Annotated in this window: 110 protein-coding genes, 2 tRNA genes, 1 other RNA gene, 1 pseudogene and 1 other annotated feature (2 of these 115 running past the window's edge); of the genes and pseudogenes, 9 read left to right on the forward strand and 105 right to left on the reverse strand. The window is 43.1% G+C overall.

Annotation, left to right across the window (positions count from 1 at the left end; all coding sequences use genetic code 11):
• Nucleotides 1-1,441: the 3' portion of a heavy metal translocating P-type ATPase gene (locus Dia5BBH33_RS04680; RefSeq protein ID WP_162501763.1), read on the forward strand. It extends 995 nt beyond the left edge of the window; only the last 1,441 of its 2,436 coding nucleotides appear in the window; its start codon lies beyond the left edge, outside the window; its stop codon occupies nucleotides 1,439-1,441.
• A 63-nt stretch (nucleotides 1,442-1,504) separates the two neighbouring features.
• On the opposite strand, the gene dapA is transcribed toward Dia5BBH33_RS04680, so the two are convergent.
• The 23 genes from dapA to cobU form a co-directional block, all read right to left on the reverse strand.
• Entirely contained in the window at nucleotides 1,505-2,413 is a 909-nt protein-coding gene (gene dapA / locus Dia5BBH33_RS04685) for a 4-hydroxy-tetrahydrodipicolinate synthase (protein WP_022382238.1), read from the reverse strand.
• 55 nt (nucleotides 2,414-2,468) lie between these two features.
• Nucleotides 2,469-3,506 carry an aspartate-semialdehyde dehydrogenase gene (locus Dia5BBH33_RS04690; RefSeq protein ID WP_108849737.1) on the reverse strand — a complete coding sequence of 346 codons (1,038 nt, stop codon included), beginning with the start codon at nucleotides 3,504-3,506 and terminating at the stop codon, nucleotides 2,469-2,471.
• Nucleotides 3,507-3,519: 13 nt separating this feature from the next.
• The gene (dapB, locus tag Dia5BBH33_RS04695; RefSeq protein WP_022382236.1) at nucleotides 3,520-4,311 is read right to left on the reverse strand and encodes a 4-hydroxy-tetrahydrodipicolinate reductase; all 792 of its coding nucleotides are present in this window, start codon (nucleotides 4,309-4,311) and stop codon (nucleotides 3,520-3,522) included.
• A gap of 280 nt (nucleotides 4,312-4,591) precedes the next feature.
• Nucleotides 4,592-4,876 (reverse strand): 50S ribosomal protein L27, encoded by a 285-nt coding sequence (gene rpmA, locus Dia5BBH33_RS04700; protein WP_022105722.1) that lies wholly within the window; start codon nucleotides 4,874-4,876, stop codon nucleotides 4,592-4,594.
• A 5-nt stretch (nucleotides 4,877-4,881) separates the two neighbouring features.
• Complete coding sequence (locus Dia5BBH33_RS04705; protein WP_157952009.1) at nucleotides 4,882-5,187, reverse strand: ribosomal-processing cysteine protease Prp; 306 nt, start codon at nucleotides 5,185-5,187, stop codon at nucleotides 4,882-4,884.
• Nucleotides 5,188-5,208: 21 nt separating this feature from the next.
• Complete coding sequence (rplU, locus tag Dia5BBH33_RS04710) at nucleotides 5,209-5,517, reverse strand: 50S ribosomal protein L21 (protein WP_022382234.1); 309 nt, start codon at nucleotides 5,515-5,517, stop codon at nucleotides 5,209-5,211.
• A gap of 10 nt (nucleotides 5,518-5,527) precedes the next feature.
• Nucleotides 5,528-5,603, reverse strand: a sequence feature (ribosomal protein L21 leader region).
• A gap of 90 nt (nucleotides 5,604-5,693) precedes the next feature.
• Nucleotides 5,694-6,566: an NAD(+)/NADH kinase gene (locus Dia5BBH33_RS04715; RefSeq protein WP_143332486.1), complete on the reverse strand. Its 873-nt coding sequence runs from the start codon at nucleotides 6,564-6,566 to the stop codon at nucleotides 5,694-5,696.
• Nucleotides 6,563-7,393, reverse strand: coding sequence for a TlyA family RNA methyltransferase (locus Dia5BBH33_RS04720; RefSeq protein WP_108849735.1), 831 nt, complete (start codon nucleotides 7,391-7,393; stop codon nucleotides 6,563-6,565). Before Dia5BBH33_RS04720 ends, Dia5BBH33_RS04715 begins: the two co-directional genes overlap by 4 nt.
• A gap of 21 nt (nucleotides 7,394-7,414) precedes the next feature.
• Entirely contained in the window at nucleotides 7,415-8,284 is an 870-nt protein-coding gene (locus tag Dia5BBH33_RS04725) for a polyprenyl synthetase family protein (protein ID WP_108849734.1), read from the reverse strand.
• Nucleotides 8,285-8,407: 123 nt separating this feature from the next.
• Nucleotides 8,408-8,620, reverse strand: a complete 213-nt coding sequence (locus tag Dia5BBH33_RS11275; protein ID WP_232518092.1) for a hypothetical protein — start codon at nucleotides 8,618-8,620, stop codon at nucleotides 8,408-8,410.
• Nucleotides 8,621-8,707: 87 nt separating this feature from the next.
• Entirely contained in the window at nucleotides 8,708-9,355 is a 648-nt protein-coding gene (locus Dia5BBH33_RS04730; RefSeq protein ID WP_231939220.1) for a tRNA (adenosine(37)-N6)-threonylcarbamoyltransferase complex transferase subunit TsaD, read from the reverse strand.
• Nucleotides 9,355-9,744 (reverse strand): transcription antitermination factor NusB, encoded by a 390-nt coding sequence (nusB, locus tag Dia5BBH33_RS04735; protein ID WP_108849733.1) that lies wholly within the window; start codon nucleotides 9,742-9,744, stop codon nucleotides 9,355-9,357. The genes Dia5BBH33_RS04730 and nusB overlap by 1 nt, the downstream gene beginning before the upstream one ends.
• Nucleotides 9,745-9,755: 11 nt before the next feature.
• Nucleotides 9,756-10,103: a hypothetical protein gene (locus Dia5BBH33_RS04740; protein WP_022382228.1), complete on the reverse strand. Its 348-nt coding sequence runs from the start codon at nucleotides 10,101-10,103 to the stop codon at nucleotides 9,756-9,758.
• Nucleotide 10,104: 1 nt separating this feature from the next.
• Nucleotides 10,105-10,464 (reverse strand): Asp23/Gls24 family envelope stress response protein, encoded by a 360-nt coding sequence (locus Dia5BBH33_RS04745; RefSeq protein WP_143332487.1) that lies wholly within the window; start codon nucleotides 10,462-10,464, stop codon nucleotides 10,105-10,107.
• Nucleotides 10,465-10,479: 15 nt separating this feature from the next.
• Nucleotides 10,480-11,040 (reverse strand): elongation factor P, encoded by a 561-nt coding sequence (gene efp / locus Dia5BBH33_RS04750; RefSeq protein WP_022382226.1) that lies wholly within the window; start codon nucleotides 11,038-11,040, stop codon nucleotides 10,480-10,482.
• Nucleotides 11,041-11,055: 15 nt separating this feature from the next.
• Entirely contained in the window at nucleotides 11,056-12,111 is a 1,056-nt protein-coding gene (locus tag Dia5BBH33_RS04755; protein WP_143332488.1) for a M24 family metallopeptidase, read from the reverse strand.
• 116 nt (nucleotides 12,112-12,227) lie between these two features.
• Complete coding sequence (locus Dia5BBH33_RS04760; RefSeq protein ID WP_232518093.1) at nucleotides 12,228-12,803, reverse strand: histidine phosphatase family protein; 576 nt, start codon at nucleotides 12,801-12,803, stop codon at nucleotides 12,228-12,230.
• Between the two features lie 32 nt (nucleotides 12,804-12,835).
• The gene (locus tag Dia5BBH33_RS04765; protein WP_332835635.1) at nucleotides 12,836-13,921 is read right to left on the reverse strand and encodes a pyridoxal phosphate-dependent aminotransferase; all 1,086 of its coding nucleotides are present in this window, start codon (nucleotides 13,919-13,921) and stop codon (nucleotides 12,836-12,838) included.
• Nucleotides 13,896-14,783 carry a GHMP family kinase ATP-binding protein gene (locus Dia5BBH33_RS04770; RefSeq protein WP_022382222.1) on the reverse strand — a complete coding sequence of 296 codons (888 nt, stop codon included), beginning with the start codon at nucleotides 14,781-14,783 and terminating at the stop codon, nucleotides 13,896-13,898. Before Dia5BBH33_RS04770 ends, Dia5BBH33_RS04765 begins: the two co-directional genes overlap by 26 nt.
• A complete protein-coding gene (locus tag Dia5BBH33_RS04775) occupies nucleotides 14,771-15,526 on the reverse strand; it encodes an adenosylcobinamide-GDP ribazoletransferase (RefSeq protein WP_022382221.1) in 756 nt (251 codons plus the stop codon). The genes Dia5BBH33_RS04770 and Dia5BBH33_RS04775 overlap by 13 nt, the downstream gene beginning before the upstream one ends.
• A gap of 6 nt (nucleotides 15,527-15,532) precedes the next feature.
• Complete coding sequence (cbiB, locus tag Dia5BBH33_RS04780) at nucleotides 15,533-16,486, reverse strand: adenosylcobinamide-phosphate synthase CbiB (RefSeq protein WP_108849728.1); 954 nt, start codon at nucleotides 16,484-16,486, stop codon at nucleotides 15,533-15,535.
• 24 nt (nucleotides 16,487-16,510) lie between these two features.
• Nucleotides 16,511-18,040, reverse strand: coding sequence for a cobyric acid synthase (locus Dia5BBH33_RS04785; protein ID WP_143332491.1), 1,530 nt, complete (start codon nucleotides 18,038-18,040; stop codon nucleotides 16,511-16,513).
• The gene (gene cobU, locus Dia5BBH33_RS04790; RefSeq protein ID WP_108849726.1) at nucleotides 18,037-18,630 is read right to left on the reverse strand and encodes a bifunctional adenosylcobinamide kinase/adenosylcobinamide-phosphate guanylyltransferase; all 594 of its coding nucleotides are present in this window, start codon (nucleotides 18,628-18,630) and stop codon (nucleotides 18,037-18,039) included. The genes Dia5BBH33_RS04785 and cobU overlap by 4 nt, the downstream gene beginning before the upstream one ends.
• 288 nt (nucleotides 18,631-18,918) lie before the next feature.
• Between cobU and Dia5BBH33_RS04795 the strand changes: the two genes are divergently transcribed.
• Entirely contained in the window at nucleotides 18,919-20,166 is a 1,248-nt protein-coding gene (locus tag Dia5BBH33_RS04795) for an IS256 family transposase (protein WP_143332492.1), read from the forward strand.
• A gap of 122 nt (nucleotides 20,167-20,288) precedes the next feature.
• Entirely contained in the window at nucleotides 20,289-20,642 is a 354-nt protein-coding gene (locus tag Dia5BBH33_RS04800) for a hypothetical protein (protein ID WP_231939218.1), read from the forward strand.
• Nucleotides 20,643-20,811: 169 nt separating this feature from the next.
• Here Dia5BBH33_RS04800 and Dia5BBH33_RS04805 read toward each other — a convergent pair whose 3' ends face one another.
• The 13 genes from Dia5BBH33_RS04805 to Dia5BBH33_RS04865 form a co-directional block, all read right to left on the reverse strand.
• Nucleotides 20,812-22,389 carry an IS1182 family transposase gene (locus tag Dia5BBH33_RS04805; protein ID WP_143332493.1) on the reverse strand — a complete coding sequence of 526 codons (1,578 nt, stop codon included), beginning with the start codon at nucleotides 22,387-22,389 and terminating at the stop codon, nucleotides 20,812-20,814.
• A 99-nt stretch (nucleotides 22,390-22,488) separates the two neighbouring features.
• Entirely contained in the window at nucleotides 22,489-24,105 is a 1,617-nt protein-coding gene (locus Dia5BBH33_RS04810; protein WP_232518094.1) for a DAK2 domain-containing protein, read from the reverse strand.
• Entirely contained in the window at nucleotides 24,105-24,938 is an 834-nt protein-coding gene (locus Dia5BBH33_RS04815; RefSeq protein WP_108849724.1) for a DegV family protein, read from the reverse strand. Before Dia5BBH33_RS04815 ends, Dia5BBH33_RS04810 begins: the two co-directional genes overlap by 1 nt.
• Nucleotides 24,939-24,959: 21 nt before the next feature.
• On the reverse strand, nucleotides 24,960-25,346 hold the full coding sequence (locus Dia5BBH33_RS04820) for a hypothetical protein (RefSeq protein WP_022382107.1): 387 nt from the start codon (nucleotides 25,344-25,346) through the stop codon (nucleotides 24,960-24,962).
• A 159-nt stretch (nucleotides 25,347-25,505) separates the two neighbouring features.
• Nucleotides 25,506-27,869, reverse strand: a complete 2,364-nt coding sequence (locus Dia5BBH33_RS04825) for an endonuclease MutS2 (RefSeq protein ID WP_143332495.1) — start codon at nucleotides 27,867-27,869, stop codon at nucleotides 25,506-25,508.
• Nucleotide 27,870: 1 nt separating this feature from the next.
• On the reverse strand, nucleotides 27,871-30,303 hold the full coding sequence (locus Dia5BBH33_RS04830; protein ID WP_108849722.1) for a DUF3656 domain-containing U32 family peptidase: 2,433 nt from the start codon (nucleotides 30,301-30,303) through the stop codon (nucleotides 27,871-27,873).
• A 192-nt stretch (nucleotides 30,304-30,495) separates the two neighbouring features.
• Complete coding sequence (locus Dia5BBH33_RS04835; protein ID WP_022382110.1) at nucleotides 30,496-30,999, reverse strand: cob(I)yrinic acid a,c-diamide adenosyltransferase; 504 nt, start codon at nucleotides 30,997-30,999, stop codon at nucleotides 30,496-30,498.
• A 9-nt stretch (nucleotides 31,000-31,008) separates the two neighbouring features.
• Nucleotides 31,009-31,428 carry a nucleoside-diphosphate kinase gene (ndk, locus tag Dia5BBH33_RS04840; protein WP_108849721.1) on the reverse strand — a complete coding sequence of 140 codons (420 nt, stop codon included), beginning with the start codon at nucleotides 31,426-31,428 and terminating at the stop codon, nucleotides 31,009-31,011.
• Between the two features lie 26 nt (nucleotides 31,429-31,454).
• On the reverse strand, nucleotides 31,455-32,309 hold the full coding sequence (locus tag Dia5BBH33_RS04845; protein WP_108849720.1) for a zinc metalloprotease HtpX: 855 nt from the start codon (nucleotides 32,307-32,309) through the stop codon (nucleotides 31,455-31,457).
• A gap of 50 nt (nucleotides 32,310-32,359) precedes the next feature.
• Nucleotides 32,360-32,436, reverse strand: a tRNA-Pro gene (locus tag Dia5BBH33_RS04850).
• A gap of 48 nt (nucleotides 32,437-32,484) precedes the next feature.
• On the reverse strand, nucleotides 32,485-33,411 hold the full coding sequence (gene thrB / locus Dia5BBH33_RS04855) for a homoserine kinase (protein ID WP_232518095.1): 927 nt from the start codon (nucleotides 33,409-33,411) through the stop codon (nucleotides 32,485-32,487).
• Entirely contained in the window at nucleotides 33,395-34,693 is a 1,299-nt protein-coding gene (locus Dia5BBH33_RS04860) for a homoserine dehydrogenase (protein ID WP_143332496.1), read from the reverse strand. Before Dia5BBH33_RS04860 ends, thrB begins: the two co-directional genes overlap by 17 nt.
• A complete protein-coding gene (locus Dia5BBH33_RS04865; RefSeq protein WP_022382115.1) occupies nucleotides 34,690-35,145 on the reverse strand; it encodes an ACT domain-containing protein in 456 nt (151 codons plus the stop codon). The genes Dia5BBH33_RS04860 and Dia5BBH33_RS04865 overlap by 4 nt, the downstream gene beginning before the upstream one ends.
• Before the next feature lie 185 nt (nucleotides 35,146-35,330).
• On the opposite strand from Dia5BBH33_RS04865, the gene Dia5BBH33_RS04870 reads away from it, so the two are divergent.
• The gene (locus Dia5BBH33_RS04870) at nucleotides 35,331-36,383 is read left to right on the forward strand and encodes an IS30 family transposase (RefSeq protein WP_108849579.1); all 1,053 of its coding nucleotides are present in this window, start codon (nucleotides 35,331-35,333) and stop codon (nucleotides 36,381-36,383) included.
• Between the two features lie 71 nt (nucleotides 36,384-36,454).
• Here Dia5BBH33_RS04870 and Dia5BBH33_RS04875 read toward each other — a convergent pair whose 3' ends face one another.
• From Dia5BBH33_RS04875 to mraZ, 18 genes are all read right to left on the reverse strand, one after another.
• A complete protein-coding gene (locus tag Dia5BBH33_RS04875; RefSeq protein ID WP_143332497.1) occupies nucleotides 36,455-37,309 on the reverse strand; it encodes a ChbG/HpnK family deacetylase in 855 nt (284 codons plus the stop codon).
• A 93-nt stretch (nucleotides 37,310-37,402) separates the two neighbouring features.
• A complete protein-coding gene (locus Dia5BBH33_RS04880; protein WP_143332498.1) occupies nucleotides 37,403-38,185 on the reverse strand; it encodes a TrmH family RNA methyltransferase in 783 nt (260 codons plus the stop codon).
• Between the two features lie 44 nt (nucleotides 38,186-38,229).
• Nucleotides 38,230-39,171, reverse strand: a complete 942-nt coding sequence (locus Dia5BBH33_RS04885) for a glycosyltransferase family 9 protein (protein ID WP_232518096.1) — start codon at nucleotides 39,169-39,171, stop codon at nucleotides 38,230-38,232.
• 19 nt (nucleotides 39,172-39,190) lie between these two features.
• A complete protein-coding gene (locus tag Dia5BBH33_RS04890; RefSeq protein ID WP_108850879.1) occupies nucleotides 39,191-39,724 on the reverse strand; it encodes a D-glycero-alpha-D-manno-heptose-1,7-bisphosphate 7-phosphatase in 534 nt (177 codons plus the stop codon).
• A gap of 14 nt (nucleotides 39,725-39,738) precedes the next feature.
• Nucleotides 39,739-40,308 carry a D-sedoheptulose 7-phosphate isomerase gene (gmhA, locus tag Dia5BBH33_RS04895; protein ID WP_143332499.1) on the reverse strand — a complete coding sequence of 190 codons (570 nt, stop codon included), beginning with the start codon at nucleotides 40,306-40,308 and terminating at the stop codon, nucleotides 39,739-39,741.
• Nucleotides 40,295-40,816, reverse strand: a complete 522-nt coding sequence (gene nrdR / locus Dia5BBH33_RS04900; protein ID WP_022382121.1) for a transcriptional regulator NrdR — start codon at nucleotides 40,814-40,816, stop codon at nucleotides 40,295-40,297. Before nrdR ends, gmhA begins: the two co-directional genes overlap by 14 nt.
• 77 nt (nucleotides 40,817-40,893) lie before the next feature.
• Nucleotides 40,894-41,928 (reverse strand): cell division protein FtsZ, encoded by a 1,035-nt coding sequence (gene ftsZ, locus Dia5BBH33_RS04905; protein ID WP_143332500.1) that lies wholly within the window; start codon nucleotides 41,926-41,928, stop codon nucleotides 40,894-40,896.
• Nucleotides 41,929-42,075: 147 nt separating this feature from the next.
• Nucleotides 42,076-42,960: a cell division protein FtsQ/DivIB gene (locus tag Dia5BBH33_RS04910; RefSeq protein ID WP_022382123.1), complete on the reverse strand. Its 885-nt coding sequence runs from the start codon at nucleotides 42,958-42,960 to the stop codon at nucleotides 42,076-42,078.
• Nucleotides 42,961-42,984: 24 nt separating this feature from the next.
• Nucleotides 42,985-43,920, reverse strand: a complete 936-nt coding sequence (locus Dia5BBH33_RS04915) for a D-alanine--D-alanine ligase family protein (RefSeq protein WP_022382124.1) — start codon at nucleotides 43,918-43,920, stop codon at nucleotides 42,985-42,987.
• Nucleotides 43,904-45,310, reverse strand: coding sequence for a UDP-N-acetylmuramate--L-alanine ligase (gene murC, locus Dia5BBH33_RS04920; protein WP_143332501.1), 1,407 nt, complete (start codon nucleotides 45,308-45,310; stop codon nucleotides 43,904-43,906). The genes Dia5BBH33_RS04915 and murC overlap by 17 nt, the downstream gene beginning before the upstream one ends.
• On the reverse strand, nucleotides 45,307-46,434 hold the full coding sequence (gene murG / locus Dia5BBH33_RS04925) for an undecaprenyldiphospho-muramoylpentapeptide beta-N-acetylglucosaminyltransferase (RefSeq protein ID WP_143332502.1): 1,128 nt from the start codon (nucleotides 46,432-46,434) through the stop codon (nucleotides 45,307-45,309). The genes murC and murG overlap by 4 nt, the downstream gene beginning before the upstream one ends.
• Before the next feature lie 17 nt (nucleotides 46,435-46,451).
• Nucleotides 46,452-47,807 (reverse strand): UDP-N-acetylmuramoyl-L-alanine--D-glutamate ligase, encoded by a 1,356-nt coding sequence (gene murD, locus Dia5BBH33_RS04930; RefSeq protein WP_143332503.1) that lies wholly within the window; start codon nucleotides 47,805-47,807, stop codon nucleotides 46,452-46,454.
• A gap of 172 nt (nucleotides 47,808-47,979) precedes the next feature.
• Entirely contained in the window at nucleotides 47,980-48,951 is a 972-nt protein-coding gene (mraY, locus tag Dia5BBH33_RS04935) for a phospho-N-acetylmuramoyl-pentapeptide-transferase (protein ID WP_143332504.1), read from the reverse strand.
• A complete protein-coding gene (locus Dia5BBH33_RS04940) occupies nucleotides 48,951-50,333 on the reverse strand; it encodes a UDP-N-acetylmuramoyl-tripeptide--D-alanyl-D-alanine ligase (protein WP_232518097.1) in 1,383 nt (460 codons plus the stop codon). Before Dia5BBH33_RS04940 ends, mraY begins: the two co-directional genes overlap by 1 nt.
• The gene (locus Dia5BBH33_RS04945) at nucleotides 50,330-51,835 is read right to left on the reverse strand and encodes a UDP-N-acetylmuramoyl-L-alanyl-D-glutamate--2,6-diaminopimelate ligase (RefSeq protein WP_022382130.1); all 1,506 of its coding nucleotides are present in this window, start codon (nucleotides 51,833-51,835) and stop codon (nucleotides 50,330-50,332) included. Before Dia5BBH33_RS04945 ends, Dia5BBH33_RS04940 begins: the two co-directional genes overlap by 4 nt.
• Nucleotides 51,836-52,015: 180 nt before the next feature.
• Entirely contained in the window at nucleotides 52,016-52,387 is a 372-nt protein-coding gene (locus Dia5BBH33_RS04950; RefSeq protein WP_108849715.1) for an FtsB/FtsL family cell division protein, read from the reverse strand.
• A gap of 73 nt (nucleotides 52,388-52,460) precedes the next feature.
• Nucleotides 52,461-53,402 (reverse strand): 16S rRNA (cytosine(1402)-N(4))-methyltransferase RsmH, encoded by a 942-nt coding sequence (gene rsmH, locus Dia5BBH33_RS04955; RefSeq protein ID WP_144269406.1) that lies wholly within the window; start codon nucleotides 53,400-53,402, stop codon nucleotides 52,461-52,463.
• Nucleotides 53,403-53,424: 22 nt separating this feature from the next.
• Nucleotides 53,425-53,856 carry a division/cell wall cluster transcriptional repressor MraZ gene (mraZ, locus tag Dia5BBH33_RS04960; RefSeq protein ID WP_232518098.1) on the reverse strand — a complete coding sequence of 144 codons (432 nt, stop codon included), beginning with the start codon at nucleotides 53,854-53,856 and terminating at the stop codon, nucleotides 53,425-53,427.
• 725 nt (nucleotides 53,857-54,581) lie between these two features.
• Here mraZ and Dia5BBH33_RS04965 point away from each other — a divergent pair.
• Entirely contained in the window at nucleotides 54,582-54,896 is a 315-nt protein-coding gene (locus tag Dia5BBH33_RS04965) for a transposase family protein (RefSeq protein ID WP_143332505.1), read from the forward strand.
• A 26-nt stretch (nucleotides 54,897-54,922) separates the two neighbouring features.
• Nucleotides 54,923-55,711, forward strand: a complete 789-nt coding sequence (locus tag Dia5BBH33_RS04970) for a transposase (protein WP_143332506.1) — start codon at nucleotides 54,923-54,925, stop codon at nucleotides 55,709-55,711.
• Here Dia5BBH33_RS04970 and Dia5BBH33_RS04975 read toward each other — a convergent pair.
• From Dia5BBH33_RS04975 to Dia5BBH33_RS05040, 14 genes and pseudogenes are all read right to left on the reverse strand, one after another.
• A pseudogene (locus Dia5BBH33_RS04975) lies at nucleotides 55,687-57,282 on the reverse strand (IS1182 family transposase). The gene Dia5BBH33_RS04970 and the pseudogene Dia5BBH33_RS04975 overlap by 25 nt on opposite strands.
• 124 nt (nucleotides 57,283-57,406) lie before the next feature.
• Entirely contained in the window at nucleotides 57,407-58,306 is a 900-nt protein-coding gene (locus tag Dia5BBH33_RS04980; protein ID WP_232518099.1) for a glutamate--tRNA ligase family protein, read from the reverse strand.
• A gap of 46 nt (nucleotides 58,307-58,352) precedes the next feature.
• Nucleotides 58,353-61,280 (reverse strand): insulinase family protein, encoded by a 2,928-nt coding sequence (locus Dia5BBH33_RS04985; RefSeq protein ID WP_143332507.1) that lies wholly within the window; start codon nucleotides 61,278-61,280, stop codon nucleotides 58,353-58,355.
• Nucleotides 61,281-61,401: 121 nt separating this feature from the next.
• The gene (locus Dia5BBH33_RS04990) at nucleotides 61,402-62,634 is read right to left on the reverse strand and encodes an aspartate kinase (RefSeq protein ID WP_022382500.1); all 1,233 of its coding nucleotides are present in this window, start codon (nucleotides 62,632-62,634) and stop codon (nucleotides 61,402-61,404) included.
• 208 nt (nucleotides 62,635-62,842) lie between these two features.
• Nucleotides 62,843-63,391: a cob(I)yrinic acid a,c-diamide adenosyltransferase gene (gene cobO, locus Dia5BBH33_RS04995; protein ID WP_022382501.1), complete on the reverse strand. Its 549-nt coding sequence runs from the start codon at nucleotides 63,389-63,391 to the stop codon at nucleotides 62,843-62,845.
• A 59-nt stretch (nucleotides 63,392-63,450) separates the two neighbouring features.
• Complete coding sequence (locus Dia5BBH33_RS05000) at nucleotides 63,451-64,827, reverse strand: cobyrinate a,c-diamide synthase (RefSeq protein ID WP_143332508.1); 1,377 nt, start codon at nucleotides 64,825-64,827, stop codon at nucleotides 63,451-63,453.
• Nucleotides 64,827-65,540 carry a precorrin-2 C(20)-methyltransferase gene (gene cobI, locus Dia5BBH33_RS05005; protein WP_022382503.1) on the reverse strand — a complete coding sequence of 238 codons (714 nt, stop codon included), beginning with the start codon at nucleotides 65,538-65,540 and terminating at the stop codon, nucleotides 64,827-64,829. The genes Dia5BBH33_RS05000 and cobI overlap by 1 nt, the downstream gene beginning before the upstream one ends.
• Nucleotides 65,541-65,588: 48 nt before the next feature.
• Complete coding sequence (locus tag Dia5BBH33_RS05010) at nucleotides 65,589-66,356, reverse strand: energy transducer TonB (RefSeq protein ID WP_232518100.1); 768 nt, start codon at nucleotides 66,354-66,356, stop codon at nucleotides 65,589-65,591.
• Between the two features lie 19 nt (nucleotides 66,357-66,375).
• Nucleotides 66,376-66,780 (reverse strand): ExbD/TolR family protein, encoded by a 405-nt coding sequence (locus Dia5BBH33_RS05015; RefSeq protein ID WP_022382505.1) that lies wholly within the window; start codon nucleotides 66,778-66,780, stop codon nucleotides 66,376-66,378.
• A gap of 2 nt (nucleotides 66,781-66,782) precedes the next feature.
• A complete protein-coding gene (locus Dia5BBH33_RS05020) occupies nucleotides 66,783-67,385 on the reverse strand; it encodes a MotA/TolQ/ExbB proton channel family protein (RefSeq protein WP_108849710.1) in 603 nt (200 codons plus the stop codon).
• Nucleotides 67,386-67,591: 206 nt separating this feature from the next.
• Complete coding sequence (locus Dia5BBH33_RS05025) at nucleotides 67,592-67,933, reverse strand: hypothetical protein (RefSeq protein ID WP_143332509.1); 342 nt, start codon at nucleotides 67,931-67,933, stop codon at nucleotides 67,592-67,594.
• 82 nt (nucleotides 67,934-68,015) lie between these two features.
• The gene (radC, locus tag Dia5BBH33_RS05030) at nucleotides 68,016-68,702 is read right to left on the reverse strand and encodes a RadC family protein (protein WP_108849709.1); all 687 of its coding nucleotides are present in this window, start codon (nucleotides 68,700-68,702) and stop codon (nucleotides 68,016-68,018) included.
• 133 nt (nucleotides 68,703-68,835) lie between these two features.
• On the reverse strand, nucleotides 68,836-69,099 hold the full coding sequence (locus tag Dia5BBH33_RS05035) for a DUF4321 domain-containing protein (RefSeq protein ID WP_022382509.1): 264 nt from the start codon (nucleotides 69,097-69,099) through the stop codon (nucleotides 68,836-68,838).
• Nucleotides 69,100-69,132: 33 nt separating this feature from the next.
• Nucleotides 69,133-69,723: a hypothetical protein gene (locus tag Dia5BBH33_RS05040; RefSeq protein ID WP_143332510.1), complete on the reverse strand. Its 591-nt coding sequence runs from the start codon at nucleotides 69,721-69,723 to the stop codon at nucleotides 69,133-69,135.
• 248 nt (nucleotides 69,724-69,971) lie between these two features.
• Here Dia5BBH33_RS05040 and Dia5BBH33_RS05045 point away from each other — a divergent pair, with 248 nt between their 5' ends.
• Together Dia5BBH33_RS05045 and putP are read left to right on the forward strand one after the other, a co-directional pair.
• Nucleotides 69,972-71,144, forward strand: coding sequence for a tRNA(Met) cytidine acetate ligase (locus Dia5BBH33_RS05045; protein WP_022382511.1), 1,173 nt, complete (start codon nucleotides 69,972-69,974; stop codon nucleotides 71,142-71,144).
• A 162-nt stretch (nucleotides 71,145-71,306) separates the two neighbouring features.
• Nucleotides 71,307-72,800 (forward strand): sodium/proline symporter PutP, encoded by a 1,494-nt coding sequence (gene putP, locus Dia5BBH33_RS05050; RefSeq protein WP_022382512.1) that lies wholly within the window; start codon nucleotides 71,307-71,309, stop codon nucleotides 72,798-72,800.
• Between the two features lie 15 nt (nucleotides 72,801-72,815).
• Here the strand turns inward: putP and Dia5BBH33_RS05055 are convergent, their stop codons facing one another.
• From Dia5BBH33_RS05055 to Dia5BBH33_RS05140, 18 genes are all read right to left on the reverse strand, one after another.
• On the reverse strand, nucleotides 72,816-73,667 hold the full coding sequence (locus Dia5BBH33_RS05055) for an ISL3 family transposase (protein WP_162501764.1): 852 nt from the start codon (nucleotides 73,665-73,667) through the stop codon (nucleotides 72,816-72,818).
• A gap of 26 nt (nucleotides 73,668-73,693) precedes the next feature.
• Complete coding sequence (locus tag Dia5BBH33_RS05060; protein ID WP_162501734.1) at nucleotides 73,694-74,008, reverse strand: transposase family protein; 315 nt, start codon at nucleotides 74,006-74,008, stop codon at nucleotides 73,694-73,696.
• Nucleotides 74,009-74,354: 346 nt separating this feature from the next.
• Nucleotides 74,355-74,702: RNase P RNA component class A (rnpB, locus tag Dia5BBH33_RS05065), an RNA gene on the reverse strand.
• A 58-nt stretch (nucleotides 74,703-74,760) separates the two neighbouring features.
• Nucleotides 74,761-75,570, reverse strand: coding sequence for a Nif3-like dinuclear metal center hexameric protein (locus tag Dia5BBH33_RS05070; protein ID WP_143332512.1), 810 nt, complete (start codon nucleotides 75,568-75,570; stop codon nucleotides 74,761-74,763).
• Nucleotides 75,567-76,268 carry a tRNA (adenine(22)-N(1))-methyltransferase gene (locus Dia5BBH33_RS05075; RefSeq protein WP_108849706.1) on the reverse strand — a complete coding sequence of 234 codons (702 nt, stop codon included), beginning with the start codon at nucleotides 76,266-76,268 and terminating at the stop codon, nucleotides 75,567-75,569. The genes Dia5BBH33_RS05070 and Dia5BBH33_RS05075 overlap by 4 nt, the downstream gene beginning before the upstream one ends.
• A 49-nt stretch (nucleotides 76,269-76,317) precedes the next feature.
• A tRNA-Ile gene (locus tag Dia5BBH33_RS05080) sits at nucleotides 76,318-76,394 on the reverse strand.
• Between the two features lie 128 nt (nucleotides 76,395-76,522).
• The gene (gene rpoD / locus Dia5BBH33_RS05085) at nucleotides 76,523-77,668 is read right to left on the reverse strand and encodes an RNA polymerase sigma factor RpoD (RefSeq protein WP_143332513.1); all 1,146 of its coding nucleotides are present in this window, start codon (nucleotides 77,666-77,668) and stop codon (nucleotides 76,523-76,525) included.
• 104 nt (nucleotides 77,669-77,772) lie between these two features.
• Nucleotides 77,773-79,557, reverse strand: a complete 1,785-nt coding sequence (gene dnaG, locus Dia5BBH33_RS05090) for a DNA primase (protein ID WP_022382074.1) — start codon at nucleotides 79,555-79,557, stop codon at nucleotides 77,773-77,775.
• Between the two features lie 88 nt (nucleotides 79,558-79,645).
• Nucleotides 79,646-80,380, reverse strand: coding sequence for an ATP-grasp domain-containing protein (locus Dia5BBH33_RS05095; RefSeq protein ID WP_022382075.1), 735 nt, complete (start codon nucleotides 80,378-80,380; stop codon nucleotides 79,646-79,648).
• A 170-nt stretch (nucleotides 80,381-80,550) separates the two neighbouring features.
• Complete coding sequence (locus tag Dia5BBH33_RS05100; RefSeq protein WP_143332137.1) at nucleotides 80,551-81,606, reverse strand: IS30 family transposase; 1,056 nt, start codon at nucleotides 81,604-81,606, stop codon at nucleotides 80,551-80,553.
• Nucleotides 81,607-81,774: 168 nt separating this feature from the next.
• Entirely contained in the window at nucleotides 81,775-82,566 is a 792-nt protein-coding gene (locus Dia5BBH33_RS05105) for an undecaprenyl-diphosphate phosphatase (RefSeq protein ID WP_108849704.1), read from the reverse strand.
• Nucleotides 82,567-82,584: 18 nt separating this feature from the next.
• Nucleotides 82,585-83,730 (reverse strand): hypothetical protein, encoded by a 1,146-nt coding sequence (locus Dia5BBH33_RS05110; RefSeq protein WP_143332514.1) that lies wholly within the window; start codon nucleotides 83,728-83,730, stop codon nucleotides 82,585-82,587.
• A gap of 179 nt (nucleotides 83,731-83,909) precedes the next feature.
• Nucleotides 83,910-85,079 carry a pyridoxal phosphate-dependent aminotransferase gene (locus Dia5BBH33_RS05115; RefSeq protein ID WP_143332515.1) on the reverse strand — a complete coding sequence of 390 codons (1,170 nt, stop codon included), beginning with the start codon at nucleotides 85,077-85,079 and terminating at the stop codon, nucleotides 83,910-83,912.
• A 30-nt stretch (nucleotides 85,080-85,109) separates the two neighbouring features.
• Nucleotides 85,110-85,547, reverse strand: a complete 438-nt coding sequence (locus Dia5BBH33_RS05120; RefSeq protein ID WP_022382079.1) for a flavodoxin domain-containing protein — start codon at nucleotides 85,545-85,547, stop codon at nucleotides 85,110-85,112.
• Nucleotides 85,548-85,677: 130 nt separating this feature from the next.
• Nucleotides 85,678-86,106: a flavodoxin gene (locus tag Dia5BBH33_RS05125; protein ID WP_143332516.1), complete on the reverse strand. Its 429-nt coding sequence runs from the start codon at nucleotides 86,104-86,106 to the stop codon at nucleotides 85,678-85,680.
• A 151-nt stretch (nucleotides 86,107-86,257) separates the two neighbouring features.
• Nucleotides 86,258-86,959: a hypothetical protein gene (locus tag Dia5BBH33_RS05130; RefSeq protein WP_143332517.1), complete on the reverse strand. Its 702-nt coding sequence runs from the start codon at nucleotides 86,957-86,959 to the stop codon at nucleotides 86,258-86,260.
• A 20-nt stretch (nucleotides 86,960-86,979) separates the two neighbouring features.
• A complete protein-coding gene (locus Dia5BBH33_RS05135; RefSeq protein WP_143332518.1) occupies nucleotides 86,980-88,653 on the reverse strand; it encodes a glutamine--tRNA ligase/YqeY domain fusion protein in 1,674 nt (557 codons plus the stop codon).
• A gap of 145 nt (nucleotides 88,654-88,798) precedes the next feature.
• Nucleotides 88,799-90,046, reverse strand: coding sequence for an IS256 family transposase (locus tag Dia5BBH33_RS05140; protein WP_143332519.1), 1,248 nt, complete (start codon nucleotides 90,044-90,046; stop codon nucleotides 88,799-88,801).
• A gap of 191 nt (nucleotides 90,047-90,237) precedes the next feature.
• Between Dia5BBH33_RS05140 and Dia5BBH33_RS05145 the strand changes: the two genes are divergently transcribed.
• Nucleotides 90,238-91,128, forward strand: coding sequence for a fumarylacetoacetate hydrolase family protein (locus Dia5BBH33_RS05145; RefSeq protein ID WP_143332520.1), 891 nt, complete (start codon nucleotides 90,238-90,240; stop codon nucleotides 91,126-91,128).
• 68 nt (nucleotides 91,129-91,196) lie between these two features.
• Here the strand turns inward: Dia5BBH33_RS05145 and Dia5BBH33_RS05150 are convergent, their stop codons facing one another.
• The 19 genes from Dia5BBH33_RS05150 to murA form a co-directional block, all read right to left on the reverse strand.
• Entirely contained in the window at nucleotides 91,197-92,390 is a 1,194-nt protein-coding gene (locus tag Dia5BBH33_RS05150; RefSeq protein WP_232518118.1) for an MFS transporter, read from the reverse strand.
• A gap of 28 nt (nucleotides 92,391-92,418) precedes the next feature.
• A complete protein-coding gene (locus Dia5BBH33_RS05155; RefSeq protein ID WP_231939214.1) occupies nucleotides 92,419-93,114 on the reverse strand; it encodes an alpha/beta hydrolase family protein in 696 nt (231 codons plus the stop codon).
• A gap of 25 nt (nucleotides 93,115-93,139) precedes the next feature.
• Complete coding sequence (locus Dia5BBH33_RS05160) at nucleotides 93,140-94,054, reverse strand: lysophospholipid acyltransferase family protein (RefSeq protein WP_108850874.1); 915 nt, start codon at nucleotides 94,052-94,054, stop codon at nucleotides 93,140-93,142.
• Nucleotides 94,055-94,151: 97 nt separating this feature from the next.
• Nucleotides 94,152-95,219 carry a UDP-3-O-(3-hydroxymyristoyl)glucosamine N-acyltransferase gene (gene lpxD, locus Dia5BBH33_RS05165; protein WP_370797234.1) on the reverse strand — a complete coding sequence of 356 codons (1,068 nt, stop codon included), beginning with the start codon at nucleotides 95,217-95,219 and terminating at the stop codon, nucleotides 94,152-94,154.
• Complete coding sequence (locus Dia5BBH33_RS05170; protein WP_022382064.1) at nucleotides 95,185-95,637, reverse strand: OmpH family outer membrane protein; 453 nt, start codon at nucleotides 95,635-95,637, stop codon at nucleotides 95,185-95,187. The genes lpxD and Dia5BBH33_RS05170 overlap by 35 nt, the downstream gene beginning before the upstream one ends.
• Before the next feature lie 11 nt (nucleotides 95,638-95,648).
• Nucleotides 95,649-96,599, reverse strand: coding sequence for a hypothetical protein (locus Dia5BBH33_RS05175; RefSeq protein ID WP_108849694.1), 951 nt, complete (start codon nucleotides 96,597-96,599; stop codon nucleotides 95,649-95,651).
• 14 nt (nucleotides 96,600-96,613) lie between these two features.
• On the reverse strand, nucleotides 96,614-97,129 hold the full coding sequence (locus Dia5BBH33_RS05180; RefSeq protein WP_108849693.1) for an OmpH family outer membrane protein: 516 nt from the start codon (nucleotides 97,127-97,129) through the stop codon (nucleotides 96,614-96,616).
• A gap of 175 nt (nucleotides 97,130-97,304) precedes the next feature.
• Nucleotides 97,305-99,305 (reverse strand): BamA/OMP85 family outer membrane protein, encoded by a 2,001-nt coding sequence (locus Dia5BBH33_RS05185; RefSeq protein WP_108849692.1) that lies wholly within the window; start codon nucleotides 99,303-99,305, stop codon nucleotides 97,305-97,307.
• A gap of 146 nt (nucleotides 99,306-99,451) precedes the next feature.
• Nucleotides 99,452-103,837, reverse strand: coding sequence for a translocation/assembly module TamB domain-containing protein (locus Dia5BBH33_RS05190; RefSeq protein ID WP_143332522.1), 4,386 nt, complete (start codon nucleotides 103,835-103,837; stop codon nucleotides 99,452-99,454).
• Nucleotides 103,838-103,881: 44 nt separating this feature from the next.
• Nucleotides 103,882-105,357: a TolC family protein gene (locus Dia5BBH33_RS05195; protein WP_108849690.1), complete on the reverse strand. Its 1,476-nt coding sequence runs from the start codon at nucleotides 105,355-105,357 to the stop codon at nucleotides 103,882-103,884.
• Between the two features lie 32 nt (nucleotides 105,358-105,389).
• Nucleotides 105,390-106,550 carry an MlaD family protein gene (locus Dia5BBH33_RS05200; protein ID WP_231939213.1) on the reverse strand — a complete coding sequence of 387 codons (1,161 nt, stop codon included), beginning with the start codon at nucleotides 106,548-106,550 and terminating at the stop codon, nucleotides 105,390-105,392.
• On the reverse strand, nucleotides 106,547-107,305 hold the full coding sequence (locus Dia5BBH33_RS05205) for an ABC transporter ATP-binding protein (RefSeq protein ID WP_143332523.1): 759 nt from the start codon (nucleotides 107,303-107,305) through the stop codon (nucleotides 106,547-106,549). Before Dia5BBH33_RS05205 ends, Dia5BBH33_RS05200 begins: the two co-directional genes overlap by 4 nt.
• A 7-nt stretch (nucleotides 107,306-107,312) precedes the next feature.
• Complete coding sequence (locus Dia5BBH33_RS05210) at nucleotides 107,313-108,074, reverse strand: MlaE family ABC transporter permease (protein WP_022382056.1); 762 nt, start codon at nucleotides 108,072-108,074, stop codon at nucleotides 107,313-107,315.
• 90 nt (nucleotides 108,075-108,164) lie between these two features.
• Nucleotides 108,165-110,099, reverse strand: a complete 1,935-nt coding sequence (locus Dia5BBH33_RS05215; RefSeq protein ID WP_174182946.1) for a SpoIVB peptidase S55 domain-containing protein — start codon at nucleotides 110,097-110,099, stop codon at nucleotides 108,165-108,167.
• Between the two features lie 22 nt (nucleotides 110,100-110,121).
• Nucleotides 110,122-110,424, reverse strand: coding sequence for a hypothetical protein (locus Dia5BBH33_RS05220; protein WP_143332524.1), 303 nt, complete (start codon nucleotides 110,422-110,424; stop codon nucleotides 110,122-110,124).
• A 161-nt stretch (nucleotides 110,425-110,585) separates the two neighbouring features.
• Nucleotides 110,586-111,833 (reverse strand): IS256 family transposase, encoded by a 1,248-nt coding sequence (locus Dia5BBH33_RS05225; protein ID WP_143332165.1) that lies wholly within the window; start codon nucleotides 111,831-111,833, stop codon nucleotides 110,586-110,588.
• A 269-nt stretch (nucleotides 111,834-112,102) separates the two neighbouring features.
• Nucleotides 112,103-113,680: an IS1182 family transposase gene (locus Dia5BBH33_RS05230; protein WP_143332102.1), complete on the reverse strand. Its 1,578-nt coding sequence runs from the start codon at nucleotides 113,678-113,680 to the stop codon at nucleotides 112,103-112,105.
• 110 nt (nucleotides 113,681-113,790) lie between these two features.
• Nucleotides 113,791-114,882, reverse strand: a complete 1,092-nt coding sequence (locus Dia5BBH33_RS05235) for a rod shape-determining protein (protein ID WP_231939212.1) — start codon at nucleotides 114,880-114,882, stop codon at nucleotides 113,791-113,793.
• Nucleotides 114,866-115,343: the end of a UDP-N-acetylglucosamine 1-carboxyvinyltransferase gene (murA, locus tag Dia5BBH33_RS05240; protein WP_143332525.1), read on the reverse strand. It continues 782 nt past the right edge of the window; the window shows 478 of its 1,260 coding nt (coding positions 783-1,260); its start codon lies off the right edge, out of view; it ends in the stop codon at nucleotides 114,866-114,868. Before murA ends, Dia5BBH33_RS05235 begins: the two co-directional genes overlap by 17 nt.

Genomic DNA, 115,343 nt, shown 5'->3' on the forward strand with positions numbered 1-115,343 from the left:
CGGAGATTATCTCCTGATCCGCCCGGGCGACCGTATACCGCTCGACGGCATCGTAGTCAAGGGAGACTCCCAGATTGATACGTCTGCCATTACCGGGGAATCTGTTCCAGTCACGGTTCATGTGGGAGATTCATTGGATTCAGGCTGCATAAACATGACTGAAACCGTCGTTTTGAAAGTAGAAAAGATACTGTCAGAATCCATGGTAAGCAAGATCCTGAATTCCGTTGAAAATGCAGTCGCCAATAAGCCTAAACTGGATAAATTCATAACCAGGTTCTCCAAGGTTTACACCCCTATCGTCGTTGTCATTGCATTAATAACAGCGGTTGTTCCCCCGTTATTATTCAATCATCCCTGGTACCCGTACATTTATACAGCCCTGACATTCCTTGTTATCAGCTGCCCGTGCGCGATTGTAATATCCATTCCACTTTCCTTCTTCTCAGGAATAGGTGCTGCTTCAAGAGAAGGCATCCTTTTTAAAGGCGGCACGAGTATCGAAAGCCTTTCTACAGCCAAAGTTGCTGCACTGGACAAAACAGGCACAGTAACAGAAGGATCCTTTAAAGTCAGAAAAGTATTAACTGTACCTGATATTTCCAGAAATGAATTGCTGTCATTAGCTGCAAGTGCAGAATCATATTCTACACACCCGATAGCCCGCTCCATCGTAACTGCAACCGATCTAGACGAAAACCCGCTTGATCAGGTTGATTCCATACAGGAAATCAGCGGATCGGGAATCATCGCATCTATCAAAGGTGATAAAGTCTATGTCGGGAATCATCTTTTACTGGAAACATCCGGAATTGATATTCCGTCAAAATTTAGTACTTTAGAAACCGCAGGGCCGGAAATCTTTATTGCAAAGAACAATAAGTTCTTAGGCAGGATCGTTGTATCTGATGAGCTAAAAGAAGATGCAAAAGAAGGCATCAGGGAACTTAAGGACTTAGGAATTACCCCGGTCATGCTGACTGGCGACAACAAGGAAGCCTCCCAGTTTATGGCAGATAAGGCAGGAATTTCTGAAGTATATGCACAGCTCAAACCGACTGATAAATTCGAAATCATGAAAACGCTTCGTGCAAAATTCGGGCCGGTTTTATATGTCGGTGACGGGATCAATGATGCCCCGGTCCTTGCAGGATCCGATGTAGGTGCGGCTATGGGCAGTGGTTCTGATTCTGCAATAGAAGCTGCCGATCTCGTGTTCCTTAATTCGTCTGTAGAAGCGATTCCAAAATCAGTCAAGATTGCCAGAAAAGTACTGCGTACAGCAAAAGAAAATATTACCTTTGCTATTCTGGTTAAAGTGCTTGTACTTGTAATGGGCCTTCTGGGATATGCAAATATGTGGTTTGCGGTATTTGCAGATACCGGTGTAACAATCATCTGTGTCCTTTACTCCATCCGTCTTCTCAAGATTAAATTCTAAAAATAAAAGAGGCTGTGGCAAAATGTGTAATCATTTTGCCACAGCCTTTTTATTTCAATTTACTCAGCAGGAGATTCCATAATCGTTGAGCATTTCTCTGACATGTTCACGTTCACTGTCAGATGGTTCTGCAATCGGAAGTCTGAAATGTCCGCCAGGAAGTCCGATGAGATTAACTGCAGTTTTTACCGGAATCGGACTAGCGATAAAGAACATTCCTTTCATAATCGGATACATCTTAATATGAAGCTGCAGTGCATCCTGTAAACGTCCTTCTTCAAAAGCTTTAACCATCGCAAGGAGGTCGTCCCCAATAACATGGCTTGCCACGGAAATAACGCCTACCCCGCCTCCAGCAAGAATGGGAAGCGTAAAGGAATCATCCCCGCTGTAAATCATGAAATCATCCGGAAGCAGTGTCTTTTCCTTTGTAACCTGATCCCAGTTGCCGGCTGCATCTTTAATACCAACAACATTCGGGCATTCATCAACAATTCTCTTGATTGTTTCAGGAAGGATGGATACACCGGTGCGTCCGGGAACATTATAAATGATAATTGGAAGATCAACAGATTTGGCAATAGCAGCAAAATGTTCATACATTCCCTGCTGATTGGGTTTTACATAGAACGGAACAATGACAAGGCCGCTGTCGATACCTGTTTCTACAGCCTTCTTTGCAAAAGCGATGGATTCCGTAGTGCTGATTCCGCCAAGATTGCCCATGACAGGAACCTTTTTGCCGGAAGCATTGCGGCCTACTGCATTGACAACTGCAGCGTACAGTTTAAGCTTTTCATCGGCAGTCATGGTAGCCCCTTCACCGGTGGTACCACCAACCAGAATTCCTTCGGAGCCATGTTCTACCAAGTGTTTTGCAAGTGTCACGGCACCTTCATAATCGACTTCACCATCAGCGGTAAATGGTGTGATCATTGCAGTTATAACACGCCCAAATTTTGCATTAGCCATTTTTTACTCCTTAGTTTTAATATCCTTTTAGTCAAAAGACACACTTAAAGCAATTTTATTTAATAATATCATGTTCAATCATATATTCAGCAATCTGAAGAGTATTTAATGCAGCACCCTTACGGATCTGATCGCCAGATACCCATAAGTTTATGCCATTTGGTGATACAAGGTCTTTTCTGATACGGCCGACAGCTACATCTGTTTTATCAGAGGTATCAAGCGGCATCGGATATTTCATGTTCTCGACATCATCGACCAGTTCCGCGCCAGGGAAGTTCTTGATTGCTTCCTTAACAGCATCGACAGATAAAACATCTTCTGTCTCAATATAAATTGATTCTGCATGGCTTCTTACAACTGGTACCCGGACGGCAGTAGGAGTAATTCCAATAGAATCGTCATGAAGAATTTTATGTGTCTCATTGACCATCTTCATCTCTTCCTTGGTGTAGTCATCATCAAGGAAAATATCGATCTGCGGAATTACGTTATAAGCAATCTGATAATGGATTGGAAGGCTGGCAGAAGGAAGAATCGTTGGTTCATAGTGTTCTCCTTTAGCAATAGCAGCCGTTTCGTTATATAACTCGTCTATACCTTCCTTGCCAGCACCGGAAACTGCCTGGTATGTGCTGACAACAATGCGCTTAATGCGGGACAGGTCGTGAATCGGTTTCAGTGCCATAAGCATGATAATCGTTGAGCAGTTCGGGTTTGCTATGATTCCCTTATTCCAAAGTATGTCTTCCGGGTTTATTTCCGGAATTACCAGAGGAACTTCGGGATCCATTCTGAATGAGGAAGAATTATCGATAACCACTGCACCTCTTTTTACAGCTTCAGGTGCCAAAACCTTGCTGATGTTTCCACCGGCAAAAAGTGCAATGTCAACATCTTCAAAAGACTCCGGCTTTGCTTCTTCCACAACGTACTCTTTACCACAGACAGAAATCTTTTTCCCTGCAGAACGTGCCGATGCCAATAATTTTAGAGAGCTGAATTTGAAATTTCTTTCTTCAAAAAGACGGATAAATTCCTGTCCGACAGCACCAGTGGCTCCTAAGACTGCGATTCTTGGATAGCGATTCATAAAATGCACCTCATTATTCTAAATAATTTTCAAGCCCGTAAACAAAACCATCTGTAGTCATGACCTTTCTGCAAGCCATCATAACTCCAGGCATAAAAGACTTTCTGTCTAATGAATCGTGTCTCAAGGTCAGAAGTTCCCCATATCCTCCAAAAAGAACCTCCTGATGAGCAACATATCCCGGAAGGCGGACAGAATGAATCGTAACACCTTTATACTTGCCGCCTCTTGCTCCGGGCAGGCTTTCCTTCGTTAAATCTTCTTCAGGTTCTTCAACCCTTGCATCTGCAATTTTTTCTGCAGTCAGTTTTGCCGTCCCTGATGGCGCATCATATTTTTTATTATGATGCAGTTCAATGATTTCCACGTTGGGCATATATTTTGCCACTTCTGCAGATAATTTCATCAGCAGAACTGCCCCTAAGGAAAAATTAGGAGCGACCAGACCATTTGCATGATGCCTGTCAGCAATATCAGAAAGGATGTCCCTCTGTTCAGCGGTCAGGCCTGTAGTCCCGATAATGATATTGACACCATTTTCCAGCACAAACTTTGCGTTATCAAATATAACCTTAGGGCTGGTAAAATCGACTACAACATCCGGTTTATTAACTGCAAATGCCTCTTGAAGCGAGGAAACAATTGTAATTCCGTTTGCTCCCGTACCAACAATTTCGCCTAAATCATGTCCTGCTGTGCCTGGATCAACTGCACCGCATACATCAAGGTCATCTTCGCCCAGAATAGAACGAACGACTTCGCTTCCCATTCTGCCACTTGCTCCATTTACCAATACATGAATCATTAAGATTCCCTCCTTCAGATAACCCATTGACTTATGCACAAGCATTTAATGCCTTTTGGGGATAGTCTTATAACATTGATTGAAACTATCGTAGTATAAAAATCAAAAAGCGTCAATATCCTATTTCAATTATTTAAGTGACTCCTATAGTAATCTGGCTAAGGCAGATCAGATCGTTATCCAGTCCTATAGACTGAATAAATTTCATATGCACAAAAAAGGATTCCTGATAAAATATCAGAAATCCTTTTTATTTAGGAATGAAATATCATTCCAGATTTTATTCACCTACAGGATAAACACTTACCTGTCTCTTGTCTCTGCCAAGACGTTCGAATGCAACTCTGCCTTCTGCAACTGCAAACAGAGTATCATCCTTGCCGATCTTAACATTCAGACCCGGATGCAGATGTGTGCCTCTCTGTCTTACGATGATATTGCCTGGTTTAGCAATCTGACCAGCATGCATCTTTGTTCCCAGACGCTGTGCGTTGGAATCGCGGCCGTTCTTTGTGCTGGATACACCTTTTTTATGAGCGAATAACTGAAGATCAAATAATAACATAGAATTCACCCCTCTTTACTTTCCAGTTTTAGTTTGTCGGGATACATAGTTTGAATGATTTCCAAACCATGCTGCAAAGTCTTCATCAGTGCCTGCGTCTCATTATCCCTGTATGAAACGAGGGATACATTTAAGAACCCGCTCTCTGAATGAAAACTTCCCTCTTTATGAAGTACATCTTGAAGTCCAGATGCAATTGTCAGTGTTATAGATGAGATAGCTGCGCAGACAAGATCGTATTCACTATCGTCTGTATATCCATCGGCATGGCCTGATACATCAAACTTGTGATAGAACCCATCTGTGTCCAAATACATCCTTGCTGTAACCAATTAGCCCTCGATTTTCTTAATCTGAACTTTTGTAAATGGCTGACGATGACCCTGACGACGACGATAGTTGGATTTAGCTTTATACTTGAAAATGCGGATCTTTGCTTCTTTGCCCTGTTCAAGAACAACGCCAACAACCTTAGCACCTTCAACGTTTGGCTTGCCAATCTTTACGTCTTCACCGGATACCAGAAGAACGTCATCAAATGTTACTTCGTCGCCCTGTTCAGCGATCAGTTTTTCAACACTGATTACTTTTCCTTCTTCAACCTGATACTGTTTTCCACCTGTTTTGATAATTGCGTACATATGTGCACCTCCCTCTACTATACTCGCCGATTCAGGTAGCTGTCCTGCAGCATTTTAATACCCTTCTCGTGCGGTTGCGTCATGGCACCTAGTACAATGACTTTACTATTATACCTTCTGTCTTCATGAAAGTCAAAGACTTTTTCATTTCAAAGACAAATTTCAAAGACAAATTTTCAATTGCACATTTTCCGTATGAGTTTTTTCGTAATACTGCTGAAAAATTCCTGCCCTTCAAATCTGACAAAACGGATAGGCTTGGAAATTCCGCGGACACGAAGTATATCAGAATGCGGGAAATCAAATGACATAGTACCATCAAGTGAAAGCTGGAGCGTATTTTCTCTTTCAGGAACCGTAATTTTTACTATATCGGTATCATTCAAGACCATGGAATATCTTTGCAAAGTATGTGCACAGATCGGTACTACTGTCATTCTGGTATCCGAAGGTCCCAGCACCGGTCCCCCGCAGGATAATGAATAACCGGTCGTACCAGTCGGCGAAGATACAATCAATCCATCGGATGCGTATTCCTGAATGAAATGATCATTAATTGAAAGCTGTACCCTGACCAGCTGTCCTATTTTATTATGGCCGATAACAACATCGTTTAAAACGTCTGGCAGTATCTCTTTCTCTCCATTTGCATGCTCTATTTCAGAATGCAGGAAAAGTCTGGATTCCTTCAGGTACTCTCCTTCAAGAATAAGTTTAATCCTTTCCTTCATATCATCGGTAGTGATGCTGTTTAAGAAGCCCAGATCTCCCAGGTGGATGCCTGCTATCAAAGTATCATAATCAGAAAAAGTTCTTGCGGCGCCAAGAAAAGATCCGTCACCACCGACAGAGAGAATGCAGTCCGCATGCGCAAGCTCTTCAATAGATACATAGGACTCGCCAAGGTCAAGGCCTAAGTTTTCTATTTTATGTTTCATCGAAACCAAAAATTTATATGGAGTCCCTAAATCATCTAATATAGAAATCAATCGCTGAAGAACCAGATTGATTCCTTCTTTTTCAAGATTCGGAAAAATGCCAAATATCATACTTGCCCCTTTAAAAGATTATTATGTGCTTCTTCCACAACAGCATTAATATCTTCATCATTAATAAGAACTTGCGGAATACTGCTTCGAAGGTACGTCAGGAACTCAATATTCCCCGATCCGCCCTTAATGGGCGAATAAGTCAGTCCCCAGCAGAAATATCCGGATTCTTCAAATGTTTTTAATGTGTCACGAATAACTTCTTTGTGGACTTCGGGATCTCTTACAATACCACCCTTGCCAACTTTCTCCCGGCCTACCTCAAACTGAGGCTTTATAAGAGCAGCAATGGATCCGTCAGGTTTCAGAATGGATTTAACAGCTGGAATAATCTTTGTCACTGATATGAAAGAAATATCTGTACATACAAAATCAACGGGTTCCCCTAACGTTTCCAGGGTCACAAGTTTAATATTTGTTTTCTCCATATTAATGACTCTCTGATCTGTTCGAAGTTTCCAGTCGAGCTGATTGGTTCCAACATCAATAGCATATACCTTTACCGCGCCATTTTGCAAGGCGCAGTCAGTAAAGCCTCCCGTAGAGGCTCCGATATCAGCCACAACTTTGCCATTCAGGTCAATTTTGAAGAATTTCAGTGCTTTCTCGAGTTTGTATCCGCCTCTGCCCACATATGGCATTATATGCCCTTTTATCCTGATTTCAGCATTCGAAGGAACTTTTGTCCCCGCTTTATCAACAGGCACATTATTGACCAAAATTATGCCTTCCATAATATGCCGTTTTGCATTTTCCCGGCTGTTAAAGAAGCCCTGCTCCACTAAGAGAACATCCAGTCTCTCTTTTTTTACCTTTGGATTCGCCACTGCTGCTCCTCCCGTTTCTAATTAATTCGCTCTGGCTAAAACATAATCCGCAAGATCGTTTAACCGCTCAAACGACGATCCCAGTTTTGATATGGCAGCCTTGGCCCTTCTATTTTCAGCATTTGCCAATTCCTGGGCTTTTCCTTCTCCCAGAATTGTAACATATGTAGACTTTAAGCTCTTTTCATCCTGCCCTGGCAGCTTGCCCATTTCCTTTAAACTTCCATGTACATCCAGAAGGTCATCTGTAATCTGAAAGAGCAGGCCTAAATGAACTGCGAACTCATGCAAGGATTTTTGCATCTCTTCATCGCATTTTGCAATTAAGGCTGCCATATCGATAGGTGCACAGATCAGGCATCCTGTCTTTAATGAATCCATCTTCCTTAATTCGGGAAGACTGCTGGAGTGGCCTTCAGAAATGATATCAAGCGCCTGCCCACCGACCATTCCGTCCGGACCTGCAGCTTTTGCTAAAATTGAGATCAGATAGCATCTCGTATCAGGAGAAATATTTTCCTGATTGGATATCAATTCAAAAGCATATGTCAGAAGACCGTCACCTGCCATAGTTGCCATACCCGGACCAAAAATTTTATGATTTGTCAGTTTTCCCCTGCGATAATCATCATTATCCATGGCAGGAAGGTCATCATGGATAAGGGAATATGTATGGATACATTCTATAGCACAGGCAACCTTCATATAGGACCTTGCCTCTAAGCCGAATATTTCTAGAAGCATCAGGAACAAAGCAGGCCTTAAGCGCTTTCCTCCTGCAAGGAGACTGTAATTCATGGACTTATACAATTCTGAACCATTATCAGCAAGCAGATTCGCCAGCTCCTTGTCAATGTCCGCTTTCTTTTCGTTTAATAAGCTGCCAATCATTTAAATCCCCCTTTGCCATACCCCATATTTTATAATCAAATTTAAACAAATCAGAAAAACAGCATCTATTATAGACAGGTGTCATTTAGTTCAAATGGCCTACAATATTAAACCATCTGATGATCAATATCGGGAAGAATAATTCATAAATGCGCCGAACGCGTTGCCTGAAGCATTATCACTGCTGTACTTGGGCGATGCAAAATAGGGTTTTAACATTTTTTCTCTGCAAATATCATTAACCAGGCCTTTTAAATAGAGATTTGACATGACACCGCCAATAGATACGAAAGGGGTCCCCTTTTCAAAAGGATAATTCAGGAGTTCTTTTTCCAAAGAATCACCAATATGACATAAAAGCCCTTTTGCTATATCCGCCTTATTATATTGATTACCCTCAATATCATGCAGGCATTGATTTTCCTAACCCGAAAAACTAAAAGCATTCAGAATTTTAGTCATAGGCAAAACATAATTCTTGTCTTTTCCTTCCATGGCAAGTATTTCCAAATGCTTCCCCGCGGGAAACGGCAGCCCCAGAGCAACTCCGATCCGGTCGATCAGCTGCCCGGCGGTAATATCTCTTGTCGTGATAAGCTCTTGTATTTCAATCTTGTTTTGTTTCCAGGCACAACGCAGTACATCCTGAGTACCACCAGAAAGATGCATCAAATAAAAATCTTTTCCCCATAACTCGGGTGCCTCCCTGATTGCAGAAAGAGCATGATTTTCTTGATGACTGAATTGATACATCGGGATATGAACTGCCGCAGATAGTGAGTCTGCCAATCCTTTTCCAACAAGAAAAGCGGGCATAAATGAATCTGCCCGCCTCCTTGGGAATGAAGAAACTCCGATGACAGATACATCTCCTAAGGATGGAGATATTCTCTGCATCAATACCGGTAAATTTCTAACATGCTGATAGACCATATTGGACTGAGACAGTCCACGGCCTCCCATCTTAACTTTAAGGATAATTCTCTCTTCACAAATCAAGCCTTTTTCTGAATCATAAACAGCAAGCGAGGTAGTATAACAACTTGTGTCAATACCAAGAAACTTACTCATTATTTCTCCTTCAATGCCTGATCCAGCAAGCCGTTAATGAAACGGTAAGAATTTTCACCACCATAGATCTTGGCAAGTTCAACAGCCTGATTGATAATCATGTTCCGTTTATCCGGTGCGCCGAATTTAAGGTATTCAGCAATTGCCGTTCTAAGAATATTCTTATCGACTACATTTAACTGCTTCATTGACCAATTGATGAGATGGCTTTCAATCATGTGATCAATCAATTCAGAATGACTCTGGTATTCTTCGACCACTGCTAAAGCGTACTCCATATCAGCTTCGGATAAATCAGAAGTTTCACCACTGATATTTTCACTTTCGGGATTCAGTTCTTTAGAATACAAAACTTTCAAAGCATACTCTATTGCATCTTTATTGCCCATTGCAACCTCTTTCAATCAACTATTTCAGTGATAGTAATATCAATTCCATAAATCATTTCCTCCGTGCAGGAGGCTAAGACATCTTTCACAGCAGCCTGTATACGTTGAGCGGTTTGATTGACTTTACAGCCTGAATGCAGAGATAAGGAGATAGCAACTTCTATTCCCTTTTTGCCATTTCTCCGGATCAACAAGCCCTTATGGCCTTTAAGACCGAAGGCCTGGCCGATTCCCTGCATCAAATAGGAAAATCCCTCAGCAGTGAAAGCGGCAACTTCAGGAAATGAAAGTACTTTCTCTTCGATTCTTCTATAAACCTCTTCTTCAGGAACAATAGAAACAGAATCTTCTTCTGACATTTTATCGCTCCTTATCAAACACAACCTTTTGAACGTTAACGTTGACCGCAGTTACTCTAATCCCGGCAGAATCCAATATTTCTTCCTTAACAATTTCTTGAAGATTAAGAGCAATAGCAGGAATCCGGTCTCCATGATAAACAGCAACGTATAAATCAACCACTATACTCTTATTATCACTGGAAACACGAATTCCACGAGTTTCTTCATCATTGATGACAGATGAAATTGCATGAGAAAAACGATCATCCATCGCATAAATTCCCTTAACATGCAGCGTAGCCGCCTGTGCAATACTGGCGATGACCTGATCTGAAATTCTAATCGTGCCTAACGAATTCTTTATCTCTGCAGTTTCCATGTTAGTCTAAACAACTCACTTTACACGTTCGATATATGCGCCTGTACGTGTATCAATACGGAGCATTTCACCTTCGTTGATAAAGAGCGGTACAGAAACAATATATCCTGTTTCCATTTTTGCCGGCTTGGAACCGCCGGTTGCTGTATCGCCGCGGATGCCTGGTTCTGTTTCAACGACCTTGAGTTCAACAGAGTTCGGAATATCGACGCCGATGATGCTGCCGTTGAAGAACATAACAGTGCATTCCATTTCTTCTTTAAGGAAGTTGATCTTGTCGCCCAGCTGATCTTTGTTCAGCATAATCTGTTCATATGTTTCGGTATCCATGAAGCAGTAGGAACCGTCAGCTTCATATAAATACTGCATCGGCTTGCGTTCTACCTGAGCATTCTGCAGTTTGATGCCGGCATTAAATTTACGTTCAACAACAGATCCTGTCTGCAGATTTTTCAATTTGGCACGAACGAATGCAGCACCCTTGCCTGGTTTTACATGCTGGAATTCCACACACTGCCAAACCATTCCGTCAAGTTCTACTGTTATGCCTGGACGAAGATCATTACTAGAAATCATTTACTTTTCCTCCTACTAAACCCTTAAAAATTTTTTGGGGAATTTCGTTAAAACTGAAATTCCATCTTTTTCTATTGTGACCGTATCTTCGATACGAACTCCACCTACTCCCGGGATATAAACTCCGGGTTCTACCGTTTCAGTCATTCCGACCATTAAAACGGAATGGTCACGCGGTGCCAGAACCGGCGCCTCATGAATCTCAAGCCCTACGCTGTGACCAAGCGCATGAGTGAAATAACTATCCAAAGAGAATTTTTTCAGGTATTCTCTGGCCAAGTGATCCACATCAGAAGCAGTCTCGCCTGCCTTAAGCAGGCCTTCTATATACTCAACACATCCCAGCACTTTATCATACATGAATTGCTGCTGGTCGGAAATTTCTCCAACGGCAACGGTTCTTGTGATGTCGGAATGATATCCCTTATATATAGCGCCAAAGTCAAAGGTAATGAGATCCCCTGACTCAATCACTTTATCTGTTGCAGTACCGTGCGGATACGCTCCTCTATAGCCAGAAGCAACAATCGTATCAAATGATTTCCCTTCAGAGCCTTCCAGCAGCATGGAACTTTCCAAAACAGCCATCAGCTCCCGCTCCGTAACTCCGGGCTTGATATATGGAATCGTCTTCTTGAATCCTTCATCCGAAATCCGGCAGGCTTCTGCAATGCACTTAAGTTCTTCCTGTGTTTTTATCTGTCTGATATTGTCCAATGCGCAGACTTTGAATTCTACATTATCCATCACAGCAGAAAAGCTCAGATAGGCACTGTATGAAAACGGAGATTCAACGCCTATACGCTTGACCTTGTGCTTCTGAGCGAGCTCAGCAATAACACTCGGTAATTTCCCTGCATGATTTATAACTTCAAATCCAACCGCTTCCTGTTTTGCTTGTTCTGTATATCTGCTGTCAGTAAGAAGATAATCGGCATCTTTAGTCAGAAATAAAAAGCTGTCTGATCCCGTAAATCTGGAAATATAATAACAGTTTTCATTTTTTTGAACGAAAACTGCATCCAGACCGCTATCCTTCATAAAATCAAAGATTCTATCTTTTAATAACATGCATAATCACTCTTTTCCATTACCCTCTAATAATACCGTATCAAGAACTTTTTGTCCATGAAAATTCAAGGAATTGGAAACAGGCATAAGACGGGACTCAGCGCAGCATACTATTATCATTCCTTCAAATGGCTGACGCCATTGAGTGAGTCCAATACATTCAAGCCATTGTTGAAACACTTGATAACGGATATGCTCGCATTATCTAAAGAAAGATTCCATGCTCTGGCTATCGGGATACCTATGAAGGAGCATATAATCATTCGAAGCACTACACCATGGCAGACTACAGCATAAGTCTTATTACCACCTGACGAAATGAGTTTCTTTATACATGCGGCAGCACGCTTCCTGCATTCCTCGAAAGATTCACCATTAGGAAATTTGAATGTTTCAGTCTGCGTGAACATCTTCTCCATGGATCCGGGCCAGCACTTTTCTATTTCCTTAAAGTTTTTTCCTTCCCATTCTCCAAAATCAAGCTCATGAAGGTTCTCTTCAATTATCAGGGGGAGATCATGGGATACGGCAACGCCTTGTCCTGTTCTGACAGCTCTTTTTAAGGGGCTTGAAATTACAGCGTCCAGCTTGATATCTCTGAAATAATCCTCAATTTTATCGGCCTGAAGGATTCCCTTCTCGCTGAGCTCTACATCGGCGATTCCCTGATAGCGTCCCTTTTTGTTCCACAAAGTTTCACCATGACGGATCAGATAAATAGTTATCATTTAGCAAGCACCTCATGTAATGCATTAATGAGCTTATTATTTTCAATATCAGAACGCACTGCTACCCGGAAAAATGAATCATCCAATCCTTCATAATTTCCGCATTTCCGGATAATGATTCCGTAGTGAATCAGTTTTGCCTGAAGAGCTTTGGCATCCATTCCTTTAACAAGCAGCTCGCAAAGAACAAAATTTACCGTTCCCGGATACACCTTGATCTCGGGAAATTCTTTCAATCTTTCAACCAGTTTTGCTCTTTGCATCAGGCAGAATGAACTGGATTCTTCTATATACTCATTATCTTTGACCGCATGCACCATGTACAGCTGAGCTAATCCGTTGACATTCCAGGGAACGAGATTCTGATTGACCTGATCACGAATGGCCTGCGGAAGAAAAGCGCAGCCTATACGCAGCCCGGGAACTGCATAAAATTTAGTCAGCGAAGTAACTATAATAACATTTGAATGCGTCTCACTCAGATTGCGGTAGGAATATTCATCTCCCACAAAATCAATAAACGATTCATCTATCACAAGGAAGCTGGACGCAGCATCAGCAATCTCTATAAGATCCGAAAGATCCCTGGAGTCCAGCAGCAAGCCGTCGGGATTATTAGGATTCCCTACGTATATCAAAGAATTCTGCTGGATATTATTTTTTACTTCTTCCATGAAAGCTTTGAAGGATGCAGCCGGTTCACTCATGAGGCTCAAGACTTTTGCCCCAGCTGCTTCTGCAGACAGCCTGTACTCGCTGAATGAAGGAGCAGGTATCAAAACCAGATCCGGATTGATGATTCTCAGGATGGCATACATCAGCTCAGTGGCGCCATTTCCAACCACGATATTAGTTTCATTGACATGGTAACGTTCTGATAAGGCTTTGATGAGATCTCTGCATTTGACATCCGGATATCGCAAAGTTTCCTTCTCCCAGCCTGCGGTTAAGGCAGCTTTTCCTTTAGGGGATAGCCCCAGAGGATTTATATTGATGCTGAAATCCAGAAATTTATCTCTTTCCTCATCTGAAAATCCATAAATATCTCCGCCATGTCTACTCTTTGTCGAACTCATTCGCATCGCACTTTCTATCTATGATTCCTTGATTAATAATTTCCACAGAATCTAAATATGAAAAATCCTTTCCCATATATTCATTTATACTCTGCTTCATATTTTCAATATCACCATCGGCTGAAACAATCAGTCCTAAAACGGTTCCGCTATGCGCACAGATAATTCCCTTTCCTCCCACCTGCATCCCAACTTTATAGAAACGGTTGAGTTGTTTCTTATATAAGATCTTCTGGTTTGCAAAAGCGCTGATGGAGGATGCTCTTCCTATTTCATCAATAGAACCGTTCTGAATCCCCTTCCTGAAAAGGTTAAGGGCTATTTTGATATACTTTTCGTTTTCCTTCTGAAGATCGACCAGATCCGCTCTGGTATTAAAATCGACTGTATCTATCTCTCCGCCGCAGTCATAAATTAATATTTTAAGAGGCGGGCAGTCACCGATCTGCTGAATGAGTGTGCCGCCGCGATGATCAAATCGTACTATCCCGTTGAAGAAAGTGGCGTCACTTGGTTCTATGGAAAGTGCAATATCTGCTATTTCATGCGCTGTCAGCCTTTTCCCGCAGGAAAGCGCAACAGCCTGAGCGACTGCGCTGATATCGGCAGTGCTTGATGCCATTCCTTTTCCAGGCAGAATATTAGATTTCAGTCTTATTGGAATATCACGGTCTTCCTCGCCCAGATAATTCAGCGTTTTCTTTACAGCAAGAGCTGCCTTCTTCGGTAAACGATCTCCCGGACCGTCGAATTGGCTCATTGCGTAAGAATATCTGTTAATCGGACAAGTCACCATAAACGATATTCCATCCATATATCCCTGAATAAATTCTCCGCAGGATCCCGGAGAACTGACTATATATGCCATAAGTCCCCTCTAATCAAAAGAACCCCCAGGAGCGCTATGCCTGCTTCTGTTATTTCTGTAACAAAACCATACGTGTCTCCCGTAGTTCCGTCAATTTTTTTGACAACCCAGTTATTTAAGCCAAGGCCAATAATGATGGAAATCCCCATAAGGAATAAATAGCTGAACCCAAAATAAAGCGCAGGCAGCATGGCGAAGAAAATTGCCCAAAGCAGCGTGTACTTTGAGTGATAAGCGGCAAAAGCCTTCCCCATACCATATGGTCTGGCATAATTATAATTGCAAATGCTTATAACCAGGTTCAGCCTCCCCAAAGTTGGCATGGCAATAAGGAGCATCAGCATTGCCTGAGTATTATCCACATACCCTAAGCATAGTGTTGTCAAAAAAACATAAATCAAAATCGACAGCATGCCAAAAGAGCCTGTGAGACTATCTTTCATAATCTCCAGACTTCTTTCCTTTGACCTCCCGGAAAAAAGCCCGTCAGATGCGTCCATAAGCCCGTCTGTCAGCGTACCGCCGGAAATAAAAATTTCTCCAATCACCAGGAGGAATCCCGTTAATATGGGGGTATCCAAAGGCTTCGTAATCTGAAAAATCAGAACAAGAAAAAGCCCTATAATCCATCCAATCACAGGAAACCACATGACACTTTTACCGAATTCCTCATCTTTCCAGATTGCTTTGGAAGACAAATGAATCCGTGTTAAAAACTGGAGTCCTACAAGAAAAGAATTCATTGTAAATCACCATGTGAAGAAAATAACAATTGACTCGAATATAACAAAGATCGCTGTTGCCAGGTACATCATTATAATAGATTTCTTGATATGAAACGCCTTAAGTTCTACCTTGGGGTCCCCCATGTACTCTCTAAATTCGGCAACTCCGTGATAGTAGTTATATCCGCCCAGTCTTACATTCAGAGCTCCTGCCATCGGCGCCTCCGCATATCCTCCGTTAGGACTAGGATGTTTGCGGGCATCACGCCTGGTTATAGCGACAGCATTTTTCCAATCCAGCCTTAAAATATAAGCACTTGCTGCAAAAAGCAAAAATGTTATTCTTGCAGGAATATAATTCAGAATATCATCCAGTCTGGCGGCAATACGGCCAAAATAAAGATATCTGTCGTCTTTGTACCCAAGCATGGAATCCATGGTGTTTCCAGCGCGGTACAAAGCAGCGCCAACAGGGCCGAAAAGCATGAAATAAAACAGAGGCGATATAATTCCGTCAGTTGTATTCTCGGCAATAGTCTCTACTGTCCCTCTTACGATATCAGCTTCCGACAGGTTATCTGTATCTCTGCCAACAATCCAGCTGAGTCTTGCCCGTACCTTAACCAGATCACCGTCTCTCAAAAGATGGTAAATCTCCATTCCATCGCGTGCAAGGGCTCTGGGCGTAATAGTGACATAGAGAATCAACGCACTCAGCGAAAAATAGAGAAGAATTCCGCCTTTGTGTCCCAGGTACACGAAAAATGATGTGATCAGGCCAACAGTCAAAAGAACAAGACATACTGTCAATAAGCCCCTCAACATTAAATCTTTCGGGAGAGCCGGCTTCTTGGGATACAGTTTGTTTTCAATATAAGAAATTAAGTTTCCTATGAGCACAACAGGGTGAAAATTAGATCTCGGATCCCCGTAGACTGTATCAATAATGCATGCTGTGATCGGAATCACAGCATACATTAAAGAATAATAAAAATCACTCACTTATTCATTCCTCAGGATTTCATAAACAGTATCCATATCAAAATACTTCCTGACTGAGTCCGCCAAACGGTCATACTCAGATTCTTTATACTCTCTATAGCGGAATTGAATCGGAAGTTCACTTAATCCTTTTCTCTTGCGCAAAGCATTGATAATGGCACGTCTCAATTCATCATTATCGAAAACGCCATGGCAGTATGTCCCGAATACATTATGTTTTTCGTTGATATAGCCATCATTCACGTCAACATCCTTGCTGCTGCGGCTGGTAATGTGGAATAAAGTCTGGGCAGGTTTATTGAGTGTAGTTTCGCCCATATGTATTTCGTATCCCTTTAAATCACTGCCCTTAAACTGCATATCGAGGAATGGCAGATCGTCACAATCAAAATGAACCTGATATGTGTTCTTTACCCCCTGCATAACTGTCGTATACGGCAGCAGTCCCAAACCATCGACTTCATCATTCTGGCTTTCTACATGATCCGGATCGCTGACTTTTTCACCAAGCATCTGGTAACCGCCGCAAACGCCGATTACCGGAGTTCCCTGTTCTGCCAGCTCGCAGATTTCCTTTGCATAGCCTTCCCTCTTCAAATAGAGGAGGTCTTCTGTAGTATTTTTGCTTCCCGGAATGATGATCAAGTCAGAATTTCCAAGCAAATCTCCCTTTTGTACAAAGCGTACATTGACATCCGGTTCGTGATTCAAAGCGTCGAAATCTGTGAAGTTGGAAATCTTAGGAGTCTGGATTACTGCAATATGGATATCCCTCATCACGTGATCATCCGGGATTTCCTGCAGGGAAACGGAGTCCTCATCATCAATGCCAAGTTTGTTCAAATAAGGAATAACGCCTAAAACAGGTATTCCTGTACGTTCCTTCAAAAAGGTCAAAGCGGGTTCGAGAAGTTTGATATCTCCTCTGAACTTGTTGATGACAAGACCCTTAACGAGAGCCCGTTCGTCTTCATCAAGCAGTTCCAGTGTACCGACAATAGATGCCAAAGCACCGCCGCGGTCGATATCTGCTATCAAAAATACCGAAGCATTGCATTCTTTAGCAACTCTCATGTTTACGATGTCATTTTTCTTCAGGTTCACTTCTGCCGGGCTGCCTGCGCCTTCTATGACCATAACATCATAGTGGGATTCCATATATTCTATGCTTTCTTTTACGGATGCCCAGGCTTTCTGGCTATACTGGTTCTGGTATTCGGATGCAGAATAATTGCCTCTGGATGTGCCAAGAATAATGACCTGCGAGCAGGAATTGCCAGTAGGTTTCAGAAGGACAGGATTCATCTGCACAATCGGTTCCGCACCTGCAGCCTCAGCCTGTGCCACCGTTGATCTTCCTATTTCCCCACCGGAAGGAGTGACATAGGAATTTAATGCCATATTCTGTGCTTTAAAAGGTGCCGTTTTGTATCCATCCTGAGCCAGGATTCTGCAAAATGCCGTAGTCAAAATACTTTTGCCTACATGTGAACTGGTTCCCTGAAACATTAATTTCTTTGCTTTTTTCATGACAGCTCCACTCCTCTGCTTTTGAGCTCAACAGTAATTCCTGCAATCGAAAGGTATACCTCATCCGCTTTTTTGGCAATATACTGATTTGCCAGGCCGACAAGATCCCTGTATACTCTTCCCATTGCATTAGCCGGGACAATCCCCATTCCGAGTTCGTCTGAAACAAAAATAATCTCCCGGTCAGAAACTAAAGATATTTCGTTAAACATTCGATCCAGATCATTTTGCAATAAACTCTGAAGCTTCTCCAAATCCGAAACACCTAAAACCTCAGCATCTATATTACTGATATGATCCATCAATAAATTGCTTACGTACATTGTAATGCAGTCAAATAATATTGTATCTGTTTCATTTAATACAGTGCCTATCTGATTCCCTGCTGTATGCATGATTTCGTAAGTCTTCCAATCAGACGGCCGTCTTTCCTTATGAAGCAGGACCCTGTATTTCATTTCTTCATCTAAAATCTGACTCGTTGCTATGTATCCCTTTCTTTTCCCTGTAAAATGATACATCAGCTTTTCGGCAAATTCACTTTTTCCGCTGCGGGCGCCTCCTAAAACTAGAAAGATCTTATTCCCCATGAATGTAATTCACCTCTTCCGGATTTGATATATTTTAAAATTATTTTTAATATTTATATAATAACATATGTCAAATTCTATCGCCAATAAATAGCTTTTTATCGATTGTTGTCTATAAATATAGGAATTCATTGAATTTTAAGCCTGTCATGTCTTCATGTTTCTGAATTGATAAATCAATAGATAAAAGCACATAATGGGAGTGTAAAATAGTTTGTGTAAATCGGTATTGCATGAATCTACTTTATGCCCCATACTGGGGTAAACAAAGATAAGGACGGTAACAGAATGGCAAAGTGTAAAACTCCACCAACTACCCCAGGCGAGCAGATTGCTCAGCAAATCCTCAACAACTACGACATCAAGAGCGCGGAAGACGTACAGGACGTCCTGAAGCAGATTTTTGGCCCCATTTTTGAGTCCATGCTCAAAGGTGAGATGGAAAATCATCTCGGCCATAAGAAGCATGAGCGCTCCGAAGACGGTGACAATGTCCGGAACGGCTATTCATCCAAGACGCTCAAGACCTCTCTGGGCGAGGTTCCTATCCGCGTCCCTAGGGATCGCCAGAGTACGTTTGAACCGCAGATTATCAAGAAGCACCAGCGCGACGTTTCGTCCATCGAGGGCAAGGTACTGGCGATGTATGCCCGTGGCATGAGCCAACGCGACATCGCTGCAACCATCGAAGACATCTACGGCTTCCAGATGTCACATGAACAGATCTCCACCATCACAGGCTGCGTCATGGAAGAGGTCGAGGCATGGCGGAATCGTCCGCTCCAGTCGTTCTATCCATTTGCTTTCGTCGACTGCATCTACGTATCGCTGCGCACGGAGTATGGCGTCCAGCAGGTGGCCGTCTATGTCATGCTTGCCTATGACGTCAACGGCTGCAAGGATGTCCTTGCCCTCTGGATCAACGAGACGGAGAGCAAGCATGCCTGGATGCAGATCTTCGACGAGCTGCGGGCTCGCGGCGTTAAGGATCTTGGCATCCTGTCCATGGATGGCGTGAGCGGATTGGAGGAAGGCGCCAAGGCTGTATTCCCGCATGCCACGGTTCAGCGCTGCATCGTACACCTCATCCGCAATTCCATCCGCTACATCCCACGCAAGCAGTGGAGTGCATTCACGAAGCAGCTGAAGCTCATCTATGGTGCCATCAACGTCAAGCAGGCCCGTCAGGAATTCGAGAAGTTCAAGACCGACCGGCAGGCTTATCCAGGCGCGGTCAGCGTATGGGAAAACAATTTCTCACACGTCGAGCAGCTCTATAACTATGGCAGTGCCGTGCGCAAGATCATGTACACGACCAATGCCATCGAGAGCGTCAACTCTAGCTTCCGCAAGGTGACCAAGAAAGGCGCTTTCCCCAAAGAGGATGCAGTCTTCAAGATTTTCTACCTACGCATCCAAGAGCTCTATAAAAAATGGAAGGGTCGTCACGTCGCAAACTGGGCGATGGTCCGGAACCAGCTGCTCATGGACGACAGGATGTCTCAGCTTATGCAGCAATACGATGTTGCTTATTGAATCGATTTACACAAAACTCTTGACACACCCCACATAATTCTTAAATACAAGACTCGAAGTACTTGCATTAATATTATGGTGTTGTATTATTATAAAGGATTAAAAAGATAGGAGTGATGATTATGTCAGAAGAATTAAATCAGGATAAATATACCATAGACCTGATGAAAACACTTTGGGAAAATACATTCAGGGGTACGATTTTTGACTATAAAAATCAGTACATCGCAACAGTCAGGATTATATTCAATATCCCATTAGACAGGGATTTGGTTCCGGATAATGCTCCGGAGGTTTCTCCTGCAATAATTGTATTAGTAGAAGATACGATTATCAGTCCTATTGATGTCGTTTCTTTTGAGCAGACCATTACTCCGATTCTTGTCAAGAAATTAACGAGCAGATATTTCCAGCCTGACCGTGTAATGTTCTTCTACCCAAGCCCGGCAGAAGGTGCTGAAACCAAAGAACGTTAAACAACTGCCATCTATAATAAAAAAAAGGGGCTGTGACAAAATGGTTAATCATTTTGTTGCAGCCTCTTTTTTGCGTCTTTATTTCATCATTTTTAGCTCTGCTGTAAGCCTTTTACGTAAAAATATGCGTAAGCCCCCTTACCCCCATAAGACTTTTAATTATATTGTCTTAGGCGGCAATCCTTATACGCATTATTTTTGTGATGTATTTCCTTAAATTATAGCCAAGTGCTACCAGGTATAACTCGACTTTTACAGAATCTATCCTTTTTCTGACGATTCTTTTGTACCATCTGTCATGTTTCATGATTCCAAAAGTTCCTTCAGCCTGGATTGACCGGTTCATTCTTAGCGGGGCTCCATGGATGCTTTCCAGATTATCCTGAACCTCCTGGTACATGTTATTCCGTTCTCTGCTCAATGAGATTCTTTTGTTCTTCGGGGTCTTTTTACATTGCTCTGCCAGCGGGCATCCTTGGCAGTCTTCGCATTCAAATACTTCCTCCTGCCTGCCGTATAAGTTCCCTCTGACCAGATGTCTATAGATAAATTTGAAAGCCCTGTCATTTGGACAACGGATGGTTCCATTCTCATCAACTCTAAAGTTTATTGGCCGAAACGGATTGGTATGGTATTTCTTGTCTTTCGTTTCTTTCTTGTACATGGGGAATTTCATATACTTTTCCATACCGTGCTGCTCGCAATAGATGTAATTGTTGAAAGATCCATATCCTGCATCTGCCACAGGATACTTAGGATAAGCCCCATAGACTTCGTGGAATTCCTCCATCAGCGGTACGAAGCAATCCATATCTGAACGATACTGGTTAACATCAATTACGGCAATAAATTCATCGGCAACACCTATTTGGACATTGTATGCAGGCAGAAGCTGATCATTTCCCTTGTAGTCCGACTTGATTCGCATGAATGTTGCATCCGTATCGGTCTTCGAGTAACTGTTTCTGGAAGTACCGCATATCTGTATCTTCTCAACATATTCTTCAAGTTTTGATGTATATGCCTTAAGCTGCTCATACTTGCGTTGATGATCGGACTTGCGATGCCCGCTTCCATGAACAAAGGCCGTCTCATCAATCTGCCAGATTTCTTTTAATTTATCCAATACCAGACGCAGATAGTCCGGAGCGTATTCTGTATTGATGTTTACACTCATATGGTCATACTTAAGATCATCATTGAGTAACTCAAAAAGGCTGGTAATCTTGGCAAAATGCTTGTAGCGAGATTTTTCAGCGGATTTCTTCCATACCCAGCTATATTTATTTGCGTTCGCTTCAAACTTGGAACCGTCAATATATATATGCTGCAAATCCACGTTGAGTTTGCCGCAGAGTTCTTTCGTAATTGAATAAAAGATATCCTTGAGAGAATACTTAAGAAAGCCCTTCACGAAATGACAGAATGTCCGATAGGATGGGGCTTCATAATTCATCAGGTACATATATCTGATGTTAACCCTGCAATTATCTTCAAGTTTTCTAAAAGAGCAATATCCTTCTTCTGCGAAACCATAGATGATCGTTTTCAGCATGTTGACGGGATTATACCTGGGTCTGCCAGCGCCACGCGTCGGTATGTAACGAAGGTACTTTTTAAGATCGATTTCCTCCATAAATCTGTCATACATTAAAACAGGATCATCGACATTGAGAATCTCAGAGGGAAACATTGGCAAAATGCCTCGTTCTGCGGTAAAATGATTGCTAGTGTTGTTATTTTTCATTGCAAAAAAATTATAACACGAAAGGCTCTGCCCCGGACCAAATGATCCGGGGCAGAGCCCTTTTTGTTGGGATGAATTTTGTCACATCCCCTTTTCTATTTATTCCGCAGATAAGAGCATCGGATAAAGCGGCTGACCGCCATTATAAATTTCAAAGGTCAAATCCGGATAGTCTTTCTGGACAAGCTCTATTTCCTTATTGCAGCGCTCTTCCGTCAATTCATCCCCATAATAGACCGTTATAATTTCCGTATTCTCAGTCGTGATATTTCCAATTGTCTTCTCGAGGCAGTCGTGAAGATCATTGGTTGCCACTACTTCGTGATCCTTAACAAGTCCCATGTAATCATCTTTATGGATGACTGTTTTTCCAACAACACTGTCTCTTACCGCAGTGGTTATCGATGCGCTGTGGATTTCCTTCATCCTGTCCGACATGTTTTCCATATTTTCTTCGACAGATGCATCTTCAGAAAATTCCATGGCAGCTGCAAGCCCTTCCATAGGATTGCTGGACGGAATTATATTCACCTTATCGCCGAGCATTTTCTGGAGCTGCTGGGCTGCCAAAATGATATTTTTATTGTTTGGAAGAACAATATATTTTTCGTAATGGCCATTTTCAATTCCCAGGCTGATTTCCTGAACGGATGGGTTCATCGACTGCCCGCCGGAGATGACATCGCAATGCAGCTTCTCATACAGTTCTTTCCAGCCGTTTCCGCTGACAACAGCAAGGACGCCCAGCTTCTTTTTAGCAATGACTTTCTGTTTATCCTTATTCTTATGGAACTGGTCTATCATATTGTCGCATTTGATATCATGCAGCGTTCCCCAGTCAGCAGCCATATCAAGTACATGGCCCGGACGCTGTGCATGAATATGGACTTTAATAAGATTATCGCCCTCAGCCACAATCATAGACTCGCCCCAGGCTTCCAGTCTCTTTCTGACCTCTTTAGCCGGCAGTTTGCATGGACTGATGATAAACTCCGTGCAGTATGGATATTCAATGGAGAACTGCTCACCCTTGGCTTCCAGTCTGCTGATGACAGGTTTTACTTCAATATCAATTTTCTCTACTTTTCCTGTCAATCCATTAAGGCATCCCATCAAGAAGAATATCAGTCCCTGTCCGCCTGCATCGACAACATTTGCATCCTTCAGTATCTGAAGCTGTTCAGGTGTCTTGGCCAGGGCTTCATTCCCGCAGGTGATGGAAGCTTCCAGAATCTTGCTGAAATCAGTTTCTGTACGGATGACTTCCCTTGTACCCTTGGCAATTCCTCTGGCTACAGAAAGGATTGTACCCTCAACCGGTTTTGTGACAGATCTGTATGCATAAAGTATTCCATACTGGAATGCCTTGCTCATCTGCCCGCAGGACGCAGTTGTCTTGCCATGCAGTCCCCTGCTGATTCCATGAATAATCTGGGACAGGATAACGCCGGAATTTCCTCTTGCGCCCATAATAGCGCCGGCAGACGCTTTTTCCGCCATAATGCCGATTGGTTCACTTGGATCCACGTCAGCAATCATGCTGTACATGGACTTAAGTGTATTAAGCATGTTATTTCCCGTATCTCCATCTGGTACAGGAAATACATTCAGCTGATTCAGAATTTCATATTTTTGCTGGAACAACTGATATGCACCTATCAACATATTTTTAAAATAAACACTATCAATTGTAGTATACATAACTTTGGCCCCCATTATTTGGCACTTTCAAAAATAATACCCAGCAGCCCAGGCCCAAGATACGACGCCAGAACCGGCGTCCCGGTCGTAAGAGTTACCTCATTTTCGGGATATAACTCTTGCAGTTTAGCCTGCAGGGATTTTCCCCCCTCCTCGTTTTCAATATGTACAACTCCGATTCTCTTGCAAGGGGAATTTTCTTCCAAATACTTCACCATGGATGCAATCGCTTTTTTCTCAGTACGAACCTTAGCTAAAACATCCACTTCGTTATTTGGATTCAAATAGATAACAGGACGAATCTTCAGGATACCGCCTATAAGGCTTGCTGCCTTGCCAATACGCCCGCCTCTGTATAAATAATCTAAAGTATCTACTGTAAATTCAGTCCGCATGTGGAATGTCAAATCAAAAAGCTTCTTGCATACTTCATCAAAAGCCAGATTGCTCTGTGCGAGTTCTATACCATCCTCAAGAAGCTGGAGCATTCCAATGGCAGTCGTCCTGGAGTCAAGCACGCAGATATTTTTGCGTCCGGACTGTCTGGCAGCTAAAACAGCCCCATTATAGGTTCCGCTTACTGCAGACGTTAAGCACAGGACGATGACAGGATCTTCTTCCGGTACATTTGAAAAAGCCTGAAGAAAATCACCGGTGCTCGGCTGACTTGTCGGTACGGTTTTCTTGTCACGTTCTGAACATTCAATGACCTTTTCTATTGTTACATCGCTTTCAGGTATATATTCCTGATTGATAGAAATAGTCAGGGGAACGACATGTACGTTTTCATGTTGTTCTAGATAACTTTCAGGAATGGCAGAGGTGCTGTCTAACAAAAAATGTATCATATGGCACGGTCCTTCCTATTACTATTTATTCTTATCTTTTTGGGCCTTCTTCTCTGCTCTTCTTTCCTCGAACTCCTTAAGAAGCTGCTGATAATCATCATCATCGTAGCCATTCGTAGCCAGCATGTATTCTCTAATCTTTTTTCTCTGGAGAGCAACATTCATGGCAGACAGTTCAAAGGGATCTAATGAAATCCTGGCAAGCATTTCACCAGTAGAAGAATAGCCGACAATACCTTCTCCTAAAAGATCTACCAGTTTTTCTTTCTTCACTTCTTCACAAAAAGTATGGAAAAAGGTTTCAGCCTCACGAATCATTCTTGCTTTGATACGTTTATATTCTTCAGCCTTATCACTTGGTATTCTGAATCCATCTATCTCTGTATATTTTTCTGGTAAATTGAACATGGTATCTCCTAAATGAAATTATATTAAACTATCACAATTTAAATATATCGCCCGAAACACTTTTGGTCAAGTTTTTGTATGAATGAGCATTACTGTTCATTTTCGTAAGAATCTGAATTATCCGGCCCAGAGGCCCTGTCATCCGGGAATGCCAGTCAATTAAAAATAGACATCTGTAGCACCGGCACCGCCATTTTTAGCATCTGCTTCATGGAATTCCTTGATGAAATTCAGTGTCCTTAAATGCTCATGTATACCCCTTCGCAAACTTCCGGTCCCTTTACCATGAATAATGTGAGCAAAAGATACGCCTGCCATAAAGCAGTCATTAAGGAAGCGGTCCACTTCCGGAATTGCTTCACTGACTGTCTTTCCTATTACATTCAGGGATGTGTGAACTGTATTAACAGAAGATGTCTGGTGCTGCCTGCGTATATGCCTGGCTTCAATACCGGATTTGGGAGCATTGTTCTCTTTCGTGAGCGGTTTAAAGCAATGAGACGCTGATACGCTGACCTTCAACTTCCCGCATTGTACACTGATCTGGCTGCCCGAAACATTCTTTATTACACCATCGCTATCGAGCGTATCTATAAAGACACGCTGCCCGACCTTTAATGCCTTGGGGTCAATCGGCTCTCTCTTCTGATGATTCTTAGGCATTTTCAGCCCATCTATTTTATTTCTTGCTGAAGAAGCGATATTATTAACGTTTCCTCTCTCGATTTCTGCAGCATTCTTTTTCAAATCTTTAATAATGATTTCAGACTGAATCCTGAGATTTCGTTTGATGTTCTCGGATTCTTCCCTTGTTTTAGCCAATATGCTTTCACGTTTGGCAGTGAATTTATCGCTTTCCTCTAACAGCTTGTCTTTCAAACTCCCGATTTCTTTCATTTGATTCTGAAGATTGGTACGCTCTTTTGATAATTCCCTGCTTTGGGCATTAAGCTTGGCCATTACCTCTTCCATGTTATTTAAAGGTGACATTTTCTTTAAATCTTCAGCTCTTTCTATAATCCCATCAGGAATCCCCAATCTTTTGCAGATATTGAAAGCATTGCTGCTCCCCGCCATCCCTATTACCAGATGGTAGGTAGGCACAAGAGTGATTTCATCAAACTCAACAAAAGCATTTTCCAATCCCTCTGTCTCATATGCCAATTTTTTCATTTCATTAAAATGAGATGTAATAAGAGACGATACATTCCTGTCATTTAAGAATTCAGTAATCGACTGTGCCAAAGATGCGCCTTCAATCGGATCAGTCCCGGATCCCAATTCATCCAAAAGGACTAAATCATTCGAATTGACATTCTTCAAAATATCTGAAAGCTGCGTTACATAACTTGAAAAGGTTGATAAGTTATACTGAATGCTCTGATCATCACCTATGATGGCATAAATATGCTTGTATACGGGAAGCGTTGAACCCTCATCGGCTGGTATGAAAAGGCCGCATTGGTTCATGACGGAAAGCAGTCCGGCAGTTTTCATCGCGATAGTTTTGCCGCCGGCATTGGATCCGGTAATAATAAGTATGTTGAAATCCTTTCCAAGTGTCAGAGAAACCGGTACAACTGACTTTTCAGGAATCAAGGGATGACGTGCATTTTTTAAGTCCAGTATTCCCTTCGGTGAGTATACCGCCCTTACACCCTTCATATTCAATGCTAGTTTAGCTCGTGTCAGGATAAATTCCAGTTCAGAAACAACTTTGAAATCCTTGCTGATAACATTTACATTCTTTTTTACATTATCGGTCAGATTCTTCAGAATCGTCTGAATTTCCTGAGACTCTTCCACAGAAAGTTCTGCAAGATCATTATTTAACTGGATCGATTCCATCGGTTCCATAAAAAGAGTTTGTCCGGTTGAGGACCTGTCATGAACAATCCCTTTAAATTTATACCGGTATTCTTCCTTTACGGGGACAACATATCTGCCGTCTCTTTGTGTAATAATGGAATCCTGGAAGTAAGTGGAATAATCTTTATTTACAAGAATCTGCTGGAAGAAGTGCCTGATTCTTGACTTAATACGATCCTTTTGGGAACGTATCTGGGACAGTCTTGGAGAAGCCGAGTCCTTCACTTCCCCATGCTCATCAAACACCCTTCCAATGCGGTCAGTAAGACGATCCAATGGCTCAATGAGCCGTGAGATTTCCTCTAAGACCGGATACCTCAAATGTCTTTCCCCTGCGAAGTACAAATTCATGCTCTTATACGTCAGAAGGGATGAGTTCAAATCGATGAATTCATTAGAAAGCAGGATAATATCTTTTTGTGCTTTCTCTATGATCTTTCTTATATCATGTGTTTCTCCCAATGGAGAAGACACTTCTCTTTGAAGCAGTATGACTGCCTCTTCCGTTTCCGTAAGTTTTTGATCGATAATTTCGGGCATTGATGACGGCGTTAATTCGGATGCCATTATTTTAGCCATGGTTGATGGGGCTAGTTCTACTAATTTGCTGCGTATCTGATCAAAATCTAAGATGTTTAATACATCCTGCTCCAATTTACAACACTCCTTTGAAAAAGTGACCACGGCTTATCTTACGGCTGTTTCCTCTCTCTGAAGGATCTGGCGGCATTTTATTGCCATTCAGTATTTGCACATAATCACTGCACACATCGCTTACAGATTCATCAATGCCCCTGAAATCCAGACATAATGCGTTAATTCCGCTCTCTGCAAGCTGTGAAATATACGGTCTCATATCCAAAACACTTGAATTCTGGATATGCATATGGCACCATTCATCAGTTCTCACGGGGAACAGCCTTCCCGTATCGTCCTTAAGAAAGTAGCGTTTCTGCTGGCAATATCCCGGACAATGGGATTTATCGATATCTCCGCAAACTGAGTTGATCACACAATATTCTGACACCATTAATTCTGTGCGTCCATACGCATAGACGGCCAAAGGTATCCTGCTTTCCCTTCTGATTCCTCTGATCTGGGGTATCGTCAGTTCCTGGGACAGCAATACGCCGCTGAATCCCCATCGTGTCAATGTATCTGCTGCTTCGCTGTTAAATATATTCAATGAAGATCCGGCATATACCGGTATCCCGTCATGTAAATCCTTAAGCCATTCAAGGGCTCCCAAGAATTCAACCAGAATTCCATCCGGCCTTACATTTTCCAATATTTTTAGAAATCTCCGGGAAGCCTGCTTTTCGTATTTATCTCTGACAACTCTCGGTGTAGCAAAGATAATCTCAGCATCATTATTCCTGCAGAATTCAGCAGCCTTCATATAATCATCCATCTTCACTGGTACATGATCAAAGGAATCGCCGCCGAAAATAAAGCCTTTTATTCCCTGCGAAACAGCTTCCTTTATATGCCGCAGGGAATTTGTTCTTACCCAGATCCGGGCATCCTTCTTTTCATCCAGGGTTTGTGAAATATTTGTACCGGTCCAGTTTTCTTCACCGGTCTTTATATTCTCTTCATGCCTTTTTACCCTGATATCCTGCAATTCAAGAATTGCGTCCTGTCTCAAATGGTTCAAGACACTTTTAGGCAGCAGACATCCCTCATTGCTGACTTCCAGGTCATTTAATTCGAACACCGTATTTCCGAGCCTGGATAACTGTTCCCGGACGATGCTGTCCTGTGTAGCACCATGCATTGCGGTTTGGGCAATATAAGAGGACGTAATTTTGGCAACATTGCCGTCCTGATCACGAATAATTAATTCCACATTTCTGTCCGGCTTGGCAGACAAAGAAGCATCTATTAATATCTTTTGATCCATATCCTTTAATGTGTAGGTATTTTTTTCCGGATCCAAAATCCAAAAGACCTGCCCCTTCGTCATGGGTCTTATCTTTGTTTTGACCTGATAGATCCCGCGACCTTTTCTGTATACATTTTTCATCGGAACAAATTCAATTGTTCTTTTATTCGAAATAAATGTAATGCCGGTAGCAGATTGTCTTCTTATATCAGCTGCAGATGCAAACTCAAATTCATCATGATGGATATTCCTTACGACTCCGGCTTCAATGCCACGATTTCCCGGTGCAAATTCTGTTACCATGTCAGCGCTGATATCATCATCCAGATAACCAGTCGTATATCCGCGGTTAAACTCTGATTTAAGACGAATGACTTCTTTGCCGTGATCTTTAAATACAGCACCTTCCTCAGCCGCATCAATTGCTTTTCTGTACGCAGAGACTGTGTTATACACATATTCCGGACTTTTCATGCGTCCTTCGATCTTCAAAGACTTAACCCCTGCATCCAGCAGCTGAGGAACGGAATCCAGGCCAATCAAATCTTTCAGGCTCAATATATACCTGCCCTTTTCCTTGTTGATGGTCTGTCCGGAAAGATCAACAAGTTCATAAGGTTTTCTGCACGGCTGGGCACAGGCTCCCCTGTTTCCGCTCCGTCCGCCGCTAAAGCTGCTCATCAGGCACTGTCCGGAATAGCAGACGCAGAGCGCACCATGAATAAACACTTCAATCTCGACACTGCAGGAAGAAACAATATTCCTGATTTCCGTAAGTGACAATTCACGCGATAAAACGACGCGCTTGAAGCCTAAAGATTCAAGAAACTTTACACCGGCCAAATTGGAAACCGTCATCTGCGTGCTGGCATGAAGCGGAATATTAGGCGCCAGCTCCTTTATAAGATCAATACAGCCGAGATCCTGTATTAACAAGCCATCAATATTAATGGAGCTAAGGAATACCAGATATTCTTTCAATGACTCCATTTCAATATCACCGATCAGTGTATTCAGAGTGACATAGACAGCCACTCCTCTGGTATGAGCCAGACGAACGGCATCCTGCATTTCTTCAGGAGAGAAATTACCTGCAAATTTACGCGCACTAAAACTCTTTCCTCCAAGATAAACCGCATCAGCGCCTCCATCCAAGGCAGCTATTAAATGTTCTGGTGAGCCAGCAGGTGCTAATAATTCCATGATTATCCTAATTCCTCCATAAAGCTGAGTACTAAGCAGAAACCGTACTCAAAATTGTATTCCGGCATTTAAATTCATTCCATATTAATGGGCAATAGATAATATTCAATCTCAGATACGATTATAAAATAGTAAGAGGAGATATTCAATAATATGAATATCTCCTCCACACAAAATCAATTCTGTTTAAGATTACTTTACTTCAGATTCGTATCTTCCCAAAGTAAAGCAAAGATCTGAAAGTCGATTAAGATAACGTATGTCCACTTCATTTACAGGTTCTGATTCATTAAGTCTCCACATTGCCCTTTCAGCTCGTCTGACAACACTTCTTGCTGCGTTCAGGAAACTTTCACTCTTTGTTTCGCCTGGAACGAGGAAATGATCCAACGGCTGTAATGATTCTGTGTAACTGTCAATCAGACGTTCCAACTCAGTTACGTCCTCTGGCTTGATATTAGGTTCATTACCTACACTGGCAACATCAGCCATGAGCATCCAAAGATCTTTTTGCAGCTTATAAATTGTAGATTTTACATTTTCATGAACTGCAAAAGCCCTTGCCTGCCCAAGAACGGAGTCTGCCTCATCTACCGAGCCATAGGCTTCAACGCGTAAACTATCTTTAGAAACACGCTCTCCGGTATAAAGACTTGTTTTACCTCTATCTCCTGTACGCGTGTATACTTTCGACATAAGATCACCTTATTTCTTTAATTCAGGGAACCAAAGACCGATTTCTCTTTCTGCTGTTTCTGGAGCATCAGATGCATGAACGACATTTTCATCAATAGAAGTTGCGAAATCACCACGGATGGAGCCTGGTACAGCTTTCAGCGGATCGGTAGCGCCGTTGATTTGGCGGACAGCAGCAACTGCGTTTTCACCTTTGATAACCATAACGAGTACAGGACCAGAAGTGATGAAAGCGATAAGATCCTTGAAGAATCCTTTTCCTTCATGTTCTTCATAATGTTTCTTTGCCAATTCTTCCGGAACCTGAATCATTTTAATAGCTTCAACTTCCAGGCCTTTTCTTTCAAAACGGGAGATGACTTCACCACAAATATGTTTTTTAACACCATCCGGTTTTACAAGAACAAGAGTTTTTTCAATAGCTGACATAAAACGCCTCCTTAAAAATAATTGTCTTAATGCATTCTTGCTGCGATTTCACGCAGTCTTTTCACACGATCCGCCGTAGATGGATGCGTAGAAAATAAATTTTCAATACCACCAACCGCAGAAAGAGGGTTAATGATAAACAAGCCACTAGTAGCCGGCTTAGCACCGGGCATAACTACATGATGGGCATAATTATCCAGTTTTTCGAGAGCACTGGCAAGTGCAAGCGGCTTCCCTGAAATTTCAGCGCCTGATGCATCAGCCATATATTCTCTGGAACGGGAAAGTGCGAACTGAATCAGCGTTGCTGCCAATGGAGCAAGCACTATTGTAACAATTAATGCTACAGGATTCATACGTTCGCCATTCTCATCACGCCCGCCAAAAATTGTGAACCACTGTGCCATCTGTGCAATATAGCCTATTGCCGAAGCAATAGATGCTGCTAGAGTCATTATAAGTGTATCATGATGTCGAATGTGTGACAACTCATGACTTATTACTCCGGCCAATTCATCTTTATTTAATCTGGAAAGAAGTCCTTCCGTTATTGCTACTGCTGCATGATTTACATTACGGCCAGTTGCAAAAGCATTAGGGACATCTGTAGGAATTACATAAAGTTTCGGCATAGGTATCTTTGCATTTTGGCAAAGCTTTCCAACCAGATCGTACAATTCAGGAACATCCTGAGGTGATACATACTTGGCATCATACTGTGCCAAAGCAATTTTATCACAGTTCCAGTAAGTAATAAAATTAATGCCAAAAGATACCAGAAGCATTGTAAATGCTCCCGATCTGCCGCCAAAGGCACCGCCAATTGCCATTAGGATTACGCTGAGCAGTGTCAGCAGAATAACTGATTTGACTCTGTTCAAATGAAAGACCTCTATTCATTGAAAATAATAAATATAATAAAGTAGAAAAATGGTCGGAACGACATGATTCGAACATGCGACCTCTACCACCCCAAGGTAGCGCTCTACCAAACTGAGCTACGTCCCGACAGATACTACAAGTACTAGAATACACAGAATCTGCGTTTTTGTCAAGTCAGACCGCACTGATCCCGGACTGGTCAAAGTCAAGCACGATATATGAAGATGTTATTCCATGATGCTTGAAAGTACTCACCATGCTTTCACCAACAAGATGTGCTTTATCCGATGGCGAAAATGCAATAATGGTAGGACCGGATCCGCTTATCGTCGCTCCATAAGCACCAGCTTTTACACTGCTTCTTATGACTTCTTCCGAACCTGGTATAAGACCTAAACGATAAGGAACATGAACATGATCGTCCAGACCAAACTTAAGATATTCTGGCTTGTTATACATAAAGGCTGCCATTAAAAATGATACGGCACCTATGTTATGGACAACATCACTTCTGACATAAGATGCAGGCAAAACCGCACGGGCTTTTTCTGTATGCAGCTCAAAATCAGGTATAGCGACGACTGCCTTCCATTGAGAGGGAATATCGATGCGCTCAGCTACGACATTTCCATTCTCTATAAGAGCCATGCAGAAACCGCCTAAAATTGCAGGAGCTGCATTATCAGGGTGGCCTTCCATTTCAGCCGTTATATCAAGAAGTTCTTTCCTGTTGAAAGGTTCTCCCATCAGCAGATTCGCAAGGAAAACCCCGGAGGCAAGTGCTGCTGAACTGCTTCCCAGCCCTCTTGCAAAAGGAATTCTGTTGATCAGGTACATACTGCCGCCAGGAAGTGTGCGCCCTGCTTTGGAAGCGGTAACATCCATAGCCTTAATAATCATATTATCCAGGCCTGTAGTAATCTGATCGACACCTTCGCCTTCTGCATCAATCATCGTATCCTCAAGCTTGACATTCTCATCAGGTACGAACTGCACCACATTATAAAGTCCCAGAGACATCCCCAGTGTATCAAATCCGCTTCCTATATTCGCTGTTGTTGCCGGGACGCGGACTATATATGTTTTACCTCTTGCCATCATCCATTACCCTTATAATATTTGCAACCTGCCTCATGCACGGAAGTACCTGAAGCGCCTTTTCAACATGAATAATATTCTCCCTCGGAGTTTCTTCGGTAATAATCATCAATTCAGCTGCGTCCTCAATCCTGCTCTTCTGGACAACTTCTCTGATACTGATATTGTTGTCGGCATAAGCAGCAGCAATCTGAGAAAGTACGCCTGTCATATCATCTACAAGAAGTCTGAAATAATATGCATTTTTCAGTTTAAGCGAAGAATAGAAAGGAATACGCTTCGTTTCAGTAAGCATCATTTCTGTTCCGGTTGAATGATTCAAAATATGCTTTGCTGTGCTTATGACATCTCCCATAACAGCACTGGCTGTAGGAAGAGAACCGGCGCCCCTGCCATAAAACATTACATCCTCGACAATATTGCCAGTAACGTAAATTGCATTATAAGATCCCTTGACTGATGCAAGCGGATGGCTTCTAGGAACAAATGCCGGATAAACATTGAGAGCTATGCCGTTTTCCTGCCTCATAGCAACAGCAAGAAGCTTTATCGTATAATTCATCTCACTGGCATACTGGATGTCCTTTTGTGAAATCTTTTCAATGCCTTCTACAAGAACATCGTCAAATGTGACATTGGCACGGAAACCGATGGATGCAAGAATGGCAAGTTTTCGCGCTGCATCATATCCGCACACATCATTGGTCGGGTCAGCTTCGGCATATCCTTTTTTCTGTGCAACCCTCAGCGCATCAGAATAGCTTACACCGGAATCATCCATATCTGACAATATAAAGTTCGTCGTTCCATTTACGATACCGATGATGCTTTCTATCTGATTTGCCGCCAAAGAGTCATGCAGCGGCTTTAAGATCGGTATCCCGCCTGCTACACTCGCCTCGCAGGAGAAGTTTACCTTGTTCTCGGTTGCCGTATGCATAATTTCCGGGCCGAAAAGGGCCACCAGATCCTTATTGGCACTTACAACATTGATCCTATGGTTGAGAGCTTCAAAAATGTATTCTTTCGCAGGATGAATTCCCCCCATCACTTCAATAATGATCTCTGGGGCGGCATCTATAACACAGTTGAAGTCATCTGTTACGACAACATCCTTCAGGATATCCAGATCTCTGTACTTTTCAGTATTTCTTACCAGAACATGCGTGATACGAAGTTTGCAGTCAATCTGATCTTCAATAATCTTGCTATTTCTCCGTATTACCTCAGCAACACCCCTGCCTACAGTTCCAAAACCAAGTAACGCAATATTGATTTCTCTCATGTTAATTCTCCTCTTGCCTCAAATATCAGAGACTGGATTCCTTTCATTTCTTTGATCGTCTCCTGTAAATATTGAAGGTATGATAAAGATTCCTCAGTCTTTATTGTTATAGTAACCGCAACGAGCTTCTCTGCAGGGATACCCCTGTTTAGAGAAATAATTTCATTCCGATCCTTGACAATTCTTCTAAGAACCCGGTTGAAAACTGCAAAATCATCCGACATTACCAGGAAAAGAACGACTATCTTATCTTTTTCTGTTTCAAATGCAGGGGCAACATGGTCTTTATATTTATAATATGCACTTCTGCTGATATCCACTTTTTTCACGGCTTCATTAATAGATCCGCAAGTCCCGTCCTGAAGCATTTCTTTTACCCGGATTGTTTTCTTTATGGCTTCAGGAAGTATTTTAAGATCTACTAAATAAAACTGTTGATCCTTTTTCTTCATAAATACTCCTTGATTTAAATAATTGAATGATGCTCTTCAACATCAAATGCATTCAATATGCCCGGTATTTAACAAATAAAAGGAACGGCGGATTGTATAATTAAGTTGAACACTTAAAAATCCATAGCGAACCCTTGTGGTAAAATGTAGTTGCACAAAAAACACAACCACAAAGGAGAATCGCTATGGATCAAAATCATTTTACCACGGATACGTTACGCAAAAAAGGGGCTCATTTAACTTTTGAGGAACGAGTCATTATCCAAACGCGTCTCCGCGACAAGCAATCGTATCGGAGCATAGCCCGTGAGATTGGGTGCTGTGTCAATACGGTACGCAACGAGGTGAAGCGTGGCAAGGTTCTTTGCTATAACGGCAAGGTGGAACGCTATCGCGCAGCAGACGGGCAAAGCACCTATGAGGCGCATCGCGAAAACTGTGGTCGCAAATGCGACGCCATAGCAAAGGGAGCATTCCTCGACTATGTGCAGAAGAGACTTCAGGAACATCACTGGTCGCTCGATGCCTGCTTTGGCAGGGCACTGGTTACGGGAGAATTTCAACGTGGCGAGATGGTCTGTACGAAAACCCTGTACAACTATGTCACGCTGGGGCTCCTAGGAAAAATCAAGAGTATTGACCTGCCCTTGCGCGTCAAGCGAAAAAACGCCAGAAAGCGGGTTCGTGAGCGTAAGAAGAAGTTCGGCCGCAGTATAGATGAGCGCGATCCTTCTGTGGATGAGCGTCAGGATTTCGGGCATTGGGAGTGTGACCTTGTACTGGGATCTCGCTCAAAGGACGAAGTACTGCTGACCCTGGTTGAGCGCAAGACACGCTGTTCCCTCATCAGAAAACTGCCCAACAAGGAAAGTGCCTCTGTAATAGCAGCCTTCAGAAAATTGAAGGATGGAATGTTCCGCGGCTGTTTCAGCCGAGTGTTCCTCAGCATTACGACAGACAATGGCAGTGAGTTTTCCAGCCTGTCGGAGCTAGAGAAACTAAGTCACACACGGATCTATTATGCGCATCCGTACTGCTCCGGCGACAAAGGTACGAATGAGAATCACAACGGCTTATTCCGTCGATTTCTTCCCAAAGGGAAGAAAATCCAGGATTACCCAGTGGAACACATTTCCAGAGTAGAGTGCTGGGCCAACACCCTGCCAAGAAAAATACTCGGCTATAAGACACCCGAGGAGTGTTTTAGGGAAGAAATGCTTGCAGCACTTACTGCATAAAGGTTCGCCGGGTGTTCAACTTATTATTGCAATTCGGGAAATAAAAGGAACTTCAGAGATTATAAGATGAATCATAGATCCCTGTATGAAATTAACTCCACATCCTTTTCTTTGAGCTCGTTCTTTAGTCGGAGCGAAAGCAAGGCCTTTAACTCATCCTCACCATGATAACCCCAATGGAATGTTGATTCCATCAATTGCGAGTTTGCAGCGGGATGACACATAAACTCGGTAACACCTGCTTCAAGCTTCCCGGCAGCATCATACATCCGCTGCTCGTGGAAATGCCCTCCATAAAGCATTCCGAAAAAATGATCATTTGATTTGATTCCTGCTTTCTTCAGACTGTCCCGATGATTCCTTGCCATCAGAGACAATGCATTCTTAGCAGAAAATCTGAATAAACTCTTTGGCCTGAAAGAAAGGCCAAAGGTGAGACTTTCATCAGGAACACGCATGCAGTGTATCTTGTATTTCTTTGCCAGGCTTAACGCGATGGGAAAAAAATGATTCCACATATGCATATGCTGGTGTCCATCAATATGCGTGACCGAAAGCCCTGTATCAAGAATCTTTCTTATCTGGGCATCCCATTCATTATATACATCCTCTGCGCGTATCAATCCCTTCAGATCACGCAGGATCAAGTCAACATAATTATTGCAAAGCACGCCATTATCCCAAGTTATGGAAGGGACCTCAGCCTGAGGCAGCACTGTTTCCAGCCCGCCAACAAGAGTCAAATGAATTCCTATCCCTATATCCCCCATTGTTTTGGCCATAGCAACAGCATCATCAAAGGCGCGTCCCCCAGCCATAATCGAAGTACTTGTCAGTATACCCGATTCAAATCCCCGATAAACTGCTTTATTCACAGTCTCGTGAATTCCGAAATCATCGGCATTAACAATCAACCTTTTTTTCATAGCTTCTCCAGACCCTGAAAATGTACAGCATCAACCGGTACATTCTCTTTTTTAAAACACATCATGAATATACGTTCCCAAAGCTTTATTTTGTCAATCTTTGAAATGAAACAAAATAATTGCAGATGCTATGGCAACATTTAATGACTCAACACCGGCAATCGGTATATATACATTAAAGTCTGTCATTGCCAGAATTTCCGGACTGATTCCATCTCCTTCATTCCCGAATACAAAAATACAATCCTCTGGAACATTTGCCTCTTTATAAGGCAGCGCATTTTTTAATGCAGTCCCAATGAATGATATCCCGGATTTCTTCAGATCCTGCAGAAACTCCAGTGAAATATTTTCGTAGACAGGGATTCTTAAAATGCTTCCCATGGAACTTCTGACTGCTTTGTCTGAGTAAGCATCTGTACAGCCTTTCGTAAGAAGAATCCCCTTTACTTCAGCAGCTGCCGCAGTCCTGATAATAGTACCGATATTTCCCGGATCCTGTATGCTGTCTAATAAGACATATCTGCCTTTCATGGGATTCTTTAAACGCGCGGGATCAGGCACTTCCTTTTTTACTATAAGAAGTATTCCCTGACTGTGTTCCGTAGATGATATTAATTTCATTAATTTATCATCTATAAGCAGTAATTTCCAATGGAGAATTTTCGCACGTTCAAAAAACTGATTTAAATTTGAATCATCTGCATACCGTGCTGTAAAAAAGCATATGCAGTCTTCAATTCCTAAATCATTGGCATCATAAACACTACGGATTCCCTCCATAACAAATAATCCAAATTTGTCCCTGTATTTCCGATGCTTCAGCTGCATCGCGCATTTTATCCATCTGTTAGTCTGACTTGTTATTAATTCCATAGTGAATACCAATTAAGCTTACATAAAAATACTCCAGCCGCTGGTTAGAGCTTCAATATCTCTTTTGCCTTATCGTAAACCGTAGAAACGGCGATTGAACTCATTTTACCATCACCGGCCGTCAAGATGACACTGTTATCATTGCCATAAGGCCCGCTTCTGTCGGCTTTCGTAGGACCAAACAAAGCAATGATCGGTGTATGCATTGCATTAGCGATATGCAGTGGACCCGTATCGCTGGAAATATGCAGCGATGCCATCTTTTCGAGTGCAGCCAGTTCGAGAAGGTCTGTCTCACCAACAAAATCAACTATATATGATGATGTGTAATAACCGGTAATTTTCTCGGATAAATCCTTCTCATTTTTTGTACCAGATATGACTGTATAAATCCCCAGGGCTGAGAATTCTTTTGCTAATTCACCCCAGTATTCTATCGGCCATTTCTTTTCCTCGCCGCGGGTCCCCGGGACAATGACGACATAATCCCCATTGACACCATGCTGGGCCAACTTTGCCTTCACAGTCTCTTCCTGCTTTGAGCAATCCCTGATCGGGAATTCGATTTCATCACAATTACATCCCAGGTATCTCATTACGTCAAGGAGCTGTTCAATAATATGTCCATGCTTGTGAGGTCCGGAAATCGGTTTGCTTACTAGGAAGCTGCCTTCACGTGCGTCATTATACCCAATCCTTGTGCTGCATCCGGAAAATGCTGCAATAATCGCACTTTTGGCTATCATTTGAAGATCTATGACCAGATCAAACTTCCTGCTGTGAAGTTCTTTTCTGACAGATAAAAGATACTTTAAATCCTTAATCTTTTTTCTATCAACCAGAAATATTTCATCAATCCAGGGAAGTTCAGGAAGAATCTTTGCAAACGCAGGATGAACAGCCCAGGTTATGCGGGCTTCCGGGAAAGATTTTCTCAGAGCATACAAAGAAGGAAGTGCGTGAATGATATCCCCCAAAGAGCTCATTTTAACAATCAATATATTTTTATATGTCTTCCTTGCCATTGTCTCTATATCCTAAACCAGCTAATTTTTGATATACAAAGTCCTTAAGATTTGTCCCATCAAACAGGAATCCCTTAATACCCGCCGCTTCTGCGGCTTTAATATCCCTATCGGAATCACCGAAAAGGAAAACTTGATCTTTGGGAAGATTATACTCGTTTATTGCCCTGATAATCATCCCTGGAGCGGGTTTTCTGCAATCACAGACAACATCGTACTTCTTCACAGGTGCACCTGGTAAATGGGGACAATAAAAGAATTTCGTTATATTTCCGCCTAATTCACGAAAAGAAGAATTCATTTGTTCATGAAGCAATTGAACGTCGCTTTCTGTATAATAGCCTCTTGCTACACCGCTTTGATTTGTAGCGACAAAAAGAAGCCATCCGTCCTCTGTCAGCCTGGCAACTGCTTCACGGGCTCCATCAATCCATTCTAATTCATCCCAGGAATGTATATATCCCTTATCCTTATTAAGTACACCATCTCGGTCAAAGATTATCGCTTTCTTAATGGTGTTCATTGAATTTACCATTCCATATCATCAATAATCTGACAAATAATATGTGCACATAAAATATGCATTTCCTGTATTCTTGCAGTAACATCAGCGGGAACAACAATCGCAACATCACACAAAGATTTCATCAATCCACCCTCATGTCCTGTAAATCCGATTGTCTTCAGTCCCTTGCTGCGGGCTGTCTTTAAAGCTTCATTGACATTTTTGCTGTTTCCGCTCGTCGATATAGCCCAAAGCAGATCTCCTGAAACGCCTAAACCGCTCACCTGTCTGGAAAAAACACGGTCAAAATCATAATCGTTCCCTACTGCAGTTAAAATAGAAGAATCTGTCGTCAGAGCTATAGCAGGAAGTGATTTTCTCTCATTATGATATCTTCCTACAAACTCAGCGGCAATATGCTGAGAATCAGCTGCACTTCCTCCATTACCGCAGACAAGTATCTTATTCCCGGACTGAAGTGTATGCGCGCATAATGCAGCCGCTTCTTCTATAACCGGTGCAAGCATTTTAGTTTTATTCAAAACATTTTCGTGTTCTTCAAAACACTTCAATATCAAATCATTTGGTATCATTATTATCCTCTGTCTTTTTAGTCTTCGCAGTATCAGAATCAGCAGATTTCGCCTTCGAACTCTTCATTAATGCTTCGAGTTCGCTCATAAAACTGCCGATATCCTTAAACTCACGATAAACCGATGCAAACCTTACATAAGCAACCTGATCCAGTTTCCGCAATTCTTCCATAACAATATTGCCAATCATTTCGGTAGAAACTTCCTGGCCAAGATCGCTTCTAACTTTTCTCTCAACAACATCAACAATATTTTCAATTTGCTCCGAGGTGATATTTCTCTTTTCGCAAGCTCTGATCAACCCGCTTCTCAGCTTATTCCTGTTAAAGACTTCACGTGTTCCATCTTTTTTGATAACGCGAAGAGGCGCTTGTTCTACAGTTTCATAGGTGGTAAAACGTCTTCCGCAGGAAAGACACTGGCGGCGTCTGCGAATGGATGCACCATCATCTGTATCTCTGGAATCTGTTACCTTGGTGTCTGCACTGCTGCAATAAGGGCATCTCATGTCTATCTCTCCTTAGATTATAGAAAGTGGAAGAAAAAGCCACACTGCAACCGCGGTGTGGCTTTTCAGGTTATAGCTTATTTTCTGAGGAATTCCGGAACCGCAATACCCGGGTTGGGGCGTACAGAATTACTGAATCTTGGCCCAACAGAATTAGGTGATGGTTTCTTTTTGTCGCCGAAGCCGGTAGCAATAACAGTAATCTTTACTGTATCGTTATCAAGATCCGGATCGACAGATGTTCCCCAAATGATATTAGCATCTGGATCAGCAGCTTCTGTAATAATTTGAGAAGCTTCATTAATTTCGAAAAGACCGAGGTCTTCATTGCCTGTAATATTGATGATAATGCCTTTTGCTCCATCAATGCTGCGTTCAAGAAGCGGGCTGTTGATTGCCATGGTAGCTGCATCGCTGGCTCTGTTATCGCCGGTACCGATGCCGATTCCCATTAATGCTTCACCCTGATCGCTCATGATGGTCCTGACATCTGCAAAATCCAGGTTGATGATTCCAGGTACTGTAATCAAATCGGAAATACCCTGAATTCCCTGACGAAGAACATCATCTGCTGTTTTGAATGCATTCTTGATTGATGTTTTCTTATCAATAATTCCCATCAATTTATCGTTAGGAACGACGAGGATTGCATCAACATTGTTTTTCAAACGTTCAATGCCTTCTTCAGCATTCTTAGCTCTAACCTTGCCTTCAAAGGAAAATGGCTTGGTTACAACTGCAATAGTCAGAGCGCCTAATTCTCTTGCACACTGCGCAGCTACAGGAGCAGCACCGGTTCCTGTGCCGCCGCCCATTCCGGCTGTAACGAATACCATATCGGCTCCGGTCAATGCTTTGGTCAGATCTTCTCTTGATTCCTCAGCTGCCTGTTCGCCAACTTCCGGTTTTGCACCAGCGCCCAGACCTTTTGTTAATTTTTCACCGATCTGAATTTTTGTTTCAGCTTCAGATTTATTTAAAACCTGCAGTTCAGTATTAACGGCAATAAACTCAACACCTTTAACCTGTTCATCAATCATACGGTTTACAGCATTGTTTCCGCCGCCGCCAACACCAATAACTTTAATTTTTGCAATTTCAGATTGTTCCATGTTCACTCCTCCTCCAGGATATTTTGCGTCATGTATTGACCTAGTTCACCTATGTTCACGTCAGTTATATTTTACATTGTACAATAATTTAAGTAAGTTCGCCACATCTATAGAAAACATTCCCAAAAGAAACTAAAAGAATGTGAGCTATTTCTTTAATTTAATATAAGGCGATGCAAGATTGGCATCTACAAATTCGACAGAGAGACCTCTGGCCTTCACATCCCCGACCATATCTTCCGCAAGCTCGGCCTGTTTATCGATCTGCGATCCGTTCCCAAGCCGGACGGTTATGCCGTCTCTGGTGTAAGCGATTATGTTCTGCGGATTTCCTATATTGATTTCCGAAAAGTCTTGTACACTTTCAGGTTTTAAATGATTCAAAAACTGCATGGCCTTATCTATTTCATCACCGCTGACATGATCACCGATCAGCAGATTTCCGAAACGCTTTCCTGTAATCATCGGTACACTGACTTTATGGATGGATTGAACGGTTTCCATAACAAGTCCGGTCTTATCAATAAAGGCATATCCATAATCATCCTGCACAACAGCCAGGGGGATCCGGTCTGTTATATCCACATCGATCGTAAGCGGGAAAACTCGTGTGACATTAACCTTTTCGACTCTATAGTCATGAGATAATGCATCTTCTATCGCTGAGCCGCTTACCCGCAGGGTATTCACAGGAGTCTTTATCTTCGCCTCAAATAAAACATCATCCAGCGTAATCGTATTCGATCCTTTGATGACTATGCTCCCAAGGGAAATCGGAAGGAAGAAAAGGCTTACAATAAATACACATATAAAGGCAGCAGTCAAAATAAGAATTTTCTTATAATTTAAAGTGCTTCTTTTTCTTCTCCGCCGAGGTTTAGGAGAACTTGCAGTATTAATAGTACTGCTTACGGTCTCCTCTTCTGTTGAGATTGCCTGCTGATGATTTTCGTTACTATCAGCATAGCTGCTGCGCGTTGTTTCCCTATGCTGTTCTTTGCGAAAATCATTGAAGCTCTTAAAATTATCCATAATCACGTTTACCCATAAAAATGCTTAAACTTTGTTTAAACCTGCTTCCAGGAGAATCTTTTCACAAAGTTCAGGGAAATCAATCCCGGCAGCTGCTGCAGCCTTTGGAACGAGACTTGTTGCTGTCATCCCCGGTATTGAATTCGCTTCCAGAATAAAAGGCCGCCCTTCTGAATCCAGTTTGAAGTCAAATCTTACAACACCGGCACACTCTGCGACTTTATAGCCCTTTTCAGCGATGGATCCCATTAAGCCGGAAAGTTCAGCAGGGATATTGGCCGGCACGATATAATCGGTTGCGCCCTTTGTATATTTTGAATGAAAGTCATACTGACCGGAGTGAGGACAGATCTGTATGACCGGCAGTGCATGTCCGTCCAGTACAGATACGGTAAATTCATCTCCTGCCAGGTAGGATTCAGCCAGGATTCGCGGCTCAACCTGGAAAACTCTCTGCAAAGCTTCATGAAGGTTTTCTTTTTCTCTTACAATCTCAATTCCGATCGTTGAACCCTCACAGGCAGGCTTCAATACTACAGGGAAAGAGAACTCATTCAAGATCTCCTTTTCTACAGCATCAATACCTTCGCTCAGATAATACGCCTGGGACTTCGACATGGGAAGTCCTGCCTGCTTGAATATGCGGCTTGATACGATTTTATCCATAGTGATGGCACTGGAGGTCACACCAGAACCGGTATATGGTATTTTAGCAAGTTCAAGGACGCTTTGAATAGTTCCATCCTCGCCATACTTGCCGTGGAGTGCAATAAAGACGACTTCAGCGGACAGTCTTTTCAGATCTTCGACCACATGGTCCGGTATATATTCACACGGTGTTACGTTATACCCTAATGATAAAAGTGCATCGGCTACAGCTTTACCTGTTTTTTTGGAAATTTCGGCTTCCGTAGACGGACCACCCATTAAAACGACAATCTTGCTATTTTTTGTAATCACTTGCTATTCCCTTTTCTTTAATCAATTCTATCAACTTTTCACCGGCAGTATAAATATTACCAGCTCCCATGGTTATAAACATGTCATGAGGCCTGAGGAAATCATATAACTTTTCCGGCAAATCATTAACATTTTCTACGTAATAAACTTCCTTGTCAGGGAATTTAGCCTTGACAATTTCCGGAATCAACTTTCCATCAATTCCTTCTATAGGCTTTTCACCGGCACTGTAGATGTCCGTAAAGAAAATAACATCCGCATCCACGAACGCATCAGCAAATTCGTCCTTGAGAAGTTTTGTCCTTGAATATCTATGCGGCTGAAAAGCGCAGATTATCCTGCGGCTTCCAGTTTCTCTTGCACCCTTTAAAGTCGCTTTTATTTCTGTGGGATGGTGAGCATAGTCATCAATGATCCAAAGATCATCAATTTTAGCCTTCGTTTCGAATCTTCTCTTGACTCCGCAGAAATTACTCAGTGCGGCAGCAATCTTGTCAAAAGGAATTTCGCAGTATAACGCAGTCGCAACCGCTCCCAAAGCATCTCTTGTATTGTGAACTCCGGGAATCTGCAGCTTGATGGTACCTAGGTTATCGTTTTCATGAATCACATCAAAGCAGAAATAGCCGTTTTCATATTTACGGTTGACTGCCATGTAATCAGACTTCACATCGATACCGTATGTGATTATTTTCTTGTCAATGGATGGTATTACGGCTCGAATGCCTTCGCTGTCATTGCAAAGAATAGCTGCTCCTGAAGCATCATGAATTTTTTCTATAAACTCGACGAAAGCCTTCCTGATATTTTCAATGCTTCCATAATGGTCCAGATGATCATCTTCGATGTTCATAACGACAGTTACATAAGAATTGAACTTCAAGAATGAACCGTCGCTTTCATCGGCTTCAGCAATGACATAATCACCTTTCCCTAAATAGGAATTGCCATTGATATAGCTTGCTGATGCCCCCAGAACGATAGTGGGATCTTCTCCAGATTCAAAGAATATTTCGCCAATCATGGCGGATGTCGTCGATTTCCCATGAGCTCCTGCTACCGTAATAGCCTTTCCCCAGCTCAAAACAGATGCAAGTACATCCGATCTATGGAACACCGGGATCCCGAGCCTCTTTGCTTCGACCAATTCAGGATTATCCTCAGCAATTGCAGTTGAAATGATAACGCAGTCAGCCCCATGCACATGTTCAGCTTTATGTCCAATGAAAACTTCTGCCCCTTTGGATGCGATATCTTTCAAGAAATCAGAATTATTCTTATCTGAACCCTTAACGGCAAATCCTTTGTCCAGCAGAATTGCCGCTAATGCGCGCATTCCCATTCCGCCGATTCCAATGAAAAAAACAGTTTTATAATTATTTAAATTCATTTTTTTGTCTTCCTTTGTTCCGCCAAAGTTAGAGCCAGATGGGCTATATCTTCACCAGCATGAATCTTCCTCAAACCGGTAACCTTCTGCGCCATATTTTTAAGCTCTTCGGGATTATCCATAAGAAGTTCAATTTTATCAATCAATGCTTCATCCGTTAATTCTTTGTCCAGAATAACATAAGCCGCTCCATTTTTCTCAAACACCCATGCATTGAATGTCTGATGATCTTCAGCAGCGTATGGATACGGCACCAGAATTGACGGAAGCTCTCTTGCAGAAAGTTCGGCAAGGCTGATAGCTCCGGCGCGGCAGATGATCAAATCAGCAGCCGCCAGCACTTTCGGCATCTGATACTCATACTCAACAATGTGACTTACCGTATCGTTTGATTTCTCATCCGAGTTTTCCAGTTCTTTCAAAACATCCTGATATCCAAGGGATCCTGTAACATGGTAAAGCAGAATATCACGATTTCCCTTTCCAAAATGCTTATGCACGCCAATCATCGCATGATTTATGCTTCTTGCTCCGCGGCTTCCGCCGGTTATGAGAACCATAAATGTGTCCTCTGAAATCCCCAGCTCTTTTCTTGCATCAGCTCTGTTATAAGCAAGAATATCCCTGCGGATCGGATTTCCTGTATAGACGCATTTGCCTGCATCAGGGAAACGATGTGCCGCTTCTTTATAGCCTAAAGCAATACGATCGACAAACCAGCTCAGGATCTTGTTGGTTATCCCTGGAATAACATTCTGTTCCTGAATCAATGTCGGAATCCCCTGGAGCGCAGCCGCCATGAGAATCGGACCGCAGACATATCCTCCTGTTCCAATGACTACGTCAGGATTGAATTCCTTCAGGATCTTCTTTGCCCTGAATACGCTTTTGGCTGTTACTGCAAGGTTTGCAATATTTTTAACCGTAAACGATCTCTTCAGGCCGTATGCATGGATTGAAGCAAATTTATAACCTTCTTTAGGTATTATTTTCGATTCCATCCCATTAGGCGTTCCTACGAATAATATCTCCGCCTCTTCAATTCTGGAAATTTCTTTTGCGATTGTTATTGCGGGATATATATGTCCTCCGGTTCCGCCTCCGGATAAAATTATCCTTTTCATTACGAATTCACCGATGCTTAAGCTAAACTATTAACGATACGCTTAAAGTCCATTCCGCGTTCTTCCATATTATGATACATATCAAAAGAAGAACAAGCAGGAGAGAGTATTACGATATCACCAGGTTTTGCAAATTTCTGTCCCTGTTTGACAGCATCTGCCATGCTATCAGCCCTATGGATAGATGCTTTTGAAACGCCCGCCTCTGCTGCAGCTTTTTCAAAGCGGTCGGCAGCTGCTCCTAAAAGAATTAATTCCTTGACATGTGTTTTTACAACATCCATGAATTCTGTAAGATCTGTGCCTTTATCATATCCCCCGGCAATCAGTATAACGGGTTTTGAGAAAGCTTCCATGCCTTTAATGGCAGCATCCGTATTCGTTGCTTTGGAATCGTTATAATATGATACTTCATTGATCGTTCTTACGAATTCTATTCTGTTCGGGAGAGGTTCAAATGACTTTAAAGATGAAATTATAACTTCCGGGCTGACCCCGCCTTCATTAGCAAGGAATGCGGCAGCCAGGCAGTCTTCCATATTCTGGGCGCCCTTCAATTTCAGATTATCGGAAGAGCAAAGACGAATATCCTTGCCATTACGGCGGATCACGAGGGTATTCCCGTCCATGAATGCGCCTTCTTCTACCTCATGCTTTGTTGACAAAAGGCAGACATGTGTATGCTTTTCTGCCTCATCTTTTAATCCGTACACCAATGGAGATTCTGCGTTCAGCAGAAGGCAGTCCGACTGGTCCATATTTTCAAAGATGCGCGCTTTAGCGGCAATATAGGCTTCCATTGTATGATGGCGTTCAAGATGATCCGGCGTTATGTTCAATATGACAGCGGCCTTAGGCTTAAATGATTTTATGAATTCCAGCTGAAAACTGGAAACTTCAGCTGCAATGAGCCCGTCAGAAGGAACCAGTTCCGCCTCACGGCTCAGTGATATTCCAAGATTTCCTGCAAGAGCAAAAGGTTTCCCGGAATGGCTTATCATACTCCCCAGAAGTGTTGTTGTTGTTGTCTTGCCATTTGTTCCGGTAATTGCCAGAATCGTAGCTTTGGTGACCCGATAGGCCAGCTCTATCTCGCTGATCACGGGAATTCCCTTTTTTACAGCAGCTGCAACGATGGGATTTTCAGCCGGTATGACAGGAGATACTACGACAGTATCTATCCCATCCAATAAACTCTCCGTCTGTGTTCCGAACACAAAAACTGCCCCGCGTTCTGACAGAGCTTCTTTCTCTTTTTTATCCTGAATCGTATCTTTCAAATCAGAAATCAATACGGACACTCCATGCTTTAAAAGAACATGGGCCGCGCCCAGGCCGCTTATTCCTGCGCCAAGAATTAAAACATTCCTCATCTAATTCTCCTCCTGATAGTTCATTACATTTTACAGATGGCAGAAGTTTCTGCCATGACAAGAAAAAGAGTCTGTTAGAAGATAAAGAACGAACTCCCTCTGAAAATGTTTTCTACTCACTGGTTTATTATACATCCATGCGTTCAAGCTAAAGACAATATGATATTTTACATCAAACAGGATTTGATGCAATAGATAATATCAGGCTTGAACATGCAGCAATACCTTCAACAAGCCAGAAGGCCCAGACTACATGGACTTCGCTCCATCCGGACAGCTCGAAATGATGGTGCAGCGGGCTCATCTTGAATACCCTCTTTCCCGTCAGCTGGAAGGAAGCTACCTGTATAATAACCGATAATGCTTCAATTACAAAAATGAAGCCGATAAAGATAAGCAACAGCTCTGTCCGCGTCATAACGGAAATACCTGCAATGGCACCGCCAAGGGCTAGGGATCCGGTATCACCCATGAAAATCTTCGCAGGATGGTAATTGAAGAATAAGAATCCGATACATGTTCCTGCGAGAATAATGATAAAATACCCCAAATCATTATTTCCACTCAAATAGCAATAGACTGCATATGCAGAAAATGCAATGACGCAGCAACCGGATGCCAGTCCATCCAGACCGTCAGTCAAATTAACGGCATTGGATGCGCCTACAATGACCAGTATGACAAAGATATAGTAAAATGCTCCAATATAGATATCAATATTGGTGAAAGGAATAGCTATAGAGAAGGGCAGATGAAGTGTATCTACGACTCCCCAGCAAAACAGAACTGCCAAAATAATCTGCCCGAGCATCTTCTGCTTAGCTGTCAGCCCCAGATTCCTTTTCTTCTCCGCTTTTATAAAATCATCTAAAAAGCCCAGAATTCCATGCCCCAGCGTTAAAAAGAGAAGCCAAAGTACGGCTGGATCCAGAATTTTATTGAACAGCAGGACTAAAACAGCAGAAAAAATCATGAAAATCCCTCCCATAGTTGGTGTACCGTTTTTAGACCTGTGTGATTTAGGCCCTTCTTCTCTGACAGACTGACGGGCCTTTAATTTCTTTAACAAAGGAATAGCGATAGTCCCCAATACGATTGTTGTTACTACAGCTTCCAGAAGATAAATCAAATAATTCTGTTCCATTACTTTATGTAGCTCCTATCAATTATTTTGGGTATTTCTTCCATATGCATATAATGTGATCCCTTGACAAGGACCGCATCGCCAGGTTTTACAATATCCATAAGGCATTCTGCCGCATCCTCGCAGGATTCAAAGCTGAAAACATTTTCCATCCCATTTTCTTTGGCGCCCCGAGCCAGCTCATGGCAGAGCGGTCCGACGGTAATTAAACCGTCAAAAGAAAATTGTGCAGCCTTTGCACCCGTCTTGAAATGAAGCTGCTTTTCAAACTTTCCCAATTCGCCCATATCGCCCAGTACCAGGTACCTGTGTTCTGCATTCATCTGGGCAAGCGAAGAAAATGCCATCTCCATGGATAATGGATTTGCATTATAGGAATCATCCAGAACCGTGACCCCATGAATATTCAATATGGTTTGCCGCTGTCCTATCGGTTTGAAATTTTTCAAGGCTTCAACGATATGATCCATGTCTACGCCAAGAGACAGCCCGGCCGCTGCTGCTGCCAGGGAATCATATACATTATGGATTCCTAATAAGTTTAATTTGACCGGATATTCTTTATCTAGATATACGCAGGTATAGCAGGTTGATTCCCCGTCATAAACGATATCCTTCCCTCTTACGCTGTATGTTTCCCCCAATCCATAGTAAACAACCTGATTGCAGAGGGTTCCCATGCGGCGCACAAAAGGATCATCGCCATTTAAGATGGCAGTTCCATCTTCCGACAGATTACGGATCAATTCGCTTTTAGCCAATGCAATATTTTCCTGGCTTCCCAAAATGCCGATATGGGAAGTACCTACATTGGTGACGATACCCATAGTAGGGCTTGCAATAGAGCATAACTGATTGATCTGGCCTAAGCCTCTCATGCCCATTTCTGTCACACAGACTTCAGTTTCTCCTGTCATGGATAACAAAGTTTGTGATAAGCCGATTTCATTATTAAAATTTTTCTGCGTGGACGTTATTTTATAAACAGATGACAATACTGCAGAAAGCATATCCTTTGTCGTCGTTTTTCCATTGGAACCGGTTATTCCGACAACAGGAACAGAGAATCTCATACGATGAAAATGTGCAAGCGAAAACAGTGCAGATAAAGTATCCTTGACACAGATTACAGTGACAAAGTTCCCCCACTCTTTCAAAAGTGCAAGGTCAGAAACCATTACCGCGGCTGCTTTTCTGGAAACCGCTTTGCTTACATAATCATGTCCATCAAAATTATCACCTCTGAGAGCGATGAAAAGTTCGCCTTCCCCAATGGTTCTGCTGTCTGTGCTGACCCCGGAAACGAAATCCGCATTTCCCTTCTGTATCAATTTTCCATCTGCAGCGTCAAGAAGTTCCTGTATTTTAAAAGAAGCCATCATTTCACTTCCTTCAGCGCGTTTCGTGCTTCTTCTCTATCATCAAAATGAATCGTCCTGTCCTTTAGAATCTGATAATCCTCATGTCCTTTTCCGGCAATAATTACAATGTCGTCATCTTTGGCAAGTGAAACAGCCCGCTTGATTGCCTGGCGGCGATCAGCAATGACTTCGTAATAGAGATCAGGTTTATTCTTCTTTACCTTTTCTACTCCCACGACTACATCCTCTATTATCTTCTCCGGATCTTCCGTTCTTGGATTATCACTTGTCACAATTGAAATATCAGCATGCTCTGCTGCAATGCTTCCCATAATAGGGCGCTTCATCCTGTCGCGGTCACCACCGCATCCAAATACTGCGATAATTTTTCCCTCTGTAATTTCGCGCGCCGTACCGAGTATTTTCTCCAAACCGTCGGGCGTATGTGCGTAATCGACAACTACCGCAAATGACTGTCCCTCATCAATAAGTTCGAAACGGCCTGGAACTGACTGAAAATCTTTAACCGCTTCAATAGCATCATCCATGGAAATGCCTTCATTCAAGGCCGCACCAATAGCGCCTAATGTGTTGTAAATATTGAATCTGCCTGCAAGACGGGTCTCTACTTCATAGTCATTCTCATGATAGCGCACCTTAAATCTGGATGATTTTCCTGTGAATTTGCTGTCATACGCATAAAGTTCAGCCGAAGAATCATTCATACCATAAGTATGAAGCGGGCAGACCTCTGTATTAACAGCCTCTATCATAGTATGAGCATACGGATCATCAATATTGATCCAGGCAGATTTTCCAGTTTTATGCTGATTCTCAGAAGAAACCATTTCGAAGAGCATAGCCTTGGCTTTTGCGTAGTTTTCCATGGTCTTATGGAAATCAAGATGATCCTCAGTCAGGTTTGTAAAAACAGCATCATCAAATTCGCACCCTTTCACTCTCCCCAGAACAAGAGAATGCGATGATACTTCCATGCAGACATGGGTCACATGCTCATCAACCATCATGCTGAGAAGTCTCTGCAGATCGATTACAACCGGCGTTGTATTATGTGTCGGTATTTCCTTATCTCCGATGAGAGCATGTATTGTGCCGATAACTCCCACCTTATTTCCTGCTTTGTGAAGTATATGAGCCGCAATATGCGTTGTAGTCGTTTTTCCGTTCGTTCCCGTCAAAGCTATCATGCGCATTTTCCGAGAAGGATAATCAAAGAAGAATGGTGCCATATCTTCCATTGCTTCCCTGGTATCTTCTACATAAACAACTGCGATTTCATCCGGTACATCAATCGGTTCCTGAGCAACAATTGCGACGGCCCCCTGGGCAGCAGCTTTGGCTGCAAAATCATGCCCGTTTACATGGGCACCGCACAGGCAGATGAATAAGCTGCCTTTTTTTACTTCTCTTGAATCAGCTGTGATATCACTTACTGCAGTATTTAAATCGCCTTGAATCTTAAGACAATGTGTCTTCTCTATCAGATCTCTCAGAATCTTCAAAGTACAATCACCCCTGTTTTTTAGCTAAGCGTTATTTTTTATAATAACGTAAATTGTATCCTAGCACAATAGCGGCCTTATTAAAAGGCCGCTATTGTGCTAGGATTATTAAATTTAGCTCTCCTGGCAACCTTTGGAATTGCTTGGTTATCATGGGATTTCAACTATCTCTTGCTGTATTCAGCCCTGGCGCACTTCAACACCATCCTCGTGCCCGTAAAGTGCATGCGCAGGCAGTCTCATTCCCAAATTTAATTCCGCAATCTTCTGTATTCTGACAGGAGCTTCAAGTTTTGATACTTCCAGCTTTAAAACTGCATTGCTTTTTGTCATTTCCATAACAGCACTGCGAGATTCAAGCATCACATGCTCTTCCTGCGCATTGATTCCCTGGAGGAACAGCATAAGAACAACCGGCATAATCAGCATCAATGCTGCATAGAAAACTCTTTTTATCTGAAGGGAGAATAATGTATCACGTTCACTGCTGCGCCCTATACCTGCATCACTTACAGAATAATCGGCAGCTGCAGTATAACCAAATCTGACCATTTGTGCATTTTGATATAACATAGTACATCTCTCCCCCGTAAAAACAACGCATCAAGAGCAATGCGTAAGAAAATTACTCATCCGCTAACTTTTCAACAACTCTTAAAACAGCACTTCTTGCACGCGGATTATGTTCAAGTTCTTCCTTTGACGGCTTAATTGCCTTCGATACCGATTTGACAACAGCCTTATGCCCGCAAACACAAACAGGCAGATCCGGAGGACAAATGCAGCCTCTCTCCATATCTTTGAAAGTTCTTTTTATAATTCTGTCTTCAAGTGACTGGAATGTGATAACACCTAATCTCCCCCCTGGTAAAAGATGTTCCACACAATCTTCCATTGTCTGTTTCAATATTCCTAATTCATTATTGACTTCTATTCGAATAGCCTGAAATGTTCTTTTGGCCGGATGAGGCCCTATCCGTCTGGCATTTGCCGGAATGGCAGCCTTGATGATATTGACCAGTTCCTCTGTCGTTTCAATCGGCTTCTCTTCCCTGAATCTGCATATAAACTCAGCGATTCTGTTTGCCCAGCGCTCTTCCCCATATTCCCATATGATTTTTTTCAGCTGACTCTGCTCGTAAGTATTGACTACTTCATAAGCAGTCAAGGGATTGTCCTGATTCATCCTCATATCCAGACGGCCGTTGTTCATGTAGGAAAACCCACGTGAACCGTCATCGAGCTGGTGTGAAGATACACCGAGATCGAACACAAAACCATTGACTTTAGAAATCCCCAGATTATCTAATATGTTATTTATATTCGAAAAATTATCATGAACCAGTTTTACACTGCACTTGGCACCTTTCAGTCTTTCGCCGGCTGCTTCTATTGCCTCTTCATCCTGATCAACCCCGATTAAAAGGCCGTCTGGCGAAAGCCGTTCTATCAATGCCAGCGAATGGCCGCCGCCGCCAAGAGTGCAGTCGACGTATATCCCCTCTGGGTCTGTTACTATCAGATTGATCATCTCATTGAGCAGGACAGTAACATGTTGAAACTCCATCATAAACTCCTTTTCTGCTTCATTAGAGATCGAAATTCAGTGGCAGATCCAAAGAATCAGCAATCTCAGCAACAGATTCTTCTCCGTTTTCGTCCGCATCCAGCAATTCCGGATCCCAAATCTCTATAATTGCCCCGGTTCCTATGATGCAGACATCTTTTTTAAGCTGAGCAAATTCACGTAGATGCGAAGGAATTAAAATGCGTCCCTGCCTGTCACAAGATACTTCAGTACCTCTGCCAATCAAATGGCGCATAATTTTTCTTACTTTCTGATTTGTAAATGGGAGTTTCTGCAGCTTTGCTATTAATGAATCCCATTTTTCTTTTGGATATATGCATAAGCACTGATCCAATCCGGGGGCCAGGATAAAAACGTTGCCAAGTTCTTCTCTAAATTTGGTAGGAAGAATCATACGTCCTTTTGAATCAATCGTATGTGAGTATTCATTCATGAACATATTCTCTTCCACCTCCCCCATATTTACCCACATTCTACCACAAATCCCCACTTTTACACAATTAAAATGTTCATAATATGCAAATAATATAAGACAGCGGCATCATATGCGGCATTTGACGCATGCAGAAAATAATTACCGGGCAAGCCAAACGCCGGTCTTTCCACCTGCATGAATAACTGCTTCTCCTGAAGCAGTTCACCAGTGCCATCATTAGTTTTGATATTAATTTCCGGGTTTCCTTATCAAAATTCCGTCTTCACGGCTAAATGCACAAAAAAAGGGCTGTGACAAAATGGTTAATCATTTTGTTGCAGCCTCTTTTTTGCGTCTTTATTTCATCATTTTTAGCTCTGCTGTAAGCCTTTTACGTAAAAATGCGCATAAGCCCCCTTACCCCCATAAGACTTTTAATTATATTGTCTTAGGCGGCAATCCTTATACGCATTATTTTGGTTCTTCACGCTTTTTTGTGGGATAAAAATAATAACATATAAAATTGGCATTGAAAAAGAGCATTATCTACTCCAAAATGTAAGTTGCCTAAAACTACGCACGGAGGTCGAATAATGCTCTTTTATTACCATAATGAAATCACTTTTAATTGTCAATATTATCGCACAGAAAATATCATTAACCATCCAAATCCTCATTGCCATACCCGAGTTACCAGTCTACGGACTGCCAGAGATTTTTCCTGTCCGCACTGTCACTCCCGTATGTATAGTTATGGGGCTTTTTCTGTACTCATCAAGGATTTTCCAGATCTTCCTAAGCAAAAGAAGTATATAGAGTTCTCGGGGCACAGATTCCGCTGCACATCCTGCGGGGAGACCATAACGGAAGATATCCCCTGCCAATGCCCTTTCACACGCGTTACTTGGGATATGGCCTTGTGGATTATCCATCTGCTTAAGTGTCATACATTCATTTCTGCCATTTCGGCCATGCTCTCTGTACATTGGAGTACCATACAGAAAATACAAAAGCATATCATGGATAAGGCGTTGGCTGCCTTTGAAACCTGCGCCTGAAGAAAAGTAACTATCGCCCACGGTATTTGGCCGTAGATGAGTTCGCTATCCATAAGGGCCATCGCTATGCCACCTGCGTTATGGATTTGGAAACGGGATTCATCTTGTGGGCCGGCCTGGGCCGCTCCATGGCAGATTTTGAGCACTTCTTTAAGAGCATTGACCTTTCGCTTCTTTCCAGGCTAAAAGCGGTGGCCATGGATATGAACGCATCCTTTAACAGGCTGTTCCAGAAATATTGTCCGAAGGTCCCCATCGTTTATGACCGGTACCATATGCAGGCACAGTTTGGGCGTGATGTTATGGGAGCCGTGCGCCTGGAGGAAGCACAAAAGCATAGGCAGGAAGCAGAAGCATTAAAGGAATATACGAAAGAAACTAATAATCCAGAGCTCCAGAAGATGGCCAGGGAAAAGAGCCATGAAGAAAGGAAGCTTTATACCGAATTAAAGAAATCCCGATGGATACTGTTAAAGAAGGACGACCACCTGAATGAAAGGCAGAAAACTCATCTGTTGGATATCCTGAGCGAGCATAGGGATTTGGCGATTTGTTATGCCATGAAGCAGGAGATGACTCGTCTGTTCACATTGACTGACTATGAAGAAGCTCTCGCCGGATGGACAAAATGGATTCAGGCTGGACTGGCTGCTCATGCCCTGTATCCTATCAATACGGGGAAGCCTGAAGGATTCAATAATAAGATCAAGGTACTAAAAAGAATCGGATATGGGTACCGAAACATGGATTATTTCTTTACCCTTATCCGATTCCATTCTTTACCTAAAAATTATTCATCCCCCAAATTTCCGTGAAGAGCCATTATTTTTGTGATGTATTTCCTTAAATTATAGCCAAGTGCTACCAGGTATAACTCGGCTTTTACAGAATCTATCCTTTTTCTGACGATTCTTTTGTACCATCTGTCATGTTTCATGATTCCAAAAGTTCCTTCAGCCTGGATTGACCGGTTCATTCTTAGCAGGGCTCCATGGATGCTTTCCAGATTATCCTGAACCTCCTGGTACATGTTATTCCGTTCTCTGCTCAATGAGATTCTTCTGTTCTTCGGGGTCTTTTTACATTGCTCTCATTGCTCTGCCAGCGGGCATCCTTGGCAGTCTTCGCATTCAAATACTTCCTCCTGCCTGCCGTATAAGTTCCCTCTGACCAGATGTCTATAGATAAATTTGAAAGCCCTGTCATTTGGACAACGGATGGTTCCATTCTCATCAACTCTAAAGTTTATTGGCCGAAACGGATTGGTATGGTATTTCTTGTCTTTCGTTTCTTTCTTGTACATGGGGAATTTCATATACTTTTCCATACCGTGCTGCTCGCAATAGATGTAATTGTTGAAAGATCCATATCCTGCATCTGCCACAGGATACTTAGGATAAGCCCCATAGACTTCGTGGAATTCCTCCATCAGCGGTACGAAGCAATCCATATCTGAACAATACTGGTTAACATCAATTACGGCAATAAATTCATCGGCAACACCTATTTGGACATTGTATGCAGGCAGAAGCTGATCATTTCCCATGTAGTCCGACTTGATTCGCATGAATGTTGCATCCGTATCGGTCTTCGAGTAACTGTTTCTGGAAGTACCGCATATCTGTATCTTCTCAACATATTCTTCAAGTTTTGATGTATATGCCTTAAGCTGCTCATACTTGCGTTGATGATCGGACTTGCGATGCCCGCTTCCATGAACAAAGGCCGTCTCATCAATCTGCCAGATTTCTTTTAATTTATCCAATACCAGACGCAGATAGTCCGGAGCGTATTCTGTATTGATGTTTACACTCATATGGTCATACTTAAGATCATCATTGAGTAACTCAAAAAGGCTGGTAATCTTGGCAAAAAGCTTGTAGCGGGATTTTTCAGCGGATTTCTTCCATACCCAGCTGTATTTATTTGCGTTCGCTTCAAACTTGGAACCGTCAATATATATATGCTGCAAATCCACGTTGAGTTTGCCGCAGAGTTCTTTCGTAATTGAATAAAAGATATCCTTGAGAGAATACTTAAGAAAGCCCTTCACGAAATGACAGAATGTCCGATAGGATGGGGCTTCATAATTCATCAGGTACATATATCTGATGTTAACCCTGCAATTATCTTCAAGTTTTCTAAAAGAGCAATATCCTTCTTCTGCGAAACCATAGATGATCGTTTTCAGCATGTTGACGGGATTATACCTGGGTCTGCCAGCGCCACGCGTCGGTATGTAACGAAGGTACTTTTTAAGATCGATTTCCTCCATAAATCTGTCATACATTAAAACAGGATCATCGACATTGAGAATCTCAGAGGGAAACATTGGCAAAATGCCTTGTTCTGCGGTAAAATGATTGCTAGTGTTGTTATTTTTCATTGCAAAAAAATTATAACACGAAAGGCTCTGCCCCGGACCAAATGATCCGGGGCAGAGCCTTTTTTATTGGGATGAATTTTGTCACATCCCCCTAAAAATACGTTCATCTCAAAATATTCATTTTTTAAAAAGGAACTGTTATTGAATCTTTTGTGAGATTTCTGCAGGTGTTAAAATCGACATTCCGAAGAGCCTCAGAAGCAGACATCCTGCACTTGTGACCGGTTTCCCCCGCCAGATACAGTAAGAATCCTATGATTTCTTCTGCTGTAGTACCACTTTCTCTTAACTCTTTAACCGAAATCCCATGCTGCCTTTTAGAAAGACGGATTCCCTGCTGATCGACTAAAAGCGGCAGGTGTGCATATGCCGGAGGAGTGTATCCCATTTTACGCATCAATAGGATTTGGTAAAAAGTGGAATCCATTAAATCGTTTCCCCGAAACACATGAGTGATTCCCATGGCGCCATCATCTTGTGAAACAGCAAGCTGATACGCAAACATCCCGTCAGCTCTTTTTACGACAAAATCATCAAAGCCGGCTCTTAAATGTTTTGACTGCTTTCCTTTCAGCAGATCCGTAAATTCTATCCTGCAATCGTCCACCTTAAATCTGAGTGAAGGAGCCTTTGTCTGGACGGCTCTCTCCTGTTCTGTCAGATTTCGGCAATGGCCGTCATACGAGGATACTGCCTCATTAGCATGCGGTGCTGAACTGATTGCGTGAAGCCTTGCACGGGAGCAGAAGCAAGGGTACAACTCCCCCTGCTTCAGAAGGTCCCTGCAGGTTTCCTCGTAGAGATGTGTACGCTGGCTCTGTATCGTATCTCCATAAGAGAAGCTATGGCCAGGGCCCTCATCAAAATCCAGTCCCAGCCAGGAAAGATCGTCTAAAATTCCTTGTATATAGGACGGCTTGCTTCTTTGCTTATCTATATCTTCAATCCTTAAAACAATTTTGCCCTTATTCTGCCGGGTCCACAACCAGTTCAAGAGTGCGATCCAGATATTTCCCAGATGCATGAAACCGGTCGGGCTCGGAGCAAATCTCGTTCTTACCTGCATATGATCAGTCTGGAAGGGACAGGATTTTATCAAATACATCTGCATCCTGATGAATCTTTTCTTCATTTCCCATTACGCAGATACTGGAGTGATCAATAACGCTCTGAAGCAAAGGCGCAAGTTTCCTGATATCTTCTACTGTGCAGTTGACGATTTCATCATTGACTTTTCTGCGGTTTTCAACAGAATTGCCATTCAAATAATGAAGCATTGCGCGTTCGCCCTTCATTGACGGGGTAAGCTGTATTTCATCTGCAGCCATCGTGCCAATTACGTATTTTGTCATTTCCCTGTCTGATAATTCGAGCGTGCGGATATATTCAGGAAGGTTCTTGTATGTTTCAAGGGTCTGTTTTAAATTCGGATCTCTGTAAGAACATAAAATCGCAGTACCATCACTTAAAAACTGGGTAAATGCACCATATGCTCCGCCCTGGACGCGAACCTTCTTCCATAAATATTCATAGCGCAGAATGGTTTCCATAACCCGGAGAGCGCCAGTATAATTGAACCCGTATTTGCGGAAATCTCCGCCTTCGCCAACATACTGGACTTTTCCGGAAGTTAAGAATGCCTCGTTCTTGTTTCCTTCGGCAAAATCAAAGGTGTGCTTCTGATAAACATTTCCATCCGGAAGATCATCGGCAATTTCATATAAATGATCCTTGACCGCGCTTACCTCGCCGGACTCTCCAATCGTTTCTATAAACAGATTTGATTTTGCAAAAATAATCTTTGCAACTTCTGCCAGCCTGCGGACAATCTCATCAGAATTTGCATCAAAATCGCGAACCAGGTCTGACAGGAAATAGTAGTAACTCAATGCAAGCTGTTCGGCAAATGCACCGGCTTTAGAGAAATAAGAAGAAAGTCTTGTCATAACCAGTGAGCTTCCACGGCTGAACACGCTCATATCCCATTCCGATTTTTCCTGAAGAAGAATCTCTCTCAATCTTGCGGTATCTTCGAAAGAAGTATGGCAGAGAACTTCACCAATGAGTCCCATCAGCTTGTCGACATTCGATGTCAGAGCTTTTCCCCGGATGGCAAAAACAGGGGTATAATCTGCGGAATTATCATACCTGCTGTATGCACTGACATTGAACCCAAGTCCTCCGGTATAAGCATTGGACAGTCTGGATAATTCAGCATAGCTATGTTTATCAGTATTCATGCTGCATAATATCGACGTCAGTAGATTAGCATACGGAATATCTTCTTCCTTCAATCCGTACAGTGTAAAGAAGATATTCAAATAAGTGATACCCATTGTGTTGACTTCATAATGGAAATGACGGATACCATTCAGGTCTTCTTCAATAAGGCTGTCATCTTCGATTTCACGTTTAAGGTCTTTTCTTGAAAGAAGCGGAATTGTCTTTAAAGCTCCTTCCGTTTCCATCGAAGCCTGTCTTTCCTTCAGGGCTTTTGTCGATTCGACGATTTCTTCAAGCTGTTCGTGGGAGAGAGAGCTCTTGAAGGCAGCCAGTTTCTCTGCTGTCTCCTTATTTTTCTTTTCTGTCAGACCACGTTCAGGTTTCATTGTAATCAGTACCTGGTGCGTGTTCTTGATAACGTATTTTAAAAGCAGATTTTCAAAATATCCTTTATCCAGATTATTTCTAAGTTCCTTGATATCATCAATGTACTTAAGAGCCTGCATGGGGTCTCTGTCATACAGCCAGAGATCCATTGCTCTCACTCCATACAGAAGTCCTTTCGGTTTTCCCTGGAAATCATTCTCACGCAGGATGAACTCTGTGCGGTTGAGTGCTGCTTCAAGCATATTCCTGTCAATTCCATCAAGGGCAAGATTCCTTAAGACAAGATCGACAGTTGAAATAAACTTCTCTCTCTTATCAATTTCTGAACCAGTTACTTCGATTGTCCATACCGGCTGTTTATAGCTGTCTCCATACGCACTAGATACATCATTCCCGATTCCTGCGTCCAAAACTGCTTTCTTTAATGGAGCTCCATCCATATCTACCAGAACATAGCTCAGGATTTTGAATGCGAGAGACTCTTCCGTAGTTATATGGTCATTAAGTGCAATATATAATGCATGAATAGTCTTCTTCTCAAGGCTTTCATTTTCAGAAATGCCGAATGGCGCCTCAACAATCTTTCTTTTCGGAAGCGGGGATTGAGTTTTGACAGCGGAATAGACATTCCTTGCGTCAAAATGGCTCAGATATTCCTGGTCGATGAATTTCAGTGTCTCATCGATATCCATGTCGCCATAAAGATAAATATAGCTGTTGGATGGATGATAGAATCTGCGATGGAATTCACTGAACTCCCTGAATGATAATGTAGGAATGACTTCAGGATCCCCGCCGGATTCTACTCCGTATGTCGTATCGGGAAACAGTTCCTCCATCGCCTTGTCTTCCATGATTGCTTCCGGAGATGAAAGAGCGCCCTTCATTTCATTATAAACAACGCCATTATAGGTCAACGGCGCATCCACATTATCCAATTCGTAATGCCAGCCTTCCTGCATAAGGATCTGAGGATTTTTAAGGCAGTCCGGATAGAAAACGGCATCCAGATAAACGTCCATAAGGTTATGGAAATCCTTATCATTTCTGCTGGCGATCGGGTACATCGTTTTATCCGGCCAGGTTATAGCATTTAAAAATGTATTTAAAGATCCCTTAGCCAGTTCTACGAATGGTTCCTTAAGAGGAAACTTTCTGGAACCGCAGAGTGTAGAGTGTTCCATGATATGCGGAGTTCCCTTGGAATTATCCGGTGTCGTGCGGAAGCTGATAAAGAAAACCTTATTATCATCGTTATTTGCGAGATAGAGAAGTCTGGCTCCGCTCTTCTCATGCTGCATCAAATATGCATCGGAATCCACTTCCTGTATATGTGATAGATTTGTAACACGGAAGCCGTGTATTATATCTCCATTATTGAATTTCATAGGCCTCTCCTTTAATCAAAAATTTATAAATATCGTATTTAAAAGCAAATCATTGGAATAGATTCATAAATAGAAAAAGCGCAGGGACGAGACCTGTGCTTTTGTCTATTAATGGAACAGTTTATCTGCCTTCTCCTGCCGTGAAGAATTCATCATGAATAGCCTGTACTGCTTTATCGAGATCCTTACGCAAAATAAGGCAGGAAATACTGATTTCTGAAGTACTTACAATATCAATATTGACACCTGCACGGCCCAAAGCGCCAAACATGCGGGCAGCGACACCCGGGCGGCCGAGCATTCCGGCACCAACAACGGATACCTTTGCTGTATCATCATCATAAATCACTTCTTCGACTTTTCCTTCATCTCTCATTGCATCCAAAACTCTCTTTGCATCAGAGAGATCGGCGTCGTCAATTGTGAAAATGATATCCGTTTTATCATCGTTAGAATTTCTGACACTTTGAACAATCATATCTACGGTGATATTGTTTTCAGCCAGTACAGAGAAAATTTTGTAAGCAACTCCTGGAATATTTCTTAATCCAAGAACAGCAATTCTTGCAGCATGAGCGTCTTGTGCTACGCCTCTTACGGTGTCATCTCTGGTTTCCATTGTACATACCTCCCGAATTATGGTGCCTTCTTCATCTGTGAACGTAGACCTTACATGGATCGGAATATGGTACTTCATTCCCAGTTCTACGCTTCTTGGCTGCATGACTCCGGCGCCAAGCCTTGCCATTTCAAGCATCTCAGTATTGGTAATTTCTTTCATTTTTATAGTTCCGGTTACATGTCTCGGATCAGCAGAGTATACACCGTCAACATCTGTGAAAATCTCGCACATATCGGCATGCATGGCTCCGGCGAGCGCAACGGCAGTAGCATCACTTCCGCCTCTGCCTAATGTAGCGATATCACCGTTTGGCATCATTCCCTGGAATCCTGCGACAATCACTATATTGCCGGCTTCCAGTTCCTTAAACACCCTGTCCGGTTTAACGTCGTCAATTGTAGCTTTTCCATAACCGCCGCCTGCAACTATGCCTGCCTGCGGGCCAGTTAAGGAAATAGCTGGAACCCCGAGTTTCTTAAATGTCATTGCCATTAATGCAATTGACACTTGTTCACCTGTAGAGAGAAGCATATCCCGTTCTCTGGCATAGTTCACATCAGAAACCTTTGCTGCCAAATCTAATAAGTCATCCGTGCTGTCACCCATAGCAGAAACAACAATAACGATTTTATCACCAGGTTTCCTATCACGAAGCACACGATTTGCTATATTAAGCATTTTTTCCGGAGTCGCGACTGAACTTCCGCCGAATTTCTTTACATAAAGTGCCATATACATCCCTCATTGAATAAACAAATGTACCTACAACTTACAAAATTTTATCATGCCAGTACAAACATGTAAAGAAGATAACTGATATTGCCCGCCTTCACTGTATCAGCTTAAAATCCGCAACGTTTATATTACGAGCTTTTTATTATTTCATGATTACGAGCTTTTTATTATTTCATGATTACGGATACTTATATTGCAGAAGGATTTAGAATTCAATTCCCTTCCGGGCCCGGATTCCTTTCTGGAACGCATGCTTAACCAAGGTCATTTCCGTAACGGTATCAGCAGCATCTATAAGTTTGGGCTCAGCATACCGTCCTGTAAGGATGACATTCAGACGCTCCGGTTTATTGTTTAATAATTCGAGAACTTCATCTACATTGAGCATTCCGAAATGGATTGCATAATTGATCTCATCCAGAACAATCAAATCCCAATTGCCGCTTTCAAATTCCCGGCGCACCATGTCCCAGCCTTCCTTAGCCAAAGCCTTTTTCTTCTGGAAAGTCTCTTCATCCTCTTCCTGATTATGGAAGACAAATCCATCTCCCATCTGGCGTATTTCAATCCGCTGATCCAGCTTATTTAAAGCCTGGATGGCATTAAGCTCTCCATACTTCCAGCCGCCTTTTATGAACTGGAGAATCAGAACTTTCTGTCCATCTCCCCATGCACGGATAGCAGTTCCCAGAGCGGCTGTCGTTTTCCCCTTGCCGTTCCCTGTATTAATAAGTATAAGGCCCTTGTTTTCCATATATTCTCCTCTAAATTGACTATTATCAATTCTATATATTTTCGTACATGAACCAGCTTTTACAAATGAGTCTTTTTATAAGACAAGCATGATTTTATGAAATGATCGGCTGCCTTAGGGTTTCCCTCGAAAGAAATGTGCAGGTAGCTTGCAAGAACATTATCCTTGCTGTAGCCCTCCAAGTGCGGAGTACTCTGACGCGTTCCCTGAAGTTCATATGCATCCGGGTAATCCTCATCTTTGGTGATCATTGAGAAGTGGAATTCATGTCCTCTCAATTGATCCCCCTTCCTGGCAGCAATGCTGTCTTTAAGGGCAGTGGCAGTCACGTAACCCACACGCTGCAGGTTCTTGCCCATTTTACAAACCCCGGGAATAATGCCTGCTGTATCAAAAGCGTTCCCGTCAAAATCAACAATTTGACGGCATAAGTACATTAAACCGCCGCATTCTGCGTAAATAGGCATCCCCTTTGATGCAGCCTCTCTGATCGACTGCTTCATGCTTTCATTTTCCTGAAGCTTTTCCAAAAACATTTCCGGGAAACCACCGCCAAAAATCAGTCCGTCGACATCAGGAATGCTGCTGTCTTCCAGCGGGCTGAAATCGATGAGCTCGGCTCCCATGCTCTCTAATTTTTCTAAGCTGGATGGATAATAAAACGAAAATGCTGCATCCCTGGCAACGCCGATTTTCACAATTTTATGGTTCTCTTCTGCATTCTTATCATCGTCAATATCAAGATCCGGTGAAGAATTGGCGATAGCAAGAATCTGATCCATATCAATGTATCGGCTGGCAGCCTTTCCGATATCTTCAATCAGCTGGCTCGTTTCAATTTCAGTAACCGGCGTCAGACCGAGGTGCCTTTCCGGTGTCTTAAGATGATCATCCCTATGGAAAGCGCCGACAACCGGCATATTTATTTTTTCCATAACTTCCCTGACCATGGCTTCATGCCTGTCAGATCCAAGTTTGTTCAAAATAACGCCGGCAATATTTGCTGTCTTATCATATTCTCTGAATCCCAATGCTGTGGCCGCAATGCTGTATCCGACTGATTTGCAGTCCAGAACAAGGATGATCGGGGCCTTAAGTCTCTTTGCTATATCGGCAGTAGAACTTACTCCATTAGCCCCTCCATCATACAGGCCCATGACGCCTTCTATAATTGAGATATCAGCCCCGTCTGACAACTTTGTGAAGTTTTCCTGAAGATATTCTTCCGGAACCATCCATGTATCAAGATTATAAGAATCTCGGCCGGCTGCCTTTGAATGGAAGCCTGGATCTATGTAATCCGGTCCTACCTTAAATGGCTGCACCGAAAGTCCTTTTTGACGAAGTGCCGCTAAAAGGCCTACGACAATCGTTGTTTTTCCGACACCGCTGTTGGTGCCGGCAATTACCAGCCTGGGACGGTTAAATGCTGTCATTAGTCCTCATCTCTCTTCGCAATAATTGTACTAAGATAATTAGGTTTATAATCAGCCGGCAGACTGTCCAGGTCTCTCTGGATAATTTCATCAGGAAGTCCTGCGCGGGAAACCATGACAGATCTCTTCATCATATGGTGTTTCCTTAATTCTTCCTGTACATAAGCAAAATTCTTATATACCTTCATAATAACGGCGTTATCTGCGGCAGACAGTGCTGCATCAAACTTTTCCGGCGAAGCTGTAGCCGGAATAATCAATACATTTTCTTCCCATTCCGTTAGAGGCTGGTTGATATAAGAAGCAATTCCTAAAAATGCAGGGATTCCGGGGATTGTTTCAATGGAATATTTATCTGAATCTCTGAATTCGTTAAAAATATACATGTACGTGCTGTAGAGCATCGGATCTCCCAGCGTGAGGAATACTAAATTTTTCCCCTCATCCAGCTTTTGCGCAATAATTTTACGATTTTCTTTCCACTGGGCATTAACCGCTTCCATATCATTGCTCATCTGGAATACCATTGGCAGAATTTCAACATTTTCCGGAATATATTTCCTGGCGATATTATAAGCAACAGACCCATCCTTTTTCTCAGTTTTCGGGGTGATGATAATATCCGCATTCTTAATCGTTTCCACTGCTTTTACTGTAAGCAGTCCCGGATCTCCAGGACCTACACCGATTCCAAATAATTTCCCTGTCTTCATAATAACTCCTCCTAAATATTTTTAATTATAAAAACCCTGTCTTAAATTTTAACGCAAATTGAAGATTATAGGAACTCTGGATCTTGATTGAACCGGAATTCCATTTTGCCTGGCTGGAACAAATCTCCAATTTTGGACAGATTGGACAGCAGCGCTATCCAGCGATGAGTTTCCTGACGACTGCTCAACCCAGGCCGAAGAAACACTTCCGTCCGCTTCTATGATAAATCCGACAACAGTAGTGCCGGAAATCCCGGCAGACCTTGCCGCAGATGGATAAACCGGTTCTTCCCTTGATAAGATTTGAGGCCCTTCTGTAACGCCTCCGCCAGAACCTTCTCCATTGCCATTTCCAATGCCATCACCAGAGCCGGAGCCGGTCCCGCTTCCGTAGCCAGTCCCAGTACCATCGCCAGAGCCTGAACCAGTCCCATTTCCTGAGCCAGATCCCTGGGCACTGCCATCTGCAGCGCCTGATCCGCCTGTGCTGGTATTTATGTTTTGTGAATACTCATTATTATCTTCATAAGATGCCATATCGCTGCTCACTGCTGATGAATCCTTCGATTCCCCTCCCGGTAATTGATTTACATTCACTGTATCTGATTTTGAAACAGACGAGCCATGTCCGGAACCGGAACCTGCGCCTCCCGAAGCACCTGCAGTCGTATCCACGAGATCCACCTCAATAGGACTACTCTCCGGCAGAGAAGCCTTGAAAAAGCTTCCGGCCGCCACCAAAAACGCTATGAGGAATACATGGAAAAGGATTGACTCAAAAACAGCCATGGACCATTTGTGATTTATATTATGCATAAACCGATCCTTTTTTGAATTAATTTGAATCAGTAGCTATGCTGATTCTATGGATTCCCAGTGCTTTCAGCTGATCAAGGACAAAAACGAAATCTCCATGCTGGGAATTCTTGTCCGCTCTAAGTAAAACCTTAACATCATGGTTCCTGCTCATTTCTATTTCCATCCTGTGCTTAAAAGCTGCTTTTGAAACAGGCTCTTTCTCAACAAAAATTGTCCCGTCTTCTGCAATGCTGACAGGAAGTTCCTCTGTCGTTTCAATGACAGCCGTCGAAGCCTGCGGCAGGTTTAGGCCGATGGACCTTTGTGTAACCATGCTGAGCATACTCATCATGAAAAATACCAAGAGGAAAAAGATGATATCTATCATAGGTATAATCATTATCTTGGGCTTTTTTTCATTTTCGAATCGTTCTAATCTCATCCTTACCTCCCTTTCATAAAGGAAAGGTACAATGAATCCAGTGTTTCAATTTGAACGATAAATTCGCTGACCTTTTGGGAAAGATATGTATATGCAAGAAGAGATAATATAGCTACAAACAATCCCGTTCCTGTGCACACCAATGCTTCTGCGACACCACCTGTAATGGCAAAAGGCTGCCCTTGAGCAGTAGAAAGAACATTAAAAGATTCGACCATGCCAATAACGGTTCCAAGAAGACCCATCAATGGAGACAGTGTAACAATGGTATCCAGATAATTCAGATATTTCCTTAATTCGCCGACAGCCCTTGATGAAGCTCCTTCTATCAATTCATTCTGGTCAGCTTTCAGATGTATGCATTTGACTCCGTCCAATATAACCGAAGCCGGAATGCCGCCATCTTTTGCCAAAGCATCTGCCAGTTCATCAAACTTGCCGCCCGGGATATACTCCCGAAGCATTCCCGTGATAAGCTGCGTATCCGATCTGCACTTTTTATAGTAATTGAACCGCTCGATAAAAATAGCAACAACCGCAATGGATGCTATAACCAGCGGATACATCATAAATCCGCCTGCCCTGAAAAGATGCCAAAATTCCATATATTTTCCCTGCCTTTAAATAATATAATTAGATACATATTAACGTTTTATTAAGATTATCATCTTATTGTGCTCAAGTCAATCTTGTATCGGCCTGCATGACCTTCACCAATAAAAACTTTATCATTATAGCAATAAAATAAAGCCGCAGGTTCCATACCCACGGCTTTTATTCCTGACTATTCCAGATCTGAACGTTGAAAATCTTAATACCCGTTTACCTGGCTGACTACACGGAAGTTTCCTACGTCAAATGCTTTGCAGATTACATTGAAAAACGGGCCTGTCAGCATTGTTCTGTAAATTTCCGACTTAGCAATCAGCATAAGATGACTGCCATCGTAGGTAACTCTGATTAAGCCATTATTTATATATTTTTCGAAATCCTTCTCTGCCATTTCTTTTTTCAGCTTTTCAAGAGCTTTTCTTGTTTCGCCTTCCTGATATTCAGGTCTTTCCATGACTGGCAGGAAGCGTACTTCATAAATCTTATCATTATAGCCCTTAGATTCAGCGGAATACCTCTTGCCGTTTTCCATTTCTTCCATTCTAATTCCTCCTCATGATGAACGTATTTACTACCTCAATATTATAGCATTGTACTCCGCTATATTCCAAGGCTGTTAATAATCAGATGAACCCCCGTTCATTGAGACTCACATAGATGCCATCCCCTATGATGACATGATCCAGCAATTCCATTTCCATCAATTCAGCCGCTTCCTTAAAGCGCCTCGTAACGTTGATATCCTCATCCGATGGTTCAGGCGAGCCGGAGGGATGATTATGAAGAATGATTAATCCGTGTGCTTTATACCGGATAGCCCACTTCATTGCTTCCTTGATATCAACAGATACTGCATCCAGGCTTCCCTGCGAAATTACTTTGTATCCCAGTAATTTATTTTTAACATTCAAGAATGAAACGATAAACTTTTCCTGTGTTTCATGACGAAGCTTCTCCATGAAATACCTGGAAACTTTCTGCGGTGAATTAAAATCAATAAGTTCAATCTTCTTGTGACGATACGCCAGCCTCCGCCCGAGTTCTATTGCTGCACATATCGTTACTGCCTTATCTTTTCCAATGCCATTAACTTCAATCAAGTCACGCCAATTAAGATCATCAAAGAAGTCGATGCCGTCCTGCTCTTTCGCTTCCAAGAAGTCTACTACTTCCTGGGCCACTTCCGTCACGGCTCTCCCCCGTGTTCCTGTGCGGATGAGAATTGACACCAAATCGACAAGACTTACATTCGTAGACTCTGCAAAACGTTCTCTTGGCCGGTCCTCCGGACGCATATCCTTGATCTTCATAAAAACACTCCATTTCGCTGCACATGGCCGGTAATGCTTTCTCCATACCTCAGAGCCATAAAAAACCAAATGAACTATTTAAATTCAGGGAACTAGAAAGGAACGCTGTGAACCTTATTATAAAATCTTCTCTTTATAATTTCTTGTATACATACAGTGATGCGAGAATGCTGAGCACTGTAATCAGATTCAGCACAATCTTTATGCCGAAATGAAGCTGCATAATAAACAGATTGAGCGATATATTCTCAATATTTAGAATGGTAAAAGACTGCGTCAGATACGGATACTGAGAAAAATAAGCACCCGCCGTCAGCATATGATTGACCGCTTCGCTCAGCAGAATTCCTGTGAATATACACAGGACCAGTGGCGCCCTTGCGCCAATAACCTTCATTCTTCTATAACTCCTCTCCTAAAATAAATTCAATTAAAAGCTAGTTCCCATTGAAATCTTTCCTTCTACACGGTCTGCCAGGGCCTTCCCTGTTGCATCGTCCGTTCTGTACTGATAGATGACTCTCCAAACAACACCCTGGTAGGTAAAAATATATTCTCTTACACTTAGATCGGTAGTCCTGCTTTTATCAGTTTCAGCAAATGTAAAATTCAAAACATTGGCTTTAGTATCGCCCAGGGAAAACGTTTTATTTTCTACTTTCAAACGGCTGACAGACGGGTTGTTTTGTAAAATAGCCGGTGCTTCCTTCACCAGTTTTTCTTCATTCTCATCACTGGAGACCTGATTGCCGGTAACTAAAATCTGAAGGTGCTCATTATGCCCTTCTGCACTCACTTTTTCTTCACCGCGGCCGACAAGATCTACCTGCTTTCCTTCCGAAATGATTTCAAACGGCGTTGATAATGTAATTGTACTATTTTCACAATGAACCCTGTTCTTGCCAAAAATAAACTCATCATCAAGGCTCTCTTTTCCGCACCCGGCAAGGCTGAGACCTATAGCAGACAATAAAACGACCATCAGGACAGCAGATAATTTTGATTTAAGAAATTTAACCATATTGACTCATCACTTTCCATATATATTTTTACATTTATGCAGATATGCAGATTTATCAGTTATGCCTTAGAACATCCTTGCATTTGATTTTATCCTGACATACTTTTAATATTATAACATATGTAAGCCTGTAAGCCTTGCCAAATGTGTAACTTATAAGATTTTGAAAACCCATATGCACTTGAAATATTCATTCATCTGCTGATTTTACATACCCAGAGCGGCCTGTATTTTGATGAGGAGTCATCATGAAAAAAAATCCTGTAATTGGAATTACGGCTGAATGGAACCCTTTTCATTCAGGCCATGCAGCCATGATTAAAGAAATCAGAAAGAGCTTCCCGGACGCTCGTATAATTTCAGCCATGAGCGGCTCATTTGTACAGCGGGGAGAGCCTGCCATATTTGATAAATGGAGCAGAGCTTCCTGGAGCATCTCTTCAGGCGTAGATGCTGTTTTTGAATATCCAGCACTTTATGTACTGCAAAGCGCCGATTCATTTTCTGAAAACGCCGTTCACCTGCTGCATGATTTAGGATGCACCCATATAGCTTTTTCTACAGAATCGCTGGATAAGAATCAGTTATTTGACATTGCCAGATGGATGCAGACAGAAGATTACACAGCAAGGCTCCATCAGGAATTGAAGAACGGCCTTCCCTACAGCCGCGCCGCTTCTGCTGCAATAAACAGCTTTTCAAATAAGCTTTACCAGGAACTGATAAAGCCCAATAACCTTTTGGGACTGAGATATGTCGAAACGGTCTCCAAGTATTATCCTGATCTGGAAGTTTTCATTACACACCGGGATATGGAACACAATATTTCCGCTTCTGATGCAAGAGCGCAGCTTTTGGAAACAGGAAGCAGCCTTTTACTGCCTCCAAATATACAGGAAGAAGCCGAAATATTAATGCAGAGCGGAAATTATACAGACTTTAACCGATATGAAGACGCATGTCTCTTCATGTCCAAAGCACTTGGACTTTCCGATCTTTCTGATTCGGGACTTTTTACAGAAGGCCTTGAAAATAAATGGAAAAAAGAAGCCGAAAAAACGACATTCCCTCAGATGTTAAGCGGAATCAAGAGCAAGCGTTATCTTTACAGCAAGTTAAAAAGAATATCTGCTTCGCTTCTTTTATCCGGCACCAAAAAGCCGTCTCCGTTTGTCAAGCCTGATTTTCCCAGATATGCCAGACTTCTGGCGCTCCGCCAGGAAAGCAGTGAACTGATTCATCATATTACAATTCCCGTAATTACCTCTGCCGCCAAAGCCATGAGGACTCTTGATGAGAAGAGCCGGGAGGCGCTTTCCATAGATTTCCTTGCGACTGACATTCAGGCTTACTGCCGTCATTCTGACAGGTACAGATATTCCAATGAAGATTATTATCATTCTCCGGAAATATTGAAATGATATTCTTATGACCGTTTCTGCTTAAGCTGTTAAGGCCGCTGCAATAGACATTTCAACTTAAGAATCCTTATTCCGGCTCATTTCTCTTTACATATCTGCTAAAATACTTTATTATGATAAAATATACTTATTTGAGAAAGACGGTTTCAGGAGGACTTTCACATGGATTTCAACAACAGCTGGCCTATAGCACTAGCTTTCATTCTGTATTTGATTTTAATGATGGGTATCGGCCTTTATTATTCGAGACAGCAGAAAAACCTTTCCTCTTATATTCTGGGGGATAGAAAACTGGGTCCCTGGCTGACTTCCATGAGTGCTGAAGCATCCGATATGAGCGGCTGGATGCTCATGGGTCTTCCCGGCTATGCTTACCTGCACGGCTTATCTGCTTTTTGGACCGGCATCGGCCTTATTATAGGCACATGGGCGAACTGGCTTCTCGTATCAAAACGTTTAAGAAATTATACAGAAGTCGCAAATAACAGCCTGACAATACCTGACTACCTCTCAAACCGCTTTGAGGATACCAAAAACGGACTTCGCTTGATTTGCGCAGTGTTCATCATTCTCTTTTTCATCATATACACCTCATCCGGATTTGTAGCAGCAGGCAGATTATTCAATACTATTTTTGGTATTCCATATTTCCATGCATTGCTTCTCGGTGCATTCGTTGTCGTTTTCTATACATTCCTGGGCGGCTTCTCTGCTGTTGCATTGACAGACTTCATTCAGGGAACAATGATGTTCTTTACGGTTATTTACGTTCCGCTTGCAGCAACAATTGCTTTAGGCGGTCCGGTTCCGACGATGGATATCTTATCAGGCGAAGGCCCGGATTTCTTTTCATTCTTCCCCGCATCCACAAGCATGTCGGCACTGCTTATTATGCTGGTATCCTCCCTGGGATGGGGCCTTGGATATTTCGGCCAGCCTCATATTTTAGTAAAATTCATGGCAATCGGCGATGCCGATGATTTAAAGAAATCGACACACATTGCTATGCTTTGGGTCTTATTATCCCTTGGTTTTGCCATTGCCATTGGTATTGTCGGCAAAGCCTATCTCAGCACCCCTCTGGAAAATGCGGATGCTGAAAGAGTATTCATCATCATGGCAAAGTCTCTTTCGGCACCATTTATTACAGGAATCATCTGGTCAGCCATTCTGGCAGCGATCATGAGTACAAGTTCCTCCCAATTGCTCGTAACGTCTTCTGCGGTTTCCAGAGATCTTTTCCAGGCATTCCTCTTCAAGAATGCATCTGAAAAGACGTTGATCCGTGTAAGCCGCATCAGTGTACTGGTTGTCTCTATAATTGCAGTATATCTGGGTTCCGATCCGGACAGCTATATTTTCCAGATTGTCTCTTATGCGTGGGCTGGATTTGGTGCCTGCTTCGGTGCAACGATACTCCTCTCACTTTACTGGAAACGCATGACATTAAAAGGTGCCTACGCCGGTGTACTTATCGGGGGAATTACCGTCCTTATCTGGAAACAGTTTGAATGGTTCGGCATCTATGAACTGGTTCCTGGTTTCTTCCTTTCAACCATTTCGATCATAGTTGTCAGCCTGCTTGATAAAGAGCCGTCCGAAAGCATTCTCAAGACATTTGAAAAAGCAATTTCCCTTTCAAAGAAACATAAATAAGAAATTTTAGGCTCTTCACGGAAATTTGGGGGATGAATAATTTTTAGGTAAAGAATGGAATCGGATAAGGGTAAAGAAATAATCCATGTTTCGGTACCCATATCCGATTCTTTTTAGTACCTTGATCTTATTATTGAATCCTTCAAGCTTCCCCGTATTGATAGGATACAGGGCATGAGCAGCCAGTCCCTTGATTCGCTTCTGCTTTTGCCGGGCAAACTTTACCAGGGCAGGAATCCCGCTCTCCAGTCCAGCCTGAATCCATTTTGTCCATCCGGCGAGAGCTTCTTCATAGTCAGTCAATGTGAACAGATGAGTCATCTCCTGCTTCATGGCATAACAAATCGCCAAATCCCTATGCTCGCTCAGGATATCCAACAGATGAGTTTTCTGCCTTTCATTCAGGTGGTCGTCCTTCTTTAACAGTATCCATCGGGATTTCTTTAATTCGGTATAAAGCTTCCTTTCTTCATGGCTCTTTTCCCTGGCCATCTTCTGGAGCTCTGGATTATTAGTTTCTTTCGTATATTCCCTTAATGCTTCTGCTTCCTGCCTATGCTTTTGTGCTTCCTCCAGGCGCACGGCTCCCATAACATCACGCCCAAACTGTGCCTGCATATGGTACCGGTCATAAACGATGGGGACCTTCGGACAATATTTCTGAAACAGCCTGTTAAAGGATGCGTTCATATCCATGGCCACCGCTTTTAGCCTGGAAAGAAGCGAAAGGTCAATGCTTTTAAGGAAGTGCTCAAAATCTGCCATGGAGCGGCCCAGGCCGGCCCACAAGATGAATCCCGTTTCCAAATCCATAACGCAGGTGGCATAGCGATGGCCCTTATGGATAGCGAACTCATCTACGGCCAAATACCGTGGGCGATAGTTACTTTTCTTCAGGCGCAGGTTTCAAAGGCAGCCAACGCCTTATCCATGATATGCTTTTGTATTTTCTGTATGGTACTCCAATGTACAGAGAGCATGGCCGAAATGGCAGAAATGGATGTATGACACTTAAGCAGATGGATAATCCACAAGGCCATATCCCAAGTAACGCGTGTGAAAGGGCATTGGCAGGGGATATCTTCCGTTATGGTCTCCCCGCAGGATGTGCAGCGGAATCTGTGCCCCGAGAACTCTATATACTTCTTTTGCTTAGGAAGATCTGGAAAATCCTTGATGAGTACAGAAAAAGCCCCATAACTATACATACGGGAGTGACAGTGCGGACAGGAAAAATCTCTGGCAGTCCGTAGACTGGTAACTCGGGTATGGCAATGAGGATTTGGATGGTTAGTGATATTTTCTGTGCGATAATATTGACAATTAAAAGTGATTTCATTATGGTAATAAAAGAGCATTATTCGACCTCCGTGCGTAGTTTTAGGCAACTTACATTTTGGAGTAGATAATGCTCTTTTTCAATGCCAATTTTATATGTTATTATTTTTATCCCACAAAAAAGCGTGATGAACCAAATTTTATATGAGCTTATTACTCAAGATTCAAATAAAAAAGAGGCTGGAATCCAAAATGGTTTCCAGTCTCTTTTCATTTGCGGCGAGCATTCAATAAGCCGAGTTCTGTACCGCTTGCGCGGTGATGATTATCTTTCTAGGCAGTAAATTACTCTACTGCTCAAGCGACGCAACCCGGAAGGTCAGCGGGCAACCTCAACCCTTCCCTATTCGGTCTTGCTTCGGATGGGGTTTACCAAGCCAGCCGGTCTCCCGACTGCTGGTGCGCTCTTACCGCACCTTTCCACCCTTACCATCCTAAGATGGCGGTTTCCTTTTCTATGGCACTTTCCCTAGGGTCACCCCCGCCGGACGTTATCCGGCATCCTGCCCTGCGAAGCTCGGACTTTCCTCACGCCTTTCGGCCCGCAATCATCTTTCCTGCTCGTAGGAGTTAGTATATCATAAATATTTTCTTTATTCAAGAAAAGAAATGAGAAGCTTGATTATCCAATGTAGCTGAAAACATCTCTTGCGACAGGATCTTCCACAACTTCAATATCCCAGCTCTTCTCTTCAAATGATTGGCGCAGCCGGTTTGCAAGATTTTGGACAACAGGATGCTCTGTATAAAAATGGCCGCCATCAACCACGATAATATCACTAGCATAAGCCTCCTGCGCTTCATGGTACTTCAGATCCCCCGTCAGGAAAAGATCTGCGCCAAGCCTTTTTGCATCATGAATATATTCGCTTCCAGCTCCGCCAAGAATCGCGATTTTCTTCACATTTTTATTAATATCGCCGCTGTATCTGATAACGGGCATTTCCAGTTTTTCCCTGATATAGCTGACCGCTTCTTTTCCTGACATCACACGAGGGAGCATGCCGGTTCTGCCAAGAGAATCCGCATCAGATCCATTTTCAGCAGGGGCAAGTCCGGATACATCACTGAGGGATAATTTCTCTGCCAATACGTCATTGACTCCACCCCGGGCAATATCAAGATTTGTATGCGCTGCAAATGAAACAATCGATGACCGGATCAGTGTTTCAATGATCTTTCCACGATATGTGCCTAAATCAATTTCATGAAGAGATCTAAAGAGAAACGGATGATGCGAAATAATAAGATTGACGCCATTATCAGCAGCATAGGAAGCGTTTTCAGCCGTTAAATCCAAAGCGACCAATACCTTCTTTACAGGGGTATGTACGTTCCCAATCTGGAGCCCCGGGTGATCCCAGCTTTCTGCAAGACTCTGCGGTGCCCACGCGTTCATGATATTGATGATCTGCTTTGCTTCAATACTCATAACATTCCCTCCAAAAGTTCTCTTTCTTTCAATGCGATTTCTTTCTTTTTCCTGTTTCTATCATTCTGATTGTCATCAGAAATTGAATGAATGAGGATATCTCTCTTCTTGATCAGTTTTCTGATATGCATAGGGAAAAGCGGATCTTTTTTATAAGCTTCAGTCACGCCTACCTCTGCTTCAAACAAAGTAACTTCACATTCAGGTTCTCCAGGTACCACTTTCATAAGCTCGTACAGGCGCTGCCCTTCTATTGCCATTCTTTCTTCCTGAATCACAAAGCCATTGTTCATAAGAAAATACTTCAGATCAGCAACATGATTCTGGGGCTGCAGGACCAGCCAATGAAGGGCATGTGCTTTTTCCGGAGAATCCTTTAATATATCAATGATCATTAAGCCGCCCATACCGGCAATCGTTACACCATCCACCTCGCCAGTCGTTAACGGCTCGATTCCGGCTCCCAGTCTTATTTCTACACAATCTCCTCTGTTTTCTCTGATGATATGCTCTTTTGCTTTCACCAGAGGCCCCTTGTGTATATCACAAGCGACAGCATATGATATGCGTCCTTCTTCCAGCAAATGCAGGGGGAGATATGCATGATCCGTTCCTATATCTGCCATAATACGGCACTGCGGAACCAAATTTTCTACTTCCTGGAGCCTTGGGGTTAATTTCATTTTTCCTCTTATCATATTTATATAACAAAAAAGCTGAGCAAACGCTCAGCTTTATAAATTCTATTGGTGGGCCCACCAGGGCTCGAACCTGGGACCAGACGGTTATGAGCCGTCGGCTCTGACCAACTGAGCTATGGGCCCGCATCACCAACTTATGCTATTCTAACAGCTAAACCCGAATGAGTCAAGAGTTAAAGCCAGCCTAATTTCGTGAAGCCCGATAATCAGTTGTATCGATCCCTGAGAGCTGCATACAGCCCAGATATGCCTTATTGATTGATCAATGTCTTTGCCGATTTTTTCAACTTAACCAGTGCCTTGCCCTCGATCTGGCGGATCCTCTCTCTTGTCACATCGAAGTATTTGCCTACTTCTTCGAGTGTCCTTGTCTTTCCGTCTTTCAGACCAAATCTCAATTCGAGTACCTGCCGCTCCCTGTCGGTAAGAGACTGCAGCAGTTCCTCTATCTGCTCGCGCAGCAAAATCGAGCCCGCTGCATCATCCGGTGCAACAGTTTCATGATCCTCTATGAAATCTCCCAAATGGGAATCTTCTTTTTCTCCAATCGGGGTCTCCAAAGAAATGGGATCCTGTGCTATCTTCTTTACTTCCCTGATCTTCTCAACGGAGATTCCCATAGCTTCTGCCAGTTCTTCATTCGTAGCCTCCCGGCCTTTTTCCTGAAGCAGCTGCCTGGATATCCTGTTCAGTTTGTTAATGGTTTCAACCATGTGAACAGGGACGCGGATAGTGCGCGCCTGATCTGCTATCGCTCTGGTTATCGCCTGTCTGATCCACCATGTCGCATAAGTTGAAAACTTATACCCTTTTGTATAATCAAATTTATCGACTGCTTTAAGAAGCCCTAAGTTGCCTTCCTGAATCAGGTCCAAAAACTGAAGACCCCGTCCCAGATATTTTTTTGCAATAGAAACCACAAGTCTGAGGTTTCTGTCAGCCAATTCCTTCTTGGCATCGTCAGCTTCCTTCTTATCCTCATCTGTTGCATCGGGAAGGCTTCCTTTTTCGACTTTCTTGGCCAGGACTATCTCTTCATCGCTGTCGAGCAGGCGCATCGAGCCGATTTCCTTTAAATACATTTTTACAGGATCATCAATGGCAACAGCACCTTCATGGCTTGGAGCCGCGCTGATTTTCTCAACTTCTTTTCTCTCAGAATTATCTTCTGAATCAAGCATTTCCAAATCCTCATCAGAAGCTTCTTCATCGAAGTTGATTTCTAAATGCTTTTTATGTAATTCTTCATATAATTCTGACAGTTCTTCTTCTCCTAAGTTATTATCGGAAATAATAGCGATAATATCCTTATTCGAAATAACCCCATTCTGAGATTTTTTCTGCAAATCTCCAATCCATTTCCCCATCTGTTTCGCTAGTTCTGTCATAATTGTCATCCCCCAAGCAGAAGACTTATTTTTCCGATCGACTAATTAAGCCCAATAATGAACTTGCATGTATAAATGTAATTTTGTATCAGTAAATAAGAATGAATTCATATTTATCTGAGCGACATGATTTCTTTGCTAAGCTGGATGCAGATCAGCTGCTCCTTCTTGGCCAGTTCCGGATCCGAACGCATCAGGGTCTGAACATTTTCAGTATGTTTTCTGTATTCATCCTGCAGGAAGATTCTGCGAAGAGGCAGGATATATTCCTCCCGGGGTACGAGCCCAGTCTGTTCTTCATTCATATGAAGGGCCGCCAGTTTCTCAATTTCTTCACGTGTGAGCCCAGCTTCAATCATGCCTATAGTAAAAGGCTGCCCGTTGAAGCTCTTGAGAAGATCATATAGTTTCTGATTGAATGGATCGCAGAACCGGTAGGAATCAAGTTCCTCCGCTTCCGACGGGAAAACCAGGTACTTGATGCAGTACTTCAGCAGACCATCCTCTAACAGCTTTCGCTTTTTTACAATGACGTCAGAGTCAATCTCCGGAAGTTCCTTTTGTGTTTTCTGGGATATATAAATATTAGAATGGTTCTTTTTGGCATAAGCTAATGCTTCGCTTCTTATCATTCCTTCATCCATGTGCATATTTCTGGCCATCTTGCGAATGAAAGAATTAAACTGGAATGTATCATTCTGTGCCAGCAATGTAGAAAACATTTCATCCAATATATGATGCTGTCCGTCTAAAGTTGCACTGTCATACTGCCTGCAGAGTGATCCAAACAAATAATCCAAAGCGGGTTCGGCCCTGTCTATTGCGGCAAGATAAGCTTCTCCCCCATGTGCATTAACAAATTCATCGGGATCTTTTCCATCGCCTAATTGGGCAACCCGAAGTTTCAAACCGACAGAGCCTGCAATTTCCAACGCTCGTTTCGTCGCATTCTGGCCGGCTGAATCCATATCATAACTAAAAACAATCTCGTCAGCGTATTTCTTAAGGAGTCTGGCTTGTTCGACGGTAAATGCCGTGCCTAATGATGCCACGGCATTGGTGATGCCATGAGAATGAAGTGATATGGCATCCATATAGCCCTCAACCATGATTGCCTGCCGTTTCTTCCTGATTTCCGGCAAAGCCTGATAGAGTGCAAACAAAAGCATCCTTTTGTTGAATATCGGTGTTTCCGGAGAATTCAGGTACTTAGGCTTGCTGTCATCCATGACACGACCGCCAAATGCAACTATGTTCCCTCTTATATTCAGGATAGGAAACATGCAACGGTTCCTGAAATAGTCAAAATAAGATCCATCTTTTACCCCGCACAGGCCTGCTTCAACCAGGATATTCCCCTCTATATGCTTTTTCGAGGTAAAATCATCATAAAGACGATGCCATTCATGAGGGGCAAAGCCAAGATGAAAATCCTCAATCGTTTTAGGTGTCAGATGTCTCTTTACAAAGTATTCAAGTCCAGGCTTTCCCATACGCGTCTTTGTAAGACAATTATGGAAGTAATCACCTGCCAGTCCAATGACAGAGTATAAACGTTTTCTGGATGATTCTCTTCTCTGTTCCTCCGGGCTTAATTCTTTAACAGGCAGTTCAATATTGGCAGAATCTGCCAATCGCTCAACCGCTTCATTAAAAGAGATATTCTCCATTTTCTCTAAAAAGGATATTACGTCCCCGCTGGCATGACAGCCAAAGCAGTAATAAAATCCCTTTTCGGGAGAAACAGAAAAAGAAGGGGTCTTCTCAGGACCATGAAAAGGACAAGAAGCAAAATAATATCTTCCCTTTTTCGTCAGTTCTACATAGGATCCTATAACATCTAAAATATTAACACTGTCCTTAAGACGTTGAAGGAATTCATTACTAAAACTTGCCATATTCCTTCTCCCTCCTGCTTAATTGATTATAGATTTTCTTAAGATCAGCTATTCATAAAGATAGCTTCATGCAAGGATCCGTTCTTTATCATTCAATATTTTCAGTTTTCCTGCATTTTGATAGTTCCTGCCACCTGGTCTTGAGTATATTCATGTAAATATCAGGACGCAGTCCGAAACTTGCCAGAGCGTATCCGTCACTGACCTCGACCAGGAGTGTCCTGCCGTCATCGGTAACGCCAAAATCCAGCGCATAGGCAGAAGGGGCTCCTTCATATCGATGAACGGCCTCTTCCATCACGGAAGGATCCGGGAAAACATCCCAGCGTCCTTTATAAGGTGTCAGTCCGGTTATGGTACCATTTAATACCCATAGGCGCCATTCAGATAAAAACTGAACCTTTACGCTGCACCAGACATCAATATCTTCAAGACCCCCGCCAAGCTTAATCAGATCTTCAGATTTATCGAGTACCGTTCCGTGAAATCTCTTTACATCCTCAATCGGCTTGACAAAGACATGCCAGCATTCAGGGTGGCTCGTTATAGTAAAAAGCGTGGATTTCCAGATTTTACGTCCGATAAATGATTTCAACTGCTCCGGATAATCCAGCGGGGCTGGTTTTATCCCCAGTTTTTCCAAAGCAACTTTGACATCTGAGAATGTACCGATAACCGGATCCATAGGATCATTATCTGTTATAGAATAAACTGCTTTATATTTTACAACCGGTATGTGCAAAGCTTCACAGCCGGCATAGGCATTATAGCAATTTGTATCATAGAATTCTCCGGTATGTTTTATACGGATGTAAGCCTTCATGGATTCTCCTCCATCTGGTAATAAGATACCTACTATCACATTTTTTATGATACCATTAAATTCATTTTTTTACCAGCCAATAGAATCATGTAATGTTTTTAGTCCCAAGAACCGTCTTGCTATTTTCCCTAAAATTGCAAGTTCAAATTGAACACCTTTAACCAAATAATTTAAGCTGCATAGACGGTATCTAAATAAGCTTCAAATAAATCATCAGGCGTATCATACCCAAGGGACTTTCTAGGTAATGAATTCATATCCTCTGCAAACCAGAGAATCTGCTCAGCAGAGTAGTTTTCGATAGACTTTCCCTTAGGTACGTACTTTCTGAAAATGCGATTGTGACGCTCATTTTGAGCTCTCTCATAAGAGCTATATGGATGAGCAAAATATACCATTATACCATATCGTTCTAACTGAGATAATTCCGCAAACTCAGTTCCGTTGTCTGCTGTAATTGTTTTAAATACAGTAGCAAATTGTGATCCATAATATATTTTGAGACTACGTAAAGCAGCTTTTACAGATGCTACATCTTTACGTCGAATCTTAATAGCAATGAATTTATGCGTTACTTTCTCTACTAAAGTTAGTACCACAGCCTCTTTACCTTTACGCTTACCAACGATAGTATCTATTTCCCAATGACCAATCTCAAGATGTAGCTTAACGATATCTGGTCGTTCATCAATACTTCGGCCAAAGATGCGTACGTTCTTTGCTTGTTTAGGCTTTGACTTTTTACGACTAAGCAGTTCTGGTACATCGAATAGGGATAATGGTAGGCGTGATTGATTAAGGGCGTTATACAGCGTTTTAGCACATACAAGTTCCTCTTCAGTAAACAGATTATGCTTCTTAGCATAGCCAGCACATACGTCTAATGACCAGTTAGCTTTTTTAACTTGCGCTGCAACCCAAATAGCAAATGGACTTTCAGACGTAATGCGCTGTTTACGACCAGAACGTTTTCTGTTTTCATAGTAAACGGCTTGACCTCGACTAGGTACATACTCTGTTGGTCTGCCTCGATGTGTCGTCTTAGTTGCAGTGCCACGTTTTAATTCGTAGCCCACAGTACTAGGTGAGCAATTAAGTGCTTTTGCAATCTGGCGATAAGAGTAACCTTGCTTATGGAGCGCTTTGATTTCGCATCGATCTTCAAATCTTAAGTGTTGTCCTCTTTCGCGAGGTAGGGTATTAATGGTATTATTTAGGTAGTCCATAGTGATTGCCTCCGGTTAATTTTGTGTCGTAACTTAATTTTACCATTGATGCAATCCTATGGATCTTTTTATTTAGTTTTAGTGTTCAATTTCATTCTACAATTTACGCTTGCTATTTTCCTCTTCCAAATGAAAAACTGCCTCTTCCGAGGCAGCTTCAAAGGGATTTTACCAGAAATAGATGAATGCCACAATTGCGACAAAAAATCTATAGACTGCAAATCCGGTAAGAGTTGAATTGTTCAGGAACTTCAGGAACCATAAGATAGAAGCATATGCAACTATAAATGCAGTAAAAAAGCCAACTGCCAGAATACCGAAATCACTTGTTTGTAAATATGGGATAACTTTGATTAAATCGAATGTACATGCAAGAAACATAAGAGGTACAGCCATAATAAAAGTAAAATCGGCTGCCGCTTTTCTGGATATGCCAAGCAGCAGGCTTCCGGCTATCGTACTTCCGCTCCTGGAAAATCCCGGCCAGAGAGAAAGACACTGGAAAAATCCGATTTTCAGTGCCTGTCTGGATGTAATCCGGTCGACATCAGTGACTGTAAATTTTTTCCTTTTCTTTTCTGCGAAAATCATAAAGACACCGCCAAGTACAAGGCCAATGATAACTGTATAAGGGCTGAAAAGCTTGTGCTTTATGAAATCATGGAATATAAGTCCCATAAGACAGGCCGGAAACATTGAGATGGCAACATTCAATACAGAAGGCCCTCTCCGCCTGAACCAATGATGCGTATTCAGAATAAACTTAAATTTTTCTCTGTAAACAACCAATACGGACAAAATAGCACCAAGTTGAATAAAAACATCAAAAAGGTCTGCCAATGTACCCTCAAATCCCAGCATATGCCCAACGATAATCATATGTCCTGTAGAGGATACAGGTATATATTCTGTAAGGCCTTCTACGATGCCTACAACAACTGCGCAAAAATATTCATACACGATGATAATACCTCAAAATTATAACGACTGGTTTGACTGCTTAGTATACTGAGGGTTCTTAGCACACATAACGCTGTCCACCTTATCTTCCTTTATATAAACAGCAAAAATATTTTTTAAACCTTTCGAGAAATATATGTATATTACATAGGGTGTCCCATTTCTCAAATCAAGTTCAATTTTATCCGGTTTTCCATAAAGAAGTTCGGCAGTGGTAACATCATCCCCTTTTGACAGGCCCCTTGAAGTCAGCATCTGATTATCTGTTAAAAAGAGTGTCTCAATCAATTTGTTTTGTTTGGTAGCCTTGACGGTATAGCCTGAATAATACCACATTTCCTCGACCGCATTGGAAACCTTTTTCACCCAGTTTTCCTGATCATCAGAGGAAAGTGCATCTCCCAGTTTAAGTCCTGCTATATCAAAGTCATTTGCAGAAAGCGGAGACTTTGAACTCGGAACTGCGTACTCGGATGGCCGGATTTCATATGTGCCTGAATTTCCACGGCTAATGTCAATTGAACTAATAGTATCATTGTTGAGATTAAAAGCAAGTATATTATTTTCTTTTTTATATACAAGGCAAAATGAATCATCAAACTTTTTCCATAAAACTTTATCGGGCCTTCCGTACTTTCTAAGGACAGATTCCCTGTTCATACCGGCGGTAACCCCGCGTGCTGTTTTTATTGAATCTGATGTAATGACGATTTTTGAAATCCCTGTATGCTTGATTTGACTGCCTATGGAAAGATCTTTGCGGTTAACATATTTATTCAGGAAAGGTTTTAATGCCTCGACAGATATCCCCTTCCAATTATATTCATCATAAATCCCCCGACTTATAGCGCTGTCAGGATTATAGAGCTTTGCTTTGACTGAATCAACTGTGCTGTCTAATCCTATTCCATTTACGGAAAAATCAGCGTCAGACAGCATATCTGAGTCAACTGGAATTAATGTATCATGATCCGTCTCCGATGATGTTTTATCAGAGCCTGAGCGGTCTTTCGAAGCTTCCTTATCATTACGGGAATCCATATTCACCAAAGCCGCTCCCGCAGTTTGGTTATCAGCATCAGCCGGTTGAGCTGCCAAGACTGCCGGCGCACTCATTGCCAGAATAGCATAAGCCAAAAGAATTCCGCTTTTTAATTTATTCACAGTGCAGCCTCCTTTCTTTCTCCCAAGTCATTTACAAACATTATGCTTTTTGCAATTGATAAATGTCAAGGGCAAGCATTACACAGCTGCAATAAAAAAGAGAAGTATCACTTTTCTTGAAGTTAATACTTCTCTTCTTCAAAAACACTTGCCTCACAAGTCAGATGCTTTTTATGGACTTATTTTTTGTATTTGTACACAAAATGTCCTATTCTCTTTAACGCTTCAGCAATATTTTCACGGCTTGCTGCATACGATATGCGGATATGATTTTCACCCTGATTGCCGAAACATGTACCCGGAACAACGCCTACTTTTTCTTCTTTCAGCAAGCGGTCGCAGAATTCATCGGCAGTCATTCCTGTGCAGCTGATATCCGGGAAAATATAGAATGCGCCCTTAGGCTTGAATACTGGAAGCCCTATTTTCGTAAGGCCTTCATAAACCATGTCCCTGCGGGCTTTGTATTCATCGTACATGGATTTGACATCAGCATCACATTCTCTTAATGCAGCAATAGCGCCATACTGGCTAGTTACGCTTGCGCAGAGAATCTCATACTGATGTACTTTATATACGTCTTCGAGGGATTCCCTTGGTCCGCAGACATAACCGATACGCAGTCCTGTCATGGCATAGGATTTCGAGAAACCATTCATGACAATCGTTCTTTCCCTCATGCCGGGCAGGGATGCAAAGCAGCAATGCTCGCCTTCATATGTCAGATCGCAGTAGATTTCATCCGAAATAACAATCAAATCATGCTTTTGGGCAAAGTCTGCAATCCCCAGCAATTCTTCTCTCTCCATGATGGTTCCTGTAGGATTGTTCGGATATCCGATGAGAATCGCTTTCGTCTTTGGTGTAACCTTTTTCTCAAGTTCATCAACGGTGAGTTTGAACTCATTTTCTGCGTAAGTCGGAACTAAGACAGGTTTCCCGCCTGCAATCGACACGCATGCCGGATAAGCCAGATAGGCCGGATCCGGTATCAGTACTTCATCTCCAGGATTGAGGAACGTGGTCATCACAAGTCCGATAGCTTCGGAAACACCGACAGTGACCATTACTTCATCCTGAGGATCATAATCCAGGCCATATCTATTCTTGAAGAGCTTTGCTATTTCTGTTCGAAGCTCAATAAGCCCCCAGTTGGAGGTGTAGGAGGTTTCTTTGCGTTTGAGGCTTTCAATACATGCATCGATGACCTTGTCCGGGGCAGAATAATCTGGTTCACCAACTCCCAGAGATATGACGTCTTTCATTGTACTTGCAAGGTCAAAAAATTTACGGATTCCAGAAAATGGAACATTTCTTACATTATCGGAAACTTTGTTATTCCAATCCATAAGCGGCTCTCTTTCTTTTCCTAAAACAAATTATCGGGTTCCTGCAACCTTTTTACCAAGATCTTCGCACTTTTTCAAGGATTCCTTATCCGGATATCCATAAGCCAAAAGAGGCTGGGCCGGGAATACAGCACCTGCGAAGTGTAATTCATTATACCACGAATTGAGCCAGGCGCCCCGGCTCCATCCGCATGATCCGAAAATCCCCATAATCTTGCCTTTTAAGAATGGTTTTAATTTCTCGCAGAATGGTTTCATCTGCTCTTCTTCTATGACTTCAACGCCCCAGGCAGAACACCCCAGAATAATATGGGAGTATTCTTTTCCGATTGTCTCGGGATCCACATCAGCCACTGGTGCCAGCAAAACATCTTCTACGACACTTTTAGCCCCAATAGAAACCGCTTCAGCCATTGCTTCTGTATTTCCTGTCGCTGAATAATAAATGACAGCTACTTTTTCACTCATATTTACATCTCCCTTTCACCAAAAACCGGAGATTTAAAAATCAAACCTGCAGCAGCCTTAAAACCAATAACTGACTGTAAAAAAGAAGCGTTCTAATAAGAACGCCTCTTTGTCTCTTTAATTGAAAAACTTACGCTTTAGCGACTGTTTCTCCCAGCTTCTTGCAAGCTTCCAGTGCTTCATCATCCGGATAGCTGTAAGCTTTAACCGGATCAGCAGCAAGTTTAACGCCTGCTTCATCCAGTCTGTTCTTCCAGTTTTCAATCCAGTCGCCCTGGTTCCATGCATAAGAGCCGAAAATACCTACGGTCTTATCCTTCAGCTGTGGAAGAATGTCTGCAAAGAACGGTTCGAATTCATATTCTTCAAGTTCTTCATTTCCCATTGCCGGGCAGCCCAGAATGATGTGATCGAAAGCTGCAACATCAGCAGCAGTTGTGTCACTTACAAAGCTCAATGTGGTTTCTGCACCTGCAGCTTTTGCACCTTCTTCAACAGCCTGCGCCATAGCTTCAGTGTTACCTGATCCAGACCAATAAACGATTGCTACTTTTGCCATTTTAATTCCTCCTATAAAAGATATATTTAAAATTAGTATTTCAAAATAGCCTATGTCTCTATATTACTTACTAAAGAACATATTGTCAATTTGACTTTATTAACATAACGCAAAATGTCCGCCAGATGCCCGGCTGCCTTTGAGCTTGCAATTATTCATATTCCGTCAGGGATGTACCCGCATGGCTCAGCATAGACTCAACATTCTTCCCGGGATATTTCCTGTGCATCACCATTTTCCTGAGCGCTTCAGTCACCTGTGCCTGGTCTGCATCCGAATTGATGATTCCCAGCGTCGTAAAATATCCATCACACTGAAGGATCACCTGATAAGCTTCATTGTAAACAATCCCCTGCTGCTTTGTCTTGATTACAAAGGAACCCGTCCAATAGGACTTCTTGCCGTTTTGAACTTTCACCAGAGGTGCTTTCCCGGAGAATACGGCTCCGTCAGCAATGAGTCTCTTATTCAGGTCTTCTGCAATGACATCCATCTGCTCCAAAGCTGAATCATTCTTATGGCTGATTTCGCCAATATCCAGCAGGTAAGGAATGCCGAGGCGGTGCGACATGGCCCATCCATAACTAAAATCCGGAGGGGCGCTGTATGTCATGGAATAATAATCACTGTCACTTGCCCCGCGTTTAATGAAGAAACGTTTGACTCCTCCATCGTTCATGAACGGGAGTGCTTCCTGAGCGCCCTTTGAGAATGTAATATTCTTTGGCACGCTCATGTCCCCTATGCCGCGAAGGCTTAATGTATCACTGGCAAATGCGGTAGAAGATAAGGACGCGAGAACAAGAAAGAGAGCGCTGGACAAAATCCATTTTATAAAATTACGACATTTCATAAAACTGCATCCCCCTGTAATTACTGCTTATTTTTAACCTTTGACCAGGTATCGCGCAGTCCGACAATCCTGTTGCATACCATATGATCTTCAGTAGTGTCCTGATCAATAATGAAATACCCCTTGCGGAGGAACTGGAAACGATCCCCAACATGATATTTGCTGATTTCAGGTTCAGCCTTGCTCTTCATGACAGTCAGGGAATGTGTATTTACTTTTTCCATGAAGTCTCTGCCGTCATCATGATCATCCGGCGAAATCAGATAGTCATAGAGTCTTGTCTCAACGTCCACGGCTGTATCTGCGCAAACCCAGTGGAGTGTACCTTTCACCTTCCGGTCAGCGCCCGGGGTTCCGCTTCTGGTATCAAAATCAACCGTGCAATGTATTTCCTTGATGCTGCCGTCATCATTCTTGACAACATCCGTACATTTTACGATATAGGCTCCCTTGAGGCGTACTTCTTTCCCAGGAGACATTCTGAAGAATTTCTTGATCGGAGTTTCCATGAAATCTTCTGCTTCGATATATAAATTCCTGCCGAATGGCACCTTTCTGGAGCCCATGGATGGATCTTCCGGATTATTCTCTATATCGACATATTCAATCTTGTTTTCATCATAGTTGGTAAGTACCACTTTGACCGGATCGATGACGGTCATGATTCTCGGTACTTTCGCTTTTAAGTCCTCTCTGATGCAGTATTCAAGGAGAGAAATGTCAACTACGCTGTCTGCCTTAGCCACACCTATCAAATCACAGAACTTTTTAAGTGATTCCGGAGTATAACCTCTGCGTCTGATGCCGCTGATGGTAGGCATTCTCGGATCATCCCAGCCATTTACCAGCTTTGCTTCAACCATTTTTCTAAGTTTGCGTTTGCTGGTAATCATTGTGGTTACATTAAGACGGGCAAATTCAATCTGTCTCGGCTTTTCCTTGCCGTCATAAGCCTGAAGGCACCAGTTATATAAAGGTCTTCTTTCCTCAAATTCCAGTGTGCAGATAGAATGGGTTATATTTTCCAAAGCGTCCGAGAGCGGATGAGCGAAATCATATAACGGGTATATGTACCAGGTATCACCGGTTCTGTGATGCGTTGCTCTCAGAATTCGGTAAAGGACCGGATCCCTCATGACCATATTGGGCGAAGCCATATCGATTTTGGCACGCAGGCATTTTTCCCCGTCTTTATACTTGCCGTCACGCATCTCCTGGAAGAGTTTGAGGTTTTCTTCTACAAAACGATTTCTCCAGGGGCTTTCTGTTCCCGGATGTTCCAGATCTCCTCGCGTGTTATGGATCTCTTCGCTGGACTGGTCATCCACATAAGCGAGTCCCATGCGTATCAATTTGCAGGCAAATTCGTATAATTCCGGGAAGTAATCCGATGCATAGTGAACTGGTTCCTTCCACTGGAATCCAAGCCAGCGGATATCATTCAGGATAGAATTGACATATTCTTCATCTTCCTTGACCGGATTCGTATCATCAAAACGTACATTCGTTGCACCATGATACTTTTTCCCTAATCCAAAGTTCAAGAAGATGCTTTTAACATGTCCAATGTGAAGGTAACCATTAGGTTCCGGTGGAAATCTTGTCAGTACCCTTCCACCTTCATACACGTTATTTTCAATGTCTTTATTGATTTCAGCTTCAATGAAATTTGACGATTCACGTTTTTCTTCCATTTATATTCTCCTTCGTGATGATGTACAAATGAATCAATTGCATTTTTATTATTTTAGCACATTAGCACCGCTTTATAAAAGACAGCAAAACGCGAACTTCCTCAGCAGGCAATACGGGTGTGTCAAGAGTTTTGTGTAAATCGATTCAATAAGCAACATCGTATTGCTGCATAAGCTGAGACATCCTGTCGTCCATGAGCAGCTGGTTCCGGACCATCGCCCAGTTTGCGACGTGACGACCCTTCCATTTTTTATAGAGCTCTTGGATGCGTAGGTAGAAAATCTTGAAGACTGCATCCTCTTTGGGGAAAGCGCCTTTCTTGGTCACCTTGCGGAAGCTAGAGTTGACGCTCTCGATGGCATTGGTCGTGTACATGATCTTGCGCACGGCACTGCCATAGTTATAGAGCTGCTCGACGTGTGAGAAATTGTTTTCCCTTACGCTGACCGCGCCTGGATAAGCCTGCCAGTCGGTCTTGAACTTCTCGAATTCCTGACGGGCCTGCTTGACGTTGATGGCACCATAGATGAGCTTCAGCTGCTTCGTGAATGCACTCCACTGCTTGCGTGGGATGTAGCGGATGGAATTGCGGATGAGGTGTACGATGCAGCGCTGAACCATGGCATGCGGGAATACAGCCTTGGCGCCTTCCTCCAATCCGCTCACGCCATCCATGGACAGGATGCCAAGATCCTTAACGCCGCGAGCCCGCAGCTCGTCGAAGATCTGCATCCAGGCATGCTTGCTCTCCGTCTCGTTGATCCAGAGGCCAAGGACATCCTTGCAGCCGTTGACGTCATAGGCAAGCATGACATAGACGGCCACCTGCTGGACGCCATACTCCGTGCACAGCGATACGTAGATGCAGTCGACGAAAGCAAATGGATAGAACGACTGGAGCGGACGATTCCGCCATGCCTCGACCTCTTCCATGACGCAGCCTGTGATGGTGGAGATCTGTTCATGTGACATCTGGAAGCCGTAGATGTCTTCGATGGTTGCAGCGATGTCGCGTTGGCTCATGCCACGGGCATACATCGCCAGTACCTTGCCCTCGATGGACGAAACGTCGCGCTGGTGCTTCTTGATAATCTGCGGTTCAAACGTACTCTGGCGATCCCTAGGGACGCGGATAGGAACCTCGCCCAGAGAGGTCTTGAGCGTCTTGGATGAATAGCCGTTCCGGACATTGTCACCGTCTTCGGAGCGCTCATGCTTCTTATGGCCGAGATGATTTTCCATCTCACCTTTGAGCATGGACTCAAAAATGGGGCCAAAAATCTGCTTCAGGACGTCCTGTACGTCTTCCGCGCTCTTGATGTCGTAGTTGTTGAGGATTTGCTGAGCAATCTGCTCGCATGGGGTAGTCGGTGGAGTTTTACACTTTGCCATTCTGTTACCGTCCTTATCTTTGTTTACCCCAGTATGGGGCATAAAGTAGATTCATGCAATACCGATTTACACAAACTATTTTACACTCCCGGCAATACAGGAAAGATCCCTTAATTAACTCATAAACTATGATATAATACGATTAACAAAATTTATTATGGTCTAAAAGCTTCAGAAAGGTGCGTAATTTTATGCAGAGACTTGTTTCATACAATATTAACGGGCAGCGCCAGTGGGGTGTACTCACAGCAGATGGCAATTATATCTATTCAGCAGAAGACTTGGAGGAAACCTATTTCATCCCTCTCGGAGAGAGCATGGAATCTTTCATCGAATTCGGTGAAGAAGGCCTCCTGAATCTGGCAAAGGTTCTGGAAATTAACAGCAATGATAAAATGATAACCCCGATTCCTCTTAATACAGTTCAGCTTGAAGTCCCCTTCTATCCAAAACGCAATGTATTCTGCGTTGGCAAGAATTATAAGGCGCATATCAAGGAATTTGACCACGCTGAAGATCCACAGGCTCCTGGAAGGCCGATTTTCTTCACAAAAGCTGCCACATCAGTCATCGGCCCTGAGGAAGAGATCGATGCTCACACGGCTACAACCCACCAGCCCGACTATGAAGGTGAACTTGGCGTCATCATTGGAAAACGCGGAACTAATATCTCTGAAGAAGATGCCTTAAAATATGTCTATGGCTATACCATCATCAATGACGTGACGGCCAGAGATCTTCAGAAGTCCCATATGCAGTGGTTTAAAGGAAAGAGCCTGGACACGTTCTGCCCGATGGGTCCGACTGTCATGATTGGCGACTGGCCGGTACCGTTTACGATTCATACCAAAGTCAATGGAGAGCTTCGTCAGGAAGGAAATACACAGGATCTGATTTTCTCCATCCCAAGACTTATCGCTGAATTATCTGAAGGAATGACCCTCCTGCCAGGAGACGTTATCGCAACCGGCACTCCGCAGGGTGTAGGAATGGGTTTCAATCCGCCTAAATTCCTCAAAAAGGGAGACACCGTAGAAATAACAATCGACCCCATCGGAACCTTGAAAAACACTGTAAAATAAAGAAAAACTGATGCCAGAATCATTGAAATGGCATCAGTTTTTTATTTATGTAATTTTAGACCAATCACTTAATATTCGCCCTTTTTGATTCTTGAGAAGAATAACCTGAAGCCAAGCAGCAATTGTATGACTCCGGCGGCTATATATACCTCCCGGATGCTTCCGGTCATGGAGACAAAAGACGCCAGTATCGGTCCTATCATGTTCCCAAACTGCTGCGCCGTATTTGATAATCCAAAAACGCGTCCTCTAAATGACGAAGGTGTATATTTCACCAGTGCAGCGTTCAGGGAAGGATTAATCCCAATGACAAAACATCCCACCAGGAACTGACAAATACCGAATCCTATGATTGAACTTGGAATCGACTGTGCAATCGTAATCACCCCGGCAAAGGAGAGCGTAATGAACATGGCAGCATAGTATCCGCGGCTTTGGCCGAACTTGCCCCAAAGGGCTGTGGTCAAAGCACCTGCCAATCCGCTGCTGCTCATAATAAATCCTGAAACAAGCTCTACATTGCCGCTGTCCCCCATTAACTTTCTGACCCATAAAGAGGTGACAGGCTGTATCATCAGGATTGTTACCTGAAGCAGGAACAAAATTGCAAGCAATTCCCTTAAATGATCATTCTTCAATGCATATGATATGTCATCTTTTATCGATGTTTTCTCTCTGTCAGTACTTTCCTCTCCCTTTAAAGCAGGTTCATGGACAAAGAATATAACGGCCAGCGATACGATCCATAGAAATGCTGCCGAGACAAAAAAACTTCCTCTCATACCAATGAATTCTGACAAGGCACCGCCCAAAAGAGGACCGCAAATCCCCCCGATTACAAGAGCTGTCTGTGCAGCCCCTAAAGTTACGCCTATTTCAGATGACTGGACGCTGACAGAAATAATCGCCATTGCAGCTGCCACAAAACCATTGGCAAATCCCTGGAAAGCTCTTGCCGCCAGAAGATGATATTCATTTTGACATAAACCGCAGAAAAGATAAGAAAATCCGAGCAGGATGCCTGCACGAACCGCCATTTTCTTCTTGCCGCTTGTATCTGCTAATTTTCCCCAGATTGGACCCATGAGAGCTGCGACAAAAAAGCATGATGAAAATACCAGCCCTGTCCAAAGAGTCAGCTGCTCTTCCGGGACTCCCAGCTCGGAAAGGTATAGAGGAAGAAAAGGTATCACCATGGTATATCCTGCTGATACCAGAAACATACTAATAATTAATACAATTACGTTCCGTTTGAATTTCACTCTTTCCAAACTCCTCTAGAATTAAATTTTATTTTCTGGTGGACACCTCATCCATCCACGAAATTGCGTCATCCATCATATTGGTCGTCACGAAGTGGCCTAATAATGGATATGTAATTCTTTTTGATGTATGGTTTACCTGCATTAGATTCTCATAGAAATGCGCCTGCGCTCTTGGATCTATTGAGATATCGCTTTCTCCATTTGTCATTAAAATCGGAATGTCAGCCAGATGTTCCAGATTATTCACCGGCGATCTGGCATCAACCACATCTTCCAATACCCAGTTCCTGCCTACATTGACCCCGAATCTTGCCTGGATAAACAGATGAGTAAGCCCCCAGTCACCCGAACCATTGAAGGAAACGACTCCTCTTACCTTATCAGGATATTTACAGGCAATACCTAAAACAGTCATGCCTCCCATTGAATGTCCCATGATAAACGGAGCCATCTTCTCTTTGGCCGTAATAAATTCATAAAGGGAATTGTACTCTTCTATGTTATTGAAAATAGTATTCCAAAATACGGGATAGTCTTCTACAACATAATAATCTTCCAATGGATCCCTTTCGCCATGATGAAGAGCTTCCGGCAGGTACACCGTATATCCATTGACCGCCAGCAAAGCTGCGCGGGACATCTGTGCCAGAGCATTGCTGCTCCAGCCATGATAAAAGATAACGGGTCCTTTTCCTTCTCTTATAGGATGCACTACATACACGGGAATTTCCCCAATATATATCTTCTCAGACTTTAGCTGCATGATCATTTCCTTTTTTCAACTCTGGATAAAAACGATCTGTCCATTTCCAGCGATTATGGAGCCAGAACCATTCTTCCGGATACTTCCGTATCCATTCTTCCAGCCTTATATTGATCTTATCCGTCACATTCTGTATAGCTTCCTTCTTATCAAGTCCTGCGTCAGCCTCTATAGGATCCCCTATCACGATGGTATAGTGGAACGGTCCGTCCTTGTGAATAAGTGCAGTCATGACAGGAAGTTTGCAAAGAAGAGAGAAATGAGCGGGGCCGGTTGGCGTCAGCGTCTTCTGCCCCATAAAATCGGATAATATCCCTGTATCACCAGGATCCTGATCACATAAGAGGCCAATAAAGTAGCCCTGTTTCAGACGGCGGAGCATATCACGGACACCAGTCTTATACTCAACCGTCTGTCCCGGCATAGACCTGTACTCGCATAAGAACTGGTCGAAGCCCTTATTTTTTTGTTTCATTGCTACTGAAAGGAGCGGGTATCCGTAAAGGGCAAGTGCGGCCCCTTCAAGTTCCCAGTTTCCGCAGTGAGTAGCGGCCAGGATACAGCCTTTTTTGCTTTCTTTAATAGCATCAAGCTTTTCTTTCCCTTCAATCGTTACGTATTTCTTTATATTATCCTGATTGAGGAGCGGAAAGCGAAACATGGATACTCCAATATCGCCAAAACGTACGGCAGCCGCTTTGCTGATCCGGGACGCCTCTTTTTCATTATCTGTTATCCCGCATCGAATAATATTATTAATGGCCAGCTTCTTGCGCTTGGGAGGTACAAGCATCCAGAAGAAAGCTCCCAGATAATTCCCCATGCGCTGTGCATTTTTTTCAGAAAGGCTGCAGGATACGCGCCCAAGAAGCTTCATGAAATTATATGTCAGACTCATAATCATACACCCGCAAAAAATGGTAAAAATACAGGACTCTATATTTCCAATCCATAGAAATACGAGCCCTGTATCCACTGCAAAATATACTTAAATACTACTTTTTATCTTTCTGGGCTTCCAGCTGCTTTTCCAATTTTTTTACTTTTTTCATCAGTTCCGGCAGATGAGAAACCATGACTTCAACCCTGCCCCATTGAGCATGCGTTCTTGCAGGATAGCCCATATAAACGCCTGGTTCAGTAATATTTCCGATAACACCAGTCTTGCCGCCTAAAACGACATTATCTGTAATTTTTACATGACCATTGATTCCAGTCTGTCCTGCCAGGATGCAGTGATTTCCAATCGTGGTGCTTCCTGCAATTCCCGTCTGCGCAATGATAAAGCAGTCATTGCCGATTTGAACATTATGACCTACATGTACCAGATTGTCGATTTTAGTGCCGCTTCCGACAACAGTATCATTCATGGCACCATTATCGACAGCAGAACCTGCACCAATCTCGCAGTTATCACCAATCACAGCCCTGCCCAACTGGCGGATATGGGTATGATGTCCCCGTTCATCGGTTGAAAAGCCGAATCCCTGTCCTCCGACAACAGCATGCGCACGAAGTACGACATTATTTCCTAATATACTGTTTTCATGAACGACCGATCCCGGATTCAGTTCACAGCCATTTCCGATAACTGCATTTTTGCCGATATATGTATATGGATAAATCACCGTGTTGTCACCAATGACAGCGCCATCTTCAATGATACAGTACGCCATGATGCATACATTGCTGCCAATCTGAGCTTTCGGGCTAACAATAGCTGTCGCATGGATGCCCGGTTCAAAATGAGATTCCGGATGGAATAAATCAATCAACTGGCCGAACGAACGGCGGCAGTCCGGGACGACAATAAAATTTTTTGTGAAATGCTCCGGCAGTTCATCGACTAAAATAACGCCTGCATGCATCTCTTCAATATGCTCAGCATAAATTCCACGTGCAAAGGTAATGTGAGACGGTCCTGCACTTTCAGCGCTGCACACATCATCAATCACAAGAGAAGGATCCCCATGCAGAACTCCGCCTACGATCTCGGCCAATTCACCAGCTGTCTTTTTCATAGTCGCCTCACTTCGATGCAGATCCTGCTTTACTGGATCCATCCATCCTCTTTAAAACTTCATCAGTTATATCTACCGCACCAACAGGCACCGCTCTTTGATACATGACAATTCCGATGTTCTTTTCTTTAGCAATTGCACCACACTGCGCCTGAATGAGTGATTCCAGTTCCTTCTGCTTGCTCTGAACAAAAATCATGCGTTCCTGCTGGGCAGCTTGAACTTTCTTCTGCATTTCTTCATCAGAAAGCCCGGACTGCGCTTCCTGATTCAATCTGTTCTGGATTTCTGTATCTTTATCAGTAATCTGTTTCTGAATGTCTTTTACTTTTGGAGATTCATTCTCTATTTTCTGGTAATCGACAACTGCAACTTTACTCGAATTACCACAACCGGAAAATACAGCTGCACACGCAATCAAACCAACGCATGCCAGCTTTTTCCATGTAGAACCTATCATTCTGACTCCTCCTAGCCATTTTCATTTATGATTTTGCCTAAGATATCACTTGTTACATCTACAGCACTGACATTAGCCTTGTACTTAGAGAAGATCATTGTCAGGTTTTTCTCTGATGCAACCCGCCCGGCATCCTTCTGGATATCTGCCATAATCTCAGCCTTCACAGCAGCCATCTGCTTCTGCTTGGCATCGATTCTTGCATTCCATCCATTATTCCATTCTTCATTATTCGGCAAATTGGCAATCGCGGAATCCGATACACCATTGCTGTACTTCTCAGCCAGCTCTTTCTTTATTTCTGCTGCTGTGGACGCCGCATAAGATTCCAGCTGGCTTTCAGCAGCTTTTTTAGCATCCTGCATACGCTTTACCTCTTCAGGCGTCCACCCTGTCATATCATTCTTTTCGCGCTGAATTCTGGCATCGATCAATTCTTCGAGGCGTGCTTTTACTTTATCCTTTTCAGAACCTGAAACACCCAGAACGGTAAGCTTCATTTGCAAATTTGCCATCTCAGCCCGTTCTTCCGGAGTGAGCCCTTCAAACGAGGTTTCTCCTGATTTATTGTGAGCAGCACTGATTTCTGAATAAAGACCAGCAAGCCCTTTGTTCAGCTCATCTTCTTTCATCTTGACTTTCGTCTTGAGCTCATTCTCAGCCGCCAGCTGCACACTTTGATCCTGCATAGCCTGCTTAATTTTGGCTTGCTGCGCAGAGATTGCAATCAGACGTTTTCTTTCATTCTGATATTGATCCAGAAGATGATTGTATTCTGTTTCCAATTTGAAATATTCACTGTATTTAGGATGCGCTTTAACAAGTGTCTCTAAATCGGCCACTCCATACACTGGAGCCGGCGGCGGAGCCTCTTCCTTTTTTAAACTACACCCAGCCATAATCAGCGAAACCATGACTATTATTATGGCAGCAGCAGAACCCAAACAGTTTCTATTCTTCATTTTATGTATTCCAGTTATTTACTAGCGGAAGCGGCAGATGACTGGGCAGCCGTAACTGACTGATTCAATGCATCTGTTACTTCCTTAGTGATATCAGTACCGCCGTAAAGGACTGCGGATTTATCAACGACCAGGGATAATCCCTTTTGGGAAGCCACAGACTTGACTGCGCTTGTAACCTGGTCTTCCATATCCTTTTCGATGGATGTTCTCTTCTGATTGAACTGCTGCTGCATGTCATTAAAAAGTTTTTCCTTTTCAGCATCGCTCATGCCTGCAGATTTCGCATCAAAGTCCTTCTGCATTTCATCAGCTGTGGATTTGAGTTTCTGCTGATAGTCCATTGCCAAAGTACCATTGCTGGAAATGACTTCCCTCTGATCAACGACACCGATATCAGAGGTAGGAGCTGCATTTGCAGTATCCCCCATGGATACGACTGCCATGGCAGCAACCGAAGCAATAAACACTCCCGCTAAAGCAAATGAAAAAATCTTTACATTTTTCTTATTACCAAGAGTTGTCATCATAATAAAATTACTCTCCTTCATTGATCATGGAATCACAGTCCCCTACGGCCTATGATTCCATAATTATATTTTCGACTAAAACCGTATCATGCCAGAACCATTTCCCGGCATGATGCATTTATAAAATCAGTATTCAAACAGGACTTAAGCCGCTGAATAACAGCTCCCCTTTTCCTTAGAACTGTGTACCAAAGCTGAAGTTGAATTTGTTTCTATCACCATGACCATAATCCAGTCTGATCGGTCCGATCGGAGTCTGGAGTCTGATACCGACACCGACAGACCAGTTAAGAGAGTCGTCATCTGTGTACCACGGTATCTTTCCTTCATCAATTCCCCAGGTGCTTCCTGCATCAGTGAACAGGACGCCCTGAACCTTTTTAGCGATCGGGAAACGATATTCAAGGGTAGCTGCATACATTTTCTTGCCCTTGAACTGATCATCTTCATAACCGCGCAGTGTATCCGATCCGCCCAAATCAAACAGGTTTCCGTAAGATACGTCGCCGTCAATATAACCGCCCATCAAACGGAGAGCTAAGATATGGCCGTTTCCAAGAGCTTTGTAGAAACGTCCTTCTGCTGTAAATTTATAGAAATCATAATCGCCGCCAAGGCCATGGCCGCCCCACTGTGCTGCGAACGAAATTCTGCGGCCCTTGCTGGCATTGAAGTAATTGTCTCGGTTATCAAATACATGGGTGAAGGTAAAGCTGTTCGTGGTTCCAAAGTTATCCATGATAGCTTTGTACCAGTCAGAATCATGATAATCAGTTATATTGTTCTTAGCCAGATATTTGTCCATAACTTCTCCAGTTTCGAAGCCGTCATGATCATCATAAGATTCTTTGGAACTTTCGAAATTGAAGTAGTTCGTTCTGTATTCGTCGGAAACATGACCCCATGTCAAATTCCAGCCTTTTCTGCGTTTATCATATTCTGCTACTTTGTCCCCGTTGGCATCATAGTCATCGTATTCATAAATACGGTTGAATATGGATGCACCCAGAGAGTCTCCGTTATCATTGATCCAGGGTCTGGTATAGGAAAGAGTATAGTTCTTGCCATCGCCTGCACCGCCGAATTCCCAATGCAGATTGACCTTATCGCCAGTACCTCTGAAATTGGTATCGCCCAGTTCAATAATACCTACTGTGCCATCAGCATCAGAATAACCGGCACCTACAGTTACGATACCTGTTTTCTGTTCAATGACATCGATTTCAATGATGACATCATGTTCATTGGTCTTTCCCGGGAGCAGCTTCATATTAACGTCTTCGAAATAACCTAAGTTATACAGACGTTCCATACTTCTGCTTGCCAGGAATTTATTGAAAGGCTTGCCCTTCTTTAATTTCAATTCTCTTGTAATAACGTAATTCTTGGTCTTCTCGTTTCCGACAATAACGATGTCTTCAACAATGCCTTCGGATATATCGATATGAAGTGTCCCGTCTGCAGATACCTGTACGTTCGGGATAGACACGAGCATGTATCCCTGCTTCAGATACAGATCTTCAATTTCCCTCAGCTTCTGGTTTACGAGCACGAAGTTCAAAACGCTGTCTTTCGGAATCTGCATAATGGATTTCAGATAATCACTGGTAAATACAGTGTTGCCTGAAAATTCTACATTTTTGACGACTGGATTGGAAACCAGCTGATATGTCAGTTTAACACCTTCCGGAACGCTGACGAAAACCGGTCTGATCTGAGAGAAAACACCAATGCTCCCTAAGGATGCCACATCATTTCGGATTCCCTCAACGGTAACAGTGGATCCCGGTTTGCTTTGAATCAAAGGAGCAAGTTTTGCCTTCACTTCTTCCGGGATTCCTTCAAAATCAACAGAAGTAATTGTTTTGCCGACCTGGGCCTCAATAGCAGAATCATCATTAGAGGAAAGATACAGCGATGCATCCCCGACAGCTACAGTTTGCTGAGACTGCTGAACCATAACGGCAGGTTCTTCATTAGCCGCCTTATCCGTTTTATCAGTGATTTCTCCAACCTTGCCTGTTGCCTGTCCGCTTTTTACATCAATCATTGAGCTCTGGGACATTCCATTCTGGCTGCCTGCGATGCCCGGAGCCTGCGCATAAGCGGATGCGCCTGTCAAAGAAAACATTAGCGCAGAAAGGATGACCGCCTTTTTGTGTTTTGTTGTAATCATAAAATCCTCCTCTTTTATTTTTAATGATTTTTTCTGTTGATTTCAAATGAACTGACAGTTATTTACTGCTATTTGCTGCAAGGCAGACTGCCTCCCATACTTTCATTAATACCCCAAACTGATTCCTATGAAGCGGAGCTGTCATACTAGAATTTAAAGCTCCAGTCAGTTCCAATATAACTGTCATGGTTACTATTATACCACGATGAAAGCCCTATACGCGAATTGAGATCATAATGGAATCCTACGCTCTTTTCATCATTGTTGACACCCATCGTAGCAGTAAGCATAAAGTCGTTAAATATATACTTCCCGATCTTTATGTAATAGTAATTATCGTTGTTATCGTTGATACTATCATAATAATCAGTCAGGCTCGAGGTAATGCTGATAAGGTCAAGGCCTATCTTATCCTGCAGGAAATCCTGCACTCCGTTTCCGAAGATCATTGTCAGCCCTGCATTGAACAGTGCGCCTTCCATGGCACCGCTGCTGTCCTTGTCCGGATTCTGATGCAGAGTCAGAAGCATCAGGATTTGTGAATCCGACAGATACGGATCACTGTGGAATACGGTAGTCATTTCCGTTGCCGGTCCTTCGAGTTCAGCTGTTATATTATAATGACCGACTTTAGTAACTGCATTTGCACGAATGACAGGAATCAGAGATCCGGGCTCACCGCCCCAGATAGCACTGGCCTGATCTGCTCTGAAGTCAGTCGTATTGATCCTTACATCACCTTTTTCCACATTGACACGCCCTGTCACAACCGGTGCTTTGACCGGACCCATGACACTGACGTTTCCTCTAATCAGCATATCGTACAGGAGACTATTGTAAAGCCTTACATTATCGCCGACACTGACATCAACTTTTGTCAGCATATTCATCGTCGTACTGCCTGAACTTCCCAATAAAGCAAATGGAACATCTATAACGGCATCATGGATATTTAAGTTTCCGCTGATGCCCATCTGGCCGAACACTTCGCCCAGCGTAAAGTCACCATCAAGGGCTCCCTTGTAATACGTCGATTTTATAGAAGGCGTGTGAATATGTGCTTCTCCGCTGTATCCTGTAATAGCCGCATTATTCCAGTTTACGCTGCCTTTGGCACTTGCCTGTCCGCCGCCAAATACAGCACTCATATCAGCATCTGCCGTCTTGCCATTAAAGGCAAGATTCAAGTTGAACGGGCTGATAGGTTCGGACATTGTTGCCAGCGTAAACGATCCATCCTTTATAGTGACGCCGCCAAAGATCATTGGGTCATTATACGCTCCGGTTACTTTCAGATGGCCCTTGATCGGTCCATTTGCTGAAGTAACGGCTTTAGAGAACAATGCCAGTATATTCATATCTGCATGGTCAAGATTGATATCCAGATCAATCGGAACATCCGAAACGACCGGGAGGCCAAACATTGCCCCGGGGATCGTACCTTTCATGCTTGCCTTGTACGCATCTCTGGTAATAAGTGCATTCTGCAGTATAAATACATTGTCGCTCATATTGGCCATAAGCGAGAAATCATCGAATGAGATATCACCATAGCTTGGATGATCGACGCCGATGGAAATATCAGCAACAGGCTTGGTCTTATTTCCTGACAGATAAACACCTGCTGTCAGTGTCCCGCCTATTTTAACGTCTTTCTTATTAAGCACTGAAGGAATCCAGGATACATCCATATCGCGGGCGGCAAACTTGATATCCAGATCACCCTGGCTGTTCATTCCCCCCTGGGCAGCAAGCACGCCGTTTCCAACAGGAATATTCATTTTTCTTATGGACAGTGCTTTATTCATATAGGAGAAGTCTATTACCCCATCACCTACACTTGTCGCACCCAGATGGCCTCCGAGAATATTGGCTTTGAAATCCACACTCGGATTGTCTAACGTACCGCTGATACGCATACCGCCTTCTACAGGAATATCAACAGCATCCGAGGTCACTTTGAGCATACGCAGGATTTCTTTTGCATTCCAGTTGTCAAATTTCAACGTTCCGTCAATCGAACTGTTTTCTACGTTGTAATTCCCTTTCCAAGTGAAACTGCCGCCCTGCTGCCTGAACGAGCCTTCATCCAAAGTCACGACATGATCCCTGTAGTGGACGCCTGTGGAAACCACTCTGACGACGCTTCCTCCTACATGGATTTCACGGCTTGCTGCCGTTCCGTCGAACTGCGGATTATCCATCGTGCCCTTCACTCTGCTTAAGAGCGATACCTTGCCTGTAATTCCACTCTGCGGCAGCATTCTTTCAATACTGATATCATTAAAGGACGTCTGAAGATCAAGACCATCCGGCCTTACTACGCCATTGACCATAGCTGTGCCGTCATAGATATAAGCCAGGCCGTTAGAAAGTTTGAGGCCTGAAGAATCATAGTCATATCCTGCGGAGATACTCTGGAAGAGTTCCCCCTTGATGGATCCATCCCAGGCCAGGAAATTCCCCTTTACAACAGGGTGATCGACATCTCCGGAAACAGACATATCGTTTTCTATCCAGCCTGTAACCGGGTAATCGAGCTGGGCCAGCCTGAGCAGATCTTCTATACGGCTCTTTTCCGTTTTGATGCTTAAATTCAAATTATGCGGTTCTGCAATGCCTATAGTACCCTTGACCGTATGATTCTCGCTGTCACCTGTCCATTTTGCATCAGAGATGGTCAGTGTCTTCTCATCCGCAGTAAGCCTTCCCTTCAGTGTATTGAATGCAGCTCCTTTGATTGCTCCATCAGATGCATTGAATATAACATCGGCCTGAGGCTGCTGAGGAGTACCATGAATATCTGCAGTCAATGAAGCTGTGCCGCTGACAGGGATACCTGCTAATCCGGGAAACTGTCCCATATCAATATTTCCTGCTTCAGCCTTGATATTCATTCCCTGATCAGAATAAACGCCGGAAGCAGTAAATGCACCATTTCCCATGGTTCCCGTCACATAGGAGATATTCGTAACGCCATTAGTACTTTCTGCATTGCCGGAAAGCGTATCTACATGGACGCCCTTAGCAGACATATCTCTGGCATAGCCGGTAAAATTCCAATTTCCGCTGTCATAACTTCCAAATCCGGACACATTGCCGGCTGAATAATCAGTGTACGAAAGACCTTCCCCTTTTCCTACAAAAGATCCTTTATTTAAAGAGAAAGCGCCGTCTTTATAGTTTCCGGCAGCTTCAACACTGCCATTCAATATTCCGGAAGCTCCAATATCAGCAGGAATATTTCCAAGGGACAAATCAGTAACTACAGCCTCTCCGTTAAATGCACCAGAGGTAAGATCATATCTGCCGTCCCCGGTAATTTCCCCTGCACTTGTTTTTGCTTCCAGAGAAGGAATGATAATCCCGTCGTCCCCATAGATAAACTTAGCTTTGGCCAAATAGATATCCATATCCTGATATCCGCCGTTTTTCAAAACGACGTCGCCGGACACATATGGATTTTTCAGAGTACCCGATACAAGCATGCTTCCTGTCAATGCCCCGCGGATCTGCTCGTCCGGCAGGACCTTTTCGATTTCAAATCCATGGAAATTCAGATTACTTTGAAGCATGATCTCCGGCAGATTCCAGTTAATTCTGGCATCGCCAGAAATATTTTGTCCATTGATCTTTGCTGAAACATCAGAAAAGGATGCTTCTCCATCATAAATATCAAAAAAAGCTGCTCCATCAGCCAGAATGTAGTTTTCATAGCTCAGAGCAGCATTATTAAAATGGCCTTTTACGTGGTAAGCCACAGCGCCATCACTTCTCCAAATCTTTGCACTCGTCGCTTCTCCTGTACCATTTTTTAATTCTATTTTCTTGCTTAAGTCAGGAAATTGATTCAATAAAGGCTGCAGTGACTTCAGTGAAATGCTGTCAGCTTTCAAATCTACTTCCAGATTATTCTCATCAGTATACTTAAGCGTTCCATTAAAAGGATTATCAATAAATGTTCCGTTGAAAGATCCATGGATTTTCTGATCTTTATTCCAATCAAAATTTCCCTTTAAATCATTGAAGACATAGCGATCGGAATTAGCGGTATTTACGGCAATGGTTCCGTTTTTGATTGTCACTTTTCCTGTAAATGTCCCGCTGTTGGTGTCATCAGACGGCTTAAGAATATCCTGAATGTTCCAGGAATTATCTTGCCCCTGACGAAGATCGATTTCAGGATCTTCAACAGTTACACTTTTAACAAGGGATGCAACGCCGGAATCATGTACCAGGTAATCATACAGAGAAGATACTGTCCATCCAATCGTCAAATAGGACGACTTTAATACAGTATCCCCGTTATTATCTTTCAATTCCAGACCGGCGAATTGAAGATTATAACCCGGATCGAGATCCAGCTGCTCCCAGGATATGGTGCCATTTACTCTGGCTCCAATCTTTTCGTGCAGCACAGGATCCAAGTTCTGTACAATTATTGGCCGTATTAGTAAGTAGACGAAACAGATTGCCACAAAGATGAATGCGGCAATTCCGTTCAGCCACCACTTGATTCTGCTTTTATTCAAAGTCTGCTCCCTACCAGTTCATATATTTTGAAAATTTTCGTGTATTATTTATTTTCGCTGCCTGCAGCAAACTCTGGATGGATAACAGCAGGAATTCCCATTGCATTTTCCAAAGTTGCCAGACCGATATTGTAGTTGTACAAAGCGCTGATATAGTTTGTACGAGCTGTACTCAGCTGCAGTTCTGCATCCAGTACATCAAGGTTCGTACCAACGCCGCTGCTGTATCTTACCGCAGCAATCTTGTAAGCTTCTTCAGCTTCAGCAACGGAAGCTTCGGTCGCACGGATCTGCTCTTTAGCAGCCAGAATATTCAGATAATCCTGTCTTACTTCAAGTTCGACGCTTTCTCTGGACTGCAGAAGCTGCTCCTGCGCAACCTTAACTCCTGCTTCTGCCTTCTTGATAGCAGCCTGAGTTGCACCGCCGTCCCAGATCGGCCAGCTTACGGAGCCGCCAATGCTCCATCCTTTATTGGCAAATCCCGGGAAATCAGAATCTTTCCAATTATATCCGCTGTTTACTGCTACAGTCGGCATATAACCGGCCTTGGCACTTCTCAGATTCTCATTAGCTACTCTTACCTGATAATCTGCTTCAACCAGTTCCCATCTGTATTTCTGCGCCATGAGAATTGCCTGATCCATCGTAATGTCGAATTCAGGTTCCGGGAAATCCTTATCCAAAGCATTGATCTTTGTATTCATTGGAATACGCATAATATTATTCAGATTTGCTTCAGCAACATCTCTTGTATTATCCGCTGCAATACTTGCCTGTTTTGCATTTGCCAGAGATACATTGGAGGTCAATACGTCAAGCTTTGCAACAACGCCTGCATCAAACTGCTGCTGTACGTTGGTCAGATGGCTCTGGTAATCGCTGACTGATTCATGCTGTACTTCTGCCTTCTTGATAGCTTCCAGATAATTGTAATATGCCTTGACTGCAGAAAGTTTTGTTGCAGCTTCAGTCCTGTAAACTTCAAGGTCAGAAATATTTTTTGCATATCTTGCAGAGTCAATGGCACTTTCAACAGCTCCTCCCGTCCAAATCGGCCAGGAAACAGTCAGTCCATTTCCAAAACTATTGCCAATTGCATCCTCACCTACTGACTTAGCTCTGCCAGCACTCCAAGTGTCCGACAAAGATGGATTCTTTTTTGCTGCTGCTGCACTGACATCCGCTTCAGCTTCTCTTCTCTGCAGTTCAGCGATAGTAATATCACGGTTGTTCTGGATTGCGAGTGTCACCGCACCGCGAAGATCTATATCCAAAGTAGAGGATTTAGGAGCTGCCGTCTCAGCAATGGAATCTCCCAAATTCTTCTGAAGAAGCATATTGTTGAAATTAACATTATTTTCTGAATTTACCTGATTCATCTGCGCTGCAATAGCTTTTTCTGTAATCGCAGGATCGGTTGTCAATCTTGTAGGAGCAGCCTTTGCTTCTGCATTTGCTCCGACAGAAAGCGCAAGCAGAACTGATGTAAGTAACACATGGTAGGTAAATTTATTCATATATTTCCATCCCTTCTAAGACTCATTTTTTATCAGTAGTTATATCCAAGTCCTAAATATTCTCCTCCTCCGGTTTTGCTATGAGGAAGGATGGACTGGCCGATGACGAAAACGTTATCGCCTAAGTCATAAGTCCCGCGTATACGAAGAGCCAGGTCGTTCGGATCGAATAGATCGGCGGAGAATTTCCATTTTTTCTTTTCATAATCTGCACCAATACCGAGTTTATTGCGGATTATTCCCGCATGTACTCCATAAATCCCCTTCATTCTTCCAAACATGGCATCATAGACAGGATCATTCCCAACAGATTCTATCCCAAACAGGCCATAAGAATCTTTGCCTGCTTTCAGGAAAATGTTTGGCGAGAAATCGTCTTTCTTAGTATTATATAACAATTCCCCGGAAACAGACATACCTAAATCTGCATTTCCATTCATTATATTATTAATTTTACCAGATATGTTCTTTGCATTTTCAGATATTTTCCTGGCATTTTCTGATGTAACTACCAGATTATCCATGATTGCCCTGGCATCAGCAGCCGCTTTTCCGTCTCCATTGAACTGCTTGAGCATGGAGTTGATCTGGCCCGTAATTTCCTGAATTTCCGAAGCGGTCTGTATGCCCTGGGATGTCAAAATGGCAAGATTCTGGGAAATGGCGTCGAAATTACTGATGCTGTTCTTTACATTTCTCTGCGCATTAGGATCTGCAACAATTTCATTGATGCCGTTCAGCATCATCTGCGCTGAATTAATGAGCTTATCCATTTTATCCATTGCCTGGTCAATTCCCGGGCTGGCAACACCTTCTACGGTCATACCGTTCTGGAGATATCCGCGGTCCTGATGGCCTCCGGAAACCTTGATGAATCTTCCGCCCATGACACTGCTGGTTTGAATGGTAAACTCAGCATCCTTAGGAATCTTGGCATCATTATAGAAGCGCAGCGATAATACCGCTTCGCCGTTTTTAACTGCAATGTTGTCGACCATGCCGACTTCTACGCCAGCATAATGGATCGGGTTTCCTTTTTCGATGCCTTCCGCTTCTTTAAAATAACCTGTTACAAGAAAACCGCTTCTGCCAAAAATAACCAGAGTGCTTAAATGGACAATGATTATTGTAAACAAAATGATTCCTGCGAGCGAAAAAGCCCCTACTTTCGCTTCAGTTGTCCACTTCATCATTCATCCCCCTCTTTCTCTATATCCGGCGAAGACGGCAATCCATTCATGAATTGTTTTATTCTCGGATCTTTTGACTGGTAAAGCGCAGAAGGTTTTCCGATTTCAAGGAAAGATCCTTCATAAAGAAACGCCATCCGGTCAGCTATAAGCTCCGCTGATTTTAAATCATGTGTTACTACAACACTTGTAACATGCAGCTTTTCCTGCATATTCTTTATCAATAAACTTATATCCGTTGAACGGATGGGATCAAGGCCTGCTGTCGGTTCGTCATACAGGATGATTTCCGGTTCAAGGACGATAGCTCTTGCCAGCCCTATACGTTTCTTCATGCCCCCGGACAAGTTTGACGGCATCAGTTCTTCTGTTCCATCAAGTCCCACCAGATGAAGTTTTTCCTTGACCGCCTGATCAATCTCAGGCTCTGACAGTTTTGTATGCATCCTCAGCCCAAATGCAATGTTTTCCTTGACATTCATGGAGTCAAACAGTGCTGAATACTGGAAAACCATGCCCATATGTTTCCGCTGTTCATTGAGCTCTGTTTCAGGCATCCTTGTTATATCTCTGCCATCGATCAATATCTTGCCTGATGTTGGCTTCAAAAGCCCTATCATCATCTTAAGGAGCGTAGATTTTCCTGAGCCGGAGGCCCCCAGGATAACCATCGTTTCTCCCTTATTGATCTGCAAATTTACATTTTTCAGAATTCTTCTGTCGCCGAAAGTCTGCTCGACATTAATAATATCAATCATATGCGCCTCAGAACAGTATAGATGAAAGAATATAATTTGCAGCAAAGAGCATAATTATGGAATAAACGACGGACTGCGTCGTTGCTTTGCCGACGCCTTCTGCGCCGGCAGTACAGGTCATCCCACGGTCGCATCCGACCAGTGCGACAATCATTCCAAATATGATGGATTTTATAACACCGATATATAAATCAGACGGGACGCAGAATACACGAATCGAGTGCATAAAGACATAGGAAGACACGCCGTGTGAAAGGGATGCTACAATCATTCCGCCGCCGACACCGATTACAACGCCAAAAACATTCAGTATGGGAAGCATTGCCATACATGCGACAAGCCTGGGAACGACAAGGTAGCCGATCGGGCTTACGGCCATGCACCTCAGGGCATCGATCTGCTCAGTAACGCGCATTGTGCCGATTTCCGCAGTAATTGCAGCACCGACTCTACCGGCAAGCACAACACCGCAAAGGACCGGGCCTAATTCACGGCCTATGCCGATGGCGACAATAGCTCCGACAGTAAAATCAGCCCCATATTTCGTAAGCTCCCCTGCAATCTGTACCGAAAGTACCATGCCCGTAAATAAAAGTGTCAGTGCAACAATCGGAAATGACAAAACACCGAGGGACAGGCACTGCTTAAACGTTTCCCTGCTCCTGATCGTGCCTATTTCCTTTACCGCCGCAATCAATAAAAGGATAATGGCCCCTAATTGGTGAAATATACTGATCGTTTGTCTTCCCAAAGATTCAATAAATGCCATATGGAGCCCCCTTCAAAAATCTATATTTCCCCCCAGCATTTTATGCCGTGGGATAAGTGATTATTCTATAACTGCGGTTTACATAATCCATCAGGCTTTGTCCTTGCCTGCACTCTTATCGGAACCAGGTTCTGAAGTCTTGTCTGATGCTTTTTTCTCAGATGTCTGCAGCGCACTGCTGTCCATCTTCTCAAAGCCTTTTTCCTTTGAATTCTTGATAAGGACTTTCAGCTTACGGTCCCTGTCTTCAGGCGTAGTTACTTTGAAAGTAAACTGTCCGTCGCCATATATAACATAATCTGTCAGCACAGAGCTCTTGGCGGTCTCCTTGCTCATATCGCCATGATCTGCGCTGTTTCCTTTTCTGCCCTTCAGGTAATCAGGAACATCCGAATCATCCCGGTCAGTAATTTCTGCCTTGGTTTTCGAAGACGATGTCTTGTTATTAATCGTGCTGACAGAAGGATCCAGAATTTCAGCGACGATCTGGTTATTCTGATCTTCTTTCTGCAGTTTATCGAAAAGGTCGTTGAAATCTTTATACACACGCACGCGGTCAAGGACTTCATCCGTCAGATTATACTGCTGCTGCTGCAGAAGATACGGAAGCGGAATCACGCCGCCTCCCCGTATTTCAAGAATCATCTCCCCAAGCGGCTGATCAGCAGGAACGGTAAATGACATCTCTTTATAGAAAACCTCTCCCCTGTATGGCTGGAGCCTGACACGGATATAAATCGTATCACCGGGACTGACAACCATCGGGTAAGCAGATGCATCTAAAAGCTGCGCAGTTTTTCTTTCGGAGGTCACCTTCATGTCTACATTGATATCTCTAAGTTCATACTTTTCAAACCGGTTCTGCTCAAGAAGCTTGACTACATTATAAATTTCATCAACACTCTTCCCTGCGGCCTCATTAGACGACCAGAACATGTTGCTTCTTGTAAAAGCCTTTTTATTCAAGTCTTTAGGAAACAATGTATAGTTTACAGTAACGGTTCCCTGCCCTTTTCTGTCCATTGTCCTGCTTATGGCATTATAGGCAGACGTTGCAGTCAGCGCAGGAAGCATGGATTCATTCTGGATCATGCGTACATTAAAGTCCGTGCTCCTGTTGAGATCCAGATCAAGAACATTAGCATGAAGACGCACGGAATCCGGAGTGATGCCGCTGACGCCGCTGATCCCTGCACCGCGGTCCTGATTGACTACGCCGATTTCAGCCCCCACGGATCCCAGTTTGAACGGAATATTCTGGCTTGGCACGATGGTGAGTATGTATGCATTGTGCATGAAGTAGCCGGAACTGCCCTTATCAAGAAACGGATGTCCGAATGCGATCATGTGATTTCCATCTACATAGGTTACCGTCCCTACAGCGCCCAGCCTTAAATCGCCTGTGACTAAAGTTGCAGCGACAGAACCGCCGGCTTCCAGAGGATAAGGTGCATCATCATTTTGAACAGAGACAGAGGAATACGGCACCATATTGAATTCCTTCATTTTTTTTGCAAGAAATTCCATTCCGCTTCCAGTATATCCTTCTGCCATAAGCGGCGTATCCAAAGCCACAAAACCATTCGTATCCGGATGGTCACTAGTGTTTTGATCCGTGTCATTAATGGTCCACAGGCGGATAATATCAGAAATCGGTGTAACCATTCCTATCCGGCCGTTAGACTGCGGAAAACCATATGATATGGCACCTAAAAGTTTGCCGTTTATATAAACAGGACTTCCGCTCATTCCCTGAGCAATCCCGTTAGTCTTGTCAATGACAGGCCCTGAAACCTTCACTAATACTAAATCTCCGCCTGAAGCTCCTTTATGCTTGAGTATGCCCAGAACTTCCACATCGAAGGTATCAATTTGTCTTCCGTGAACAACAGTCTTAGCATATCCGTGCATTCCTTCCTGCACGTCTGAAACCGGCAGAAATTCCTGTGCTGCATAAGCCTGACCCATGCCGGAAAGTGCCAGAAGCACTGCCAGCGCGAGATTTTTCAGTTTATTTTTCAGCATCGCTTATCATTTTCCCTTATCATTAATTCTTATTGGTATCGATAACAGCAACTGCCTGCTGTTTATCAATTCTCTGTCCTTTGACTACCAGGACTTTCTGCACAACACCATCAGCATCCGCCCTTGCAGCCGGAACCGGTCCGACAAGCGAGTCGACCGTTACTATAACCTGTCCTTCCTTGACAACGGCATTTTCTTCCACAACAGAGGTTACAACGCCGCTTAAGACAGATCTCTGTGGAACTTGTTCTGCAAAAACAGCAGGACAAGCTGCGCCTGCGAAAATCAGCATAGAAAGGATTCCCGCCTTTTTATTTAATTTCATGATTGCTCACCCTTCTTATCAGAATGCTTTCATTATCAATTATATGTATTATTCTTTTTATTTTACCATCTTTTATCGTAAAAAACACATCATTTTAAAAACCGTGTGGTATTCAGTTTAACATAGTGTCAGGGTGTGTCAAGAGTTTTGTGTAAATCGATTCAATAAGCAACATCGTATTGCTGCATAAGCTGAGACATCCTGTCGTCCATGAGCAGCTGGTTCCGGACCATCGCCCAGCTTGCGACGTGACGACCTTTCCATTTTTTATAGAGCTCTTGGATGCGTAGGTAGAAAATCTTGAAGACTGCATCCTCGTTGGGGAAAGCGCCTTTCTTGGTCACCTTGCGGAAGCTAGAGTTGACGCTCTCGATGGCATTGGTCGTGTACATGATCTTGCGCACGGCACTGCCATAGTTATAGAGCTGCTCGACGTGTGAGAAATTGTTTTCCCATACGCTGACCGCGCCTGGATAAGCCTGCCAGTCGGTCTTGAACTTCTCGAATTCCTGACGGGCCTGCTTGACGTTGATGGCACCATAGATGAGCTTCAGCTGCTTCGTGAATGCACTCCACTGCTTGCGTGGGATGTAGCGGATGGAATTGCGGATGAGGTGTACGATGCAGCGCTGAACCGTGGCATGCGGGAATACAGCCTTGGCGCCTTCCTCCAATCCGCTCACGCCATCCATGGACAGGATGCCAAGATCCTTAACGCCGCGAGCCCGCAGCTCGTCGAAGATCTGCATCCAGTCATGCTTGCTCTCCGTCTCGTTGATCCAGAGGCCAAGGACATCCTTGCAGCCGTTGACGTCATAGGCAAGCATGACATAGACGGCCACCTGCTGGACGCCATACTCCGTGCGCAGCGATACGTAGATGCAGTCGACGAAAGCAAATGGATAGAACGACTGGAGCGGACGATTCCGCCATGCCTCGACCTCTTCCATGACGCAGCCTGTGATGGTGGAGATCTGTTCATGTGACATCTGGAAGCCGTAGATGTCTTCGATGGTTGCAGCGATGTCGCGTTGGCTCATGCCACGGGCATACATCGCCAGTACCTTGCCCTCGATGGACGAAACGTCGCGCTGGTGCTTCTTGATGATCTGCGGTTCAAACGTACTCTGGCGATCCCTAGGGACGCGGATAGGAACCTCGCCCAGAGAGGTCTTGAGCGTCTTGGATGAATAGCCGTTCCGGACATTGTCACCGTCTTCGGAGCGCTCATGCTTCTTATGGCCGAGATGATTTTCCATCTCACCTTTGAGCATGGACTCAAAAATGGGGCCAAAAATCTGCTTCAGGACGTCCTGTACGTCTTCCGCGCTCTTGATGTCGTAGTTGTTGAGGATTTGCTGAGCAATCTGCTCGCCTGGGGTAGTTGGTGGAGTTTTACACTTTGCCATTCTGTTACCGTCCTTATCTTTGTTTACCCCAGTATGGGGCATAAAGTAGATTCATGCAATACCGATTTACACAAACTATTTTACACTCCCTAGTGTCATAAAGAAACGCGTTATATATGCAAAAAAGGGGCTGTGACAAAATGGTTAATCATTTTGTTGCAGCCTCTTTTTTGCGTCTTTATTTCATCATTTTTAGCTCTGCTGTAAGCCTTTTACGTAAAAATGCGCGTAAGCCCCCTTACCCCCATAAGACTTTTAATTATATTGTCTTAGGCGGCAATCCTTATACGCATTATTTTTGTGATGTATTTCCTTAAATTATAGCCAAGTGCTACCAGGTATAACTCGGCTTTTACAGAATCTATCCCTTTTCTGACGATTCTTTTGTACCATCTGTCATGTTTCATGATTCCAAAAGTTCCTTCAGCCTGGATTGACCGGTTCATTCTTAGCAGGGCTCCATGGATGCTTTCCAGATTATCCTGAACCTCCTGGTACATGTTATTCCGTTCTCTGCTCAATGAGATTCTTTTGTTCTTCGGGGTCTTTTTACATTGCTCTGCCAGCGGGCATCCTTGGCAGTCTTCGCATTCAAATACTTCCTCCTGCCTGCCGTATAAGTTCCCTCTGACCAGATGTCTATAGATAAATTTGAAAGCCCTGTCATTTGGACAACGGATGGTTCCATTCTCATCAACTCTAAAGTTTATTGGCCGAAACGGATTGGTATGGTATTTCTTGTCTTTCGTTTCTTTCTTGTACATGGGGAATTTCATATACTTTTCCATACCGTGCTGCTCGCAATAGATGTAATTGTTGAAAGATCCATATCCTGCATCTGCCACAGGATACTTAGGATAAGCCCCATAGACTTCGTGGAATTCCTCCATCAGCGGTACGAAGCAATCCATATCTGAACGATACTGGTTAACATCAATTACGGCAATAAATTCATCGGCAACACCTATTTGGACATTGTATGCAGGCAGAAGCTGATCATTTCCCATGTAGTCCGACTTGATTCGCATGAATGTTGCATCCGTATCGGTCTTCGAATAACTGTTTCTGGAAGTACCGCATATCTGTATCTTCTCAACATATTCTTCAAGTTTTGATGTATATGCCTTAAGCTGCTCATACTTGCGTTGATGATCGGACTTGCGATGCCCGCTTCCATGAACAAAGGCCGTCTCATCAATCTGCCAGATTTCTTTTAATTTATCCAATACCAGACGCAGATAGTCCGGAGCGTATTCTGTATTGATGTTTACACTCATATGGTCATACTTAAGATCATCATTGAGTAACTCAAAAAGGCTGGTAATCTTGGCAAAAAGCTTGTAGCGGGATTTTTCAGCGGATTTCTTCCATACCCAGCTGTATTTATTTGCGTTCGCTTCAAACTTGGAACCGTCAATATATATATGCTGCAAATCCACGTTGAGTTTGCCGCAGAGTTCTTTCGTAATTGAATAAAAGATATCCTTGAGAGAATACTTAAGAAAGCCCTTCACGAAATGACAGAATGTCCGATAGGATGGGGCTTCATAATTCATCAGGTACATATATCTGATATTAACCCTGCAATTATCTTCAAGTTTTCTAAAAGAGCAATATCCTTCTTCTGCGAAACCATAGATGATCGTTTTCAGCATGTTGACGGGATTATACCTGGGTCTGCCAGCGCCACGCGTCGGTATGTAACGAAGGTACTTTTTAAGATCGATTTCCTCCATAAATCTGTCATACATTAAAACAGGATCATCGACATTGAGAATCTCAGAGGGAAACATTGGCAAAATGCCTTGTTCTGCGGTAAAATGATTGCTAGTGTTGTTATTTTTCATTGTAAAAAATTATAACACGAAAGGCTCTGCCCCGGACCAAATGATCCGGGGCAGAGCCCTTTTTGTTGGGATGAATTTTGTCACATCCCCTCCTTTGTAATATTGACGTATCAATGAAGATCCTGAAGCGAATCTCTAAATTCATTAATATAATCTAAAGATTTACCCGCTCCGACAGCATTAATATAATTAGGTCTTTCAACAACATATGCCCGGAAACCCGTTATTCTGGAAATGAGTATATCGAGTCCCTTCAGCTGCGAGCCTCCGCCAATGAGTTTGATGCCATGTTCTCTGATATCGGCCAAAATGGCTGGCGGCGTACGCTGGATGACATCCCTGATGCACTTGAAGATATCATAAAGAATTGGATTGACAACGCTTGCAATGTCTTCTCCCGTCACTGCAATCTTGACAGGAAGACCGGATACCAGTGAAAGCCCGAATGTTTCAGAAATCCTCGGAGTCTGTTCCAAATCCCACTGTGCTCCCAGGGCAATTTTCAAAGATTCTGCTTCTTTTCTGCCAATGCGGACATGATATTTCTCTTTTACCAGGTTCATGATGGCCTGATCCATCTTGATGCCCGATCTCGTAGAGAACTGGCTGGCAACGATTCCGCGCGGTGAGAGTACGGATACCTTCGTAGAGCCGCCTCCGACATCTACAAACATTGTCCCTTCAGGCGTCTTACTGGATCCATTCATCCCCATCATTGCTGCCAGCGGCTGATCAATCAGCACAGTCTTCCTTGCTCCCATGGCAACAGCAGCTTCCAGAAGAGCTCTCCTCTGAACGCTGTTGATCCCGTCAGAAACACACATAATGAGGCGTGGATGGAAAAACATGCTCTTCAGGTATGATTTATTGACGATGGAGTTTAAAAGGTATGCAGCACCGTTATAATCAATAATCGCACCATTGCGCAGCGGACGGATGATACTGATCTCATGGGGAGCCTTTCCTTCCATTTCTTCTGCCTTGGTGCCAAACGCAAAGTATTCATGAGTGATCTCATTGCGCGCCAAAACGGAAGCTTCAGAAAATATAAGGCCTTTATGCTTTACATAAAGAACTATATTGGAAGTACCAATATCTACCCCTATATCTTCTGCGCCGAATGAGCCGATCCAGTCCATCAGCGAGCTTTGACCGGAATTATCCTTTTTTATTTCTTCCGTACTTTCAGTCTTTGTCGACACGGATAATATCTGCTCCTAATCCCTGTAATTTCTCAACCAAATGATCATAGCCGCGGTCAATATGATGCAGCTCCCCGATTTCTGTTTCTCCATGGGCTGCCAATCCAGCTAATGTCAGGGCTGCCCCTGCTCTAAGATCTGTTGCACGCACAAAAGCTCCCGTAAGGAAAGGAACACCCTGAACGATAGCGCAGCGGCCTTCCACCTGAATGGATGCTCCCATACGCTGGAGCTCACCGACATGCATGAAACGGTTTTCAAAGACAGTTTCAGTAATTTTGCTGATCCCGTTTCCAATTGTCATTAAAGCCATGAACTGAGCCTGCAGGTCAGTCGGGAAACCAGGATAAGGAAGTGTCTTTATGTCTGTAGATCTGATCTTTCCATCACTAACGACGCGGACACTGTCGATTTCCTTAGTCACTTTAACGCCTGCTTCATTCAGTTTGGCTAGAAGCGGC

This window comes from Dialister hominis, assembly GCF_007164725.1.
Classification (GTDB): domain Bacteria; phylum Bacillota; class Negativicutes; order Veillonellales; family Dialisteraceae; genus Dialister; species Dialister hominis.

Coding starts and splice junctions, on each gene's coding strand:
- dapB (WP_022382236.1), bottom strand. CDS start 4,311: ATGATTCATGTATTGGTAAATGGAGCAAGTGGCAGAATGGGAAGCGAA.
- Dia5BBH33_RS05230 (WP_143332102.1), bottom strand. CDS start 113,680: ATGAAAAATAACAACACTAGCAATCATTTTACCGCAGAACAAGGCATT.
- Dia5BBH33_RS05100 (WP_143332137.1), bottom strand. CDS start 81,606: ATGGACTACCTAAATAATACCATTAATACCCTACCTCGCGAAAGAGGA.
- Dia5BBH33_RS05075 (WP_108849706.1), bottom strand. CDS start 76,268: ATGATAAGAGGAAAAATGAAATTAACCCCAAGGCTCCAGGAAGTAGAA.
- Dia5BBH33_RS05010 (WP_232518100.1), bottom strand. CDS start 66,356: ATGCATAATATAAATCACAAATGGTCCATGGCTGTTTTTGAGTCAATC.
- Dia5BBH33_RS05130 (WP_143332517.1), bottom strand. CDS start 86,959: ATGAAATGTCGTAATTTTATAAAATGGATTTTGTCCAGCGCTCTCTTT.
- Dia5BBH33_RS04755 (WP_143332488.1), bottom strand. CDS start 12,111: ATGTTATTAAAAGATAGAATCTTTGATTTTATGAAGGATAGCGGTCTG.
- Dia5BBH33_RS04880 (WP_143332498.1), bottom strand. CDS start 38,185: ATGGAATTAATAACAAGTCAGACTAACAGATGGATAAAATGCGCGATG.
- Dia5BBH33_RS04985 (WP_143332507.1), bottom strand. CDS start 61,280: ATGAAATTCAATAATGGAGATATAATACACGGCTTCCGTGTTACAAAT.
- ndk (WP_108849721.1), bottom strand. CDS start 31,428: ATGTCAGCTATTGAAAAAACTCTTGTTCTTGTAAAACCGGATGGTGTT.
- dnaG (WP_022382074.1), bottom strand. CDS start 79,557: ATGGCAAGTTTTAGTAATGAATTCCTTCAACGTCTTAAGGACAGTGTT.
- Dia5BBH33_RS04795 (WP_143332492.1), top strand. CDS start 18,919: ATGGCAAAGTGTAAAACTCCACCAACTACCCCAGGCGAGCAGATTGCT.
- Dia5BBH33_RS04740 (WP_022382228.1), bottom strand. CDS start 10,103: ATGTCAGAAGAAGATTCTGTTTCTATTGTTCCTGAAGAAGAGGTTTAT.
- Dia5BBH33_RS05015 (WP_022382505.1), bottom strand. CDS start 66,780: ATGAGATTAGAACGATTCGAAAATGAAAAAAAGCCCAAGATAATGATT.
- Dia5BBH33_RS04715 (WP_143332486.1), bottom strand. CDS start 6,566: ATGATATTTGGCATTTTTCCGAATCTTGAAAAAGAAGGAATCAATCTG.
- Dia5BBH33_RS05115 (WP_143332515.1), bottom strand. CDS start 85,079: ATGGATTGGAATAACAAAGTTTCCGATAATGTAAGAAATGTTCCATTT.
- rpoD (WP_143332513.1), bottom strand. CDS start 77,668: ATGACAATTATGACAGAACTAGCGAAACAGATGGGGAAATGGATTGGA.
- cobU (WP_108849726.1), bottom strand. CDS start 18,630: ATGGGGAATAAGATCTTTCTAGTTTTAGGAGGCGCCCGCAGCGGAAAA.
- Dia5BBH33_RS04870 (WP_108849579.1), top strand. CDS start 35,331: ATGGATCAAAATCATTTTACCACGGATACGTTACGCAAAAAAGGGGCT.
- Dia5BBH33_RS04940 (WP_232518097.1), bottom strand. CDS start 50,333: ATGATGGCTTCTTTTAAAATACAGGAACTTCTTGACGCTGCAGATGGA.
- cobO (WP_022382501.1), bottom strand. CDS start 63,391: ATGGAAAACAAGGGCCTTATACTTATTAATACAGGGAACGGCAAGGGG.
- Dia5BBH33_RS05095 (WP_022382075.1), bottom strand. CDS start 80,380: ATGAAGGCTTACATCCGTATAAAACATACCGGAGAATTCTATGATACA.
- gmhA (WP_143332499.1), bottom strand. CDS start 40,308: ATGATACCAAATGATTTGATATTGAAGTGTTTTGAAGAACACGAAAAT.
- Dia5BBH33_RS04805 (WP_143332493.1), bottom strand. CDS start 22,389: ATGAAAAATAACAACACTAGCAATCATTTTACCGCAGAACGAGGCATT.
- Dia5BBH33_RS05200 (WP_231939213.1), bottom strand. CDS start 106,550: ATGATGAAGTGGACAACTGAAGCGAAAGTAGGGGCTTTTTCGCTCGCA.
- Dia5BBH33_RS04800 (WP_231939218.1), top strand. CDS start 20,289: ATGTCAGAAGAATTAAATCAGGATAAATATACCATAGACCTGATGAAA.
- mraZ (WP_232518098.1), bottom strand. CDS start 53,856: ATGAATGAATACTCACATACGATTGATTCAAAAGGACGTATGATTCTT.
- Dia5BBH33_RS04690 (WP_108849737.1), bottom strand. CDS start 3,506: ATGAATCGCTATCCAAGAATCGCAGTCTTAGGAGCCACTGGTGCTGTC.
- Dia5BBH33_RS05140 (WP_143332519.1), bottom strand. CDS start 90,046: ATGGCAAAGTGTAAAACTCCACCGACTACCCCATGCGAGCAGATTGCT.
- Dia5BBH33_RS04875 (WP_143332497.1), bottom strand. CDS start 37,309: ATGAAAAAAAGGTTGATTGTTAATGCCGATGATTTCGGAATTCACGAG.
- Dia5BBH33_RS05045 (WP_022382511.1), top strand. CDS start 69,972: ATGAAAAAAAATCCTGTAATTGGAATTACGGCTGAATGGAACCCTTTT.
- Dia5BBH33_RS04910 (WP_022382123.1), bottom strand. CDS start 42,960: ATGGATAATTTTAAGAGCTTCAATGATTTTCGCAAAGAACAGCATAGG.
- Dia5BBH33_RS04980 (WP_232518099.1), bottom strand. CDS start 58,306: ATGCATCTGGGAAATATCTGGATCGCACTCTTGAACTGGTTGTGGACC.
- Dia5BBH33_RS04775 (WP_022382221.1), bottom strand. CDS start 15,526: ATGAATTCTTTTCTTGTAGGACTCCAGTTTTTAACACGGATTCATTTG.
- dapA (WP_022382238.1), bottom strand. CDS start 2,413: ATGGCTAATGCAAAATTTGGGCGTGTTATAACTGCAATGATCACACCA.
- Dia5BBH33_RS05160 (WP_108850874.1), bottom strand. CDS start 94,054: ATGAGTCTGACATATAATTTCATGAAGCTTCTTGGGCGCGTATCCTGC.
- Dia5BBH33_RS05020 (WP_108849710.1), bottom strand. CDS start 67,385: ATGGAATTTTGGCATCTTTTCAGGGCAGGCGGATTTATGATGTATCCG.
- ftsZ (WP_143332500.1), bottom strand. CDS start 41,928: ATGGAACAATCTGAAATTGCAAAAATTAAAGTTATTGGTGTTGGCGGC.
- Dia5BBH33_RS05180 (WP_108849693.1), bottom strand. CDS start 97,129: ATGATGACAACTCTTGGTAATAAGAAAAATGTAAAGATTTTTTCATTT.
- Dia5BBH33_RS04950 (WP_108849715.1), bottom strand. CDS start 52,387: ATGGTCAGATTTGGTTATACTGCAGCTGCCGATTATTCTGTAAGTGAT.
- Dia5BBH33_RS05215 (WP_174182946.1), bottom strand. CDS start 110,099: ATGCTGAAAAATAAACTGAAAAATCTCGCGCTGGCAGTGCTTCTGGCA.
- Dia5BBH33_RS05035 (WP_022382509.1), bottom strand. CDS start 69,099: ATGAAGGTTATTGGCGCAAGGGCGCCACTGGTCCTGTGTATATTCACA.
- Dia5BBH33_RS05220 (WP_143332524.1), bottom strand. CDS start 110,424: ATGAAATTAAATAAAAAGGCGGGAATCCTTTCTATGCTGATTTTCGCA.
- Dia5BBH33_RS05175 (WP_108849694.1), bottom strand. CDS start 96,599: ATGAAGAATAGAAACTGTTTGGGTTCTGCTGCTGCCATAATAATAGTC.
- Dia5BBH33_RS04820 (WP_022382107.1), bottom strand. CDS start 25,346: ATGTTCAATTTACCAGAAAAATATACAGAGATAGATGGATTCAGAATA.
- efp (WP_022382226.1), bottom strand. CDS start 11,040: ATGATTTCTAGTAATGATCTTCGTCCAGGCATAACAGTAGAACTTGAC.
- Dia5BBH33_RS04965 (WP_143332505.1), top strand. CDS start 54,582: ATGTATAGTTATGGGGCTTTTTCTGTACTCATCAAGGATTTTCCAGAT.
- Dia5BBH33_RS05135 (WP_143332518.1), bottom strand. CDS start 88,653: ATGGAAGAAAAACGTGAATCGTCAAATTTCATTGAAGCTGAAATCAAT.
- murC (WP_143332501.1), bottom strand. CDS start 45,310: ATGAATTTAAATAATTATAAAACTGTTTTTTTCATTGGAATCGGCGGA.
- murG (WP_143332502.1), bottom strand. CDS start 46,434: ATGAAAAGGATAATTTTATCCGGAGGCGGAACCGGAGGACATATATAT.
- radC (WP_108849709.1), bottom strand. CDS start 68,702: ATGAAGATCAAGGATATGCGTCCGGAGGACCGGCCAAGAGAACGTTTT.
- Dia5BBH33_RS04810 (WP_232518094.1), bottom strand. CDS start 24,105: ATGGGGGCCAAAGTTATGTATACTACAATTGATAGTGTTTATTTTAAA.
- Dia5BBH33_RS05145 (WP_143332520.1), top strand. CDS start 90,238: ATGCAGAGACTTGTTTCATACAATATTAACGGGCAGCGCCAGTGGGGT.
- Dia5BBH33_RS05185 (WP_108849692.1), bottom strand. CDS start 99,305: ATGATTACAACAAAACACAAAAAGGCGGTCATCCTTTCTGCGCTAATG.
- Dia5BBH33_RS04730 (WP_231939220.1), bottom strand. CDS start 9,355: ATGAGTAAGTTTCTTGGTATTGACACAAGTTGTTATACTACCTCGCTT.
- cobI (WP_022382503.1), bottom strand. CDS start 65,540: ATGAAGACAGGGAAATTATTTGGAATCGGTGTAGGTCCTGGAGATCCG.
- Dia5BBH33_RS04785 (WP_143332491.1), bottom strand. CDS start 18,040: ATGAAAAAAGCAAAGAAATTAATGTTTCAGGGAACCAGTTCACATGTA.
- putP (WP_022382512.1), top strand. CDS start 71,307: ATGGATTTCAACAACAGCTGGCCTATAGCACTAGCTTTCATTCTGTAT.
- mraY (WP_143332504.1), bottom strand. CDS start 48,951: ATGGAACAGAATTATTTGATTTATCTTCTGGAAGCTGTAGTAACAACA.
- Dia5BBH33_RS05060 (WP_162501734.1), bottom strand. CDS start 74,008: ATGTATAGTTATGGGGCTTTTTCTGTACTCATCAAGGATTTTCCAGAT.
- Dia5BBH33_RS04830 (WP_108849722.1), bottom strand. CDS start 30,303: ATGGAATTATTAGCACCTGCTGGCTCACCAGAACATTTAATAGCTGCC.
- Dia5BBH33_RS05205 (WP_143332523.1), bottom strand. CDS start 107,305: ATGATTGATATTATTAATGTCGAGCAGACTTTCGGCGACAGAAGAATT.
- Dia5BBH33_RS05120 (WP_022382079.1), bottom strand. CDS start 85,547: ATGAGTGAAAAAGTAGCTGTCATTTATTATTCAGCGACAGGAAATACA.
- lpxD (WP_370797234.1), bottom strand. CDS start 95,219: ATGGATCCAGTAAAGCAGGATCTGCATCGAAGTGAGGCGACTATGAAA.
- Dia5BBH33_RS05225 (WP_143332165.1), bottom strand. CDS start 111,833: ATGGCAAAGTGTAAAACTCCACCAACTACCCCAGGCGAGCAGATTGCT.
- Dia5BBH33_RS04885 (WP_232518096.1), bottom strand. CDS start 39,171: ATGAGCTCTTTGGGGGATATCATTCACGCACTTCCTTCTTTGTATGCT.
- Dia5BBH33_RS05070 (WP_143332512.1), bottom strand. CDS start 75,570: ATGAGTATTGAAGCAAAGCAGATCATCAATATCATGAACGCGTGGGCA.
- Dia5BBH33_RS04865 (WP_022382115.1), bottom strand. CDS start 35,145: ATGAAGAAAAAGGATCAACAGTTTTATTTAGTAGATCTTAAAATACTT.
- nusB (WP_108849733.1), bottom strand. CDS start 9,744: ATGGGCAATAAAGATGCAATAGAGTATGCTTTGAAAGTTTTGTATTCT.
- rplU (WP_022382234.1), bottom strand. CDS start 5,517: ATGTACGCAATTATCAAAACAGGTGGAAAACAGTATCAGGTTGAAGAA.
- Dia5BBH33_RS04770 (WP_022382222.1), bottom strand. CDS start 14,783: ATGGCATATATAGTCAGTTCTCCGGGATCCTGCGGAGAATTTATTCAG.
- Dia5BBH33_RS04725 (WP_108849734.1), bottom strand. CDS start 8,284: ATGATTGGCAGCTTATTAAACGAAAAGAAAGCGGACATTGACAAGGAG.
- Dia5BBH33_RS04815 (WP_108849724.1), bottom strand. CDS start 24,938: ATGATACATTTTTTGTTAGACAGCACCTCTGCCATTCCTGAAAGTTAT.
- Dia5BBH33_RS05125 (WP_143332516.1), bottom strand. CDS start 86,106: ATGGCAAAAGTAGCAATCGTTTATTGGTCTGGATCAGGTAACACTGAA.
- Dia5BBH33_RS05170 (WP_022382064.1), bottom strand. CDS start 95,637: ATGATAGGTTCTACATGGAAAAAGCTGGCATGCGTTGGTTTGATTGCG.
- Dia5BBH33_RS04990 (WP_022382500.1), bottom strand. CDS start 62,634: ATGGCACTTTATGTAAAGAAATTCGGCGGAAGTTCAGTCGCGACTCCG.
- Dia5BBH33_RS05210 (WP_022382056.1), bottom strand. CDS start 108,074: ATGGCATTTATTGAATCTTTGGGAAGACAAACGATCAGTATATTTCAC.
- Dia5BBH33_RS04860 (WP_143332496.1), bottom strand. CDS start 34,693: ATGAGAGAAATCAATATTGCGTTACTTGGTTTTGGAACTGTAGGCAGG.
- nrdR (WP_022382121.1), bottom strand. CDS start 40,816: ATGAGATGCCCTTATTGCAGCAGTGCAGACACCAAGGTAACAGATTCC.
- thrB (WP_232518095.1), bottom strand. CDS start 33,411: ATGATGGCAAGAGGTAAAACATATATAGTCCGCGTCCCGGCAACAACA.
- Dia5BBH33_RS04835 (WP_022382110.1), bottom strand. CDS start 30,999: ATGTCGAAAGTATACACGCGTACAGGAGATAGAGGTAAAACAAGTCTT.
- rpmA (WP_022105722.1), bottom strand. CDS start 4,876: ATGTTATTATTTGATCTTCAGTTATTCGCTCATAAAAAAGGTGTATCC.
- Dia5BBH33_RS05000 (WP_143332508.1), bottom strand. CDS start 64,827: ATGACAGCATTTAACCGTCCCAGGCTGGTAATTGCCGGCACCAACAGC.
- Dia5BBH33_RS05195 (WP_108849690.1), bottom strand. CDS start 105,357: ATGAATAAATTTACCTACCATGTGTTACTTACATCAGTTCTGCTTGCG.
- rsmH (WP_144269406.1), bottom strand. CDS start 53,402: ATGGAGTTTCAACATGTTACTGTCCTGCTCAATGAGATGATCAATCTG.
- Dia5BBH33_RS05040 (WP_143332510.1), bottom strand. CDS start 69,723: ATGGTTAAATTTCTTAAATCAAAATTATCTGCTGTCCTGATGGTCGTT.
- Dia5BBH33_RS04745 (WP_143332487.1), bottom strand. CDS start 10,464: ATGGAAACTGCAGAGATAAAGAATTCGTTAGGCACGATTAGAATTTCA.
- cbiB (WP_108849728.1), bottom strand. CDS start 16,486: ATGTATGCTGTGATTCCGATCACAGCATGCATTATTGATACAGTCTAC.
- Dia5BBH33_RS04765 (WP_332835635.1), bottom strand. CDS start 13,921: ATGCGAATGAGTTCGACAAAGAGTAGACATGGCGGAGATATTTATGGA.
- murD (WP_143332503.1), bottom strand. CDS start 47,807: ATGAGGAATGTTTTAATTCTTGGCGCAGGAATAAGCGGCCTGGGCGCG.
- Dia5BBH33_RS05025 (WP_143332509.1), bottom strand. CDS start 67,933: ATGGAAGAAATGGAAAACGGCAAGAGGTATTCCGCTGAATCTAAGGGC.